This window comes from Bifidobacterium vespertilionis, assembly GCF_008698145.1.
Lineage (GTDB): Bacteria > Actinomycetota > Actinomycetes > Actinomycetales > Bifidobacteriaceae > Bifidobacterium > Bifidobacterium vespertilionis.
Genome location: NZ_RZNZ01000010.1, coordinates 1 through 115,343, shown reverse-complemented (window position 1 = coordinate 115,343; position 115,343 = coordinate 1). Strand labels below are relative to the sequence as shown.

Genomic DNA, 115,343 nt, shown 5'->3' with positions numbered 1-115,343 from the left:
CATCCCGCAGGAGATCGTGGATGCGATCACCCCCGAATTCGCGCTCACGTTGACGCGCGCGCACGCCGATGATCCCGATCAGGTCACGCTGGTCGCCCTGGATGGCGATCAGGTGGTCGGATTCGCGGAACTGCTGCGCACGCCCCGCCAGCCGATCGATCGGCCGGACGCTGCGGAACTCGCCTCGCTGTACGTGGCACCGGATCGCCATCGCCGGGGCATTGGACGCGCACTGGTCGAGGCCGGCAAGCGTGCCATCGGCAACGATCGCCTTGCCCTGTGGGTCAATGGGTTCAACGCAAACGCCCGGGATTTCTACCGTCACATCGGCTTCCACGAGACCGGTATCACCCAGACTGAGGACGTTGGCACGGAGTTTGAAATGATCGACTACGATGCCGATCATGACGACGAAGCCAGTGGCCGCAGGGCGCTCATTGTGGTGGACGTGCAGCCGACGTTCTGCGAGGGCGGCGAGCTGGGCGTGGCCGGCGGCGATCAGGTCGCGCAGCGGATTGCCTCGTACGTGCAGGCGCACCGCGCCGAGTACGAGTATATGGCGACGACGCAGGATTGGCACATCGAACCGGGTGCACACTGGTCCGATTCCCCCGACTACGTGGATACGTGGCCCGTGCACGGCAAGGCCGGCACGCCGAACGCCGAGCTGCATCCGGCCATCGCGGCGCTTGGCATTGCTCATCATTTCAAGAAGGGCCAGTACGCGGCCGCCTACTCGGGGTTCGAGGGCATCGAGGACAACACGGATCGCATCCAATCGCGCGATGAAGTGGCAACCGCGCAGTCCGAAGGCCGCACCCTCGCCAACGCGCTGAAGGCGGCGGATATCAGTCATGTCGATGTGGTCGGCATCGCCGAATCGCACTGTGTCAAGGAAACCGCGATCGACGCGGCGAAGCTCGGGTTCCGGGTTACCGTGTTCGAGGATCTGACCGTGCCGGTCAGCGAGGAGCTCGGCGTCGCCGCTCGCCGCGAGATGGCCGCGGCCGGCATCGCCTTGCTGCACAGTGACATTCTCCCGCGCTGAGCATGGTTTCCGAACTGTCGAATCGGCATCACCTGAGACCACACTTCAATGGCTTCGCGGGGTCCGATCAGCCGCGTGGCTCCAGCGGTCGGGCGCGCGGCATCATGCTCATCGCGCTGATCGTCCTCGGGGTACTGGCGTTCACCATCGTTGTCATGCTCGAAGTGCAAGCGGGCGATGTGACGCCCGAGGCGTTCCGATATTACCGGTATCAGATATTCGCGATCATCGGAGGCGGAGTCGTGCTCGCCCTCGCCGTCCTGTACAGCGTGCTGTTCGTGCGCGGGGAGAGGACATGGTGGTGGTCGCTGCGAGTCGTTTGCTTCGTTCTGTTTTCCGCGATGTGCATTGTGGGTGGATGCGTTGATCTGGACCATTGGAACCGGGACAATGCCGAAGGGCCGTTGGATGCGACCGCGACGGTGCTGTCCTGGACGTACCGCGAGGAGACCGAGGACCGTGTCGCCTCCTACACGCTCAGGGTGGTGATGCCGGACAGTGCCATCCGCGAATGGGAGCTGAGCGAGGCGGTGGGCAATGGCATGAACCCGCGGTATGGCGACAAGATCGATGTGACCTATTACCGGCTGACCAACATACCGGTGGCGATAGATCTGCAATAACCGGGTTTTGCGGCGGTCGGCATGATCGCAACACAGAATCATGATTTATTGCGCCTTCGGGGTTAGCATCTCCCGGAGCTCCACGAGCCGCACGTTTTCATCCTCGCTGGCGATTCGGGAGAGCTTCTCGGTGAAGCCACTGAGGGAGAACAGCATCAGCTGAAGTTCCTGGGGCTTGAGCTTGGCGGCCCGTGTTCGCAGCAGATCCAGCATCGATGGATCCATGGGCGCGCTCCGGAACTTGCATTCCCCTGCGATCGCCTTGAGTCCGGTCCGGTCCAGGGCCACGACGTCCATTTCATCCGTTCGGTCCCACCATCGGCCGATGCGATTGACGCGGAACGGCAGCATGCCTTGGAGACTTTCCCTCATGAGCCATGCCGCGCACATGCGCTCGAAGGCGCGGGATGCGTAGTCATGCAGCATCGGGCGCATGTTTTCCTCCCAGACGCCGTCCACATCGCCGCTGTCCAGAGCCGAACGGTTCGGATAAACGAACGTGTACCAGAAGGAGAAGTAGTCGTCCGCGAGGCGGTAGATGCCCCGCGTGCCCTTGGTATGCTCCGCGGGTTTGGCGGTGACGGGGAATTCGCGTTCGACGATGCCGACCTCGATGAGGGATGACAGGTAGAATCCCAGCGCGGTGACGGGAATGAGCGTGTGGGTGGCGATGTCGTTGAGCCGGGTGTCGCCCAGGGCGATGGCTCGTATGATCGTGCTGTATTTGGCAGGTTCCCTGAATTCCTCGCGCATGAGGATTTCAGGTTCGGAGTACAGCGCCGAGCCGCGTCGGAGGATGTATCGCTTGACGTTGTCCCCGAGGCCGCGTTCCGGGTCGAAGGTGGCCAGGTATTGGGGTACGCCTCCCAGGATCGAGTATGCCAATGCCTTGTCCTCGTCGGAGTACCCGGGGAAGAATCGTATGGCGTCCCAGTATGGCATGGGCGTCATTTTCATGATGCCCGTCGCGCGGCCGTATAGGGGCGCCTTTTCGGAGAGCAGCTCCTTTTCCATGAAGCTCATGGCGCTGCCGCACAGCACGATCATCAGGTTCGAGTGCCGTAGTTTGTGGTCCCAGAGGTTCTGCAGGATTGAGGACAGCGAGGGATCGGAGCGCACCAGATAGGGGAATTCGTCGATGATGACCAGGCGTCGTCGTCCATTCGCGGGCTCGGGCAGGTCGGTCAGGTCGCCGAGCGCCGTCTGCCAGTCGGGGTATTGCCGGAGGTATTTGCCGGCCGGGGCGCCTTCCTCGAACATGCGGCGCGAGAATTCGGTCAGCTGCTCCTGTCTGGTGCCGGTTTGGGCGGAAAAGAACAGGGTCGGCTTGCCATGCGCGAAATGCGAGAGGGTCTCGGTCTTGCCGATGCGTCTGCGGCCGTAGAGGACGATCAGCTGCGCCCGCTGGTCCTCGTAGCTGTCGTGCAGGAAACGGAGGTCGTCGTCACGTCCTATGAATGCCATGCGTCGATCATAATATATGATCACGACTATTATAAGTACAACAATTATAGACATGACTATATAAAAATAGGAGCAGGTTCCTGTCCGAAAACGTTGAATAGTAAGCAAATTGAACAGACATTGGATATTTAAAGTCTGTTGAATACTCATAAAATCAGGTATCGTGGGTTATCTGTGGTGATGCTTGTCCGTTCTAGTATTCGCTGATCGGTTGGGTGTCCAGCAGCACGCGGCGCAGGATGGCGCGCCCATATGATGGGCCGTCCGGGTCGGACAGATGATTGGGAGAATGGCGCAGCCCATCGTGCGTCTATGCTCCTTCGGCATGATTCGCCCGGGGCGAGGGTGACGTTGATTTTTTGATCCATGACGGCTATCCTGCTTGGGAACGTCCGGAAACGCCATTCATGTGAAACGTCGTGGGCCTCCCGGAATTGCTTTTGATTCGATATGCGCCGTCACCTTGGCGGCCGCTCTGAAAGCCATGGTGACATGATCGATCTGTATTCATTTCAGCACTACGACGATCTCGCATCGTCGTTCGCCTCCGGTCGCGCCTACCGTCCCTCCATGGCGTTGGCGCGCAGGTCGAAGGTCGATCGCGACCATGGCGACAGTGCATGGTGGGATGTGTTCGAGCCGGCTTATCAATGGATCATGATGGAAATGGACAGCGCGGTCGGTTGCCGGCCATCGTCGGATGCGGCGCCCGTCTGGGCTTGGGCGCGTTGGGTGGATGCGCGGGGGCGGGTCCGTGTGAAGCCGGATTTGCGGTATACGGGTTTTCGTGGTGCGTATCCCGGCTTGGATTTGGTGCATCTGCGGGTCGACGAGTCACGCGTGCTGCTGACTGATTTCGATTGTTTTCATATGGTGTTGAATGACACGTCGTGCATCCCGCGTGATCTGCCGGGGGATGATGCCGGCGACTGGTTGGACAGGCATCGGGAGGAGTCCGAGGAGTGGAAGCGCCGCAACTGGCATGACAACGTGATCGTGCCCCACGATGCCATGCCGGTTGCTTGGATTCAGGCGACCCTTTGGGAGATGCGCGAAGGCGATGTCGTGGATGTCAGGCGTTTCCCCCGGTGGTGGCGGTTGTAGATCCATGGCCTGGACAGGCAGACCCATGTGCTACACTGGCATTGCTAATTCTCAATAAGAGCGGACAAGATAGCCGCTTTGGATTGCTAGCAGTTTTACTGCAGGGGCGGGATTCATCCCGCCCCGTTCTATTTGTGCGCTATACTTGCATAAAAATAATATTGTCGTGTGCTCAGAGAAGAGAATTATGTCCGGAAAACAGTACAGGGTTGGAATTGATGTTGGCCTGAACTCCGTCGGCTTGGCGGCAATTGAAGTTGACGAGGATGGCATGCCTGTTCGCATACTCAATGCACAGTCGGTGATTCATGATGGCGGTGTTGACCCCACGAAGAATAAGGAAGCCATCACGCGGAAGAATCTTTCCGGCGTAGGACGTCGAGCGCGCCGTATGGTGCGTCGCCGTCGGCACAGGCTTGCGGAGCTGGATACCATGCTGCAGCAGTTGGGTTATCCTCTCGTGGATCCGGAAACTCTGACCAAGCCTTTTGCCCAATGGCGGATTCGTGCGGAACTTGCTGACCATTTCATTGAGAATGATGATCTACGGCGTGAGTCCATTGCTCTTGCGATCAGACATATCGCTAGGCATCGGGGCTGGCGCAACCCCTATCATCGTGTGGATTCCCTCTTGGCTGAGAATCCGTACTCCGTGTTGTATGACGAGTTGAAGAGCAGGATTGAGGAGTATGTCGGGGATCCTATTCCGTCTGGCTTGACTCCCGCGCAATTAGTCGAAGAGGCGTTGAACCGCGGATACGCGGAACCTCCAAGATTGCGTACCAGTACGAAACACGGACGTGGCTTACTGCCTGAAAAACTCATGCAGGAAGATACCGCAAACGAATTGAAATGTATCCTATCCATGCAACGAGTCGATGGTGACGAGCAGGAAAAAATTCTTCGCATGGTATTTTTCGCTGTGTCTCCCAAGGGATCGGCGGAGAAATATGTCGGAATTGATCCTTTGGACCCCTTGCAAAAGCGTGCGCTGAAAGCGTCACTGGCATTTCAACGCTATCGCATAGCCAATGTAGTGACCAACCTCAGGGTTCAAACCGGTGACGGTCAGCGACCATTGACCGTTGAGGAGAAGAACCGCGTGTTCGCTTTACTGACTGATGCAGACGTGACGGATGTGGAATGGATTGATGTAGCCGAGGCGCTTGGCGTGACACGTAGACAGATTCTTGGCGTCGGACGATTGATTGAGGACGGTGAGGAACGCATTGCTTCCAAGCCGCCACGTATGACGACCGTGCAGCGTTTGAAGGATGCTGATAGAAAAATCGCTAAGCCGTTTCTGGAATGGTGGCAATCTGTTGATGACAGCGCACGTGAATCCATGATTCGTCTACTGTCCAACACCGTCAGTTTCGAAACGGTTCGGGATGACTTGACGTATGCGGATGCCATTGCATTCATTGACACTTTGGACGATGATGGATTGCTGAAGCTGGACACCATCGATCTTCCTTCCGGGCGTGCCGCCTATGGTGAGAAAACTCTGCGGGCGCTCACTGACCGCATGCTGAACACCGATGAAGACTTGCATGAAGCGCGCAAGTCAGTATTCGGGGTGTCGGATACATGGCATCCTCCCGTTGATCCGATTGGAGCCCCTCTAGGCAATCCGTCAGTGGACAGAGTGCTGAAGATAGTCAATCGGTGGCTGCTTGCGTGTGTCAAACGTTGGGGTGCTCCGCAAAGCATCCAGATCGAGCATGTTCGTTCGGGCTTCGATTCCGTGGCGACAGCACGTCAATATGAGCGACGAACGGGGAAACGTAGCGAATATCGAAACGTTCTTGCAACAACGCTGAAGAGTGATGAGCATTTGGACCGCATACGTGATGCGGATATTCGTAGGATTGAAGCGATACAACGGCAAAACGGCGAGTGTCTGTACTGCGGTAAGCCGATTGCGTTCAGTGCCTGCGAGATGGACCATATCGTTCCGAGACAAGGCGTTGGGTCTACGAACACACGTACCAATTTGGCAGCCACGTGCATTTCCTGTAACCGTTCCAAATCGAATACACCCTTTGCGCTTTGGGTGCAAAGCGAAGCTGCTCGGAATCTTGGCGCCAGCCTTGCCGGTGCTGTGAAACGCGTAAATCATTTCACGCGTGAGGTGCAGCTCTATGATGCCGGAGCTTGGAGAAACTTCAAACGCGAAGTGGTCAGTCGGCTGAAGCAAACCGAAGCTGACGAAGCAATCGATAACAGGTCCATCGAATCCGTGGCCTGGATGGCCGACGAATTGCACCGCCGAATTGACGGATATTTCAATCGTAATGATAAATTCGATACTCAAGTTGCGGTCCATGTTTTTCAGGGACATGTCACGGCATCCGCGCGTCGTGCCGGCGGCATCGAAGGTGGAATCCACTTCTTTGCCACGAAGCATAAGACGAGGTTGGATCGCAGGCACCATGCGGTTGATGCATCGGTCATTGCCATGATGCGGCCATCTGTGGCGCAGACACTGATGGAACGTGAGTCTTTGAGGGAAGCACAACATATAGCCGGTCTGGACCGCATGAAACAGAGCTGGAAGGCGTATCCGTCAGCAGGATGCGTGGGATATGTCCCATTCCAGCAATGGAAAAAGACAATGGATAAGTTGCTTGCATTGCTTAACGATGCCTTGGATGCTGACCGAGTTGTCGTTCGTCAGCCGACAAGACTATCTTTGGGAAATTCCGTTGCGCATGATGCCACCATTCATCCTCTGATGATGGAGCGTCTGGGGGATGCCCTGGATGTCGAATTGGTACGTCGTGCGTCTACCCCTGCGTTATGGTGCGCGCTTACCCGTCTTCCTGATTATGATCAGAAATTCGGTTTGCCAAGGAACGAGCATCGTACCATTTCAGTGCATGGTGAAGTGTATGGTCCGGATGATGAAATCGGTTTCTTCAAATCGTCTGCGGCACAAATCGAGGTGCGAGGAGGTTCTGCGGATATTGGTTCGGCAATGCACCATGCTCGTATCTATCGATGCTGGAAGACCAATGCCAGAGGAGTTCGTAAGTACTGGTATGGCATGATCCGCATCTTTCAGGTGGACTTGTTGCGAGCAAGCAGGCAGGATTTGTTCACTTACCCGTTGCCTCCGCAGTCGGTATCAATGAGGTATGGTGAAGTCCGTACCGTACAGGCCATACAAAGTGGGAATGCTGAGTACGTTGGTTGGCTATGTGTAGGTGATGAGTTGCATGTTGACCTCTCGAAGGAGGTACTTGGCGGTCAAATCAAAGATTTTGCTGGTTGGTGCGCAGCTCAGGGCATACCGGGAATCGCAAATTCGTGGGTGATCGATGGGCTATTTGCAGAGGCCAAATTGCGGTTGCATCCCCGTACGTTGGCTTCGGAAGGCTTGGTGAAGTTCCGGGATATCCAGCCAATCCCTGATGGTGTGGTAAAAATTGTTAGCGGTGCAGGTTGGCTGCCCTCGATTGACGTGCTGGGTAGGATGGGCCCAGCTGTCATTCGTCGTAATGTATTGGGCGAGCCTCGGTGGCATTCGAGTAACGGTTTGCCGTGTTCTTGGAGTTGGGCTCCGGAAGAAGAAGGCTGATTGTCATGCAAAGTCAGTGGCGGGTCATCGACTGCACCGATCTGGATGGTGGCATCACCTATGTACGCGGCAATATGCGTGTCAAGAGAGAAGGGCAGGATGCTGTTGATGTACCTCTGGCCCAGACCGCTGTAGTGTTGCTGGGGCTGAAAGTGAGATGTTCGGCAGCGGTATTGCACGAGATGGCTCGCTATGGCGTATCAGTGATGCTGTGTGATTGGCGCGGTGTGCCGGAAGCGGCTCTGCACGCATGGTCGGAATTGCCGACGACGGTCACTGCCAGACAGCTTGCTCAGGTGGATGTTACGTTGCCAAGGAAAAAGAATGCATGGGCCTGAGTTGTACAAGCGAAGATTCGTGGTCAAGTAGCGTGCTTGGATGAGCTGGGACTGGAAGGCGGCGGCATATTAAGAGGCATTGCCTCCACTGTACGGTCAGGCGATCCGTCAAATTGTGAAGGATATGCGGCAAGGGAATACTGGAAGCGAGTCTTTCCTCATGACAAAGGGTTCAAACGCATACCCGGTACAGGTGTCGGTCGTAATGCGCAGTTGGATTACGGTTATATGGTGCTTCGGGGATTCGCCGTCAAAGCGGTTATCGCCGCAGGGCTTATTCCCTCATTGGGTATGCACCATCGGAACCGTGGCAATTATTTCTGCTTGGCTGATGACATGCTTGAACCATACCGTCCTGCGGTTGATCGTCATGTTGCCATGCTGAAGTCGTCTGATTCGTTGGAAGATCGATCTGTGAAACGACGCTTGGTGGAAGCCGTTAACCAACAGTTCAATGGTGATGGGTTGACAATACCGAGCTCATTAAACGATTTTGCCCAGCAGTATGGGCTATATTGCGAAAGCAAAATAGACAGACTGACGGTTCCGGAATATCTGGGTACGCCATGAAAACCGACGAGGACAGTGGCGGTATGTGGTGCTTGGTGATGTTTGACCTTCCGGTGCAGACGAAGCGGCAACGCCATAGCGCTGTAGAGTTCAGGAATTTGCTGCTCGACATGGGCTACGGCATGGTTCAGTACTCCGTATATGTGCGGTATACACCCACTCAGGCTGGTAACCGTGCAACGGTGAAGGCCATCAAGGACAATCTTCCGGCTCAGGGATCCGTTCGTATTCTGCACATCAGCGACCATCAGTGGTCGTCGTCATTGCGGTTTTCCAATCTCAGACAGGAATCCGAAAGTGAGACGCCAGAGATCTTTACGCTTTTCTGAACGTGAAAACCTGTGGAAACGGCGAAATATGGCCCCTCTTGAGCGGCTCTACAGCTTATCAAGAGGGGAGGATGCTAATTCCCAACACGGTTGCTGGCGATTTTGCTCTTGGACACAGCTTATCAAGAGGGGAGGATGCTAATTCCCAACTATTCGGCGAGTTCGATGTGCGCGGTGTACAGCTTATCAAGAGGGGAGGATGCTAATTCCCAACTGTCAGTCGAGCGGCGCGGGGAGGGTGGACAGCTTATCAAGAGGGGAGGATGCTAATTCCCAACTTGGGCGACGCTGGCGACGTGGCTGCCAACAGCTTATCAAGAGGGGAGGATGCTAATTCCCAACTTCGAATCCTTCTTCTGGAAGGTCGCGTACAGCTTATCAAGAGGGGAGGATGCTAATTCCCAACAAGCTTCTCGCCTTGCCTTACCGGCTGAACAGCTTATCAAGAGGGGAGGATGCTAATTCCCAACTTGCGCGCGGGGTAGATGAGCGTTCCGGACAGCTTATCAAGAGGGGAGGATGCTAATTCCCAACAGTTCTCCGGTAGGTCCGCGCAGGATATACAGCTTATCAAGAGGGGAGGATGCTAATTCCCAACGGGTAGCCGGTGGTGTTGGGCACGACCTACAGCTTATCAAGAGGGGAGGATGCTAATTCCCAACTACTGGTCGCCGTTGATGTGGCCGAGATGGCAGAAAGGTGTTCGCTGGGCGAGCAGACGACGATCATGTCCCCAAATTGCGTGGTCGTGCTGAAGTGACGGGACTGTTTGGTACTCAGAGTCGGCTCTTCCTTTCCCGATTGGGTGTTTCCTCGGCATTCGTCGCCGGTTTGGGATCAGTGTACGGCCGTTGTGAACCCCGTGTTTTCCAGCAATGCGACGATGATCGGCGTGTAGTCCGTGCGCACGACGAGCTGCTGCAGATCCCGCGCGTGGCGGTGGGGCCAGACGAGCAGATCGATGGTCCTGCCGCGCTTGGGGAACAGATTCAGCGGCGCGCTCAGCGTGATCAGGGTATGGCGTCCGTCGAGCGGTGTGAAGTCCGCCGTGTACGCGTGTTCCCGGCCGACGGGTCGTTTCGCCCGGGTGGGATCGGGCTTCGCGGCCGCTTCTGTCAGGTACGCCATGCCGGACATGGCGCTCGTCCGGTCATCGGTGGGGTCGGCCAATCCCATGACGATCGCCCGCCCCGTGCCGACGGGCAGCGAATGCCGGGACGTGCACCGGTACAGTCCATCAGCGGTTCGCGCCAGGTCCCCGGTCGCCTTCAGGACCTCGAACACGCGCGCGGCCGCGTCGGCGTACCCGTCCGTCCCGCCGTACCATGACGCCATGCCCGGCTGGATCGCGCCGATGCCGCGGAGCCAGTCGACGGCCCTGTGCCTGACCGTGTTGCCGGACAGCCCGTAGGAGCCGCCGTACCCGTCGTCGAGGCAGTAGGCCTGCATCCAGAACCGCAGCGCGGTGTACGTGGTGCGGGCCATGAACCGTGCGTCATCCTCGCCGGCGATCCGCATGACGCCCAGATCGCCGGCCATCATGTGCAGAAGCCTAACGGGCATGGGTCTCGCCGATCCGGTCCAGCAGCAGACGCGCGGAGCGCGAGCCATGGTCGCCGCCGGCGAATTTCCCGGCTCCGCCGATCCCTTCCGCCGCGCGCAGGCGCAGGGCCAGATGGGCCGCGATCCATCGCGCGCCGGATCCAGACGGGCCGTTCATCGCCGCCGCCACCGATCCGGGCAGCGTCAGGGCGTTCAACGGAAGCGCGCCGCCAAGCTCGCGGCGCAGTTTCCCGGCGTGTTTCATCGTCGCGTCGTTTCCCGGCGCGGGCTTGGGTGTGGTTCCGGCCTTGCTGGCCGGGCCGTTTCCGGGGCGTAGCGCCGCGTATCGTTCGGTCGGCACGTAGAACGCATGGTCCCAGACCTCGCCGGCGATGAGGTTGAGATTGCCGTAGGCGCCGATGGGCAGGATGACGGTCGTTTCGGTTTCCAGACGGGACAGGGCGAACAGCAGGCTTTCGTTGACCGTGTCGATGGGCCCGTCCAGCACAAGCACGCCCGCTGCTCTCGCGGCGAGCATGGCCTCCAATGCCGCGGCGTCGTTCCAGTCCGCGGGAATGCCGGCGTGGGACGCCGGCGCCCCCGCGATCGCGTAGGACAGCGCGTTCGCGATGGCGGGGGCGAACGCCGAATCCACGGCGAGGAGATTGGCGCATCCCACGGTCGCCGCCAATCCCGTGGCAAGGGCCTCCACCGGGCAGTCGCCGTCGACGGCGGTCACGCCATGGAGCTCCAGGTTGCGGCGGATGGCGTCGGCGGGGGAACCGCCGGCGTCCTCCACATCACGCGCGCGGTAGGGGACCGGGGTCATTGACGGTGTCGCGGCGGCTGCGCCTGCGCCGGCCACGGCCTTCAGCCCGATCCTCAATGCAACGTCCTGGTCGATCCGCGCGAGGGCCTCGTCCCTATGGCTTCTGACCCGTTCAAGTTCCTGCTCGAGCCTGCCGATGTCCTGCCGGATCCTCGCGCTGCGTTCCTGAAGGGGCTTGGCAAGCTGCTCGAGCCGGTCGTTGGCTTCGGCGCGGCGCCGCGCGGTTTCCTCGAGATCGCGGATCTGCGCGCGGCGTTTGTCCGCCTCCGCGTCCAGGTCCCTCAGCGCCTCGCTGCGGCAGCGTTCCACGAATCCGGGATTGCGCATGAGCTCGTCGCGCACGAGCTTGGCCATGAGGTCGCCGTCGGGCATCATGGCGCGCGACACGGCCTGCCGGAGTTCGGCGATCTCCCGGTCGGAGACCTTCATCCCGACGTACCTGTCGAGCTGTTCCGGGGCGTCGAGCGCGGCGGCGATCATCCGGGCGATGTGCGGCTCGTCCAGATCGCCCATATCGGCCGCGCGGTCCCGGAAGTACCATCGCACGTATTCGGCGGCGTACTGCGACAGCGGGCGGACCAGGACATCGCCGTCCGGTTCAGGCGCTGTCGCGCCGTCGTAGAGGTAGCGCGGATTCGAGCCGTTCCCGCGATGGGACTCGTGGACCCTGTTTTTGTCCAGGACGCAGTGCTTCGCGCCCAGCCGCGCGTCGGGCCTGATGCGCAGGATCCCGCCGGACCAGTCAAGCTCGTCGCGGTCGATCAGGATCGCGTCCAGCCGGTCGCCATGCTCTCCGTACACGATGAACACTTTCCTGGTAGGCGTGCCCCCGTGCCTCCATCCCAGGGCGAGCCTGACGCGCATGGCCCGCTCGTCGTGAACGTCCGGGCAGTCGATCACCTCGTAGAAATCGGGGGTGCGCCCGTACGGTCGGGTGTAGGGGTCGAGCAGCCAGGGGCGTCTGGGGTCCTTCTGGTTCGGGCACCACTTGACGAAGACGAAGTCCTCGGCGTTGCGCCTCAGCTGGCTGATGATGTCCGGGTTGTACATGGTCCTCGGATTGTCCGGGTCTGACCATCCCTGCTGCGCCCTGCCCGGCGCGGCGTTGTCGCGCAGCACCCACCGGTACGATCCTATGCCGTCGAGCGTGGGCAGATAGTCCATCAGGCGCAGCAGGTTGTCCACGTCGCCCGACGGCGTCAGCTGCACGAGGCACACCGACGCGCGCGTGTATTCCGAATCGTTGAGCCATACCATCAGCGTCCCCTTTCCCTTTTCCTTTCCCGTGCGACCGCCAGGCCGCGGCAGGCCGCATTGCCGACGTCGAAGCCCATCCGTTTGAGCGCGACCGCCATGCCCGCGCTGGTCGGGCGGATCACGGTCGGCGGCTCCGCTTGTTCCCCGCCGGCACCGGGTTCCGGACCGTCGGCATGGGCCGGGTCGAACGGGTGGAGATCGTCCGGCCGGGTGCGGCTGATGATGACCGAGGTCCACGGCATGCGCGCATCCGGTTTGAGGAACAGGCAGAACGATTCCAATTCGGCGCGCATCCGGCTTGGTCGGGTTTGGGGAAGCCGGCGGAAGCCGACCAGCCCGACCTCGCGCGCGTTGGGCAGATACGCACGATTGTCGACCACATCGTCCATGGCATCGTCGTCCGCCAGATAGGGGGACGCGTACACGGGCGTGGCGTTCAGGAACAGGGGCTCGTCCGCGCCGGACGTCCTCAGACTCGGCGGCCACGCCAGACGGGCGGCCCTGTCGAACTCGGAGAGGCAATAGCCGTAACCGCCCAGCCAGTCATCGGCCCGGTCCCACCGCCCGGACGCCGACGAGACGCGGACCCGATGGACGGTCAGGTTTCCCGGGCCGCGGACCCTGCCGACCTTGGAAACCAGATCGAACCGGGACCTCATGCCGCGCGGGTCCGCCTGCCCGGACACCACGTAGTAGTCCTCGCCGGACTGCAGCGCCGACCCGATGGGCAGGTATCTGCCGCCGTTGACGCCGAAGACATCGGAGAAGATCAGAACGCCCCGGCACTCCTGCGCGCGCCCCACGTACCTCCACCAGCGATCCGGGATCGTTATGCGACGCCGGGGGTCCCGGATCGGGTCCTCGAACGGGACGGCCGCCCCGCGTCTCATGGCCAGGTCCGCAAGGGAATGGCCGACGCCGTCCACCGTCATCGCGTCCTTCGGCGTCAGGACGCGGCGGAGGTATGCGCTTGCGCGTCTGCGCACGCCGACCTCCACCCCGAACATGCCGTCACGGGGATCCCGCCTGAGCGTCATCGCCAGCGGGGGCACCTGCGTGTCCATGGAGGCGTCGCCCCCGGCCTGATACAGGACGCATCGGTGCGCCCACTCATCGTCACGGGCATGGCGGAAATAATGGATCGGCGAACGCCGCCGCGCCCGCTCGGCGACCGGGATGACGGGACGGTTGCAGTACGGGCACGCGAATTTCACCGCGGACGGGATCTCCCCGTGGAACCGCTCGTTCGTCTCGGCGACGCTCGTGAGCACCGGCGCCATGGTGGGAACCAGCCGAACGGCGCTGTCCATCGATTCTCCCTCCGGTCTGGGTGCGGATCATATCCCACAATCATACGGCCATGCCCGGCGTCCGGGCTGTCTGATCGAGGCCTTCAGAACACCTCGATGTCCCGCGCGAGCACCGCGATCGCGTCCGCCCGGTGCTCGACCCACCACCGCGGGTCGTTCATGCACCTGATCCGGCGCAGCAGCTCGTCGAACCCGTCCAGCTCCCCGCCCGTGGCGTGCCCGCGCAGCGCCCTGGCCTGGCCGAGCGCACGCCGGCGGATGGCCTCCGCCCGGGAGACCAGGGGCTCGCGGCCCTCCATGGGCGCGCACCCGTCGAGCAGGTTGCTCTGCTCGTCGGCGCCCTTGCGGCACCAGTCGCACGCCGTGGAACGGATCACGCGCACCCGCGCCTCGAACATGCGCGTGGGCAGGCTGTACGGGACCTTCTCCCCGTGCCCGCACCAGTGGTAGACCAGACGGCACTCGTTCGCCACCACAACCTCCTTGGAACAACAGTTCGACAAACATTTGTTCTAAGAATAGAGGCGGGAGGAGACGAAAACCGTCTTCACTCCCCGCCCCACCCTCACCCCTTCGCCTCCAGCTTCCGGCTCCTGAACGGCGGCGCGCCCCTGAGGATGTACACGCACTCGTCGGTGCCCAGCAGGGCCAGCTCCTCGGGCAGCATGAGCTCGCGGCGGATGGTCTTCTCGCTCACGGAATGCGATCTTTCGTCGCGGAATCGATATTGTTCGCTTAACAAGCAAAACTCAGAGGCACCCTAGCCTGCCTTGGCCATGGCGATGGCATTTTCCGGCGGAACCTGTCGTCTTGGCAAAGACATCTGTTATACGTATACTTAGAATGCATATACGTATAGGTAGGGAGGTCCCAATGCCGACGGATAAACTCACCCTCAGCGTGGACAGCCAAGCGGTGGCCAAGGGAAAGCGGTATGCGGCGGCCTCCGGTCGCAGTCTTTCGTCGCTCGTCGGGGATTATCTCAACTCGCTGGATGAAGTCCGCTCCTTGGGGGGACTGCCACCGCTCATCCAGGAACTGATCGGGATGGGCGTGGGCGCTGGGGATGCGCATGCGGACGAAAAGGATGACTATCGTCGTCATCTCGAGGAAAAGTACCTATGAGACTCATGCTGGACGTCAACATCTTCATGGACGTCATCCTCAGGCGCGAACCTCACTACGAAAACTCCGCACTGGTGATGGGGCTGTATGCAAACCAGGAATTCGATCTGTTTATGCCGGCTCATGCGGCGGCCACGATCATCTATCTGACGGCCAGGCAGACCAATCACGCAGTGGCGGTCCAGGCGCTGTCACGATGCATGGCGGTCGCTCACATAGCCCCGTTGGATGAATCGGCGGTGCTGAGAGGCCTGTCATATGGGTTCAAGGACACGGAAGACGCTTTCGTGGCATCTGTAGCGGTAGGTGCCAAGTGCGATTACATTGTTACGCGGAATGTCAAGGACTTTGCCAAGTCTCCCATTCCCGCCATATCTCCTACGGAGTTGCTGAACAAGATTCAGTCTCCGCTGGACGCAGTGGGGATGGAGTAACCCCCGGGTCGTATCAAGGCACTGGAGCGACGGCGCAATGGGCGATGCGTGATATTACGTTGCACTCGTCCGGTTTCATGCATGAGGGATATTCGCACTCGTCGCAATTCATGGGGCGGGTGTGGAGGGGTTCCGCATTCGCATGGCCCGTGTGATAATGGAATCACCCGGGACAAGGAGGCTCCCAAGGTCGGCACGGCGCTGGCACATAGCCGACTTGCGACTTGCGAAGCACTGCGGTATCCGGTATGGTTGGTAGTACACAGGTCCGCAGCAATGTGAGACTTCCAGGAGCCGGGGGTAATCCCCCGGCATTTTTCATTTTCAGGGGGTGTCATGGCTGAAATCTCGATCTTCGCCGACGAGAGCGGCGAGCAGGGATTTCAGTCCAAGTACTACGCGCTGACGCTGGTGTTCCATGACCAGTCCGATCCCGTTACCCCCATGTTCGAAGGCTATGAACAAACGCTCCGCGACGCAGGGCTGCCGGACATCCCCATGCACGCCTCACCGTTGTTGAACGGGCATGACGCCTATCAGCACCTCGGCATCAGCCAGCGCAAGCGCCTGCTCACCTACTTTCTGTCCATGCTGTTCAAACTGCCGGCACAATACGTGACGCTCATCTACCGAAAGGCCGATTATGCAACCTTGGAACAGCTGGGCGCACGCATCAAGCGCGACATCGTCAACATCGTGTTCGATCATCTGGCGCTCTTCCAGAGCTTCGACGCCATCAAGGTGTACTACGACGGCGGCCAGAGTCTCGTCACGCAGGCCATTCACGGCGCGATCAAATACGCGCTCTCGAAACAGGCCGTCGTCTACCGCAAAGGCTCGCCGACCGACTACCGTCTCGCTCAGGTGGCGGATTTCATCTGCACCATCGAGCTGACCTCACTCAAGTACGAGAACCGCGAGCAGACCGCGACCGACGAACGTTTCTTCGGATCGGCACGCGCCTTCAAGAAGAACTACCTCAAGAAGGTGCGAAAGCATCGGTTGGCTGCTTAGTGACGATCCCGTAAATTTTTTCTCCTCGATGGCCCCGGCTCATCATCCCGATGAATCGAGGCCATCGGCGTATGCGTCCCGCGGACACGGTCCTCCCTACGCGACGAGCCGTCCGAAGTCACCCAAGCCGATGACATGGCTATGCCTGATGGAGAATGCCTCATCGCCGCCGTAGACCATAAAGCGGCCTTCCGTCGGCACGTCCATCATCGGGGCGAGATCCTCGAGGGTCGCGAACGACTTCGGATTGTATGTGGCGGAGGATTTGACCTCCACGGCATACCGTGGTCTGCCGCCCTGCTCCAGTATCGCGTCGATCTCCTTTTTGTTGCTGTCGCGCCAGTAGAACAGCAGTAGCTCGCGTCCCAGAGCCTGATGGCGCTTGATGATTTCGACCATCACTGCGTTCTCGTACAAGCTGCCGCGGTATTGGCTAGAGAACGTGTGCTCCTCGGTGTCGATGCCGAGCAGATTCGCCGCCAGACCGGTGTCGCGGCGGAGTCCCGTTGCGAAATGGGCGATCCGCGATATTGCGTTGCACTCGTCCGGTTTCATGCATGGGGGATATTTGCACTCGTCGAATTCCATAAACGCCCAAAATGCGCACTCGTCGCAATTCGTGGGGGATGATGCGGAGGGGTGCTGTGCCCGCACCCAGTGCGATAATGGAAACACCCGGGACAAGGAGGCTCCCATGGTTGAGACCACAAACTTATCCGCATTGCTGCCGTTCGGTGCCATTTTCATGTTCGTTGGGCTGATATTCATACTGGTCGGAGGCTTTCTCCTGTGGCGTGATCGCAAGCTGGCCGCGCGCTGCACGGCATCCACGGTCGGCGAAGTGACGCGGATGATCCGGCATGTGGACCGCGACAGTGACGGCACCTCCGTCACATGGAGCCCCGAGGTCGCGTATCAAGTGGGCGGCGTGGAGTACACGGTGTCCTCGTCGATCTCCAAAGGCCGGCCTAGCGCGCACGTCGGCGATCGGATGACGGTCGGCTACGATCCGTACGATCCCGCGACCGCGTATCTGCCGGAGGAGAAGTCGGAGTCGTTCTGCCGGCTGTTCATCATCATCGGCGTGGTCACCTTCGCCATCGGGGCGGCCGCGGCGATCGCCTGGCTGTTCGTGTGAGTCGGGAAAGGGGCGATCATGGTCATTTTCGAGGACGAGTTCATGGACATCCAGTCCGGCATGGTCGCTTTGGCCCTGGAGGCGGCCGGCGATGCGAACGTGGAGGTCGTATACATATACGGCTCCATCGAGGGTGGCATGACATCCTTCAACACGTTCTTCCGCATGGGCGGGGTTGTTCGGGGCCTTACGGAGGTCGTTCCGGACCGCTCGCTCGCGTTGCAGGTGCTGGATCTGGGTACGGACGATCTGGGACGATTGCGCACCCTGTGCGGGGAGCGTGGACGCGCATGCCCCACCGAGATCCGCGGCCGGTACGAGACGGCGACCGGCGGTTACCGGGTGCATTATTCGTACGATCCCATCGTTGCCGATCCCGACTACGGCATCTCGCCGGCCACAGTATTCGACACGTGGATGGACGATGTGCAGTCCGGAAAGGACGATCTGGATCCGGCGGGTGCTCCCGGTTCGTCATCCTGACGTAGCGCGTAGCCGGCCGCCTCGTCATCCTGAGCGAAGCGCGTCAGCGCGGAGTCGAAGGATCCTGGGCCATTGCGCGCCAATGACCAATGCGCAATGACGAAGGATCCTTCGACTCCGCCCTATCGGGCTGCGCTCAGGATGACAAAAAGAGTTCGCTCAGGGTGACGGAATACAGGGGGCGCTCCCGTCCGGCGAATTACGCAATTTAAAACTCATTTTAAATAATTAAGTTTTTTTGATATATTTAAAATACATTTTAAATCCGAGCGATGTTTCTCGCGTGCGCCGAACCGATTCGCAAAGGAGAAGCCAATGATCGACCGGCCATCATATCTGCGCAAGCTTGACGCGTGGAAGGACCGCGACGTGATCAAGGTGATCACCGGCGTGCGCCGCTGTGGCAAGTCGACGTTGATGACGTTGTGGAGGCAGCGCCTGATCGGCCACTACGGCGTGCCCGCCGAGGCCGTCGTCCACCTCAACCTCGAACTGCTGGAGAACGAGCGATTCCTCGAATACCACCGCCTCCATGAGGAGATCATCCGTCGGTGCGCCGCCGCGGACGCGTCTGCGGGGGATGGCCGACGCTATGTGCTGATCGACGAGATCCAGAACGTGCCGGACTTCCAGAAGGCTCTCGACAGTCTGCAGGCCCGAGGCGACATGGATCTGTACATTACTGGTTCGAACGCCACACTGCTCTCCGGCACGCTTGCGACCCTGATATCCGGCCGGTATGTGGAAATCGCCATGACTCCGCTGTCGTTCGCCGAATACTGGAGTGCGCGTTCGCAAGAGGGGTTGAGCCTGCAGCGAGCGTGGTCGGAATACCTGCACGACGGGGCGCTGCCGGCCACGGTGGGGTTTCCCGGCGATGCGTCGATGCTGCACGACTATCTCGACGGCATCCTCAACACCGTCCTGTTCAAGGACGTGGCCGCGCGTCTGGGCGTCTCCAATATCGCCGCTCTGGAAACGGTCACCCGGTACATGTTCGACAATATCGGCAATTTGGTCAATCCCAAGTCCATTGCCGACGCCATGACATCGGCGGGAACGAAGATATCGTCGCCCACGGTGTCCGGCTATCTGGGGGGTCTTGCCGCGGCGTTCATCCTTTATCCGGTGCAACGATACGACATCAGGGGCAAGCGCGCACTGCGTCAGGAACGCAAGTACTATGCCGTGGATCTGGGCGTGCGCCGCATCCTGTGCTCCAACAACGTGCGAGACACCGGCCGTCTGCTGGAGAATGTGGTGTTTCTCGAGCTGATGCGCAGGGACGGCGACGTGTTCGTCGGGCAGGGGGCAGGCGGCGAAATCGACTTCATCACCAATGGGCCGGGTGGACGACGCTACTATCAGGTCAGCGAATCCGTGCGCGATCCGGCCACGTTGGAACGGGAGCTGTCATCGCTGCGTGCGGTGCGGGACGACTATCCGAAGACGCTGATCACACTGGATGACGAACGCCCGACGTCGCACGAGGGGATCGGGCAGGTCTATGCCTTGGACTGGCTGCTCGATGGGCGGCAGTGACGGAGAGGTTGCGTGTGAGGCCAGCGCCCGTCGGGTGAGGCCATCCTGATGGCCGCCTCCGATGCTCCTGAGCGTAGCGCGAGGCCGCCTCGTCATCCTGAGCGGAGCGCGAGGCCGTTTCGTCATCCTGAGCGAAGCGCGTCAGCGCGGAGTCGAAGGATCCTTGGCCATTGCGCGCCAATGACCAATGCGCAATGACGAAGGATCCTTCGACTCCGCCCTATCGGGCTCCGCTCAGGATGACGAAAAGGGCGGCTGCGCTGCGCTCAGGATGACGAGTGTCGTGACTGCGGCGATCAGAACCCATCCTCCCCGGGTGCGCTCGCGACCGCATGCATCCATGCGGCGAACGTCGCTCCGGGAGCCACGCCCGTGCCATCGTCCTTGGCGACGATCGGATCGTATGCGTAATCGGCCCTGTACGCGCCTGTGCCGGCAATGTAGTGGCCGCGGATCTGCGTGGGGCAGGGCCGACCGGCCTCGTCGCACAGCCTGCGCAGGCCGGCAAGATCGCCATGCGCCAGACGGAGCATCCGCCGGCGCAGATCATCGTCGGTCGCGACCTGATTGAGCGGAAGGATCGCATTCCCCGCGCGGAAGAATGCGTTGAAGACCGTCATCCGGCCCTCAAGCGACGCATAGATGTAGACGTCCCGGATCGGCTGCCCCTCCGCTGCCTCCAGACACAGCGAAACCAGGCCGGACTGCACGTCCATGAAATCATCCTCGAACGAATTCCCGGCCATATGCGCCCCCTGTCCTGCCGGTTTTTCCTGTCGGTCGCGGGCCCGCCGAGTGGCAGAACCGGCGAACCGGATATCCTTCACCCATCATAGGGCGCGGGGAGCATCGCATGTGCCGGCCGGCCGGTCAGTACTGGTATTCGTTCGGGGTTTTCTCGCCGGCAGTCACCGCGAAGGGCAGGTGGTTGCGCTTCGACGGGATCGGGCAAGTGCAGAACAGGCTGAACGAGCACGGGTAATTGAAGGCGTAGTTGAAGTCGACGTGGCCGAGTCCCAGAACATCGGCGGCGGAAAGCTCGTAGATGCGTCCGATGCCGGCCGTCTGGTGGCCGCTGGTCTCGTCGGTGAAGAACACGTAGGCGTGGCCGAACACGTTGGAGACCACGAGCGAGTAGACCTGACCCTCATAGCTGAACTCTAGGGTGCCGAGCACCTTGTAGGACTGCAGCACGGTGGGGACCACGGAGTCGTGGATGTCGAGCTCGTCCTGCGTGGCGGGCTTGAACGTGGCGGGCAGGCGCCACGCAGGGTCAATGTCGAAGTGGTCGATGCCCTTGAAGTCGCGCCGGGCGGCCGCGTTCGGGTCCTTGATCCGGATCCAGAAGCGGTACGTGTCCCGTTCGGCCAGATCGGTCTGCGCGTTGACCTCGGCCCTCACGTCCCCAAGGTCGATGTAGCCGAGCGACTGCTCGCCGAACGCCGTGGGCGTGAACGAGATCGGCCCGTCGAGCGGACGCCTCTCGTTGACCACCCCGGATCCCGGCTCGGGCGTGTAGATCAGTGTGTCCTCGGAGACGCTCCACTCGCCCGGGAACTCCCGGATGGTCTTCGTTTCGCCCTCGGACACCCATGTGGTGGACAGGGGCGCGAGATAGTTGTGGGGCGCGGTGAGCGTCTCCTGGCGCCCGGCTTGCCAGACGTACCACGCCTGCGTGTAGAGATCGGCCCGGCGCGCGGTGACGATGTTCGTATCGGTCATAGTTATTTCCCCTTCGTGTGATCGATCGCGGCGGCCCGGGCCGTCGCTTGGATCCGAGTGTATGGATATTGGGTGCGATTCGTTGCGGCGTGGCCATCGCGATACCGGATAGCCGGCCACATGCTGCGGTTATGGGCGTCAGACGGACTCGAGCTGTCGGATGGCGCTGGCGATGCCGGCACCCGTGGCGTGCGGAAAGGCGTTCACCCACGACAGGTCCGGCTCGGCCGCGCGCGTGGCGATTCGGTCGATGGCGGACGCCGGCACGCCCATGTCCCGCAGCGATGTCGGCAGTCCGATCCGTCGGTAGACCTCCGACAGCTCCTCCACCTGTTCGATCTCGCCCACGTACGTGAGCTGCACGAGGATGCCGTAGGCGACTTTGAGACCATGCAATGTGGCGTGCAATTCGGGGATGATCGTGAGCGCATCATGGATCGCGTGGGCGCCCGACGCCCGGCCTTTGGTCCGTGCGAACCCGCCCACGGCGCCTCCGAGCGCGATGATCGTGTCGATGAGGTTGCCCAGTGCAGCATGGTCGCCGCATCCATCGTCGTAATGCTCCAGCACCGTCGTGGATTGTTCGAGCAGTTCGTCGCGGGCGATTCGGGCGGCCTCTAGTCCGAGCCGGTCGAGCGCCGAATGCGGGCGGCTGATGTCGAACACCGCCTTCGCCTCGTACCATTTCGCCAGCGTATCGCCGATCCCGCCGAGCAGGTATTGCTTGGGCGCCCGGGCGATGAGCGCCGGATCGACCACCAGCTTCACGGCGTTGCGCGGGTGGTGGCTGACTTTGAGGAAGGCGTGTCGCTCGTCGTAGATCACCGAAAGGGCGCTGTATGGTGCGCATGTGGAGGCGATGGTCGGCACCACCACAAGGGGCAGGGTGCGCAGATGCGCCACCTCCTTTGCTGTATCGATGGCACGGCCTCCGCCCAAGGCCACCACCACGTCGGTATCCGGTGTGAGGGCGTCCGCAAGCTCGCGCGCGTTGCGGTCGGTCACGCTGCCGTCGCAGACCAGCACGGTCGCAGGTACCGGCCCGCCCGCATACGCCTCGTAGGCGCTCCGTGCACGCTCTCCGGTGATGACCGCCGGATGACGCCAGTCCGAGGTAAGTGCGGCGGGATCCTTTGCGCTTCCGGGCTCGTTGATGTACTGATCCGGGCCGCTGCGCACCAATGACGCCAATGGCCCCTGATACTCGCTCATATGTTCCCCTTTCGAACGAATGCGAATTGCGGCGTCCATCCCGTGCGCCGCCAGCGATGTCCGTCACGCTACAGGAGCCGTCATGGACGGTCAATGCGCCGCGCCGACTGGAGCCATTCGGAACTATCGCGATTACTGATGGCGTTCCATAACGGGCGGTTGTAACGGTATTTCCGTGCTGTCATCGCAATCGTTGCAATGACGGCGATCGGATGGTCCGGGCCATTGGCCATGCCGGCCGGGACTTGGCCGTGTCGCGCGGTGGGCGTGGTTGTCCGCCCGATCCGCATGCGGTTATGATCCTCACCATCGGACGAAAGGGGATTTCGGCCGAGGACAACACTCAATCTGAAGGGGAACATACATGGGGCAGGACACGACCCAGGAGGCGGAAGCCTCCCCGATCGTCGTCATCGACAAGGTGGGCAAGGTATTCACCGGCGAGGACGGCGAGGAGAAGGCGGCGCTGAGCGACGTCTCGCTAAGCATCAGACGCGGCGGCATCTACGGCATCATCGGCCTGAGCGGCGCGGGCAAGAGCACGCTGATCCGACTCATCAACGGCATCGAACGGGCCACCAGCGGCACGGTCACCGTGGACGGCCACAGGATCGGCGATCTGGACGCGAGGCAGCTGCGCGTCGAGCGACGGCGAATCGGCATGATCTTCCAACAGTTCAACCTCATGCCGTCCCGGACAGTGTTTGACAACATCCTGTTTCCGCTCAAAGACAGCGATCTGGGCAAGGACGAGCGCCGGGAGCGGGTTACGCATCTGCTGTCCTTGGTCGGCCTCGATCAGAAGGCCGATGCCTATCCGGGCGAGCTGTCCGGCGGCCAGCAGCAGCGTGTGGCCATCGCCCGCGCGCTGGCATCCAACCCGAAGATCCTACTGTGCGACGAGGCGACAAGCGCTCTCGATCCGGCGACGACCGTGTCCATCCTGCATCTGCTGCGCGAGGTGAACCGCAGTCTCGGAGTCACGGTCATCATCGTGACGCATCAGATGTCCGTGGTCAAGGAGATCTGCGACAGGGTCGCGGTGCTGGACAGCGGCCGGCTCGTCGAGGAGGGCAGCGTGTTCTCTGTATTCGCCAACCCACAGGCAAAGCTCACCCGCTCGTTCATCGCCACGACCTCCAACATCGCCAAGCTTGGCGAACTGGTGGATGGTGGGGACGAGGATGGAGACGGTGTTCCCGACGGCGAGCCGCTGGTGCGTCTCAAGCCGGGCGAGAAGCTGGTTTCCATCCGCTACGTGCACAAAGGGGTGTTCGAACCCCTGATCGCCACGGTGATCCGCCGGTTCGGCGTGGATATCAACATTCTGCTGAGCGATGTGGAGGTGGTTGACGGCCATCCGATCGGCGGCACCACGGGCATATGGTCCGGTTCCGAGGACGGCATCCGCCAGGCCATCGCCTATCTGAAGGACAAGGACATCAACGTGGAGGTGTTGCGCTAATGCAGTGGCTTATCGATCTGTTTCCCAACGTCGCGCCGCGTGCGGACGAATTCTACCGCTCGATCATCGAGACGCTGGTGCTGGTGGGCATCACCGCGGTGCTCTCGTTCGTGCTGAGCCTGACCATCGGTATCCTGCTGGTGGTCACGCGCAAAGGCGGCCTGCTGTCCGCCCCCGCATTCAATCAGGCGCTCGGCTGGATCATCAACCTGTTCCGGTCCATTCCGTTCATCATCCTGGCCGCGGCGCTCGTGCCGATCACCCGCGCGATCTCCGGAACGGCCCTGGGCGTGCAGGGGGCGATCTTCCCGCTGGTCATCGGCATCACGCCGTTCTTCTCGCGTCAGATGGAATCCGCGTTCCTGTCCATCGATCCGGGACTCGTGGAGGCGGCGGTGTCCATGGGGCTGTCGCCGGTACAGATCATCTGGCGCGTCTACTTCCGGGAGGCTATCCCGAACATCGCGAAGGTGACCACCATCACGCTGGTGAGCTTGATCGGCCTGTCCGCCATCTCCGGATCACTGGGCAGCGGCGGACTGGGCGATTTCGCCATTCGCTACGGCTACCAGCGGTTCATGTTCGATGCCACGGTCGCGTCGGTGATCGTGCTACTCATCATGGTGGGCTTCATCGAATTCGTGGGCCGCACCGTCATCGACGCCACGTCGCGCGAAGTCCAGATCAGCGAATGACAGCGAATAATCGAGCAACAGGAGACAACCACATGACATTCACCTACACCACGCACAACACCATCGTGTTCGGGGAAGGCGCGGAGGACCATCTCGCGGACTTCCTGCGCCAATACCACGCCACCAGCGTACTGCTCGTCTCGAGCGGTGACTACGTGGAGCGGCTTGGCATCCTCCAGCGCGTGCGCGACGCGGTGGCCGAGGTGGGCGGCGCGCTCGCGGAGAACCGCGACGTGGTGCCCAACCCGCGCGTCGACCTGATACGCTCGCTCATCGATCTGGCGAGGGAACGGCGGGTGGATCTGGTGCTTGCCGCGGGCGGTGCCAGCTCGTACGACACGGCCAAATCGGTGGCGGCCGGCGTGCCGTATGACGGCGACGTGTGGGACTTGTTCACAGGCAAGGCGCGCCCCGGGGACGTGCTGCCCATCGGCGTGATCGCCACTCTGCCCGGCAGCGGCTCCGAGGTGTCCGATTGCGCGGTCGTCCAGCAGGGCAGCGACAAGCGCTTCCTCGAGGACCGCAGGATCATCCCGAACTTCTCTCTCGTGGACCCCCGCAACTCCGCAACCGTCCCGTACCACTACCAGGCGGCAGCCATCGCCGACCTCGCCACGGCGTTCACGGAGCCGTACTTCAGCGACGACATCGCCATCCACTCCGTCGACTACTTCCTCGAGGGCGGGCTGCGGGCGCTGCTCGACGCCGGGCGGCGGTGGATCGCCGATCCCTCGGACGTCGACGTGCGGCGGGAGCTGCATTGGATCTCGAGCACCGGCTTTAACGACTTCTACTTCTCGTTTGGGCGCACGGTGGATTGGACCACGCACCGGATCGAGCACGAGCTGGGCGGCGAGTTTGACGTGATCCACGGCGAAGGCATCGCCGTGCTTATGCCGTCGATCATCCGCTATGTGGCGGAACGCAAGCCGGCCCGCTACTCCCGTCTGGCCGAGCGCGTGTTCGGGCACGATCCCGCGCTCGGTGAACGCGCTCTGGCGCTGCTGCTCGCCGACGACTTCGAGCGGTTCTTCTCCGATCTTGGACTTGCCGTGCATCTGGGCGATCTGGGGATAGGCGAAGACGGCTTCCCGCGCATCGCCGACGCTGTCACTGGCAACGGAACCGGCACGGTGGGCAACTACTCGCCGCTGACGCGCGACGATGTGATCGCCGTGCTCGAGCTGGCGAAATGACCGGCCCGCGACCGTTCCGCATCGCAGCGCGCGTGGCGGGTCTGCCTGCCAACTGCTTCGCAGCCACCGACGCCAAGGTCGCAAAGGCACGTGGCGGGGGCGTCGACGTCATAGACCTGAGCAAGGCGAACCCGGACGGACGTGCCCCGGCATTCGTGGCGCGTCAGGGCGCTGCCGCCATGCTGCGCGACAGCAACTTCCCCTACGGGCCGTTCGATGGCAAGGCCCGTTTCCTTGAGGCGGCGGCTGGATGGTACGCCCGCGAGCACGGCGTCGCGCTCGACCCGTCCAGCCAGGTGACGGCAGTGGAGGGCGCGTCCGTGGGCCTCGCCGCGGTGACGCAGTCCCTGCTCGATCCGGGCGACGCGCTGACCGTCGTGGAACCGTACTATCCGCCCTACCTCGCGCTCGCCGCCGCGGCCGGAGCCCGATTCCGCACGATCCGGGCCACGGCTGGGAACGGCTATTTGCCGGATCTCGGAGCCGTCGACCCGTCCGTGTGGGACGACACCGCGCTGCTGCTGCTCAACTTCCCGGCCAATCCCACCGGCGCGATGGCAGACAGGGCGTTCTTCGGGGATGTCCTGGCCCTGTCGCGCGCCCATGGCTTCGCCGTGATCAACGATTTCGCCTACGCGGGCATCGGATACCGGGAGCGGCCCGCGAGTCTGCTGTCCGCGGCACAGACGGGCGACCTTGCGGCCGAGATCTGCTCCATGTCGAAGATGTACACCATGGCGGGCTGGCGCGCGGGTTTCATCGCCGGTGACGCGCGGCTCATCGGCGCGTTCCGCAGGTACCACCACCAGCTGTGCTCCAGCGTGGCCGCGCCGGTGCAGGACGCCGCCGCGGCGGCGCTTGACAGCGACCAAAGCACCGTGCGCGATCTGGCAGCCCGGTACGCCTCAAGGCACCGTCTGGTGGCCGAGGGGCTGCGTGAATCGGGCATCGATGTGTTCGACTCGTCTGGCGCGCTGTACGCGTGGGCGCGTGTGCCAGACGACTGCACCTCGCAGGGGTTTGCCGATCTGCTGCTTGAGCGCGCCCATGTGGCCGTGCTGCCCGGCACCTGCTTCGGGGAGGGCGGCGAAGGTTACGTGCGCATCAGCCTGCTCATGCCAGAGGAACGGCTGCGCGAGGCCGTCTCCCGCATCGCCGAAACGGCTATAGCCTGCGGTTATGCGGGATGATAAACAACGTAGAATACGAGTTTGCGCCGCGCCGTGGCGCGCTGCGGGTACCCGTGCTTTAATGAGATCACCATCCGGATGGAGGAAGAAGGGGCCTCCTTCCGGCAATGCGATCGCTCCGTCGAAACGGTCAGGGATGGGCCCGAGACGGAACGAATACACCGATGTCCGCACCTCTTCGCGGACTCTCATCCACACCGAACCGGACCACGGCGGCGTCCCATCGTCCGCTCGCGGTTCCGGTCATCGGAACGCTACATACACATTCACCGGTCAACGGGCCGAACCACATCCAGCGGCCCATTGACCCCGCCGAAAGGAATCCGCTATGGCACACCCGTCCGTCATCGACCATTTCGTCGACAAGGAGACGCTGCTCGACGACAGCGCACGCCGCAACCCCAACATCAACGAATCGCGCCTGCGCCTGCTGCACAAGGCGATCACTGTCACCGACCCCGGACGCATCCTGTCTATCGGCCTCGGCTCCGGCATCTCCGAGGAGGCGCTGCGCGACCGGTACGGCATCACCATCGCCAAGGGCGTGGAGCCGTCCGCCGGGTTCGCCGAACTCGCCCGGCAGCGCGGATTCGACGTGGTCACCGCGGGCGCGCAGGAGATCGACTATGAACCCGACTCCTACGACACGATCGTCTACAACGGCTCCAGCTTCGGGTTCCTGCCCGACGACGAGCTCGAGGACACCTGGAGGCGCAACTTCGAAGCGCTGAGCGATCACGGCAAGCTCGTGTTCACCGACGTGCCCAAGGAGAGCGCGCTCGGCGCCGTCCTCTTCCTGACCCAGAAGTACCCCGAAATCAAGGACGAGGACTTCCAGGACATCCTTTCCGGCAGCGTCTTCCACCACGCCGACCGCAACCAGTACAAGCCGTACTGGCACCTGACGTCATGGTACGTGGACCTGCTCGGGCGCATTGGCTTCAGGGACTTCCACTACTTCCAGACCGTGCTCGCGAATCCGCCGTACCAGGAGGATGATGCGGTGGATCCGATCAGTGGCTACACCAAGGGCAACTACATCGCGGTCGTCGCTGTGAAGTGACCGAGTGACAAGCGAAACCAAGGAGGAAACCATGACACGACTGCTGACCAGCGAATCCGTCACCGAAGGCCACCCGGACAAGGTATGCGACATCATCTCCGACTCCATTCTCGACGCCTATCTTACGGTGAGCCCGTTGTCCGCCGTGGCCGCGGAGACCACCGCCAAGGACGGTCTTGTGGTGGTGGAGGGCGAGGTGTCCGCACCCACGGTGCTCGACCATGTGGAGATCGCGCGCCAAGCGCTGCGCGACATCGGATACACCGATGCGGACAGCGGCATTTCCCCGGACGGCGCCGGCATCATCAACAACATCCGCCCCCGAGACTTCGATGGGAACGTTGGCAATTATGACCGTCTCGTCGGCAAGAGCGGCGACGAGCTGCTCGACGTGCCTGCGCAGGACCAGGGCATCGTGGTCGGCTACGCGGTCGACGACAACCCTTCGCTGCTGCCGCTGCCCATCTACATCGCCAGCCGCATCGCCGAACGCCTCGCCCAAGTGCGCAAGGACGGCACGCTGCCGCTGCTGCGCCCGGACGGCAAGGTGATCGTCTCGATCGAATACGACGACGATCTGCACCCGGTGGCGTTCCGCAACGTCTCCCTGTCCACGCAGCATTCGCCCGATTTCGTCCTGGACGACGTGCGGTCCGCGGTCCGTGAGCAGGTCATCGACCCGGTGCTCGCCCGGATTGACGTGCCGCTGGCCGCCAACGCGATCGTCAAGGTCAACAACGGTCCGTTCATCAATGGCGGGCCTAAGGCCGACAGCGGTCTGACCGGCCGGAAGATCATCGTCGACACCTACGGAGGTCTCGCAGCCCACGGTGGCGGTGCGTTCTCCGGCAAGGACCCCAGCAAGGTCGATCGCTCCGCCGCATACGCAGCGCGTTGGGTGGCCAAGAACATCGTCGCGGCCGGCCTCGCCTACCGGGCCCAGGTGACGATCGGCTACTTCGTGGCCGAGTCTGATCCCATCTCCATCGACGTGGAGACCTACGGCACCGAGACCGTGGACCGCGCGCGCATCGTGGATGCCGTGAAGCGCGTGTTCGACCTGCGTCCGTTCGCCATCATCCGCGAGCTCGATTTGCAGCGTCCCATCTACCGGCCGACCGCCGCCTACGGCCACTTCGGCCGCACTGAGCCGGACTTCACCTGGGAGCGCACCGACCGGGTCGACGCGCTCAAGGCTGCGATCTGACAGCGAACACACCATCCAATCAGGCCATTAGACAGTAGAGAAGGGAAGCAACATGGCCAAAGCATCATCCAAGAAATCCATTACCGGTCGTCTCATCGCCATTGGCGTGGTTGTGGCCGCGGTCGTCGCGGGCGCCATCGGCGTGTCCGTCGCGAATGCGGTACGGGCCGGCGGCCAGACGCCCACGATCGTCAAGGTGGCGACCGACTCCGATTCGTACGACGACATCTGGGACGCGGTGAATCAGACCCTCGCCGCCGAGAACGCCAACATCGAGGTTCAGCTCGTCAAGATGGACGGCAGCCAGATCAATGGTGCGACCGTTAAGAAGGAGGTTGATCTCAACGCCTTCCAGCACCGCGCCTACCTTGATGACCAGATCAAGGAGAGCGGCTACAAGCTGCAGGTCTTCGCCAACACGCTCATCCAGCCGCTCAACGTGTACTCGGACAAGATCAAGAGCCTTGATGACCTCAAGGACGGCGATACGATCGCCGTGCCGAACAATCCCACCAATCTGGGACGCGCCCTGAAGGTACTAGAGGCAGGCGGTGTCCTGAAGACCAATCCGGACAAGGGCTACCTGCCCACCGTCGCGGACATCACCGAGAACCCCAAGAACATCCAGATCAAGGAGGTCGCCTCCACCCAGATCCCCAAGCTGCTGCCTGACGTGACCGCCGGCATCATCAACGCGAACACCGCCGTGGACGCCGGGCTCAACCCGAGGGACGACTCGATCTTCTCGGTGCCCGTCAACCCGAACGACATCTACAACAAGCCGTGGATCAACCTCATCGCCGGGCGCACCGGCGAGCAGGGCAACCCGGTCTACCGCAAAATCGTCGAGGCATACGGCTCCGAGGCGGTCAAGAAGGTCATCGACGAGAAGCACACCGCCGATTCCATCTACACCTACGAGAACCTGCTCGACAAGCCCGAAGCCTAGCAGCCGTACCAGTCGGCTGGCACTCGGGTCCGCTAACCTATTTCCTTTTCCTTTTCCTCTCCTTGTTGGAGGCCCTGGCCGTGCATCTTCCCGGCCGGGGCCTCCAACGTTGTACAGCTCCCTTCCGCATGTGCCGGCCGGCCGGTATGGTCGTGTGCATGAACTCGGGGGAGAGTCCCCGATCGCATGGAAAGGAACGCATCATGGCCGATGTCACGACCGCACAGACCGAGTGGTTGGATTGGCGCCGCCGGCGTGAGGAGAGCCTGCGCGCGCCCTACGGATGGCTGTCGCAGACCGGACTGTACTGGCTCCAGGCGCTCGGCGGGTTCAGGGCCGTTGTGCCCGGCATCGCCGGCGAATGGGCGCTGCGCGACGGGAAGGTCGTCCTCACCCCGCAGCCCGGAGCCGACGACGGCCCGGCCACCGTGCTGGTGGGCGCGGACGGCGGGCGCACGTCGGTCACCGGGCCCGTCCACGTGCCCAGCGACGCCGAGGCGGACGGCGCATACGTCGAATCGGGCGGAATCCGCGCGGCCGTGATCGAGCGATCCGGCCAGTTCGGCATCCGCGTGCGCGACCCCGAGTCCGAGTTCCGCCGCGACTTCGCCGGCATCCCCGCCTACCCCTTCGACCCCGCGTGGCGCATCGAGGGCGTGTTCGAGCCGTACGGCGAGGCCCGGGACACCGTGGTGTCCACGCGCGTGGACGGGCTGACCAGCACGCTCGAGGCCGTCGGCACGGTGAGCTTCGAGGCCGGGGGCGAGCCGCAGCGCCTGGTCGCGTTCGACGGGGGTGGAGAGGGCAATGGCCGCGGGCTGTTCATCATCTTCCGCGATCCGACCAACGGGGAGGCCACCTACGGCAGCGGGCGGTTCCTAGCCGCCACCGTCCCGGCGGGCGAAACCCGAGTGCTGCTGGACTTCAACCGGGCGTTCAACCCGCCGTGCGCGTTCTCGCCGTACTGCACGTGCCCGCTGGCCCCGGCCGGCAACCGGGTGAGCGTGCCCGTCACCGCCGGCGAACGACACTGAACCTGTTAAGGGCCGCAAGCCAAGCGCAAAAACCCGCTTGAGGGCCTGTCTGCCGGTAGTATGGAGGCAGGCCCGGCGACGGTCGACGGGTGGAAGGGATATGCCATGATCAGTTTCAGCAATGCGACATTCTCCAAGATGGACGGCGTCGACCCCGGGAGCGCGACGACGATGCTGGACGGCCTGCTGCTGCAGGGCGAGTCGGTCCGCTATGCGTTCAAGGGATCCCCTGGCTGGGTGGTGTTCACGGACCGTCGTCTGGTGACCGTGACCGTGAAGGGCCTGACCGGCAAGAGGCGGGATCACACGTTCCTGCCGTATTCGTGCGTCCGGGCGTATGGCATCGAGACGGGCGGGAGCTTCGATGTGGACGCCACGCTGGATTTGTGGTTCGGCGGTTTGGGACACATTGACGGCCAGACCGGCGTCATCAGCGGCCCGTGCGCTGTCAGCCTCAAGTTCGTGCCGGGCATCGATGTGCGCGAGATTGGGGCGTTCATCGCCGGCAAGATCATGTAGCAGCCGGCGCACCGTATGGTTCCAACGCTTCCAGCGCTCTGCGTGCGACACGCCACGCAGGGCGCTCCGCGCGCCGATTTGCCCAAAATCATTAACGTGGTTAATATATGAATTAAGTTCAGATTCAACGATGAGCGGACCACGGAGGGGCATGATGGAAACCACGGCAAGCGTTCATACGACTACGGTCGCATCGCTTTCCGAGGCGAACCGTTCGAACATCCTCCAATACCTGTACCATCACGGCATCAGCTCGCGTGCGCAGATCGCCAAGGCCCTCGGCCTGACGCCCGCAGCGATCACCAAGATCACCGCGCGCCTCATCGAGGCCGGCGCGCTCGAGGAGACCGGGGATATCGAGGGACGCAAGAACCGCCGATCCATCGGTCTGTCCCTCGACGCGACCCGCTTCCATGTGGTCGGCGTCAAATTCGCGCGCTCGTTGGTGCAGATCGGCGTGTTCGACCTCGCCGGCGCGCTGCTGGGGCTTGACAATCTGCCGCCGGTCACGGACGGCACCATCGGCGAGACCATCCGGGACATCCATCGCCGTGTGAACCTTCTGTTGGACCGTGATCCCAGGATCGTGGCGATCGGCATGGCCGTGCCCGGCCCGTACCTGCGCGAAGTGGGGCGCATCGCCGTGGTGTCCGGCATGCAGGGGTGGCGCAAGGTCAACTTCATCACCGAGTTCACACACGCCTTCCGCGTGCCGGTGTTCGTGGAGCACGACGCCCGCGCCGGCGCGTTGGCGCATTACCTGTTCGATCGCGAATCAGGCGGCGATCTGGCCTACTATCTGGTGGGCGAGGGCGTGGGCCTGGGCGTGATCGACCATGGCCGTCTGTTCAACGGAGCCATCGGCGCGGCCACGGAGATCGGCCACGTCAGCATCGATGTGGACGGCCGGCTCTGCGACTGCGGCAACCGCGGCTGCCTTGAGCGCTACTGCTCCACGCCGGCGATCCACGCCATGCTGGTGGAGGACGGGCAGGTTGTGCCCGATGCGGCGGCCATGAGCCACACCCAAGCCTGCCGCGCCCTGTTCGCCAAGGCGCACGACGGCGACGAGCGCGCGCTGGCGATGGTCCGATCCGTCGGCCGGTATGTGGGCTATGGATGCGTGACGATCATGAATGCCTTCAACCCTCGACGCGTGGTGATCGGCGACATCGTGGCCGAGGCCGGCGAGCCGATGCTCAGGGAGGTCCGGCGCACGGTGGCCGATCGCGCGATCCCCGAGCTGGTCGATTCGACCGAAATCCTCCTGTCCGGGCTGGATGCGGATGCGGCCGTGGCCGGTGCCGCCGCCGTGGCCGTCACCCAGTTCCTCGAACGTCCGTCCCTGTTCTTCGATGTTTCCGGAGCGTCCTGATCCGGCCATCCCGGTCAATCATCCTGATTCGAGACCGCAGCCGATAAACCCAACGAGTTTTCCCCAACGATAACCAACCAACCCCCATTGAAAGGATATTGATTATGTCGAAGCCTGTTGTTCTGTCTCTTGGCGAGTTGTTGTGGGACATGCTGCCCTCGGGCAAGCGCGCGGGCGGCGCGCCGGTCAACTTCGCGTACCACGCCATGATGAACGGCGCGGAGGGCTGGTCCATCAGCGCGGTGGGCGAGGACGAGCTGGGCGACGAGCTCGTGGTCGAGGCCCAGAAGGCCGGGATCCACACCATCATCCAGCGCAACGCGTGGCCCACCTCGACGGTCGAGGTCGCGTTGAAGAACGGCATCCCCGAGTACACGATCGTCAAGGGCGTGGCGTGGGACCACCTGCTTTTGACGCGCGAGCTGATCGACGTGACCGCGCAGGCCGACGCGGTGTGCTTCGGCACCCTGGCCCTGAGGAGCCCGGAGACGCACGACACGATCGTCGAGCTGCTCAAGCGCACGAAGCCGGGCGCGATGCGCTTCTTCGACATCAACCTTAGGGGGGACCACTACTCCAGGGAGCTGATCGAGGAGCTGCTGGGGTATGCGACGGTGTTCAAGATCAACGACGCGGAGCTGCTGCTGCTGCGCGACATGTTCGGCATCCGGGGCACGAGCGATGACGACGCGTGCCGCTGGTTCATGTCGCAGTACGGGTTGGATTACGTGATCCTGACGGGCGGGTCGACGTTCTCGACGGTCATCGCGCGCGGCGGGGAGTCGTCGACGCTGGCGACGCCGCATGTTGAGGTGGTGGACACGGTGGGCGCGGGCGATTCGTTCTCGGGCACGTTCACGGCCCGGACCCTGTTGGGCGATTCGCTGGCGGAGGCGCATCGGGCGGCGGTGAACACGGCGGCGTACGTGTGCACGCGGAACGGCGCGTGGCCGGAGTACCCCGAGCACATGCCCGACTACCTCGCCCAGGCCGAGTAAGGCCAGGGCCTCTCTGCTGTCATCCTGAGCGGAGCGGGAGCCCTCCCCTGTCATCCTGAGCGGAGCGCGAAGCGCGGAGTCGAAGGATCCTTAACCTTACGCACCCAGTCACGGATCCTTCGACTCCGCTACGCTCCGCTCAGGATGACGGCGGGGCCACGCCTCTCACTTAGGCCACCCCGCTTCACGGCTCAGTGCTCAGGATGACAGCGGGTGCCCCTGCCGGTGTCCGGCTGGTTGCAATGGAATCGAAGGGCGCGATTCTGCGTGGACATGGATTGCCCGGGGGTTCTCTGATGCCCGTGGCGCGCGGGCCTGAAGGCGCTTCGGACGCATTCCGGATGCTAACAACGTAGTATCCTGCGTTTCGCAGGCGTCAACTACGTCTCGTGATGCTTCGCCGGCCAAACTACATCGGGTAATTCCGATTTGTGCATGCGTTTTTCCGGTTCCCCCGGATAGCATCCGCGGAAAACCGGCGGAATGGCGGCATGTCTATATGCCCCACCCGGGAAAATCGACCGCACAAATCGGAATTACATGCTGGCCGGCCGCCGTTCGGCCCGGTCATATGCCTCTCGGACGCGTAGAACATTGGAAAGCAACGTTGCTGTTCCGTTGTCTCGGTTGTTTCGGTTACCGCGAGTATCTCCGCCGCGTCGGCAGCATGCGGATCCGGCCCCTCGTGGTTTGTCCCCGTGGCTTGTGTTGCGCGCAACACGCGATAGTATGCGCGATATATCGTGTTATGATGATTCTGGAACGCAGGAAGCGTGCACAATGGGTGCGCGATGCGAAAAGGAGCCATCATGAGTGAGACGTTCGGCGACCGCAGTTGGACCATCCGTCCCGGCGAGAGCAAGGTCATCGAGCTGGACGATGTGGCCCGGCTCAAGGTCGATCTGGTGCGCGGCCGCGTGGATGTGGTAGGTTCGGATGATCCGGTCACGCGCGTGGAGGTGTCCAACGTGCAGGGGCTCGACGTGCGGGTGAGCCTGAATGAGGACGGCCGCCTGAAAATCGACCATCCGGACGCCAATAAGACCATCAATGTGCACGGGATGCGCGACGGACTGGGCCTGCTGCGCGGGATGTTCGGCAAGTCGGACCGCGATGCGCTGTGCAGCGCGGACGTGAGCATCGTGGTCCCGCGCGAGGTCAAGGCCAAGATCAACATGGTCCGCGGCGACACGCTGGTCAGCGGTCTGACCGCCGGGGCCAAGCTGGACACCGTCTCTGGCACGGTGCTGTCCGATTCGCTGGTGGGCGAGCTCAAGCTGGACACCGTCTCCGGCCGTGTGGAGGCCCGCAATCACCGTGGGGCCATCGATGTCGATTCGGTCAACGGCGAGGTGGTGCTCAGCGGCGAATACAGCAAGGTCGATCTGAATTCCGTGAGTGGCGCCACGTATCTGGACGCGTTCGGCGCGCCGTCGAAGCTTGCTCTCAACGTGGTGAGCGGCAATGCGATCGTGCGCGTGGACGCGGATGCGCACACCGTCTACAAGGCGGATGCGATGTTCGGCTCGGTGAGTGTGGACGGCCACAAGTTCAAGGTGCCGAAGTCCGGATTCAAGTACGAGGACGGCCCGGAGGACGGTCCTTGCGTGGACATCCGGTTCAACGCGGTGTCCGGAAGTCTCAAGGTGGTCCATCGCGCGGCGGATGATGAGGCCCCGGTCGCCGCTGACGATCCCGCCGACGTCGGCGATCCGGCGGACACCGATCCGGTCGTCGCCGATCCGGCCGAAACCGCCAATCTCGCCGAAGCCGCCGAAGGGCGGTGAACCATGGCGTCCAATGCGGTGTTCGGCCATGGCCAGATGCGCCTCTATCTGCTCACGTTGCTTGCGGAGGGTCCCAAGCATGGCTACGAGCTCATGCAGTCGATCGAACGGCGGTTCAACGGCGCGTACGTGCCCAGCGCCGGTACGATCTACCCCCGTCTGGCCAAGCTGACCGAAGAGGGACTGATCACCAAATCGGAGGCGGGCCGCAAGACCATCTACGCGATCACCGATGCCGGCTTGGCCGAGCTTGAGTCGCGCCGGGACGAGGCCGATCGGCTTGAGGCGGAGATTGACATGTCCGCGCGGGCGCTGGCCGATGGTCTGCGCTCCCGGATGCATTCGTCGATGGGATCGCTCAAGGATGATCTCAATGCGGCGATCGGCCGGCCCATGGACCGCGGCTCGGTGCGGCTGCGTCCGGTCTCGCCGAACAAGCCGGCGTCGCAATCCGCCCAGCCGGTTCAGCCGGTTCAGCCGGTTCAAACCACCCGGCCCGCTCGCTTCTCGAGCGCTCCGGTGCCGGCCCCTGCGGAGACCGACGAACTGCGCAGGGCGGAACGGCTGGTCTACGAATTCGGACTGGATGTACGCGATGTGCTGCGATCGGCCGATGCCGCCGGTCTGCTGGACGATGCCGCCGTGCGACGTGTGGCGGACGAACTGGCCCGTGCGCGCGATGCGATCCGGTCCGCGATCTAGGGGGTATGGGGGCTGGATCGCCGCCCGGCTCAGCGCTCCCGGATGTCCGCCACGGACCCGCGGTCCACAAGCGTCGGGTCCACGAAGATGTGCTTGGTGGCGGTGTCCGGCGTGGCGATGCGCTGCATGAGCGTGCGCACGCAGATCTCGCCCAGATCCTTGCTGTTCGAGCGCAGCACGGTCAGCGGCCGGGAGCTGGGCGTGGCATAGCCGTCAATCGAAATGAGCGAGACGTCGTCCGGCACGCGCTTGCCCCGGCGTTCCAGCACCTGCGCGATGGCGATGGCCAGATAGTCCGAGTGCACGAGCATGGCCGTGACGCCGGAGCCGATGATCTTGTCCACGATCCCGTCCACGCCGGAGGTGTCATACGGTTGGATGCCGTCCTCGATGAACGGGCATTCGATGCGGTCCGAGTCGTTGAGGATGTGCTTCCAGCCGTTCTCGATCACCGTTGAGGTGGGGGTGTCCGAAAACGCGGCGCCGATGCGCGTGTGGCCGTGCTGCAGGAAGTGCACGGCGGCCTTGCGCACGCCGAAGTGGTGGTTGGTGCGCACGGAGTCCACGAAGCAGGTGCCGAAGATGGGCTGGTCGCGCTCCACGACCACCACGGGCACGGGGGAGTGCTCGATCCACTCCCAGGTGAGCTCGGCGACGTCGGGGCGGCCGGAGGGGGATAGGATGATGCCGCACAGGGCCGGCTCGCCGGCGATCATGTCGAGGATCTCGGTCTCGTCGATCCTGTCGTACGAGCTTTCGCGCGAGACCACGCGGGCGCCGAGCTCAGCGGCGGTTTCGCGGATCGATTCGATCACGTTGGGCCAGAAGAAGCTCGGTTCGGGCATCATGGCGCCGATCACCGGCTGGTTGCCGCTCATGTCGTCGGACAGCGAGGGGACGGTCAGATCGCTGATGCCGTCCGGTGCGGGGATCGGGGGAATGGCGGAGGACAGACGCGGGGCGCCGCCCTTGCGCGTGGTGGTTCCGGACAGCGACATCGCGCCGCCGCGCACACGCTTGAGCAGACCGGCGTTGGCAAGGATCGTCAGATCGCGGCGCACGGTGATTTCGGTGGTGTTCAGCAGGTCGGCGAGCTCGGTGACCGTCACGACGCTCTGCCTGGTCAGCAGGCTTAGGATCATATCCTGTCGTTCGGCGGGCAGCAGATCACGCTTGCCCGTATCAACAATGCTCTCAACCATCTTCGCTTCCTTGCGTGCAGGACCAGTCATGGTCCACAACCGTTCATTTGTAATCAATTCTAGCTGATCCCATCGAGAAAATGATCATATCTGACAAAAAATGCACAATATCATAGCCTGGTCGACATGCTGGATGATCGATTCTGATCATAATCGTCCCACATGTTGGCGCGCGGTGGCGGTGCGCAGGCGGGATACGGCACCGTCCGCGCTCCGCCGGGCGGGCATGAAAAAGGCCCGATCCACGGGTCGTTCCGTGAAACGGGCCTTTCCGCTATGTGGACAGCGGATCAGATGATCATCAGGCGTTCTTGGAAGCGATGATCGGCTCGACGATCGCGCGGGCGTCCTTGCAGGCCTGAGCGACGGCGGCCCAGTCGCCAACCTTCTGGGCGGCGGACGGCACCGGGAAGGAGCCGCCGATGGCGAACACGTTCTTGAGGCCGATGTACTCGGCCGCGTTCTTCAGGCTCACGCCGCCGGTGGGCAGGAACTTCATCTCGGCGAACGGGCCGTTGAGGGCCTTGAGGGTCTTCACGCCGCCGTAGGCCTCGGCCGGGAAGAACTTCACGTAGCGCATGCCGCGCTGGTACGCCTTATCCACATCGGACGGCACGGCGGTGCCGGGCAGGATCGGGACGTTGTTCTCCAGCGCCCAGTCCACGATCTCCTCGGTGAAGGCCGGGGTGACCAGACCCTTGGCGCCGGCGTCGATGGAGGCCTTGGCCTGATCCAGCGTGTGCACGGTGCCGGCCACGAGCGTGACGCCCGGGACCTCGGCGGCGATCTTCTTCATGCCGTCGATGCAGAAGGGGGAGCGGAAGGTGACCTCGGCCACCGGCACGCCGCCCTCCTCAAGGGCGTTGGCCAGCGGGACGGCCTCCTCCAGGGAGTGCAGGGTCACCAGCGGGACGACGCCCAGCTGCTCGAGGTAGGGGAGAAGCTCTTCGCTCTTCGTAACTGCCATTTTGGATCTTCTTTCTGTTGTGTGATCTATTGGATTGGATCAACAGGTTGTGTTTTGTCCGTGGGGTTCGGTGCCGTGGGGCTTGGTGCCGTGGGCTCAGTTCGCGCGGTCGTGGGAGGCCTTGAACGCCTCGAGCTCGCTCGGCGTGGGCAGGCCCTCGTTGTCGGAGACGAACTGGGTCTGGATGGCGCCCAGCGCGCAGCCGCGCTCCATGGCCTCGGCGATCGACTTGCCCTCGAGCAGGGCGGACAGGGTGCCGGCCGCGAAGCCGTCGCCCGCGCCCACGGTGTCCACCACGGTGTCCACCACGAAGCCGGGCACGTAGACGCTTTCGGTGCCGTTGGTGGCGTAGGCGCCCTTCGGGCCGTCCTTGACCACGGCCACCTTCGCGCCGTTGTCGATGAAGGCCTTGGCGGTGTCCTCGATGGTCTCCGCGCCGAACAGTTCGCGTCCCTCGCCGATGCCGGGCAGGACCAGATCGGCCTGCGAGGCCAGTTCGCGCAGGGTGTCGCGCATCAGGTCGAGGCTCGGCCAGATGGCGGGGCGCAGGTTCGGATCGAAGGAGACGAACGCGCCGTGCGCACGGGCCTGCTTGACCAGCTCATGCGCGGCGGCCAGCGTGGTCTCGCTCAGGGGCGGCAGGATGCCGGTCAGATGCACCACGGAGATGCCGTCGAAGTCCACGGCGTCCACGTCCTCGGGACCCATGGTGGAGGCCGCGGAGCCCTTGCGCCAGTAGTAGGTCTTCGGATCGCCGTGGGAGACCTTGGACTTCATCATGAAGCCGGTGGGGCGGGTGTTGTCGATGGTGACCAGGGATGTGTCGATCGCGTTGCGCTCCATGAACGCGCGGATGCGATCGCCGAACGGATCCGGGGCGAGCTTGGTCATGTACACCGGCTTCTGGCCAAGGCGGGCCAGACCGACGCACACATTGAGCTCGGCGCCGGCCACGGACGCGTTGAATGTGTCGACGGCCCCCAGATCGCCCTCCTCCATTGCGGTGAACAGGGCCATGGCCTCGCCCACGAGCAGGACCTTGCCGGGCCGAATGCCCTCGACCGTGAAATCGGCGTTAGTCGTCATATCTGCAGAACTCCCTCGTAGCTTGGTGCTCCTATGCCATTCCCAGCCTAGCGCACGAGGGGGTCGAACGTCGCGTTGTTGCACGGAAATGCATCTGTGATGGGCGTCACAGGGCGTCGTGCCGCCGCCTTCGCATCTGCCTCGGCCCCTTCCTGTGTCTCAAGTTGCCACCGCTTCTGGAATTGGTAGCGATTCGAGACGCGGGGAACCCTGTCCGTGTCTCAAATCACCGCCAATTCCGGAATTGGTAGCGATTCGAGACGCGGGGAACCCTGTCCGTGTCTCAAATCACCGCCAATTCCGGAATTGGTAGCAACTTGAGACGCAGGGAGCCTTGTCCGTGTCTCAAGTCACCGCCATTCTCAGAAGTGGTGGCGACTTGAGACGCAGGGGGCTCCGTCTGTGTCTCAAATCGCCGCCATTTCTGGAATCGGGGGCGACTTGAGACGCAGGGGGCTCCGTCTGTGTCTCAAATCACCGCCATTCTCAGAAGTGGTAGCAACTTGAGACGCAGGGAGCCTCATCTGTGTCTCAAGTCGCCACCGATTTCGGAATTGGTGGCAATTTCAGACGCAGAGCGGGATGCAGCGGGATGCAGCGGGATGCAGCGGGATGCAGCGGGATGCAGCGGGATGCAGCGGGATGCAGCGGGATGCAGAGCCCCGCCCACCCGGCTCAAACGTCGAAAGGGGCCCCGGAGCCGAATCGCAGCTCCGAAGCCCCTAGTCAGTCAGCCAGTGGCCAGTCAGTCAGCCGATCAACCCAACCAGCCAACCAGCCAACCGCGGCTCACTTGTTGTACTTGAAGGAGTCCCACACGCCCAGCAGGTACTGGATGCCCAGAGCGCGGTCGTACAGGCCGTAGCCCGGACGCGGACGACCGGCCTCGGTGTTCTCGCTCCACAGGTGACGGCCGTGGTCCGGGCGGATGTAGCCCTGGAAGTCGGCCTCGGCGTAGGCCTTCATGATGCCCACGGTGTCCACGTCGCCCTCGGACGCGCGGTGGCCCACCTCGGAGAAGGAGCCGGCCTCGTCGAGGAACTTGATGTTGCGCACGTGAGAGAAGTGGATGCGGTCCATGAACGTCTTGACGGCGTCCACCGGGTCGTTGCCGCGGCGGGAGCTGAAGGAGCCCAGGCACAGGCACAGGCCGTTGTACGGGGACGGGTTGAGGTCGAGCACGCGCTGGATGCCCTCCTTGGAGGAGACCACGCGCGGCCAGCCGAACAGGTCGAAGGCCGGGTCGTCCGGGTGGACGGCCAGCTTGACGTCGTACTTCTCGCAGGTGGGGATCACGGCGTCAAGGAAGACCTTGTAGTTCTCGTAGTACTTCTCGTGGTCGATGCCCTTGTAGGCCTCGATGAACTCGCCGAGGTGGGCCAGACGCTCCGGCTCCCAGCCCGGCATGGTGAGGTTGCCGGCGCCGTTGAGGGTCTCGTCGATCAGGGCCTGCGGGTCGGTGAGCTCGGCCACCTTGTGGGCGTCGTAGTACAGGGCCGTGGAACCATCCGGGGACGGGTGGAACATGTCCGTGCGCAGCCAGTCGAACACCGGCATGAAGTTGTAGGTGACGACCTTGACGCCGGCCTTGCCCAGATTCTCGACGGTCTTGATGTAGTTGTCCAGCGCCTCGTCGCGGCTCATGCCCAGCATGGTCTTGCCGGTCTTGATCGACTCGTGCACGTTGACGGACTCGACCACGTCGGCGTTGAACGTCTTGGTGACGCCGCGCTTGCGATCGTCCTCGGACAGGCCGGTGATCTTCTTCATCTCGGCCTCGATCTCCTCCGGCTCCCACAGCTCGCCGGCCTGCTTGTGGTGCAGGGACCAGACGATCGTTTCGACGCCGGGGATCTGGCGGATGTCGTCCAGCGAGATGGTGTCGTTGCCCTCGCCGTACCAGCGGAATCCCATATGCATGGTGGTTGTTCTCCTTTGAAATGATTGCTATGCCGTTTTAAGTGTATCGCGCGCAGCATCCCGGGACCCTCCCGCGGGTGTGGGGAGGGTCCCGGGAATCAGGCGTGGATCAGGCGAGCGCCTTCTCCAGCACGGCGTGCACGGTGCCCGTGCCGGCCGCGAACTGCTTGAAGTAATCCAGCACCTTGGCCGCGAGCGGCGTGGTGTTGAGATCGGTGCCGAAGATCGTGGTGTCGGCGAGGATCGGCTTGATCACCTCGTCGGCCTTGGCCAGATCGCCGCCCAGGGACAGCGGGGCGAGCTTGTCCTGCAGGTCCTTCAGGCGCGGATCCGGGCTCAGGGCCACGGAATCGCCGTTGTCGTTGGTGGCAAGCCCGTTCTCGCCGAGCAGCAGGCGCAGCCAGCCGGCGATCACCAGCGGGATGGCTGTGAGCACGTTGATGTCCTTGGACGGATCCTCAACATACTTCTTGATCGTCACGCCGTAGCGCACCGGGATCTTCTGCGAGGTGTCGGTGGAGATGCGGGCCGGGGTGTCCGGGATGTTCGGGTTCGGCACGCGGACCTCGATCACCTGGCGCAGGAACTCCTTGGGGGAGAAGATCTTCGGATCGGTGACCACGGGCAGGCCCTCCACGTAGCCCAGACGCTCCACGAGCTTCTTCAGGTCCGGGTCGGCGATGGTGGCGCTCATGGACTGGTAGCCAAGCAGGACGCCGAAGGTGGCCAGCGCGGTGTGCAGCGGGTTGAGGCAGGTGGTGACCTTCATCTCGTCGGCGTCGTTCACGGTGGCGCGGTCGGCCACGTACACGCCGGCCTTCTCCAGGGCCGGGCGGCCGTTCGGGAACTTGTCCTCGATCACCAGATACCAGGTCTCCTCGGTGTTGGCGAAGGGGGCCACGTTGGTGCGCTTGGCGGTGTGGATGATCTGCGTGTCGCCGAAGCCGGCGGCCTCGAGCTGCTTGGAGACGGACTCGGCCGGGTTCGGGGTGATGCGGTCGATCATGGACAGCGGGAAGGAGACCTTGGACTCGTCGTTCAGGTAGTCCAGGAAGTCCTGGCCCACGAAGCCCTTCTCCTTCCACAGCTGTGCGAACTGGCGGATGGCGGCGCCGAAGCGGTCGCCGTTCTGGGAGAAGTTGTCCGTGGAGACCATGGCGATCGGGAAGGCGCCGGCCTTGAAGCGCTCGAGCAGCAGGGCGGTGATCGCGCCCATCGCGGAGACGGCGGAATCGGGGCCGTTCTCCACCTCGGGCTCGATCCACGGCAGCACGTCGCCGGCCGGGTCGGTCAGGGCGTAGCCCTTCTCGGTGATGGTCACGGTGGCGAACTGGAGCTCCGGGTTGCGGAAGACCCCGGCCAGTCCCTTCCAGGCGTCGTCCTCGTGGTTGCGCACGCCGTAGGCGGCGGCCACGGAGGCGATCAGGCGGTTGTCCACGGAGCCGTCGGACTTGAGCACCACCTGCAGGCAGCGATCGTCGAACGGCGTGTAGGCCTCGTCCACGATGTCCGCGTCGAAGGTCTCGGCCACGATCACGCCGGACTTGGTCTCGCCGGCCTCGATGAGGTCCTGGGCGATGGCCGCGTGCACGGCGCGGAACAGGTTGCCGGCGCCGAAGTGGACCCAGTAGGGGTGCTCGACGGTGTTGGCGCGGACGGCGGCGGGATCGAAGGCGGGCAGCTTGATGCCGGCCTTGGCCCACTCGTCTTTGGTGGCGTTCAGGTCGTCGGTGAGATGAAGAACCATGATGTTGCGTTGTTCCTTTCTTGAAAGCTTGTTCTAAAGAACGCGGGCCGGGATCGCGGCCCGCATCGACTACAGCTTGAAGACCTTGGAGGGCTGGGTGGAGACGGAGTCGACCACGATCTGGCGGCCCTCCTCGGCGGTCAGGCGATGATCGGCCACCAGACCGGCCACGTAGCGGGCCGTCAGACGGCGGTTCATGTCGTGGCGGGCCGGGATGGAGCACAGCGCGCGGGTGTCGTCGATGAAGCCGGACAGCTTGGTGAAGCCGGCGTTCGGGGTGACCTCCGCGTAGTAGCGCAGGATCGGCTCCGGGGCGTCGATGAACCACCACGGGGCGCCGATGTACAGGCTCGGGTAGAAGCCGGCCAGCGGGGCCAGCTCGCGGGAGTACACATCCTCGTCCATCGTGAAGGCCACGAAGTGGAAGTCCGGGTTGTTGCCGTAGGTGTTGAGCAGGTTCTTGAGGTCCACGGTGAACTCGGCCTTGGCGGGCACGTCGCCGCCGGTGTCCTTGCCGTAGGCGGCCAGATTGTCCGGATCGTAGGAACGGTGGACGTGCGGGTGCACGGTCATCACCAGACCGTCCTCCTGGGCCATGATGACCTGATCGGAGAAGAAGTGGCGGCGCAGGCGGGTGGCGTCCTGAGCGGAGATGGTGCCGGCCAGAGCCTCGGCGTACAGCTTGTTGACCTCGGCGTCGTTCAGGCGGTCGGTGCGCACGTCGGCGTGGGAGTGATCGGACAGGACCGCGCCGTGCTCCTTGAAGTACAGGCGGCGGCTGCGCAGGGCCTTGGTGAAGCCGTCGTACGTGGAGGTGTCCACGCCGGTCACGTCGCCCAGCTTGCCCACGAGCTCGGCCCAGCCGGGGGTCAGCGGCTCGAGGTAGACGTCCGGACGGAAGGCCGGGGCCAGACGGGCAGGGAAGTCCGGATCCGCGTTGGTCTCGTCGTGCAGGTGCAGGTCGTCCAGCGTGTCGTCGGTGGTGGAGATGAAGCCGATGTTGAACTTCTTGACCAGCGCGCGGGTGGTGAACTCCGGCTGCTTGAGCAGGTCGTTGAGCTCGTCGTAGATGTGGCCGGCGGTGTCCGGGCCGAACTTCTCATGGATGTCGAAGACGTTCTGGAGCGCGTCCTCGAACCAGTAGCGCATGGGGGTGCCCGCGTAGGCGTACCAGTTCTGGCCCCAGATCAGGAAGGCGTTGCGCGCCTGCTCGGGGGTGAACTCCTTCTGGTTCACGCCCAGGTCCTTGAGCTGGACGCCCTGCGAGTGCATCACGCGGGTCACGTAGTGGTCCGGGGTGATGAACAGGCTGGTCGGGTCGGAGAAGTGGTAGTCCGTGTCGTGGAACCACTGGACCGGCACGTGGCCGTGGGGGGAGATGATGGGCAGGTCCTTGACCGCGTCGTACAGGTCGCGGGCGATGGCGCGTTCGGTCGGATCGGGGGGCAGGAGACGATCGGGATTGAGATCATACTTCGTTGTTGTCATGCCTCCATTATCCGTTCTTGAGGCGACGGCTGCCCATCGTTGCCACGGTTTGACGGCAAAAGACAGGTCCGGCTTAAGATGGGTGTGCACGCGCCCGCGGTATATTGGTTTGCCATATGCCGTGATTCCCGGTTGGGACGGCGCGGCGGGAAGCATATATATAGGTGTCAACAGAGGGGAGTGCCATGGCGCAGGACGATCGGACGGAGACGGAAGCGGCCGCGGAGGACGGGAACCTGCATGACGATGGGGCGCAGCACCGCGTCACCATCCGCGACGTGGCCCGTGAGGTGGGCGTCTCCCCGTCTACCGTGTCGCGCGCCTTCGCCCGTCCGGGCCGTGTGAGCGCCGAGACCGCCAGACGCATCCGCGAGGTGTCCGATCGTCTGGGCTACCGCGCCGCCCCCATTTCCTCGTACGATCCGAACGGCGGGGTCACCGACCAGATCGCCATCGTCGTCTCCGATCTGGCCAACCCGATCTTCGCCGACTACGTCAAGGCCGCCCAGCACCGCTGTCTGGACTTGGGCTACGGCCTGCTGGTGATCGATTCGGAGGAGAGCGGGGCGATCGAGAAGAACGCGGTGGAGATCGCGCGCAGCCATGTGGACGGCATCATCCTCGGTTCGTCGCGCCGATCGGATTCGGCCATCCGCAAGCTCGCGGAGACCAAGCCGGTCATCGCCCTCAACCGGTCCATCCGCGGCGTCAAATCGATCATCGGCAACGTGCAGACCGGTATGGAGGAGGCGGTGAACCACCTTGCCCAGCTGGGCCACACGGACGTTACCTATATATCCGGTCCGCAGACCAGCTGGCAGGAGGGCACGCGCTGGCGCATCATGACCGCCCTGTGCTCGGTGCACGGCATCCGGCTCAAGCGCATTCCGTCGGACGCCCCGTCGTTCTCCGGCGGCTACCGTTGCGCCGAACCGTTCCTGAGGAACCCCACCACGGCCGTGCTGGCCTTCAACGACATGATCGCCATCGGCTTCATCGCCGCCCTGCGAGCCCAGCACGTCTCGGTGCCCGGCCAGGTCTCCGTGGTGGGCATCGACGACATCCCCGTCAGCTCCCTGGTCACCCCGGCGCTGACGAGCGTGCGGATGCCCCGCCGCGAGACGTCCTCGCTGGCGGTGGACGAGCTGGTGGGACGTCTGCGCCGCATCAAGTCCCAGGATGGCATGAAGCCGGTGGTGGTGGACTCCACCTTCGTGCCGCGCGCCAGCACCGGTCCGGCGGCGGTCTGATCCGTCCGGACGATCATCTCCGATCATTCCCGATCGCCGCATGCTGCCTCCGGATGGGCCGCGGATCCCCTCCGGAGGGCGGCGACACGCCCGAAACTGATCAATCCTGACCGGTTTCTGAAAGGATTCATGATTGGAACTGTTCGGAGTGATCATGCTTCAAAAGCCTCGAAATAAGCCAAAATCGTTGAAATTCCAATGATTTCATGGAATAATCCACGAGTGTCTTCCAGAAATAGTCAAGGCAAATGATGGCAACGATCAGAAGTGATCGCATGGGTGGGTTATAGTAATAACCAAGAGCGGAACGGATCGCGTAGCAGCGAGAGGTTCCGGTCTTAGCAAAGATGCTAGGAAGGATGAAAGGAACATCATGAAGTACACGCGCACTGTTAAGGCAGCCGCCCTCGCTTCCGTCGTCGCCATGGCACTGGCCGCCTGCGGCGGTGGCAGTGGCAACACCGCCGACGATGTGAAGAACGCGACGCTGGACGACTCCAAGCAGGTCGAGATCAGCTTCGCCGGCTGGTCGCTGAAGTCCACCCCGGAGTTCCAGACGCTGGTCGACGCCTTCAACAAGGAGCACCCGAACGTCAAGGTCACCATCCACGAGTACTCCGCGGACGACTACGACACCCAGCTGACCACCGACCTTTCCGGCGGCAACGCCCCCGAGGTCTTCCCGATCAAGAACCTCCAGAAGTACTACACCTACGCGGTCGATTCCCAGGGCCTCGCGGACCTGACCTCCATCGCGGAAGGCTACAAGAACGACAAGAACATCGACATCTCCCAGTACAACCTGGACGGCAAGTACTACGCCATGCCGTACCGTCAGGATTCCTGGATCCTGTTCTACAACAAGACCATGTTCGAGAAGGCCGGCGTGGCCGTCCCGGACGGCACCTGGACTTGGGACGACTACATGAAGGCCGCCGAGGAGCTTAAGACCAAGCTGCCGGCTGCCGGCTACGACGCCAACTCTGTCTACCCGACCTACCACCACACCTCTTGGCAGTCCGTCACGCAGTCCTTCACCACCGCGCAGTCCGCGGCCACCTCCGACGGCGCCAAGAAGAACTTCCTGTCCGGCGACTACAGCTACATGAAGGACATGTACAACAACGTGTTCCTCAAGGCCCAGGACGAGAAGCTGACCGTTGACTACAACACCGTCACCTCCAGCAAGGTCCAGTACCAGGCCCAGTTCGGCACCGAGAAGGCCGCCATGCTGCCCATGGGCTCCTGGTACGCCGCCACCCTCGTGTCCCAGCAGAAGTCCGGCGACGCCAATAAGTTCGAGTGGGGCATGGCTCCGATCCCGCAGAACCCGAACGTGAAGAGCGAGTCCGGCAAGCCGATCACCTTCGCCGACCCGACCGGTCTGGCCGTGTCCGCCGGCGCCACCGGCGACAAGCTGGCCGCCGCCGTCGAGTTCGTCAAGTGGGCTTCCGGTGAGGGCGGCGCCAAGGCTCTGGCCGCCATCGCCACCACCCCGGCCTACTTCTCCGACTCCGTGACCGACACCTACTTCGGTGTGGACGGCATGGCCAACGACGAGCTGTCCAAGAAGGCTTGGCAGGAGCACGACACCCGTCCTGAGAACTTCGTTGACAAGAAGACCAACGATATCCAGGAGAAGCTGAAGATCATGATGTCCAGCATCCTCACCAAGACCGCTTCCGTGGACGACGCCGTCGCCACCGCCAACAAGGACATCGCCGCCCTCGGCTGAGTCCTGAACCGCCGGGGCTGAAGGAATGGATCCGCAGCCCCGGTCCATATGACCAAATCAGGCGGGTCGTGTGTCATCACAATTGAACTCACGGCCCGCTTTTTCAATGCTTATAACGCCTAAACGTTTCACAATCAACGTTCCACAATGTAGTCAACGCATCGATCGACTACACATTGATTTTCCCCAAACGATGGAAAGGGTTTAAGGGAGGAGTATTCCAATGAGTGATGTAGCAAGCAAGCCGGCTTCGGCGCCGGCAAGGAAGTCGAAGGGCGGTGAATTGACGACGAACGCGATCGGCCGCAGGAACCTGCGCAACGGTTTGCTGTTCATCGCGCCCAACTTCATCGGCTTCCTGTTCCTGGTTCTGGGACCCGTGCTGTCGCTGTTCTACATCGCGTTCTCCAAGTGGAGCGCGTTTGGCATGCCGAAGTTCAACGGCCTGGAGAACTGGGCCCGACTGTTCAGGGACGACCAGTTCAAGCACTCGTTCTGGCAGACCATCTACTACGCCGTGGTGCACATCCCGCTGACGCTGGTCATCGCCTTCGGCCTGGCCGTCATCCTGAACTCCAAGCTCAAGGGCAAGGCATTCTTCCGCACCATCGCCTTCTTCCCGTACATCACCTCGATCGTCGCCGCCGCCCAGGTCTGGAGCATGCTGTTCGACCCGAACGCCGGTGTGGTCAACCAGTTCATCCGCATCTTCACCCGCGGCTGGGCCCCGGGCTGGTTCTCCACCACCGAGTGGGCCATGCCGGGCGTGATCATCGTTGCCACCTGGCGTGAGGTCGGTTACTTCATGATTCTGCTGCTCGCAGGCCTCCAGACCATCCCGTCCGAGCTTTACGAGGCCGCCCAGGTCGACGGCGCGAACGGCTGGCAGCGCTTCTGGAAGATCACGGTCCCGTGCATGCGCCCGACCCTGTTCTTCGTGATGGTCACCCTGACCATCGGCTCCTTCAAGATCCTCGATCTGACCTTGGTCATGACCAACGGCGGCCCCGGCGACGCCACCTACGTGCTCGCCCAGTACGTCTACCTGCAGGCCTTCACCAACGGCAACTTCGGTTACTCCGGCACGGTCTCGCTGGTCCTGTTCATCCTGTGCATGATCGTGACCATCATCCAGTTCATGTACAACAACCACAAGGAGAAGTGAGATGACGAGTGTGACTTCCTCGCCCGTCGCCGTGAAGGGCGCTCCCTCCGGTTCCGCGGACATTCCGTTCAACAAGCAGCCCGTGAGCCCTGCCAAGATCGTGGGCACCATTATCGGCTACGCCTGCATGCTCTTCCTGGCCGTGTTCATGGTCCTGCCGTTCGTGTGGATGTTCCTGTCGGCCGTCAAGCCGAACAACGAGGTCTACATGGTCCCGATCCAGTGGTTCCCCTCGGTGTGGCACTGGGAGAACTACATTGAGATCTGGACCAAGGCCGAGATGGGCCTGTGGACCGGCAACACGATCTTCTTCGCCATCTGCGTGACGTTCCTGCAGGTCTTCACCGGCTCCTTCGCCGCGTATGGCTTCTCGAAGATCCAGTTCCGCGGCCGCGCCACCCTGTTCCTGATCTACATCGCCACCATGGCCGTCCCGTGGCAGTCCTACATGGTCCCGCAGTACAAGATGCTGGCGGCCATGGGCATCGCCAACACCCGCTGGTCCATCATCCTCCTGCAGGCGTTCGGTGCGTTCGGCGTGTTCATGATGAAGCAGTTCTACGACACCATCCCGGACGAGCTGTCCGAGGCCGCCCGCTTGGATGGCCTGTCGGAGTGGGGCATCTACCGCAGGATCATCCTGCCGCTATCCGGTCCGTCGATCGCCGCCCTGGCCATCATCACGTTCACCAACACGTGGAACGACTACATGGGCCCGTTGATCTACTTGCGCAACAACAAGCTGTGGACCATCCAGCTGGGTCTGAAGACGTTCATCGGCCAGTACTCCGCCGACTACGCCATGATCATGACCGGCTCCGTCATCTCCGTCATTCCTATCCTGATCGTCTTCCTGATCGGTCAGAAGCAGTTCGTCGAGGGCATCGCGACGAGTGGTATGAAGGGCTGACGCCGTAATGGACAGCCCGGTGGGCTGTCCATAGGCGTCAGCCTGAGCGGCCGCCAAGGCCGCGAAGGTTGGATTGAGTCTCGCCCGTAGGGCGAGTCCTTAATTGCAGGGGCCGAAGGCGATGCCGTCAATTGTCTTCTTGCCGAAGGCGAGCCCGTACGGCCCCCACCCGCCCCACCGATGTCCGTGACATCATCCCCAAGAACAGGTCCCTTCCTCCCAATCGGGGGAGGGACCTATTCTTATATCCGTAGGTAATCGTTGCAATCATCGTCCGGCCCATGCGGGTCGCCGCCCGTCCCCGCGTCGGATCCCAGCCGGCTTCCTGACGGCCGCGTAAGGTAGGCACAATGGCGTCATCATTCAGCAAGCAAACGTTCAACAAGACCTTCACCACCGTGGCGAACAGCATCTACCTGATGCTCATGGTCGGCTGGCTCACCCTGCTGTGCGCGCTGCCGCTCACCGTGCTGTTCGTGCTGCGCGTGCCGCTCACGTTCTATCCCACCTACGCGCTGGCCCTGGCGCTGAGCGCGCCCAGCTTCGCGGCCATGTTCGCGATCTTCCGCGATCAGCCCACCTTCAACTCGCGCGACGCCGAACTGCGCATCAAGCTCTACGACGACAACCTCAAGGACCCGAACTTCCCGCCGGACTGGATCGCGAAGCCCTATGTGCCGTCGGACCGCGTGACCGCCATCTTCCGCCCGTTCTTCCGCGCCTACAAGCAGCTGTTCCTGCGGGCCCTCGCGGTCGGCTTCAGCTGCTGCCTGGTGATCTTCGCGTTCGGCTACGACCTGCAGATCACCCAGCAGTTCACGTGGGGTGCCATCCTCATGCCGGTGCTCGTGGTGGTCATGGCGATCTTCCTCCAGGCGTACTTTGTGGGGCTCGTGATCATCGTCGAATACCCCAAGGCCAAGTGGCTGAACGTCATGAAGAGCGCGATCCTCCTGTCCGTGCGCCGATGGCTGGCGCTGATCATCGCGCTGCTGGTCATGGTCGGCTTCGTGTGGGGCGTGATGTGGAACCCCATCCTGGTCCTGCTGCTCGGCACCGGCCTGATCTTCTACATCGAGTACTCGGCCGCCCGCTGGCAGGCGCAGATCCTCTTCGCGCAGATGGCCGTCGAAAGCGGCGACAAACGCATCCGCGACATGTACTCCGTGGGCGCCGACGCCAAGTCCCGCCGTCCCAAGTCGTCCTTCTGGCGCGGCGGGGCGGACATCATGCAGTAGTCGGGTTGGTGTCCGCTCGGTGTCGGACCGGTGTTGGTCCGGGACCGCGCCGACCACGGAAGGGCCGCATTTTTCTGGGATCGGCCTGATTCCAATGCGCTGGATGAAAATATGCCCCTTCCGTGGTTCGAAGGGAATGGACCGGATAAGGTCCGGGGGAAGGGTCCCGGGGAAATCCGTCTCTCAACCTTTATGCGGACGCCCCGCCGGTTTGCGGGAAATCTCCCTGACCGTCATCGGCTGTTGCGGCACATGGCCGACATCCATCCCAGCCTTGCGCAGCAGATATGCCACATACTCGAACAGCTCATGCGCCGATTGGAAAAATCGGATCATCTCGTTGGTGACCTGAAGCACCTTCCAGCCCTGCACGATGATCAGATTGGCTCGGTACAGGTCGTCGTCGAATTGGTCCCGGTGATGCGATCCCTGATATTCAAGGCCCACGCGGTATTTCGCCCACCCCAAATCCAATCTGATTTCCCGGGGTTCCTTGGCGATGATGATATCCGTCTGGGGGCAGGGCAGTCCGAAGCGCATGGCGAGAAGGCGCAATCGGGTTTCCGCGGGCGAATCGGTGTTGGCGCGGACCAGGCGCAACGCCCGTATGGCTTCGGGGCGGCCCACGAATCGTCCGCATCGGTTGAGGAAGATCTCCAGCTGTTCATATGTGCATCGGCGCAACATACGATCGCGGCACATAAACGAGTCACCGATCGCAACGAGATCCTCGAGCGAGCAATGGTGGGACATGTGCGCGAAGACGGCGGGCGCCGATTCGCAGCGAACGGCGTCGATCGTGACCGTTGAGGTGTCGAGCCCGAGGGGTTTCCATGATCGATTGGCGACGATGCCGTTCATCTTCCGCGATTCCGCCGGGGATGGGAAGATCGCATATGGGCGATCGTCCGGCAGGGTGAATGACTCCGGCGTGGGACGGCCAAGAAGATTGAGGCCCGTCGAGAGGCCGTATGTCGGGTTGGCCTCGTTCCCGATTGCGCGGTTGGCTTCGCGGCATTGCGCGAGTGCGGATTGCTGGAGCCGCCAAGCCTGGTGGCGCATGATCTGGCGAGGTGACGGTTCGTGGCGAATCTCGAACATCGTTATATCACCCTCTTTGCGGATGCGCCTCCCTCATGGCGATCCGATGATTCGAGCCTATCAGTCCATTGGGATCGGTCGGAGTGGGGCTGCCGTGCTGGGTGGGCCGATCATGGGCCCCGACCACGGAAGGGTCGTATTTCTTGGGCGATCGTTGAAAACACCGGGGTTGGCTGGAAAATATGGCCATTCCGTGGTCGATGGTTTCGGTTTTCTGACCACGGAAGCCCTTGATTATTTGAAGAATGGCGGAATGGTGGGGATTGATTGGGGAATATGGCCATTCCGTGGTTTGGATGCGATCCAGCTGCCCGCCGGCCCGCCCGCTCAACACGCCGCCCGCCGGCTGGAAATGATCATGAATGATCGTGTATGATCATCGCAGGGCATGTTTTCGCTAACATTCGGCGAACATGCGTTTCGGAGCAGCGAACGACGAGGTTGGAGGTCTCACCCGCGATGGCCGATTACGATCATGATTCCCAGCACACCCAGCAGACCGTGAGCGTCGATCTGACGGCGGAGGACGTCCGGGCCGCCGCGCGCAACCGCAACGGCCTGACCTACAAGGGCTTCGGCGTCCTGTCCGGCAACGCCACGTCCAGCCTGCTCATGGACTACAAGGCCGAACACCCGGACGTGTACTGGACGCTGGTGAGGACCCTGTTCGGCGGTGAGCGGCCCATGATGAACACCGTCAAGGTGGAGATGGGCAACGATCGCAACAATTCCTCCGGCCCCAACGTGGCCACCATGCGCGACCGCGACGAGTATCCGGCCGTGACGCGCGAACCGGGCTTCCAGCTCGCCGCCGACGCCCGCCGCTTCAACCCGCGCCTGCACGTGAGCATCCTGCGCTGGCACGCCCCCACCTGGGTGAAGACCAACGACGACGTCTACCGCTGGTACAAGAACACGATTCTGGCCGCCTACCGCGAATACGGTTTCATGGTCGATTCCGTGAACCCGGACGTCAACGAGCGCACGGCCGATCTGGACTGGGTGAGCGAGTTCGCCCGCCGCGTGCGCACCGATGACACCGGCTTCGAAGGCAACGGGCCGGACGATCCGAACGCCGGCTTCTTCAGCGAGCGGGAGCGTGAGCTGTTCCACCGCATCAAGGCCATCACCTCCGACGAGGAGGTCACCGGCACCTTCGGCGACGATCTGGTGGCCAACGCCGAGTACATGAAGGACATCGACGTGGCCTCCTACCACTATTCCGTGGAGGACGATCCGCACGGCAACTTCAAGCGCCTCGCGGACGAGTTCGACAAGGAGGTTTGGAACTCCGAGGCCCAGGCCACGTTCTCCTGCTCCGCCGATCGCCCGAACAACACCAACGACGACGGCACGGGCGAGGCCAGGCATTACAACGGCACCGGCATCGGCGGCCAGAACGGTCCGCTCGAAATGGGCAACACGCTCATCAAGGGCTTCGTGGAGTCCCGCCGCACCTGCGCACTGTACCAGCCGGCGATCGGCAGCTTCTACGAGAACATGGAGTATTCGTACAAGGAGCTCATTTCCGCGCGCGACCCGTGGAGCGGATGGATCTACTACGACGCCGGTTGCTCGGTGCTGGAGCACTTCGCCAAGTTCGCGAACCTCGGCTGGATGGGCGTGGACGATCGCGGCGGCGAACGGCCCATCTGGAGAGCCATCCCGGCGGCGTCCGGGTGCGAGGTGGGCGGCAACAATCCGGTCAACGGGGCGCGTCACGGCGAGCCGAGCTATCTGACGCTCGCGGCTCCGGACGGTTCCGATGCCTCGATCGTCATCGTCAACGATTCCGCCTACGTGAAGCACTACCGGTTCGCCGTGGACGCCGCACTCGCCGCCGCCGGCAAGCCGCTGACGGTGTGGGTCACCAAGGCCGCCGAGCCCGGCCAGCCGTACGACGCCAACTGGCTCAGGCGCGCGGACAGGCTGCAACCGGCCGGCTATTCGGTGCGCACGGAGCGTGTGATGGCGGCCGAAGCGGTTGCCGATCCGCCGGATTCCCCGGTTACGCAGAGTTCTCCGATCGCACAGGAAGCCCCGGCCGCGCAGGCCACGATGGAATCGGTATTCGAGGCTCAGGTGACGTTCGACGGCAGCGAGGGGCACGAGGGCCGCGAGGTTGTGGAATACGATCTGACCGTGGAGCCGTGGTCCATGATCACCGCCACCACGCTCCGGCTGGACGACGCCGATGTGCCCCGGCTGCCCCGCACCGGCGAGCACACCCGCGCGATCCTGGACGAGGACCCGGATCGCGGCGTGCTGTATGCCGACGACTTCCGCTACGAGAACGTCCCCGACGTGACGGTGTTCAAGGGCGATGCGGCCGTGGACGAGCCGTACCTCGCCTCCCGCGGCGGCGATGCGGGCGCGACCCCGCGCTACACCACGGACACCAATGGCGCCTTCGAAGTGGTGCCGGATTGGGAACGCGGCCGCGCGCTGCGCCAGCAGATCGATTGGGTGCACGCTGGCAACGCCTGGATCGAGGGCGACCCGCGCACGGCGATCGGCGACATGCGCTGGACCAACTACCGCGTGAGCGTGGACGTGTGCTTCGAGCCGTACGAGGGTCGCGCTCCCTATGTGCTGCTGGGCGCCCGCGAGATGGCCGGCAACAAGTTCACCACGGACATCTGCGCCTACGACGTGAAGCTGCGGGCCGACGGCGTCTACCTGCTGCGCCGGTTCGGCGACGAGAAGCGCCGCGGCCATCTGGAGGATCTGCGCAAGCGCGCCAAGGCCGCCAACGCCCGCGCCTTCGAGCCGGGCGCCAATGTGTGGAACACCGTGAGCCTGGAGGTGGCGGGGGACACCGTCACCTTCGCGGTCAACGGCGTGGACATCGCCACCTGGCGCGACGAGGCCCCGCAGACCGCCGGCCGCATCAATCTGGGCACCAGCTTCAACCATGTGCGATTCAGCAACCTCGTGGTGGAGCGCGTGCCCGGGTTCCCGCCGTACTACGACGAGCTCATCGACGACCTGCACACCGTCTCCTGGGACGACACGTCCACTCCGAGGCTGACGTACGCGGGCCCGTGGATCCACGAGACCGGCAAGGGCATGTACGACTACAACCGCACCACCACCACGTCCCTTGGGGCGGGTGCGTCGGTGTCCCTCACGTTCGACGGCGTGGGCGTCGACGTGTTCGGCAGGTCCAGTGGCTTGGCGCGCCTGAAGGCCACGGTGGACGGCGAGCCCTGGGGCGGGACGGCCGATGATGATGGCCTGATCGCCACCGTGCCCACCAACGGCGCGCTGCGCTGCGCATGCTCGGTCCACGGCCTCAACCCCGGACGCCATGAGATCACGCTGACCACGGCCACGGATGATCCGTTCCTGATCGACGCGATCGGCGTGCTGCACGCCTGAAATCGGCTGCGGATTGGCCTGAGATCGTTGGAAATCACTGCGACACGCCCGGGTTATGCATAATGCACCCGGGCGTGTATGCTATACGACTTGTAAACCACAGACCGTTGGTCGAAAACCGCAAGGTTTTCCGAAGGTTGGTTCGCCACGCCATCGCAGGTTGAGAAATATACGCCCGCAAGGGTGCGCAAGTTCGCTTGCGGTTGAATGTTGCTCTGCCTGCGCGCAGGGCTTTTTTATTGCCCTGGAGAGCCGGATTCCGGCGCCCGCGAAACGTTCCGATCCTAAACCGACGGCCGATTTAGGAAGGAACGCCATGAAGAGGCCCGAAAAGGAAGTGGTGGTCGCTCAGCTTACGGAGCAGTTCCGTAACGCTGATGCCGTCTACCTGACCGAGTACCGCGGGCTTACCGTTCCGCAGGTTTCCGAACTGCGCGAAAAGCTAGGCCGCGATACTTCCTACACTGTGGCTAAGAACACGCTGGCGCGCATCGCCGCCAAGGAAGCGGGCATTGAGGGTCTTGACGACCTGCTCAAGGGCCCGACCGCCATCACCTTCGTGAAGGGCGACTTCATTGAGGCCGCGAAGACGCTGCGTGACTTTGCCAAGACCAACAAGGCTCTCGTGATCACGGGCGGCTATGCCGATGGCACCGTCTACGACGCCGAGGGCGCCCAGAAGCTGGCGGATCTCATGTCCCGCCCGCAGCTGCTCTCCAAGTTCGCCGGCGACCTCAAGGCTACGACGGCCAAGGCCGCGTACCTGTTCGTCGCTCTGCCCACCAAGGCCGTGCGTACGATCGACGCCCTGCGCGAGAAGCAGGAAAAGGCTGCTTGATCCCCGTGCGGCTTGCCGCATGACATTCGGAAAACAACAGAAAACATTGAGACGGCCGCGCCGCGCACCTTTGGGCGGTCGCCAGAATGAAAGGAAGCCATCATGGCTAAGTACACCAACGAAGAGCTGCTGGAAGCTTTCGGTGAAATGACCCTCGTCGAGCTCTCCGAGTTCGTCAAGGCCTTCGAGGAGAAGTTCGACGTCGAGGCCGCCGCCCCGGTCGCCGCCGTCGCCGCCGCCCCGGCTGCCGGCGCTGCTGCTGAGGAAGAGGAGAAGACCGAGTTCGACGTCGTCCTGACCGCTGTCGGCGACAAGAAGATCCAGGTCATCAAGGCCGTCAAGGCCATCACCAACGCCGGCCTGGCTGAAGCCAAGGCTCTGGTTGACGGCGCTCCGAAGGCCATCCTCGAGAAGGCCAAGAAGGAAGACGCCGAGAAGGCCAAGGCTCAGCTGGAAGAGGCTGGCGCCACCGTCGAGCTCAAGTAATGCACGCGGGAGGGAATCCCGCTCATTACCGCAAGGCTTGCAGTGCTTGCGCACGGTGCTTGTGCACCGGAAACCCCGCACGGATTCGCTCCGTCGCGGGGTTTCCGCGTTTTCGGCGCCTGCTGCCGCCAACGCACGCTACCAACGCATGTTGCCAACGCACGTTACCAACGCACGCACGTGTGTCCCGCGCCGCGTCTCGTCCTGCCCGGCGATAGGATATCCCGCGTGAAGATGGCAATGATGAAAGGCGCGAGCGCCAGCGAAAAGTACCGACAGATGACCGGCAGCCCTGTTCGCCCCCTGATCCTCAGGCTGTGCCTGCCCGCGGTGATCTCCAACCTCGTCACCATGGCCTACAACCTCACGGACACGTATTTCATCGGCCAGCTGGGCACCGCGCAGTCGGGGGCGACCGGCATCGCGTTCTCCGTCATGACCATCTTCCAAGCCATCGGATTTTTCTTCGGCAACGGCGCCGGCAACTCCATGAGCCGCGAGCTGGGCAAGCGCAACAACGACCGCGCATCCCGGCTGCTCGCCATCGGCTTCACGGGCGCGGTGGGACTGGGCGCCATCGTGGGGCTCACACTGCTGGCCGTGCTGCACCCGCTCGTCTACATGCTCGGCTCCACGGACACCATTGCGCCCTTCGCCGTGGGGTATCTGACGCCCATCCTGCTGGCCGCGCCCTGCGTGTGCGGATCGTTCGCGCTCAACGGGCTGCTGCGCTACCAGGGGCAATCGGCGTTCGGCATGATCGGCCTGGTCTCCGGCGCTCTGCTCAACTTCGGCTTGGCCCCGCTGTTCATCTTCGCGCTCAACATGGGCATCTTCGGCGCGGGGCTCGCCACGGCCATCTGCCAGACGCTGAGCTTCATCATCCTGACGGTCATGAGCGCCCGGTTCGGCGTGCTCAGGCTGGATCTGCGCCAATGCCGACCGGATGCGCTGCTGGTGCGCGAGATCATGGGCGGCGGCCTGCCCTCGCTCATCCGCCAGGGTGCCAACTCCATCTCCGTGACCTGCGTCAACCTCGCCGCCAACCCGTTCGGCGATGCGGCGATCGCGGCCATGGCGATCGTCATGCGCATCACGATGTTCGCCAACTCGGTGATCATCGGTCTGGGACAGGGCTTCCAGCCCGTGTGCGGTTACAACTACGGCGCCGGCAAGTGGGGGCGCGTGCGCGAGGGCTATTGGTTCGTGGTGCGGCTGTCCACCGTGGTGCTGGCCGTGCTGGCCGTGTGCATGGCGTGGTTCGCGCCGGACCTGATCGAGCTGTTCCGCTCCGACCCGGCCGTGGTCGCCGTGGGCGTGATGGCCCTGCGCATCCAGTGCGTCACGCTGGCGCTCAACGGGTTCAACATGATGTCGAACATGTGCCAGCAGACCATGGGCAAGACCGTGGTCGCCTCGTTCCTGGCCCTGTGCCGCCAGGGACTGTTCCTCGCGCCCACGGTCCTGCTGCTCTCCCGCACGGTGGGGCTCACCGGTCTGGAGATGTCCCAGTCGGTGTGCGACGTGCTTTCGCTGCTGGTGACGATCCCGTTCCAGGTGGGCATCCTGCGCGGTCTGGCGAAGGTGGATAAGGCGGATTGATGACGATTGTGGGACAATCGGCCCCAAGTGCATCCAAAACGCCGCCATTCATGACACAATGGCAGATAGTGGCAAAATCATGCCGATTTCAAGGAGGTCGACCACAGTGGACGAACAGCGACCGGCCCAGCAGTGGATCGTGAAGGTCAGCGGCGTCGAGGACGTGCGTCTCGAGCCGGGGGAGAACCTGGAGATCGGGCGCAAGCCGCTGCGCCCGCTGCTCGATGACGGCAAGCGGCGTCTGGACGTGCCCGATCAGACCAAGTCGATGTCCAAGAGGCATGCCACCTTCGCCGTGACCGAACAGGGCGATGGCGTGCTGCGCGATCTCAACAGCACCAACGGCACCTATGTGGTGCGCGACGACGGCGAGCTGATGCGCATTCCGGCCGGCATCGACTTCCCGCTGCCGGCGCCCATCGTGCGCTTCCAGTTCGGCGATGTACCGGTGGACTTTCTGCGCGTGGATGCGCCGGACGAGACCGATGAGCCGCCCGCCGAGGCCGTGCCCGACCTGTTCTCCTATGCGGCCCCCGGCGTGCAGGAGCCCGATGCCGCGGACATGTCCGTGGATGACATCCTCGACCTGCGCGCGGGCGAGCCGACCAGCGCCTTCAACGCCCAGAGCGTGCGCAATCGCGTGGGCGCGCTGCAGCAGGAGCAGACGGTGCAGGAGCCGCAGGACGAGGCGGCGCAGGCGGTCCAGCCGCGCGATCTGTTCGCCGATGCGATAAGCGGTACGGGTGCGGGGAATCAGGCGGTCGCACAGCCCGGTGTCGTGCAGGATGCAGGGCAGTCCGTGCCGGCCGCGCAATCGTCGCCGTTCGCTCAGCCGGCCGATCATGCGGCATTCCGACCGTACCAGCCCGCGGCTGAATCGCAGCCGGCCGATCAGCCGGCGGACCAGCCCGCCGATCAGTTCGCCGGTCAGCCGATTGCCCAGTCGCAGCCCGGCGCCAGCCCGTACAAGCCGGCCTTCGAGCCCGGATCGGTGTTCGAACGCGTCTCCCGCGGCGATTTCGACGCCAAGCAGCCGGTCATCGAGGCCGGAGGACATACATCGGAGCAGGCCAAGAGCACGCAGGATTATGCGATCCAGTTCGACATGGCCCGCTATCCGCAGCTCTGGCCGTTCCTGGCCATGAATCCGTCGCTCTACGACGATCTGTATGCGTGGCTGTTCACTCTGGGAGACAAGGACATCGACGCCGCGCTCGAGAACAACGAAGGCTACCGCGACTATCGCGCGGCCATGGGGAAGTGAGAATATGACCGAAGAGAACACCGCCGCCCGTCCCACGGTGCCGGCAGCGCCCGCAGTGCCCGGAACGGCTCCCGTGCCCGGAACGCCCGTGCAACACGTGCCGCTGTCCGCCGTGATGTCCCCCGTTGCCCGCGGGGCAGAGGCTCAGGGTCCCGCCGCCGGCCAGTCCGCGCAGGGCCGCAAGGCCGATCTCTCCCCGCTGGACCGCATCCGCGAATGGCGCAGGGCCTACCAGCTCGCTTCCGGCACCACGCCTCTGGAGGACATCTCCCAGCTGGCCGCGCAGCTCGATCTCACCCATGCGCACCCCTCCGGCATCGCCCAGCTGTTCGCCTCCGGGCAGGTCCATCTGGACTCGCTGTTCCGCGATAACGGCATGCTGCGCGCCGCCGGCCGCCGGCTTGAGCGTGTGCTGGACGACAAGGCCGTCAAGGAGCGCGTCAGCGGATGCTCCGAGCTTTCCCTGGTGGTGGGCGTCGCCACTTGGAAGGGCGCCGCCATGCCGGTCCTGCTCTACCCGGTCGAGGTGGTCAAGTCGGACACCTCGCCGTTCAAGACCTCCATCCGCTTCACCGGCAAGGTGGAGCTCAACTCGGTGTTCGTCTCCGCCATGCGCGCCAAGGGCATCACGCTCAACGCCGCCGAACTGTTCGACGTCTCGCACTACGAGGGCGGCACCCCGGAGACCTCCGCGCTGTTCAACGCGATCACCGCGAAGACGTTCCAGATCATCGACGACTTCAACATCGAGCGCACCATCGTGCTCGGCTGCTTCGTGGAGCCGTCCTCGCTGCTGATCGGCGAAAGCCTCAACATCATCGACCAGCTGGCCGAAGGACCCACCGGCAACACGCTGCTCGACGCGATCGCCGGCGATGGGCGCGCCCGCGATGCCCTGAAGGACGACATCCCCGAATTCAGCCCGTTTGACGGCGACCCGCACGGCGAGTACGAGATCGGCGACGTGGACAACACCGTGCGCTACGCGGCCGCGCTCGCCGCCGACGGCCATTCGCTGTTCCTGGACGAGCCGGCCAACCGGGACACCGCCGCGCAGTCGGCCGCCATCGCCTCCCGGTGCATTATGGAGGGCCGCAACGTGCTGTACGTGCCCTGCGTGATGGAATCCAAGCGCCGCTTCATGCAGGAGATCCGCACCAACGAGATGGGCGCGCTCGTCCTGGACGTGACCGACAAGGACTCCAACAAGGCCATCGACCGGCAGCTGATCGGTGCGGTGGGCTTCCAGCCCGGCACCGCCACCAGCCATTTCGAGCAGCTTGCGGACGAGCTGGTGGGTGTGCGATCGCGCCTGACCCGCTATCTGGGCGATCTGCACGGGGCCAATGAGCGCTGGGGCTTCTCCGCCTACGAGACGATCCAGAACCTGGCGCGCATCGCCACGTTGTCCACGCATCCCGCCACCCGCGTGCGCCTTGCGCCGGCCTCCGCGCACGGGATCGCCGATTCCCTGGACGAGTGGGGGCGCAAGCTCGAGCGCGCCTCCCAGCTGGGAGAATTCACCATCACCCCAGACGACACCCCGTGGTTCGGCGCCTCCCTGTTCACCGAAAAGGACGCCGTGGACGCCTACCAGCGCGTGGTGCGCCTGCTGGAGAAGATCCTGCCCGCCACGCGCGAGCATGTGGCCTCCACCGCGCAAACCTGCGGCTTCCCGGTTCCCACCACCGCGCAGGAGTGGGGACGCCAGGTGATCGTGCTCAAGAACCTGCGTCGCGTGCTCGACGTGTTCCAGCCCGGCATCTTCGAGCGGGACATCCCCGCCATGATCGAGGCCACCAAGTCCAAGGCCGACCGCAAGTCCTCCGGCTCGTCCATGGGCTTCTGGGAGCGCCGCCGCCACATCAAGGAGGCCCGCAGCCTGCTGCGCGTGGGCGCCCAGGTGGACGACCTGCACGAGGCGCTGATCGTGGTCCTCAAGCAGTCCCAGCAGTGGCGCGTGTTCGTGCCGGCCGGCGGATGGCCGGTGCTGCCGCCCAAGCTGGACCAGATCATCGAATCGCAGGAGGCCCTGAACCGCGATCTGACCGCGCTGAACACCGTGCTGGCCACCACGCCGGCCGGCGGCAATCTGGACACCACCCCGCTGATCGAGGTGGAGAAGCGCCTCAAGTCCCTGTTCGACGATCACACCGCGCTGGACACGCTGCCCGAACGCGCCTCACTGGAACGCGACTTCAATGCCGCGGGACTGACGGATCTGGTCACCGATCTCAAGAACCGGCAGGTGCCCGAGCCGGCCGTGGCCAACGAGCTGCGCCTGAGCTGGTGGACCACCGTGTTCGACGACATCGTGCATTCCTCGGCCATCATCTCCAACCAGGACGGCTCCGCGCTGTCCAATGCGGCCGACCGCTTCAACCAGGTGGACACCGAGCACGTGCGCTCGATCGGCGCGATGGTGGGGCAGGAGTCGATGCGCCGCCTGTCCGAGGTGCTGTTCGCCAACACGCAGGAGGCCAACCAGCTGCACACGATGCTCGCCTCCGAAGGCCGCGTGCCGCTCAACCGGCTCATGCGCACGTATCCCACGATCATGCGCCTCGCCAAGCCGATCCTCGTGGCCACGCCCGCCACGCTGGCCGCCATGACCGATCCGGAGGAACTCGCCGACGTGGCGATCATCGACGCGGCCGCGCACATCGCACCCATCGAGCTGCTGTCCGTGCTGCGCCGCGTGCGCCAGGTGGTGGTGCTGGCCCATGGCTCCACGATCACCAGCGACAGCATCCGTCTGCTCACTTCGCTGCTGCCCCGGGTGGAGATCAGGGGGCGGTCGAGCCGCCGCGCCCCGCGCATCGCCGCATTCCTCGAGGAGCATGGCTACGGCGATGTGGGCCAGTCGATCGCCACCGAGGCCGCGCGCGGAACCGTCACCTACACGGGCGTGGACGGATCGGGCGTGCCGGTGCTGACCTCCGGGCTCGTGGAGTCGAGCCAGCCGGAGATCGACGCCGTGGTGGACATCCTGCGCCGCAGGGCCGCCGGGTTCACGATTGTGCCCGCCACGTACACGCTCACGATCGTCACGCTGTCCACCACGCATCGCATGCGATTGGGCGCCGAGCTCAAGAACTGCGCCTCCAAGGACGCCGATTTCGGCAAGTTCCTGCGGCATGTGCGCATCATCGGACTCGATGAGGTGGCCGGCGCGCAGTCGGCCGACGTGATCATCACGCTCGGCTTCGCCAAGACCTCACACGGCCGTCTGCTCCAGCAGTTCGGCGATCTCGAGGGAGACGGCGGCGCCGGCATGCTGCTCGACGCGTTGGCCTTGGCCGGGCACAATCTGGACATTGTCTCCGCGTTCCGATCCGTGGATCTGGAGGAGGACCGCCTCCACCAGCCCGGCCCGAAGCTGCTGCGCGAGATGCTGATCTGGGCCGAGCAGCTCGAGCCCGAGCCCCTGCGCCCCGAAGGCCACGATCCGGACGGCCGCAACGTGCTGCTCGCCGATCTGGCCGACCGCATCCGCGCCCGCGGCCTGGACGTGGCCGTGGACTACGGTTTCGCCTCCGACGCGGCCGGACGCATCCCGCTGGTCGTGGGCGTCAACGGCAAGCCGTTCGCGCTGGCCGTGCTTACCGACGATGCGAACTTCATGAGCGTGCAGTCCACGCGCGAGCGGCACCGCATGATGATGGAGAACCTCCAGATGCTTGGCTGGTCGGTCATGACCGTGTGGTCCGTGGGCGTGTTCGTCAATCCGGACAAGGAGGTTGACCGCATTGTGGCCCACCTCGCCGGCATGTATGGGGATCTGCGATGAGCGAGCGTGTTGATTCCGGGTTTTCAACCGGTTCCAAGACTGTTGTTTCCGGGGCTGCTGGTTCCGGGGCCTCCGTTTCCGGGGGCGCCGCGAACGCGACGGACTCCGCGCCGGCTCGGAACACGGTGAACCCCGCGCCGGCGCCGCTGCCCCGCACCAAGCGACAGCACAGGCGCGTGGTGCGCAAGGGGACCGAATGGTTCGACGCCGATGGCGTGAAGCTCGAGCCCGCCGACGAGCGGACCCGGGCCCAGCGCGATGCTGACGACGATCAGCGCATTCTGGGGGAGCTGCCGCCGCATTGGGCGGTGTTCAACGACAAGCGCTGAGAGCACCCCAGCGCGACGGTCTTCGCGGACTTGGCGGCGTTCTCATTCTGAGTGAGCGGATGGCTTCCCCGTCATCCTGAGCGGAGTCGAAGGATCCTTAACTTTGTGCGTAATGGCCAAGGATCCTTCGACTTCGCTCAGGATGACGGCAGGGAACTGTTCAGTCATCCTGAGCGAAGCGTAGCGGAGTCGAAGGATCCTTAACCTTCGCGTCCTGCCCCCATACCTCGCGATCTGCCCAGTTTGTGTCATCAGCCGGGCATGTCTGCTGAATCTGGCGAACCCGTCGTGAGCTCGCCTCCCTACAGGTCCAGGAACCGGTCCAGTCCGATCGTGAGCCCCGCATGGCCGCCTTCGGCCAGCTTGCGCACGGCCAGCAGCACGCCCGGCATGAAGCTGGTGCGATCGAAGCTGTCCGCGCGGATGGTTAGCTGTTCGCCGGCGTTGCCGAACAGGATCTCCTCGTGCGCGTTGAGTCCGCGCAGCCGGACCGCGTGGACGTGAATGCCGTCGACCACCTGTCCGCGCGAACCGCCGTCGGTTTCGGTGGCATCGGGCACCGGTCCCAGGCCGGCGGCCCTGCGCGCGACGGCGATGCCCTGCGCGGTGTGGAACGCGGTACCCGAGGGGGCATCCACCTTGGTGGGGTGATGCAGCTCGATCACCTCCGCCGACTCGAAGTATCGGGCGGCCACCGTGGCGAAATGATCGGCCAGCACGGCGCTGATCGCGAAGTTCGGGGCGATGAACACGGCCTGATCATCGTGCGGTGCGGCGGACAGGGCCTCGCGCACCTTCGCGAGCTTCTCCTCGGTCCAGCCGGTGGTGCCCACCACCACATCCACGCCCTGACCGATCAGCGCCAGCACGTTGTCCAATGAAACCGACGGCACGGTGAACTCCACCGCCACATCGGTGTTGGCGGGGGACACGGCGGTCAGATCATCGCCGGCATCCAGCGTCAGCGCCAGCTCCATATCGTCCGCGCCCTTCACGGCGTCCACCACGTGCGATCCCATGCGCCCCTTGGCGCCGATCACGGAAACCCGTACCATATCCACTCCTTGCTTGGCTCGTGCCGCGTCCGCCCGCCAGACCGGTCGCGTCCGGGGCGGGCCGGCAATCGTTTCCCGACCGTTTCATTATGCGCGATGGGGACGCCGGCCGGGGCAAGGCAGCCACGGGCCGACCACGGAACGGGGACATTATTTCAAGAATGGCGGAATGGCAACGGGGCCGGCGGAAATATGCCCCTTCCGTGGTCGACACCCGGCGCGGGTGGCCGGGCCGTGCCGGTCGGCATGGGCGCCCGGCGCGGGCGGGCCGATCCGCCCGGTCGGCGTAATGTGAATCCCATGGACCAGACCAATCGGATGACGCCGGACGAGGCGGGGAACGCGGCGAGGGGCGCGACCTTGATATCGACGCCGGGCGCCGCTGCGGACAAGCCCACTTTGCGCCGGGCCATGCTGCGCCGCCGTCGCGAAACCGATGCGGGGGAGCGGCTCGAGGCGGGGGAGCGACTGGTGGCGGTCGCGCGCAAGGCCGGGCTGATCGGCGGGGCTGGGCCAGTCGGCGAGACGCGGTCGCTCGGTGAATCCGGACTGCCCGTCGGCCCCGATCGCACGGTGGCCGCCTACGTCTCGACGGGCACGGAGATCGATCTGCGCCCGTTGCTGGGTGCCCTGCTGGCATCCGGATCGCGTGTGATCGTGCCGCGGCTTGGCGCCGGGCTGGATGTCGGTTGGAGCGAGCTGCGGTCGGTCGCCGCCCTGGCCTCGCCGGGAGCCGGACGGCCGTCGGAGCCCATGGGGGAGCGCACGCTGGGCCCCGAGGCGCTGAGTCAGGCCGATCTGATCATTCTGCCGGCGCTCGCCGTGAACGTGGACGACGGCACCAGACTGGGACGCGGCGGCGGATGGTACGATCGCGCGCTCGCCCATGCCAGCCCTGCCGCGCCCGTGATCGCCGTATGCTGGCCGTGGGAGGTGACGCATGATCCGCTGCCCCGCGAGGCGCACGATGTGCCCGTGGATGCCGCGCTTACGCCCGATGGCATAACGATGATCGGGCGTGTCGCCGGTGCGACTAGTATGTGAACGGTTGACAGCACGAGGAATCTTCATCAATCGGGAGGGAACGTTGCCTACCTATCACTACCGCTGCAAGAACTGCGCGTACGATTTCACCCAGGTCCAGTCGTTCACGGACGATCCGATCACCGTCTGCCCCAAGTGCGGCCAGGAGCAGGTGCGCAAGGTTTACTCCGCCGTGCCGATCGAATTCAAGGGCCACGGCTTCTACCGCACGGACGGCGCCTCGCACTCCTCCTCCAAGTGACCAGGTAGCCAAGTGACGCCTGCGTGACCCCGACGCGCCGGAACCCGTTTCCGACGCGCCGGAATCCGCTCGCGAACCCCTCAAATCCCAGGCGGCACAAGGCCTGATCCACATTCGACCACAGGCCCTTGCGGAATTGACCCGCGGATCGCCCGCATTCAAGATGCGGGTATGAACGCAACACGCAAAACAAAGCAAAGCACGCTGGCCCGCCGCCGTCTGAGCATGCGGGTACGCAGGCTGGGGGCGGCCCTGTGCGCGGCACTGGCCGTGTTCGCCGCCCTGCAGAGCCTGTCCGCGCTGGTGCGCACCGAAACCGTGGTGGTGGCATCCGCGGATATCGCCCGTGGCGAAACCGTGGGCGCCGCGATGGTGTCCGTCGTGGAGATCCCGGTCTCCGGGCTTGGCTCCGGCGCCTATCGCGATGCCGGGGAGGTGGGCGGCTCCATCGCGCAGATCCCCATCGCCCGCGGGCAGCCCCTGTTCAGGGGCATGATCGCCAAGGCCCCGGTGGCGCCCGACGGCAGTACCACGATCGAAGTGCGGCTGGCGAGCGTGCCGGACCGTCTCATAGCCGGCGACGCCGTGGATCTGGTGTCCTCGGTGGGCTGCGGCGATCAGCCCGCGCAATCCTGCACCTTGGCCACCAACGCCCTGACGATCAGCGCGCCCATCGGGTCCGCAGGGTCCGCGCCGAAGGGCGGTCTGGGCGGCATGACGGACATGGCCACGGAACCGCTCACCGTCACCTTTGCGCTCAAGCCCCAAGAGGCGCTGGCCGTGCTCGCGCAGCAGGAGGCCGGCCCGCTGCTCGCGGTGCTGCATGCGCCGGACGGGGAACAATCTGACGGGGAGCATTAGCGCGACAATGCGTCCCGCCCGCGAAGTACGGTGAACACTATGAGTGACGGTGAAATGCATCTTCTTGACCCTGCCCCCTTCGGCCGCATCCTGCCCGCTATGGTGACCCCCATGAAGTCCGATGGCTCGGTGGATTACGAGGCCGCCCAGCACTTGGCGAAGTCCCTCGTGGCGGACGGCGCGGACGGTCTGGTGGTCAACGGCACCACGGGCGAATCGCCCACCACCCACATGGATGAGAAGGTGGAGCTGGTGCGCGCGGTCAAGGAGGTCGTGGACGTGCCGGTGATCTCCGGCGCGGGTTCCAACGACACCGCACACACCGTCCGCATGGTCGAGCAGACCCAGGAGGCGGGCGCGGACGCCGTGCTCGTCGTCATGCCGTATTACTCCCGCCCCAGCCAGGACGGCGTCGTGGGCCATTACCGCGCGGTGGACGAGGTGGCCGAAAAGCCGATCATCGTGTACGATGTGCCGGGCCGCACCGGGCTGAAGGTGAGCGTGGAGACGTACGATCGTCTCGCCGAACTTGAGCATGTCAAGGCCGTCAAGGATGCCACCGGCGATCTGGCCGCGGCCGTGGAGAAGCAGCAGCGCACCGGCCTCGCCTGGTATTCCGGCGACGACGGGTTGTTCCTGCCCTTCCTGTCCATCGGCGCGGTGGGCATCATCTCCGTCATCGCCCATGTGGCCTCCAACCCCATGCGCCAGCTGGTCGAGGCCTTTGATCGCGGCGACATCGCCACCGCCCGTCGGCTCGCCAACCAGCTCGCCCCGCTGGTGCACGCCCTGAACGGGGACGGCTACCAGGCCGTCATGGCCAAGGCCGCGTGCAGGATCAAGGGCACCCTTTCCAGCACCGCGATGCGTCTGCCGAACGTCGGTCCCAACGCCACGCAGCTGGACAAGGCGGAGGAAGGCATGCGCGCCGCCGGACTGCTCTGAAAGACGTCGCCCCCGCGTGAGGCGGAGGCAAAGATAAGGAAAATCCAGAACACAAGAATGGTTAGAAACAACACCAGAAGAAGCAATGGACGGTCCAGGAGGACCTCGAAACCCGCCACTTCCCCGCAGCAGGACACGCATCTGATCGCACCCCCGAAGTACCGCAAGGGCTCGATGCGCATCGTGCCGCTCGGTGGCCTTGGCGAAATCGGTCGCAACATGAACGTGATCGAGTACAACGGCCACCTGCTGCTCATCGACTGCGGCGTGCTCTTCCCCGAGGAGGAGCAGCCGGGCGTCGATCTCATCCTGCCCGATTTCAGCTACATCAAGAACCGTCTGGACAAGGTCGAGGCGCTGGTCCTCACCCACGGTCACGAGGACCACATCGGTGGCGTGCCCTACCTGCTCAAGCTGCGCGAGGACATCCCGCTGATCGGCTCCAAGCTCACGCTCGGCTTCGTGGACGCCAAGTGCAAGGAGCACCGCCAGAACCCCACCAAGGTGGAGGTCCAGGGCCGCGATCGCCTGAAGGTGGGTCCATTCGACCTTGAGTTCGTGACCGTCACCCACTCCATCCCGGACGCCTTGGCCGTGCGCGTGAAGACCCCGGCCGGTTCGATCATCGACACCGGCGACATCAAGCTCGACCAGCTGCCGCTCGACCACAAGATCACCGATCTGGTGGAGTTCGGCAAGCTCGGCGAACAGGGCATCGACCTGCTCATGATGGATTCCACCAACGCCGAGATTCCGGGCTTCGTCAAGCCGGAGACCTCCATCGGCCCGGCCCTCGACCACGCCTTCGCCGAGGCTACCCGCAAGATCATCGTCGCGAGCTTCTCCTCGCACGTCCACCGCGTCCAGCAGGTGGTGGACACCGCCCACAAGTACGGCCGCAAGGTGGTGTTCGTGGGCCGTTCGATGGTCCGCAACATGGGCATCGCCGCCGATCTGGGCTACCTGCACATCCCCGAGGGCACCGTGATGGACCTCAAGCAGGCGCGCGACATCCAGGACGACAAGCTCGTCTACATGTGCACCGGCTCCCAGGGCGAGCCGATGGCCGCGCTCGGCCGCATCGCCGACGGCGTCCACCCGGACATCTCGGTCAACGAGTTCGACACGGTCATCCTGGCCAGCTCCCTGATCCCGGGCAACGAGCACGAGGTGTACAAGGTCATCAACAAGCTTGTGCAGCTGGGCGCCCGCGTGGTCAACCGCGACAACGCCGCCGTGCACGTCTCCGGACACTGCAACGAGGGCGAGCTGCTGTACATGTACAACATCGTCAAGCCCAAGTGCGCCATGCCCATCCACGGCGAGAACCGCCATCTGGTGGCCAACGGCCTGATCGCCGTGAAGACCGGCGTGGACCCGCAGAACGTGGTGCTCGCGCAGGACGGCGATGTGGTGGACCTCTACCACGGCCGCGCCGCCGTGGTCGGCTCCGTGCCGTGCGGCTACGTGTACGTGGATGGCGATTCCGTGGGTGAGCTCACCGAGGAGGAGCTGGAGAAGCGCCGCATCCTCGGCACCGAGGGCTTCGTCTCCAGCTTCGTGGTGGTCGATACGGACAGCAGCGAGGTGGTCAGCGGCCCGAAGATCTTCCTCAACGCCGTGGCCGAGGACGCCAGCGAGTTCGAGCAGGTGCGCAAGCAGATCGTCTCCGTGCTGGAGGACGCGATGATCCACGGCACCAAGGACGTCCACAAGCTGCAGCAGGTCATGCGCCGCACGCTGGGCAGCTGGGTGGCGCGCAAGCTGCGCCGCAAGCCGATGATCGTGCCGGTGGTGGCGGACATCGCCGCCGCGGACGATGGCGGCGCCGTGGAGCAGTAGGCCGTCCAGGCCGTCCGATCGCCAGGGCGGCAGCGGTTTCGGGAGAGATGCGGGGAAAGCCTCGCATCTCTCCCGATTCGTTCGTAGGAACTTGCCGATTTCGCAAGGGCCCGTCAACTTCGTAAGGGCCCGCCAACTGCGCAAGGGCCCGCAGCCAACCGAGAACACTTCAATCAGAGAACAACAAACCCAAAAGGAGCACACATGCCAGGAGCAAACCTCACCCGCGTCGAAGCCGAGGAGCGCGCGGGCGTCGTCGCCGGTCCCATCCACTACGCCGTCGATCTGGACCTGACCGTGGGCGCGAAGGACTTCGGGTCCGTCGCCACCATCACCTTCGGCGCCAAGCCGGGCGCCACCACCTTCCTCGACCTCATCGCCGACGAGGTGAGCGAGGTCACCCTCAACGGCAAGGCCCTCGACCCGTCCGCCGTCTTCGCGGACAACCGCATCGAGCTGGCCGGCCTGGCCGAGACCAACGAGGTCACCGTCAAGGCCCTGTGCCGCTATTCCAACACCGGCGAGGGCCTGCACCGCAGCGTCGACCCCTCCGACGGCAACGTGTACCTGTACTCCCAGTTCGAAGTCCCGGACGCCCGCCGCGTGTACGCCGTGTTCGACCAGCCCGACCTCAAGGCCACCTTCGACTTCACAGTGACCGCCGCCAAGTCCTGGCTGGTCACCTCCAACATGCCGGTCGCCTCCGTGACCGAGCTGGACGCCGTGACCGCCGAGGGCACGCTGGGCGACCACGAGGCCGAGACCACCAAGCGCTGGGTCTTCGAGACCACGCCGAAGATGAGCTCCTACCTGACCGCCATCTGCGCCGGCCCGTACGCCGAATGGCACACCGAATACGCCAACGAGGACGGCCGCACGGTGCCCATGGCCCAGTACTGCCGCCAGTCGCTCGCCGAGGCCTTCGCCAAGGACGTCGACTACCTGTTCGATATCACCAAGAAGGGCTTCGCCTTCTACGCCAAGACCTGGGGCGTGCCCTACCCGTACGCCAAGTTCGATCAGATCTACGTGCCCGAGTACAACGCCGGCGCCATGGAGAACATCGGCATGGTCACCATCCGCGACCAGTACGTGTTCCAGTCCAAGGTGACCGACGCGCTGGCCGAGCGCCGCGTGGTGACCGTCCTGCACGAGCTCGCCCACATGTGGTTCGGCGATCTGGTGACCATGAAGTGGTGGAACGATCTGTGGCTCAACGAGTCCTTCGCCGAGTTCACCTCCACGCTCGCCACCGCCGAGGCCACCGAGTGGCACGACGCCTGGGCCACCTTCTCCTCCGGCGAGAAGAGCTGGGCGCTGCGCCAGGACCAGCTGCCCACCACGCACCCGATCGTCGCCCCGATCAACGACCTGCACGACACGGAAGTGAACTTCGACGGCATCACCTACGCCAAGGGCGCCTCCGTCCTTAAGCAGCTCGTCGCCTACGTGGGCCGCGACAAGTTCTTCGAGGGCATCAACCACTACCTCAACAAGCACGCCTACTCCAACGCCACGCTGGCCGATCTGCTGCACGAGCTGGAGCTGTCCTCCGGCCGCGATCTCAAGGCCTGGAGCGCCCAGTGGCTCGAGGAGTCCGGCATCAACACCATCGCCGCGGACGTGACGACCGACGCCGACGGCGTGATCACCGAGCTCAAGCTCACCCAGACCGCGCCCCAGGACCACCCGGTGCTGCGCGCCCACCGTCTGGCCATCGGCTTCTACGACGAGGATCCGGCCACCGGCAAGATCGTGCGCACCGATCGCATCGAGCTCGACGTGGACGGCGAGACCACGATCGTGACCGAGGCCGCCGGCAGGAAGCGCCCCGCCGTGATCCTGATCAACGACGACGATCTGACCTACACCAAGATCCGTCTGGATGTGGCCTCGCTCGACTACGCGGTGAAGAACCTCTACCGCTTCGACGACGCCCTGGCCCGCTCCGTGATCTGGCTGAGCCTGTGGGACATGACCCGCGACGGCGAGTTCGAGGCCTCCCGCTTCGTGGCCCTGAGCCTCAAGGCCCTCGGCACCGAGACCGAGTCCACCACGTTCCGCTACGCGCTGGCGCAGATCAGCACGACCGCCCACCACTACGTGGCCCCCGCCCGCCGCGACGTGACGCTCTCCAGCGTGGCCGCCGGCCTGTGGACCCTGGCCGCTGAGGCCGAACCCGGCTCCGATCAGCAGTTCCAGCTGGTCACCGCGTACCTGGGCTACGGCACCGAGGAGGACGAGACCTTCGCCCACCACGCCGAGGGCCTGTTGGACGACTTCGTGCGCTTCAAGGGCCTCGAGATCGACAACAACTTCCGCTGGACCATCATCTCCGCGCTCGCCAACACGAACAACATCGACGTGGATGGCATCAACGCGGAGCTGGCCAAGAAGGAGACTACCGAGAACCGCGAGTTCGCGCTGGGCGCCCGCGCGGCCATCGCCACCGCCGAGGCCAAGGCCTGGGCATGGGACGAGGCGCTGCACAATGAGGAGCTGACCAATATGCAGCTCGAGGCGATCGCCCGCGGCTTCGCTGCCACCCCGCGCCCCGATCTGGCCGAGCCGTACGCCGCCAAGTACTTCGAGACCGTCGACTGGATCTGGAAGAACCGCACGTACCACATGGCCGAGGCCCTGCTCAACGGTCTGTACCCGATCTACGCCGACCCGGAGACCCTGACCCGACTGGGCGACCAGTGGCTCGAGGAGCATCAGGACGCCGACCGCGCGCTGCGCCGCATCATCATCGAGAACGTGGCCAGCTCGCACCGCACGCTCAAGGTGCGCAAGTACAACGAGAAGTAAGCCTCACTGAGCCCCTCTCAGGCGCCCTGCTTTCGCAAAGCGGAACGTTTGGTTCGTTTTCGGCCCCCCAAATCGGGCTCAAAACGGACCAAACGTTCCGCTTTGTTTGTTGTATGGTCCTTTACTCGCCTTCATCCAGGGCATCGAGAACCGGATAGATGTGTGCGGCGAAGTTCGGCAATCCGGATTGCAGCATGAGGTGGGTGTAATCCTCCGGTGTCTGCGGATATCTTCGGTAGCTCCGCAATGCCGTATGACAGATCCATCCCACCTTTCCGGGATCAAGATCGAGCACATCAAGCAGGAAATCATCCGGGTGCCTGACCTCCATATGCAACGGTTCGGTGGACGAGGGCGGGAAATCCTTGAGGTTGAATGTCACCAAGGTCCCCGCGGGCGAATGATCGGCGGCGGCGAGCACGTGACGGTCCTTGGGATCGCATGTCATGCCCTCGATGAGGGTTTCATATCCGGTGACCATGGCATCCGGGAACACGGTGGTCATGACGTGTATTCGCTTGTTCGCCCGTTCCTCGCCGATTCGGATTGTCAGATTTCTATGCAGTTCCCCAAGCACGTCCTTTGACCAATATGGTGTGAAGAACCGAGCTTCGGCCAGACGAAGGATCAGATCGTTGACGGCTTCCCCGAACAATGTGCATGTGTCGAAAAATACGGGGAAGCTCATGGACGTCTCCCTGCCTGAATGGTCTTCATCGTGAGATCAGTGGATTGCCGAGTGTGTCATCGGGGTTTTCGCCAGAGGCCAGATCATCAAGCAGATCAAGGTTCCTCCGATGGCGGTCATCCGCGTATCGCTGCAGGTCCGCCAGCAGCACGCGACGATGCCGACCGACCTTCTCAAACGGGATGTCCCCCTCCTCAAGCATTTTGACAAGGGTGGGGCGGGATACGCCAAGGAAATCCGCCGCGTCCTGCGTGGTGAGTTTGGTGTCGTATGGGGCGATGAACACGGCCTTGCCGCGGGACAGCTGTTCGGCCACCGTGAGCAAAGCGTCCGCCAGCTCGGGTGTGAGCGGTCTCGCCTGTCTGCCCGGCACCTTGAGGGTGGCGATGGGGAAATCCTCCCGAGCCGTCATGCTGTTGAACTCGACATCGAGGCCTGACAGCGCCTCCGTGATGTCCATGAGCTGGCGACGATCGTCCGCATTCGGCAGAACCGTCATGGACTCCTTGGCTATACTGCGTGCGCTCATGATCATGCCTCCTGTGCTGATGCGATCGATGTGTCCAATCCTTATTATATCCATAAACGAAATATTCGAAAATATGGGTGCGTCCTTGTTGAAGGCGCTCTGGAGACGAACCGCATGCGGCCATATGCGACCGAATTGGGCAGGAATGCGCGGGGCGGCGCGATTCGGCGCATTCGGTTGGGTACGATGGTTCAGGTATTGGGAAGCCCGGGGCGCCAGGCCGCGGGCGGTTACTAGCGAGGATGTGGAACATGCCAAAGATGTTCGGTACCGACGGTGTTCGCGGTTTGGCGAACAAGGATCTGACGGCGCGGCTGGCGTTGGATCTGGGAGATGCGGCCGTGCGCGTGCTGGGGGATTCCGGCACCAAGGACGATCAGCCGGAGGGCCGCCGTCGTGCGCTCGTGGGCCGCGATACGCGCGTGTCCGGCGATTTCCTGGCCGCCGCGCTGTCCGCCGGCATGGCCGCGGGCGGCTTCGACGTGATCGACGCGGGCATCATCCCCACCCCGGGCGTGGCCTACCTGACCTCCGTGCTCAACGTGGAGATGGGCGCGGTGATCTCCGCCTCCCACAACCCCATGCCGGACAACGGCATCAAGTTCTTCGCGCGCGGCGGCTTCAAGCTGCCGGACAGCAAGGAGGATGAGATCGAGGCCGTGCTGGGCCAGGACTGGAAGCGCCCCACCGGCGCCGGCGTGGGCCGCGTGAGCCACGACACCAAGACCGCCACCGACCTGTACATCGACCATCTGGTCTCCACGATCGCCCCGCTCGGCGCGGACAAGGTGCAGCCCAAGCCCCTCAAGGGCCTCAAGATCGTGGCCGACTGCGCGAACGGCGCCACCTCCGTGGTGGCCCCCACCGCGCTGCGACGCGCGGGCGCCGAGGTGATCGTCATCAACGCCTCCCCGGACGGCTACAACATCAACCGCCACGCCGGCTCCACGCACCCCGAGCAGCTGCAGGCCATGGTCAAGGCCTCCGACGCGGTGATGGGCGTGGCCTTCGACGGCGACGCCGACCGCTGCCTCGCGGTGGATGAGGACGGCAACATGGTCAACGGCGATCAGATCATGGGCATCCTGGCCCGCTCCAAGAAGCGTCAGGGCAAGCTCAACCACAACACGCTCGTGGTGACCGTGATGAGCAACCTGGGCCTGAAGCTCGCGCTCAAGGACATGGGCATCACCACCGTGCAGACCGCCGTGGGCGATCGCTACGTGCTCGAGGAGATGCTGCGCGGCAACTACTCGCTGGGCGGCGAGCAGTCCGGCCACGTCATCAACCGCGAATTCGCCACCACCGGCGACGGCACGCTCACCGCGCTCACGCTGTGCAACGAGGTGGTCCAGTCCGGCAAGAGCCTCAAGGAACTGGCCGCCGACTTCCCGCAGCTGCCCCAGCAGCTGGTCAACGTGCCCAACGTGGACAAGATGGCCGCCACCACGAACGCCAAGGTGCAGGCCGCGGTGGAGCGCGAGAGCAAGCTGCTCGGCGACACCGGCCGCGTGCTGCTGCGCCCCTCTGGCACCGAGCCCGTGGTACGCGTGATGGCCGAGGCCGCCACGCAGGAGCAGGCCGATGAGGTGTGCGCCCGTCTGGCCCAGGTGGTGGCCGACGAGCTGGCGCTGTAGGCCGGATCGGATTCGGGCGGCCGAGGCACAAGGGCAATAAGGCATACGGATAGACATACAGGTACAAGGAGAACCGCGCGCATGTTCGGAAGGAACGCGAAAGTCGACATCGAGCTGACCAACGAGATCGAGCAGCTGCTCAAGGAGGGCGGCAAGGAGAAGGTCCTGCCGATCGTGCAGGCCGGAGAGCCCGTGCTGCGCCAGCAGTGCGTGCGCTACGACGGCCAGCTGCGCAAAGGCACACTCGCCAAGCTGATCGACGTGATGCACACCACGATGCTCGAAGCGCCCGGCGTGGGCCTCGCCGGTCCGCAGATTGGGCTGAACCTCGCCATCGCCGTGGTGGAGGACCACATCCGCGACGACGCCGACGACCCGCGCGAGATCGCCGAATTCCCGTTCCATGCGATCATCAACCCGAAGTACGAGCCGGCGGGGGAGGAGACCCGCAGCTTCTACGAAGGCTGCCTGAGCTTCGACGGCTATCAGGCCGTGCGCCGCCGCTGGCTGGACATCACCGCCGAATGGGACGATGAGAACGGCCAGCACCACAAGGAGCACCTGCACGGCTGGCCGGCGCGCATCTTCCAGCACGAGACCGACCATCTGAGCGGCGAGCTGTACATCGACCGCGCGGAGATCCGCTCCCTGACCACCTATGAGAACCTCGAGGACCTGTGGTGCGAGGACCCGGTGCCCACCGAGGCCGCCAAGGAGCTCGGCTTCGACCTGTGAGCGGGTTTCCGCCGTCATCCTGAGCGAGTGAGATCACGTCATCCTGAGCGAAGCACGTTTTTTCCCGTCATCCTGAGCGAAGCGTGTTTCCCTGTCATCCTGAGCGGAGCGCGGAGTCGAAGGATCCTTAATTTGTGCAGAAGGTTAAGGATCCTTCGACTCCGCGCTCCGCGCTCCGCTCAGGATGACGAAAGGGAAACCGCTGCGCTTCGCTCAGGATGACGGCGGGGAATCCTGCGAACTGGGCAGATCGGGACGCTGGTTTTGCAAACTGGGCAGATCTGGGTTGCTAGAGCCCCAAATCGGCCTCCAGATGACCAGATCTGCCCAGTTCGTGAGTGCAACGGCCGGATTTGCCCAGTTTGCGCTACCAGCTAGGTCAAACTGGGCAGATCGGGACGTTGGAATGGAGCGCGTGGGCGCATAGTTAAGGATCCTTCGGCTCCGCTATGTCCTAATGGCTCAGTGCTTAGGATGACGGAAAAAAGAGGGTTCCGTTCAGGATGACGTTGTGTTGCTCCTCCGCCGTGTCCCAGTCGATGACCGCTTGCGCGTCATTCGCCGCGTGCATCTTGCCGCGGATGTTGCAACGGTGGCTGCGCGATGATTGCCGATTCGTGCGGGTTTGATGAACAGCGCCGTGCGTGGGTCGATTTCTGCACGTGTGTGCAGAGGGCGTCCCCGCCGGTTTCGGTTCGGCCCCATTGGTTGGGCTCATCGGGATCATGGGCGAAGGAGCTGACGATGGGACGATTGGGCGTGCGTGGGGTCGTGGCCGTTGCGGCTGCTGTGCTGTGCCTGTCCGGTTGCGCGGGGATGCCGTCGGCTGGTGGCCGGCCGGCGTCATGCGCGCGACCACACCACGGCTTCGACGCCCGGACGCAGGTCCGCAAGGGGTCCACGGGCCGAATGCTCGCCGCGCGCGGCGCCCATAATGTCAGCGTCGAACGTGAACGGCGAGCCATCCGGCTTCTCGAAGCGCTCCTCGACCACGCGCGGGGTGCCGAGGTCGGCGGTGCTCACCACGCGGCCCGCGCCAAGCGGGAAGGATGGGTCCCCCGTAGCGCCGGTCGTCGATCCGGTCGCCGAATCGTCCGTCCGAAGGGTCAGCGTCACATGGCGTTCCGAGTCCGCATCGCCGCGCCCGGTCACCTCGACGCGCGCAGGTCCGTCCAGTGTCATCGCTCCGGTCTCCCCCAGCAGCGGCCGTGCCCCGCCCAGATACGTGTTGTCGCGCGCGAGCACCGGCTGCGGCACATCGCGGAACCGCTCCTCGTCGCCGCTGCTGTCCACGAACTCACGCACCAGCCGCTCATAGCCCTCCACATCGACGGGCCGCTCGCCATGTTCGCCCGAACAGCGGGGCATGTCGCGCTTTGCCTGCAGATTGTAGACGCGCGTGCCGTGGCCCTCCACGTGCCAGTGCTTCTGCTCGTCGGAATCGGGCGCGCTGCCGGCGGGCTTGACGAACACGTTGTTGATGAAGCGGTCGTCGCCGCCGTAGACGAATGCGGAGCCGGCCACCTCGGTGGTGTGCGGGAAATGATAGGGCGTGGAGCGGTCGAGCACACGCACAAGCCGCAGCTTGCCGCCGATCAGATTGTTCACGAACGCGCCGCCGTCGGAGAAGACGTCCAGTGCGATCGGCGAGGCGAACACGTTGTCGCTCACCGTGTACGGTCCATGGCTCACCTCCACCATCACGTCGCGCGAGTTGTCCCAGAACACGTTGCGGTCGATGTGCGTGCCCTGCGTCTGCCAGTCGAGCCACATGCCAAGCGTGCAGTCATGCACGTTGTTGGCGCGGATCACCGTGTCGACGGCGGCGTGCAGCTTGATGCCGCCAATCTCGTGCCCCCAGAACTCGCGTCTGGTGGCGATGTTGTAGATCTCGTTGCCCTTGATCACGCCGAACGCGCAGCCCATGTGGCCCACCACGCCGTTCTGCCCGCAGTCGTGGATCACGTTGTTGCGCACGATGTGCCCGCCGACCACGCCCCTGGCCCAGCCGAAGCGCAGCGCCTTGAACACGGCCTCCATCTGGTACTGGTAGCCGGACTTGCGCCGCGTGCGCGTGGAGTCGTTGTCCCCGGTGGAACCTTCCTTGCCCAGCGATACCGCGGAGCACTTGGCGTCGTGGATGTCGTTGTCCTCGATGATCCAGCCGCGCGACCAGTGCGTGCCGATCAGGCCGATCTGGTCGCCGGTCGGCGGCGCCCACGGACTGGCGGCGCGGGCGAGTTCGAAGCCCCGCACGGTGATGTGGTTGATCTGCGGCTTGGAGGGGTAGAAGCACGACTCGCGCACGTTGGCCTCCACCTCCTCGACGTTCGGATCGGCGCCGCCGAAGTTCGCCCAGATCGTGGTGGTGCCGTCTGCCCGATTGCCGCTCACCTGCGCGTACCACACCAGCGTGGTCGCCTTGGGCGGATCGGCCACGGCCCCGTTGGCGCCCAGTCCGGAGTCGAATCCCACCGTGCGGGGCATGGGATGGCGTACCTCGGCCAGGCTGAACGCCTCGTAAAGCGCGTGGCCGTTGAGATACACCTGGCCCAGATGGCACGCGGGACGCTCCGGATAGCCGTCCGCGGCGGCCTCGGGACTGAGCGCGTCGTCGCCGACCCGCACCGCGCGGGCGTGCGAACTCGCATCCACCACCCAGTCGCCATACACCGTGCGCGCGTAGGGGTTGAATGCGCCGAACATGGCATTGGGCAGTTCGGCCCGCCACACGCCGTCGCCCTCGGCGATCCAGCCCCGCACGCGTTCGGAGCCGGTGATCAGCGGCCGTTCGCCGTCGGCTGCACGGTAGACGATCGGTCGGCCTTCCTCGCCGCCGTACTGCGGATCGACGCGTTCGCGGTAGACGCCGGCGTGCACGATGATCTCGTCGCCGGGCCGCGCGATGGCCGCCGCCTCGTTGATGGTCCGGAATGGGGCGGCGACGGTGCCTTCGCCCGCGATGTCCGATTGCCGCGCCACGTGATAGGTGGTCATATGCGCTCCCTCGTCAGGTTCGGATCATGGGACGCCGGTGTCACGGGACCGTGATCGGGTCCATGCCTCAATCAATGATAAAACCATTGAACTTACTTCGGCCACAAACCCGGGCGAATCCGCAGCCGATCCCACCATGTGGGACCCGACATCAATCGGAGCCAGTCCGGGGCCGAAGGCAGGCGGACGATGGGAGGTCCGATATGACCAACACAACCAAGGCAACCAAGACGTGGCCCATCAACACGGCGCCGTGGCTGGAATCCCGTGCGCAGTCGCGCAAGGCCTGCCGCGTGATCATCGACAATGACTTCGCCGGCGACCCGGATGACCTGTTCCAGCTCGTCCACCACCTGCTGTCGGAAACCGCCGACATCCGTCTGATCGTCTGCTCGCACCTGCATGCCGGCGACTTCCTCCACTCCTCCCCGCACTCCGCCGCCGACGGCCGCAAGCGCGTCGAAACCCTGCTCGGGCTCCTTGGCGCGCGAGATGACGACGGCATCGTGGTCACCGGCTCCGAGCTGCCGCTGGCCGACGCCTCCACCCCTCGGCCCAGCGAGGCATGCGAGGCGATCATCCGCGAGGCGATGCGTGACGACACCGATCTGCCGCTCTACTACGTGGCCGGCGGCGGCGTGACCGATCTGATCAGTGCGTCGCTGACGGAGCCTGCCATCGCCGGGCGCATGAGCGTGGTGTGGATCGGAGGGCAGGAGTATCCGGGGTTCGCGCAGCCGCCGCTCGGCCGTTTCGCCAAGGAGTACAACGCCGAGATCGATCCCTTCGCCGCCCGTGCGCTGCTGTGCGATTCGGCATTCCCCCTGTGGCAGGTGCCGCGTGACGTCTACCGGCAGTGTCTGGTCTCCGTGGCCCAACTGCGCGAACGGCTCCGCCCCCTGGGCCCGCTCGGCGGGTTCCTGCTCGATGAGATCGATCGCATCCGGTTCGGCGAGCGCTACGGCACCCAGCCCACCGGAGCCTACTGCCTCGGCGATTCGCCGCTGGTGGGTCTCACCGTGCTGCAGACCCCATGGGACACCGCTCCGGCCTCATGCAGCTGGTTCACCGTGGCCGACGATCCGGGCGTCAAACTGAACGCCGACGACCGTCCGCTGCCCCCGCACGTCACCGCCACCAATCAGGGACGCATCCACGTCGTCACGCATGTGGACACGTGGCTGCTGTTTGAGGATCTCTACGCCAAGCTGGCCGCCTTCGGCCGATGGATCGACGCGTGACGCCGGCCGGTCACCAGCCGAGGTCCTGAACCGGGTCGGAATCGTACAGCACGGCTTTGTTGCTGGCCACCTCGCAGGAACGGACGTTCACGTCGAGCTTGTCGAACGAGAAGGCATCCGCCCGACGTTCCCGCCGATAGTCGTCAACCGTATACGATTTCGGAATGAACTCGGCGCGATGCAGGCAGTCGACCATCTGCTCATCCGAATCCTGATACAGTCCGGGGTTGCCGACCTGCGCGTTGTACACCATGACGACGTACAGCACCTCGGCCGTGTTGCATGCCTGGGCGGCGGACAGAAAGGCGCCGGCCTTCCGTTCGCTGCCCGTCACTCCCATCTGGGCGTACAGTCCATTGGGATACTTGACGAGCTGCGGCTCGGGCTGCCCCTTGCCCACCACGCACTGCTTGTAATTCGACCACGCCCGTTCATAATCGGCCGTCGATACTTCGCCGGATCGCACCGACTCCTCCAGAATCTGGATCTGCCGATCGGACACCTTGCTGGATTGCTTGGCGAACCGGAGGTTCTTCTCCGTCCACTCCTGCAATGACGACGCATATCGGCTCAAGGTCTCCCGCGTGATGATCTCCGGGCTGGGCGTGGAACCGGACGCCGCGGCGGAGCCGCTGGAGGACGAGCCACCCGCCGACGGCATCCCCGCGCAACCGGACAGACACAGCACAACAGCAGCCGCAACGGCCACGACCCCACGCACGCCCAACCGTCCCATCGTCAGCTCCTTCGCCCATGATCCCGATGACCCCAACCATAGGGCCGATCCGAAACCGGCGGGGACGCCCTCTGCACACACGTGCAGAAATCGACTCACACGCCGTCCCGTTCACAAAACCTGCACGGATCGGCAATCATTGCGGACGGGAACGCCCGGACGCAATGCGGGAGCGATACGATGATCATCAAAGCACGTGCCGTGCAGGAGGGAGGGGCTATGGCGACCGCATCCACACCATTCACCATAGGCGTCGCCAGCGCGGATACGCTGGCGCTGCGCATGCTGCGGATCATCCTTCTCGACCGCATTCCGGAAGCCACGCTGCTGTGGTGCGAAACCACCGGAAGGGCGGCGGTGGAGCATTGCGCCAAGGACGCGCGCAAACCGGATCTGGTGCTGATCAACCTGGTATTGAGAGGCCTGCAGGGATTGAACTCATGCCGGCTCATCCGACGGGGATCATCGCGGATCAAACTGCTGGTCATGCAGACCGTGCCGGACGCGCACGCACGCGACAAGGCGATCCGGGCCGGGGTTCAGGGACTGGTGGGCAAGGACGACGACACCGTGCTGGTGAACGCGATCCGCAGCATCGCGGCCGGCGGCACGATGGATGGATTCGACACCGCCCCGCACGCCCATGATGCATTGGTGGGGCAGCTGGGCCAGCATAGGGGCCAGCATAGGGGCCAGCTCACCAAACGGGAGATGGAGATCATGGACATGATCGCCGCCAACATGCCCGCCGAGACCATCTGCGCGACGCTCGGCATCAGCCCGGAGACGCTGCGCAGCCACCGTCGCAACATTCGAAACAAGATGCACGCGGCGAATGACGCGCAGGCGGTCATCGACTGGGATGCGGCGGAGGAGTAGTGCCTCCGTCATTTCGCGACAAAGCCATAGTGCAGGAAGTCAAGGATCCTTCGGCTACGCCCTGACGGGCTTCGCTCAGGATGACAAAAGCATATTCCGTCATCCTGAGCGGAGCGCAGTGGTTTCCCTTCCGTCATCCTGAGCGGAGCGCGGAGCGCGGAGTCGAAGGATCCTTTAATTTGTGCAGGAAGTTAAGGATCCTTCGACTCCGCTGCGCTTCGCTCAGGATGACGGGGCACGCTACGCTTCGCTCAGGATGACGGAGAGGGCCCGCCTAACGGCTCAGTGCTCAGGATGACGAGGGGGCACCGCTCGCAGGTCGAAGCGGCCGAAGGCGGTTTGCGCCGCCAAAGGTGCTTCGGTGCACCCGAGTGCGCTGCATAGAAGGTTTGACGTGCACTGCGGGGGCGCTTGCGGTGCTACCCTCGTAGATTGTGATCAATCTGCGCTCCCACACCACCCGACTCGGCGTGCTCGACATCGGGTCCAATACCGTCCACATGCTCATCGTCGACGCCGCGCCCGGCGCCCGTCCCGAGCCCGAGGCCTCCACCAAGACCACGGTGAGGCTCATGAAGTACCTCAAGGACGACGGCTCCATCAAGAAGTCCGGCGTTGACGCGATTCTCGAGGCCGTCGACCAGTGCATGAAGCTGGCCGAGGAATACGACATCACGCAGCTGCTCGCCATGGCCACCTCCGCCATCCGCGAGGCGCCCAACGGCAACAAGATCCTGCACAAAATCGAGGAGCGGATCGGCCAGGGCGTCACGGTCCTGTCCGGAACCGACGAGGCCCGACTGACCTTCCTGGCCGCCCGGCGCTGGTACGGCTGGGATGCGGGCCGACTGCTCGTGCTGGACATCGGCGGCGGTTCGCTCGAGGTGGCTATGGGCTCCGACGAGGAGCCGACCGTGGCGCTGTCCGTGCCCGCGGGCGCCGGCCGCATCACGTCCAAGTACCTGCCGGAGGGCACGGCCACCGGCGAGGAGCTGGAGGAGGTGCGCGCCCGCGTGCGCAAGATACTCGAGCCGATGGTCAAGAGCTTCCCCAAGTCCAAGATGCCGAACCATGCGGTCGGCACGTCCAAGACCTTCCGCTCGCTGGCCCGTCTGGCCGGCGCGGTGATGCGCTCGCCGGGCCGCGAGGACTCGTGGATCATGACGCGCGAGCAGCTTGAGGACTGGATCCCGCGCCTCGCCGCCATCGCGCCCGAGCAGCGCGTGGCCCTGCCCGGCATCACGCCGGAGCGCACGATGCAGATCGTCGGCGGCGGCATCGTGGCCGACGAGATCATGAAGGCCCTCAATGTGCAGGAGGTCGAGATCTGCCCGTGGGCGCTGCGCGAGGGCGCGATCCTGCGCTGGCTCGATCAGTTCGGCCGCACCAGGCTCGGCTTCTGAGCGGCCTTAACGTCATCCTGAGCGCAGCCGAAGGATCCTTCGTCATTTCGCAACAAAGCCATAGGGCGGGAAGTCAAAGGATCCTTCGACTACGCTACGCTCCGCTCAGGATGACGGAGGTGGTTTTTCGTCATCCTGAGCACTGAGCCGTTAGGCGGACAGCCCACTGGGCTGTCCGTAGGAGAAGGGAGCCGCCACCAAGGCGGCGACGGTCCGGCGTAGCCGGACACCGCAGGGCGGAGTCGAAGGATCCTTTGACTTTCTGCACATATTAAGGATCCTTCGACTACGCTCAGGATGACGAAAGCGACTCATCACAGACGTATTACCGCGTTTCAGGCGTTGTGGCCGTAAGCCTCGAGCTGCACCAGCGCGGCCCACGGGGACGGATCGTCGGCCTTGATCAGGTTGCCGACCTTCACCCAGGTCACGCCCTCGGCCTTCACCGGGAAGCGGTGCGGCTGGTCGCTCTTCTCCATGTGGACGGTCTGGGTCTCGCCATTGGAGAAGGTGAGATCGACCTGCGTCCACCAGTTGTCGTGCGGGAAGTCGGCGCGGGTGACGAGCACCACCTCGTCGAGATCGACCGGGCGGCCGAACTCCACGGTGATCTCGGCGTCGTCGCGGCTGTCGTTGCCCCAGGTGGCGAAGGGCCACAGGCCGTGGGAGACGTTGGCGGTGATGCCGTCGATCGCGTTGCGCGCGAAGAACACCGGCTCGTTGCGGGTCTCGGCGTTGGCGTGCGCGTGCGGGAAGACGTGTTCCTCATCGTGCTGGTCGATGGGGTTGACGGCCAGATTGCGGGTGGCGCCGGCCTCGTCGGCGGTGGCCGGATGCAGGGAGATCAGGTGCAGGTCGCCGGTGAACGCCTTGGGGTTGTAGGGGATGGCGGCGTCCTCGAACGGCACGGTGAACGTGAATTCGGGGGCGGTCAGGTAGACGAGGGATTCGTCGATCGCATCATCCACGCGAACCTGATAGTAGCCCGGCTCGGGCACGGTGAAGCGGATGCGGTCGCCAGGGGCATACGGTTCGCGGTAGACGAGTGTGGCGCGCTCGGCGGCATCGGTTTCGGCCAGCTTGGTGCCGGCCGCGTTCTCGACGGCGATGGACAAGGTCATCGTTGATCCTTTCGATTCGGAGAATGGTTCGTTCCCAGTATGCCATGCGGCCCGCCAAAATGAAACCGGTTTCACGAGGTGTTTTGCGTGTCGGGGCGGTCTCCAGGCGGTCTTCGTGGCCATCGCGTCAGGCCGGGCGGCTGGGTACCTTGGCGCCGGCCGGCATCACTGCTCGCGCAGTTGTTTGAGCTGCGCGCGGACCTTGGCGAGTTTCGCAAAGGCCTCGTTGCGCTTGGCAGGGTCCTTCGCGCGGGCATGGTCGCCCGCAAGCCGGGCTTCGTCGGCCTCGAGCGCGGCGATCAGGTCGCGCCGGGCGATGCGCTCGTCCAGGTCGGCATGATCGGCGCTGCCCAGGATCACCTGCGAGCACAGGCCGTCCCACACCTCGTCCATCGTGGTGCCCTCAAGCTCCACGAGCATGTCCGCGGGATCCTGCCACTCGCCGGTATATATGGAGAAGTGCTCCACATGCCCCGCACGACCGGGAATGCGCCGGCGCACGGCCAGCGCGCATTGCTCGCCGGGCTGGACGGGCTGGCTTGGCTGAGCGGACTGGACTGGGCGGTCGGACCGGCTCGGCTTGCTGGACTGGCTTGATTGTGCGGGTTTGCCGGCCGGTGAGCCCGCCTTGGCGTCGGCCTTCGCGGGGGAATCCGTCCGGTCACGCACACACACGAACAGAATCCCGCCCTTCCGCTGCGCCGCGATGTGCTCCACCACATCCTCCGGCACCTTCGCGCCGGCGCCGTTGAGCCGCAGCCCCAGCACCAGAATCTCGTGCACGCGCACGCCGTCGGCCACGCCCGCGTTTGCCGGCCGCAGCAGACCCAGCAGCGTGATCGATGCGACGTCGTTCACCAAGTGGGCCTTGAGTTTGGCAGAAATCAGCGACTTGCCCACGAAGGCGGCCTTGGGCAGGGTGCCCTTGGCGGCCGGTATCGCGATCGAGTCGGGCAGACCCAGTGCGGTGACGGATACGGTGCCACAGGTTGCGACTGACATCATTGGCCTTCCTTCCGGCGGCGCGCGGGTTCCGGAGCGGCTCCCGTGCGGAAACGTTGTCTCGCACTATACCCGCCGGTCGTGAACGCCGGTGCTTCGTGCGGGCGTGCCCTCCCTTCTCCGCCTCTTCCTTTAGCTATCGGCTCCGGCGCGTAGTTTCCGGCGGCGTTTGCGCGTAGTCTGGCGTAACTGCGTAGGTGAGGGCAGATTTGGCCCTTTGCAGAGTGGTAAACGCGCAATCGGGGGCGTCTCAACGCCGGAAGACCGGTTGCAAGCCCGAGTCATGCCGGTCCTGTTGAAATGGGCCAAGGAAGGGTGTGTGGCAGAAAAGCGCGGAATTTCAATGGTTTTCGCATTGGTGATGCGGATGCGGCGGAAGGCGAATGCGCTCCTATTTTCCGACTGTGCGCACCAAATACGCCCCCGGTTGTGTGTTTAGCATTCTGCAAAGGCTGAAATCCGCCCCCACAATGCAAGATAGCAGCGAGATAGCAGCCCGAAGGAGGGCTGCGGTGGGTCCGCGTTCCGTCTCGAAGGGGTCTCGTTCGCTTTGTACCAGCAATTTAGACAACACGCCGTCTAATGTTCGGCCAATCTTCAGTCAAGGTGAGGCACAATGGAGTCAACTCGGGCAATCGCCGTCGGACGTATCGCGGGTGAGGCTGCGGAAGGCGGCCGCGAAGCGGATATCGTCCCGCCGAAGCCCATCGAACCCGAAGGAGGGCGACATGTATTATTCCAGCGGCAATTATGAGGCGTTCGCGCGTCCCAAGAAGCCCACGGGCATCGACCACAAGAGCGCGCACATCATCGGCACAGGCCTCGCCGCCCTGTCCGCGGCATGCTATCTGGTGCGCGACGCGCGCATGCCCGGCGAGAACATCCACATCTACGAGAAGGACCCGGTCCCCGGCGGCGCCTGCGACGGCCTCAACATCCCTGGCACCGGGTACGTGATGCGCGGCGGGCGCGAGATGGACAACCACTTCGAGGTCATGTGGGACCTGTTCCGCTCCATCCCGTCCATCGAGAACCCGGATGTCTCCGTGCTGGATGAATACTACTGGCTCAACAAGGAGGACCCGAACTACTCGCTGTGCCGCGCCACCAAGGACCGCGGCCGGGACGCCGGCACCGAAGGCAAGTTCGGCCTTTCGGACAAGGCCTCCATGCAGATCATGAAGCTGTTCTTCACCCCGGACGAGGACCTGTACGACAAGCCCATCACCGACTTCTTCGACGACGAGGTCCTCAACTCCAACTTCTGGATGTACTGGCGCACCATGTTCGCCTTCGAGAACTGGCACTCGGCCCTCGAGATGAAGCTGTACATCAAGCGCTTCATCCACCACATCGGCGGCCTGCCGGACTTCTCCGCCCTGCGCTTCACCCGCTACAACCAGTACGAGTCCATGATCCTGCCCATGGTCGAGTACCTGAAGAAGGCCGGCGTGGACTTCCACTACAACACCAAGGTGGAGAACGTGGAGTTCGAGATCGGCGGGGGAGTGGGCCCGAAGCGCGCGGTGACCGGCACCGGCCAGGACACCATCCAGAAGATCCAGCAGGCCCAGTTCGCCCGCAACCCGTACTCCAGCCCCACCCGCAAGACCGCCAAGCGCATCGTGCTCACCGAGGCCGACGGCACCATGCGCGCCGTGGACCTCACCGAGGATGACTTCGTGTTCATCACCAACGGCGGCTGCGTGGAGAACTCCACCATGGGTTCCCAGACCGAGCCCGCCGGATGGAACCCGGACATCAAGCCCGGCGGCGGCTGGGACATGTGGCGCCGCATCGCCAAGCAGGACCCGAGCTTCGGACATCCGGACACGTTCTGCTCCGACCCGCAGGCCACCAAGTGGATGAGCGCCACCGTGACCACGCTGGACGGCGAGATCCCGCCCTATATCCAGAAGATCTGCAAGCGCGACCCGTTCACCGGCCATGTGGTCACCGGCGGCATCGTCACCTGCACCGATTCCAACTGGCTCATGAGCTGGACCCTCAACCGCCAGCAGCAGTTCCGCGACCAGCCCAAGAACGAGCTGTGCGTGTGGGTGTACGGCCTGTTCCCGGACAAGCCCGGCAACTACGTGAAGAAGCCGATGACCGAATGCACCGGCGAGGAGATCTGCGAGGAGTGGCTATGGCAGATGGGCGTGCCGGAGGACCGCATCCACGAGCTTGCGCACGACCACGCCAACACCGTGCCGGTCATGATGCCGTACATCACCGCGTTCTTCATGCCCCGCGCGGCCGGCGACCGCCCCGACGTGGTGCCCGACGGCGCCGTGAACTTCGCGTTCCTGGGCCAGTTCGCCGAAACCCCGCGCGACACGATCTTCACCACCGAATACTCCATGCGCACCGGCATGGAGGCCGTCTACACGCTGGCCGGCGTGGATCGCGGCGTGCCGGAGGTGTGGGGCAGCGTGTACGACGTGCGCAACCTGCTCAACGCCACCGTGAAGCTGCGCGACGGCGCCCCGGTGACGGACATGAAGCTCAACCTCGTGGAGAAGGCCGTTCTGGCCAAGGTGCTCAAGAAGCTCGACGCCACCGACATTGGCAAGCTGCTCAGGGAATACGGCGTGATCTGACGCGCCGGACGCGCCGGCGGAGCCAAAACGCAAGGGGCGGATGATTCTCGATTGAATCATCCGCCCCTTTGGATTTATGCATTACCGCGCTGCAATTCGCGCTGCGGTATTGCGCGAAACGTGCCCCGGATGCGATTCGAACGCACGACACCCGCTTTAGGAGAGCGGTGCTCTATCCCCTGAGCTACCGGGGCAACGGTGTTCCATTGTACATGGATTTCGGCCGGGTCGCGCTCGCGTGGCGCGAATCGGGCTGAAGGCGGTAGTGTGGCAGTCGATGGCACCGGATGAAGCGGAAAGGATTATGGCATGGCTGCTGCGAAGGGCGTGAGGAAGACGATCGCGCGCGGAAACGGACGCGGGCATGGTGCCGGAAAGGTCTGGGGCCGGATGATGGGCGCGCTCGCCGCGGTGCTGTCCCTGGTGGCCCTGCTGGGCACGGTCGCGCGCGAGCTGCCCGGCGAGGTGGCGGCCGTGCCCTATCTGCCGATCGTCGTGTCGTTCACGCCGTGGTTCGCCCTGATCGCCTTGGTCGCCCTTGTGCTGTCGCTGGTGTCCAAGCGATGGACGACGGCCCTGGTCATGGTGCTGTGCCTGGCCGCGCAGGCGTGGTGGCAGTATCCGTTCTTTTCGCCGTCGGCCACACTGCCGGAAGGCGCGGCGCACGCCATGTCCACGGCCAGCCCGAATCCGATCGACGCCTACGCGCGCGTGATGACGATGAACGTGTACAAGGGCAACGCCGATGCGGCCCGGGTCGTCGAACTCGTGCGCGACGAGCGCGTGGAGGTGCTGGCCCTGCAGGAGACCAGTGCCGATTTCGTCGCCCGGCTCGAGCGGGCCGGCATCAAGCAGTACCTGCCGTACTCCAAGGTGTCGTCGTCCGATGGCGTCTTCGGCAACGGCCTGTGGTCCACCACGCCGCTCGGCGATCCGGTGGACGACGAGGTGCATTCGAGCGCGTCGTTCATGCCCGGCGCCACCGTGCGGTTCAACGACGGCAAAACGCCCATCCGGTTCGTCTCCGTGCACACCACCGCGCCCGTGCCCGGCTACTGGAGGCTGTGGAGGAAGTCGATCGACGAGCTGGGCATGATGCGGGGCCGGACGGATGCTCGCTACGTGTTCATGGGTGACTTCAACGCCACGTATGACCATGCGCCCTTCCGGGAGTTCCTGGGCACGCGGTTCACCGACGCGGCGCGGCAGTCGGGCCATGGGTTCACGTTCACCTGGCCGGCCGACAAGTCGCCGTTGCCGCGCTTCGCCGGGATCGATCACATCGTGACCGATCAGGGCATTGTGGCGGGCCGGATGGAGGTCAGACAGGTGGCCGGTTCCGATCATGCGGCGTTGCTGGCAACGATCGCCATCTCATGAGCGGAAGCTGCCGATTGTTGCCCGATTGTTTGCCGTGGGTGAACAGGCGTTCCGCGCGCGCATGAGGCGGATTAATACGGTTGGTGAAAGGGCCCGAGTGGTATGTAGGGTCCGCGAGTGAATGGAGTTCTCATGGCTGAGAAGGAATTGATCTCCGAGCTGAGCGATGCGCAGGTGGTTCAGGATGTGCTGGCCATCGCCGAGAAGCATGGCAAGAAGCTGACGTTCGAGCAGGCCGACAAGCTGTTCGGTCACATTCTGCAGACCAAGTCCGACACCGCCGCGCTGGATGGCGACACCCTTGAGAAGCTGGTCGACGAGTACTTCGCCTGATCCGTTCGGATTGCAATGAAATGGGCTCCCCGCGAAGGAGAGCTCATTTTTTATTCGTCATCCTGAGCACCGAGCCGTTAAACGGACAGCCCGGTGGGCTGTCCGTAGGCGGCGGTCCGGAAAAGCCGTTCTCCCGTCATCCTGAGCGGAGCCCGGAGGGCGGAGTCGAAGGATCCTTCGTCATTTCGCACAAAGTCATAGTGCAGGAGGTTAAGGATCCTTCGACTCCGCCCTCCGGGCTCCGCTCAGGATGACGAAGGGGCTACGCTCCGCTTCGCTCAGGATGACAGCGGGGAGACTCTGCGGCGCTTGCTCAGGACAAGTTATCTTGCGTACCCGCGGTCGCCTCGTTGGCGCGCTGCTCGGCCTGGGCGGCGTCGAGCTTGGCGCGCACCTCGTCCAGCAGTCCCTGCGCGCGCTTGGCCAGCGCCTCGCCGAGCTCCCACTGGCGCATGGACTGGTCCAGATCAAGTCCGCCGGTCTCCAGCGCCTGCACGGCCTTGATCAGCTCGTCGCGGGCCTGCTCGTACGGCATCCTTGCGATCGCCTCGCGCTCCTTGTCCGTCAGGCTCGACGCGGGTGTCGGCTGTGCCGCCGCGGTCATCGAAGCGGTTGCATTCGTGGTTTCCTCTGCCATGTCCATATCTCCTTGTGTGGTCGAGTTCTCGTGTGTTCGGGCTTATTCTTCGGTGCCGGTCACGCTGGCGGTGAGCCGGCCATGCTTGAGGGTGACGGTGATGTCGCCGCCGGCGCGCGTGTTGGCTGCGTCGGTGAGCACATGGCCATCGGCGTCCTGCACCACGGCGTAGCCGCGATCGAGCGTGGACTGGGGGCTCAGGGCGGTCAGCGAGGCGCGCAGCTTCTCCACGTTCATGGTCTCGTAGTCCACCATGCGGCGCAGCCCGATGTCCATGCGCTGGCGGGCATCGTCCACGAACCGCTGGTAGGGCTCGAGCATGGTGAGCGGCTGCGTGAGGCTCGGACGGTTCGCGTATCCCTCCACAAGCCTCACCTCGCCGGCGATGCGCCCCTCCAGCCGCAGGGTCATCTGCCGGCGCGCGCCCTCGATGAGCTGCATCTGCTCATGCACGTCCGGCACCACCTTCTTGGCGGCGTCGGTGGGCGTGGAGGCGCGCAGATCGGCCACCAGGTCGATCAGCGTCCAATCGTCCTCATGACCCACGGCGGTGATGATCGGCGTGGTGCAGGCCGCGGCCGTGCGGACCACGCCCTCGTCGGAGAAGCCGATCAGGTCCTCGAAGCTGCCGCCGCCGCGCGCCACGATGATCACGTCCACGTCCGGATCGGCGTCGAGCTGCCTCAGCGCGGCGATCACATCGCCCGGGCACTGCTCGCCCTGCACGTGCACGTGGACCACCTTGAAATCGACCACGGGCCAGCGCAGCCGCACGTTGGTGATCACATCGCCCTCCGCGCGCGCCTGCGGGGCGCAGATCAGGCCGATGCAATGCGGGAACTCGGGCAACGGCACCTTGTTCTCCGCATCGAACAGGCCCTCGCCCTTGAGCGTCTTTCTGAGCTGGTCGATCTGGGCCTTGAGGCTGCCGCCGGCGCCCACGCGCACGATTGCATCGCCCCTCAGACTCAGGGAGGTGCGCTTCATCCACAGGTTGGGCCGGCCATGGATGGTCACGCGATCGCCCTGCACGAACACGGAGGCCGCGGCGGCGAACTGGCCGAAGCCGTTGACCTCCATGGCCACATCCTCGAAGTCGTCGCGCAGGGTCAGATATACGGAGCCGGCGCGACGGGCGTTGATCTGCGTGATCTGGCCGGTCACCCACACGGTGGGCCAGCGGTCCACGGCGTCGTGGAACTTCTGCGAAAGCACGGCCACCGGCCACGGCCGGTCGACCGTCGTGTCGCGCGCCAGGCGCGGCAGTTCCTGGGCTGGCTGGGGGGCGGGGTTCGGCATGTCGATCATGGTCATTACTTTGGGTCATCGGCCAGACAAACCCCGGCCCGTTTCCCGCCCGCGAACGGGCCGCGGAACGGGCTTGCGGAATGGGCTTGCGGATCGGGTCCGCGGGCGGTCGCGAGGGGCCCGCGGCGGGCGCCGGACGGATCCGCGCGCAACACGCCGGAGCAGGGCCCGATCGCCGCCTCTTATTGGCGGAATGACGCCGAAATCACTAATCCTAGTGTTCGAGTGTGTGGCGGGTCACTAAATATGGGGTTAGGATGGCGTATCGTCGTTCGTAGAACAAAACGACACAGATGTAATTTGCGCGCCTCCACGAGGGGCGCGATTTTATGAGAGGAGCGTCATGGAGACCAACATGCTTGAGCGCACGCAGCCCACGGCCGGCACGTCCAACGCCGCCACGGTGCTCGTCGAGAAGCGTGATGGCCGCGTGGTCGACTTCGACCCGGTCAACATCATCAACGCCGTCAAGGCGGCCTTCGGCGATCTCGACAAGCGCGTCGGCCCGGAGGAGGAGGCCATGATCCGCGGCTTCGCCAACCAGGTGGAAGGCGAGATCAAGGAGCGCTACGCCGGCCCGGCAAAGATCGAGGACATCCAGAACCTCGTCGAGCATGCCCTCATCGACGCCCACCTGTACGACGTGGCCCGCGCCTACACCAACTACCGTCTGGACAAGGACATCCAGCGCGCCAAGGCGACCGACGTCAACGAGGCCGTGGCCCGGTTCATCAACCAGGACCCCACCCTCATCCACGAGAACGCCAACAAGGACGCCAACGTCTACGCCACCCAGCGCGATCTGCTGGCCGGCGCCGTGTCCAAGGCCGCCGCGTTCAACATGCTGCCCCCTGCCGTCTCCAACGCGCACATGAAGGGCGACATCCACTTCCACGACGCGGACTACTCCCCGTTCACCGCGCAGTCCAACTGCTCGCTGCCCAACTTCTGGGACATGCTGGCCAACGGCTTCACGCTGGGCAACGCGCCCATGGCCTCCCCGAAGTCCATCGCCATCGCCGCCACGCAGATCACCCAGATCATGAAGGACGTGGCCTCCAGCCAGTACGGCGGCCAGACCGCCAACCGCGCGGACGAGCATCTGGCCACCTACGCGAGGAAGGACTACGAGAAGTTCCTCGAGGAGGCCCGCGAGACCATCCCCGACGGCATGCCGGTGGAGTTCGCCCGCCGCCAGGTGGAGAACGCCAAGAAGAACGAGCCTTCCAAGCTGCACTTCGGCTCCCGCGAGCCGCTGCCCATGGACACCCCGTTCCATACGGATGTGGACGAGCTGGAGCAGGAGCGTGAGATCCTCGCCAAGATCCGCACGCGCAAGTCGATCTACGACGCCATGCAGACCATGGAGTACCAGATCAACTCCAACCGCGTCTCCAATGGCCAGACCCCGTTCGTGACCGTGGGCTTCGGCCTGGGCACCGATTGGTTCGCCCGCGAGATCCAGCGCGCGATCCTGCTCAACCGCATCCGCGGTCTGGGCAAGGAGCACCACACCGCCATCTTCCCGAAGCTCGTCTTCACCTTGAAGCACGGCGTGAACGCCGATCCGGGCGATCCGAACTACGACCTCAAGCAGCTGGCCCTGGAGTGCGCCACCAAGCGCATGTACCCGGACGTGGTGTTCTACGAGAACATCGTGAAGATCACCGGCTCCTTCAAGGCCCCCATGGGCTGCCGCTCCTTCCTGCAGGGCTGGATCAACCCCGAGACCGGCAAGGACGAGGAGGACGGCCGCATGAACCTGGGCGTCGTCTCCGTGAACGTGCCGCGCATCGCGATCGAGTCCCACGGGGACAAGGACCGCTTCTGGAAGCTGTTCAACGAGCGCATGGAGGTGGCCCACCAGGCCCTGCAGTTCCGCATCATGCGCTGCAAGCAGGCCACGCCGGTCAACGCGCCCACCCTGTTCCGCTATGGCGCCTTCGGACGTCTCGGCGCGAACGACAGCGTCGACAAGCTGTTCCGCAACGAGCGCGCCACCGTGTCCCTGGGCTACATCGGCCTGGCGGAGGCGACGGCCGTCTTCTACGGCAAGAACTGGATTCGCGACCACGGCTGGGATCCGGAGGGCAAGGAGTTCGCGCTGTCGATCGTCAAGCGCATGAGCGAGCTGTGCAAGCAGTGGAGCAAGGCGGAGGGCTACCACTACTCCGTGTACTCCACGCCGGCCGAGTCCCTCACGGACCGCTTCAACCGCATGGACCGCGAGAAGTTCGGTGTGATCGAAGGCGTGACCGACCACGACTTCTACACCAACTCCTTCCACTACCCGGTGTGGCTGCAGCCCACCCCCATGGAGAAGCTGAACTACGAGAAGGACTTCCCGTACTACGCCTCCGGCGGCTTCATCAACTACTGCGAGTACCCCTGCCTGCAGGACAACCCGAAGGCCCTCGAGGCCGTGTGGGACTACGCGTACCACATCGGCATCGGCTACCTCGGCACGAACACGCCCATCGACCACTGCTTCGTGTGCGGTTTCCAGGGCGACTTCGAGCCCACCGAGGAGGGCTTCAAGTGCCCCGAGTGCGGCAACTCCGATCCGGACAAGTGCAACGTGACCAAGCGCACCTGCGGCTATCTGGGCAACCCGGTGCAGCGCCCGATGGTCCACGGCCGCCACGAGGAGATCGCCCACCGCGTCAAGCACATGTCCGGCGAGACCGGCCGCGTGACGCTGGCCAACGGCGAGACACGCGAGTGGTTCGAAGACACGAAGTGACGCACCAATAGGCGCTCCACACGATCGGGACATATGCTCCGTGACGGCGGACTTGGCCAAACAGGGCTGAGCGCGTCGCGGAACATGTGTCCCGATCTGCGTTCCGATCCTTTCGGGCGGCACGGTTCGCCGGAGCGCGGATTGGAGCGCGAATTGGAACGGACAGTACAGGGGCAGTACAGGAGGGAGGACGATCATGGCCGGACGGGATTTTGCGGCCGATGAGACGGACCGCGGGCCGGGCGTGCCATCGGGCGGGCTCGCGAACGATCCGAAGGCCGGCCAGTGGGATGGCCGCGTGCTGTCCAAGCATATGATCGCCGACTACAAGCCGTTCGTCGTCACCGACGGCGAGGGCATCCGATGCTCGCTGTACGTCTCCGGCTGCCCGTTCCATTGCGACGGCTGCTTCAACGCCTCCATCTGGGACTTCCGCGCCGGGCATGAATACACCCCCGAACTGGAGACGAGGATCATCGCGGATCTCGCCCAGCCGTGGGTGCAGGGCATTACGTTCCTGGGCGGCGAGCCGCTGCTCAACACCCCGGTGCTGATCCCGCTCGCCCGGCGCATCCGGGCCGAATTCGGCGATTCCAAGGACATCTGGTGCTGGACCGGATATACGTGGGAGGAGCTCATGCGCGCGGGGGAGACCCCGGACAAGCGCGAGTTGCTGGGGCTCATCGACATTCTGGTGGACGGGCGGTATCTGAAGGACCGCCACGATTCGCTGCTGCAGTTCCGCGGATCGAACAATCAGCGCATCCTCGACGTGCCCGCGTCGCTGGCCGCCGGCCGGCCGGTGGTCTGGTCCAAGCTGCACGATCAGGAGCGCGACGTGCCGGAGATCTACCTGAAGGACCGTGTGGCCGGGGAGTCGCGGCAGGCGTCCTGATCGGTCGCCCGGCAGGTTGCCGTTCTGCCCCTATCGTCCGCCCCTATCGTCCGAATGTGCCGTCCGAACTGTAACAACATTACAAAACATGCATCCTGCGGCGGCTAATCGGCACCTTTTGTAAACCTGTTACAGAACATGCATGGAAGACCCTCCCATATGGTCCGTTCTGTAAATCCGTTACAAAACGGACCGGTAAGGGGCCCCAGAAGGTACGTTCCGTAAAAAAGTTACAGAACGTACCTCCAGCGGCGGCCAATCGGCATCTTTTGTAACTGTGTTACAGAACGTACCGCGAACGGACATCGAAGAGCCGCGAACGTACCTCGCATGCGCCGCGAATGTACATCGGATTCACCTCGAACGTGCCTTGGATTCACCCAGGATAGGCCTCGAGCAAGTCCCGGACAATGCATTCGTTCCAACCTGCGCCCTCGAAATCGCGGATTGGAACAAATCTGCATGCAGCGGCCTCAATGGGGCTTCCAACTTGCGGATTCTTTCCAATCTGCGGCAAATCGTGGTGCAGGTTGGAACGGTCGGACGCGGCCGCCGCCCGACGCTTCCCTCGTTTACCTGTTCGACATGAACGAGATACGTAGGAAACGAACCGGCAACACGTTGTAACGATGAAGTTGCGACAGTAGGTGCTGTTCCAAATTCGACCTGTCACGAGGCAGTCATACGAGAGAGGAAGCACGTATGGCCTTTTCGTCAATCAGAAGGCTCGGCGCGGCACTGGCCGCCACGGCCGCGGTCATCGCCACCACGGCGGGCTGCGGCTGGGGACGCACCGTCGCCGAGAAGGAAGCCATGGACGCCGCCGGATCGGGCGGCAGCGCGGTCAGCTGCGTGGACACCTCCGGCTCCAGCATCAAGATCGGTTTCGTGAACTCCCTGAGCGGCACGATGGCCATCTCCGAGAAGACCGTGTCCGACTCCCTGCACATGGCCGTCGACGAGATCAACGCGAAGGGCGGCGTGCTGGGCAAGCAACTCGAGGTGGTCCAGCAGGACGGCAAGTCCGAACCGGCCGTCTTCGCGGAGAAGGCCAAGACCCTGATCGAGAAGAACTGCGTGGCCGCGGTGTTCGGCGGCTGGACCTCCGCCTCCCGCAAGGCCATGAAGCCGGTGTTCGAGGCGGACAACGCCCTGCTGTTCTACCCGCTGCAGTACGAGGGCATGGAGGCCAGCCCGAACATCTTCTACTCCGGCGCCGCACCGAACCAGCAGATCGTGCCCGCGCTCGACTACCTCAAGGAGCAGGGGCACAAGAAGCTCTTCCTGGTCGGCTCCGACTACGTCTTCCCGCAGACCGCCAACCGCATCGTCAAGGCGTACGCGGCCGGCAACGGCATGGAGGTGGTGGGCGAGGAGTACACGCCCATGGGCTCCACCGACTTCAACACCATCGTCAACAAGCTCAAGGCCTCCGGCGCGGATGCGGTCGTCAACACCTTGAACGGCGACTCCAACGTGGCGTTCTTCAAGGAGTACAAGGCCTCCGGACTCGAGGCCAAGACCCTGCCGGTCATCTCCATGTCCATCGCCGAGGAGGAGGTCGCCTCGATCGGCCTGGACAACGTGCTCGGCCAGCTGACCGCCTGGAACTACTACCAGACGCTGGACAGCGCCGAGAACCAGACGTTCGTCAAGGACTTCAAGGCCAAGTACGGCGCCAACCGCCCCACCTCCGACCCGATGGAATCCGCGTACACGTCGGTCTACCTGTGGAAGGCCATGGTGGAGAAGGCCAAGAGCTTCGCCGTGGACGATGTCAAGAAGGCCGCCGACGGCATCACGTTCGACGCCCCCGAGGGCACGGTCACCGTGGACGGCGAGAATCACCACATCGCCAAGACCTCATACATCGGCGAGATCGGCTCCGACTCGCTGATCCACACCGTGTGGAAGTCCGACGGGCCGATCGACCCCGATCCGTACCTCAAGACCTACGACTGGGCGTCCAGCCTGCAGTCCTCGTCCGCCCAGTAACGCCCGGCAACCATCGAATGGGAGAGAATCCAAAATGAACATGCTATTACCGCAGATCGTCGCGGGCCTTTCGAACGGCTCGATCCTGCTGCTCGCGGCGCTCGGACTGTCGCTCACCTTCGGCCAGATGGGCGTGATCAACAACGCGCACGGCGAATTCATGATGGCTGGCGCCTACACCGCCTACGTGATGAGCTCCATCATCGGCTCCAAAACCGTCGCGCTCGCCGTCGCCCTGGTGGTCGGCTTCCTGGTCGCGGGCCTGCTGGGCCTGCTGCTGGACGTGCTGCTGCTCGAACGCATGCGCACGCGCCCGCTGGACACCCTGCTGGTCACGTTCGGCGTCTCGCTGGTCCTCCAGCAGCTCGCGCGAGACATCTTCGGCTCCACCGGCGTCTACGCCAAGGCGCCCGAGGGCCTGACCCAGCCGGTCACCCTGTTCGGCTACAGCTTCCCGGCCTCGCGACTGTTCATCTTCCTGCTGTCGATCGTGTGCGTGGCCGTGCTCTACGCGGTCCTCAAGCTCACGCCGCTGGGCCGCCAGATCCGCGCCACCTCCGAGAACCGCGACCTCGCCGAGGTCTCCGGCATCTCCACCAAGGCCGTGGACCACGTGACCTTCTTCATCGGCTCCGGCATCGCGGGCATCGCCGGCGTGGCCCTGAGCCTGCTCAATTCCATCAGCTACAACTTCGGCACCTCATTCATCGTCGAGGCGTTCCTCGTGGTCGTCGCCGGCGGCGTGGGCCAGCTCAAGGGCGCGGTCATCGCCTCCTTCGTGCTCGGCCTCGCCCAGTCCGCGATCGAGCTGCCCACCTCGTCGTCCATCGCCGTAATGTCGATCTTCCTGATCGTCGTGATCTTCCTGCAGTTCCGTCCGCAGGGCCTGGTCGCGGTCCGCTCCAGGAACCTCGCGTGAGCGTGTGCGGCAGTCAAGGAAGGAACCCGTTATGAACATCACCTTCAACAAGACGTTCTTCTCCAAGTACCGCGCGTGGATCGGCACCGCCATCGCGATCGTGCTGATCTTCCTCGCGCCGGCCGTCATGAGCGGCTACAGCCTGGGCCTGCTGTCCAAGTACCTGTGCTACGCGATGGTGGCCGTGGGCATCGGACTGGCATGGGGTCAGGGCGGCATGCTCACCCTGGGACAGGGCCTGTTCTTCGGCTTGGGCGCCTATGTGATGGCCATCCACCTGAAGATCGAGGAGCTCCGTCCCGGTCAGGTGCCCGATTTCATGGCCCAGTACGGCATCACCGAGCTGCCCGGTTTCTGGCAGCTGTTCCGCGACCCGGTCATCACGATCATCGGCGTGGCCGCGGTGCCCGGTTTGGTGGCCGCGGTTCTGGGCTGGATGGTTTTCGGCCGCGGTGTGAGGGGCGCGTACTTCGCCATCCTCTCCCAGGCCCTCGTGGCCGCGTTCGCCGTGCTGCTCATCGGCCAGTCCAAGACCACCGGCGGCACCAACGGCCTCAACGACTTCTCCGGCTTCTTCGGCTACGACCTCACGGACCCGAAGAACAAGGAGATGATCTACTACATCTGCGCGTTCTGCGTGCTCGCGATGGTGCTCATCACCTACTGGATCCGCCAGTCCTTCATGGGCGAGCTGATCATCGGCGTGCGCGACCAGGAGAACCGCATGAAGTTCCTTGGCTACAACCCGGCCTCCATCAAGGTGTTCGCCTTCTCGCTGGCCGCCATGTTCGCCGGCGTGGGCGGCGCGATGTTCGTGCCCGTGGTGGGCATCATCTCCCCGTCGGACATCGACGTGACCCCGTCGATCATGATGCTCGCCGGCGTGGTGATCGGCGGACGCACCACGCTGCTCGGCCCGGTGATCGGCACGCTGATCATCCGATTCGCCGAAACGCAGCTGTCCGAGGCCTACCCGGCCGCGTGGACCTACATCGAAGGCGCGATCTTCATTCTGGTGATCGCCTTCGTGCCGATGGGTCTGGGCCAGTTCAAGGGCCTGTGGCCGTGGATCCAGGACAAGCTGGGGCTGAACGGTGCCGGGGCCGGGGAAGCGGCCAAGGCCGCCGCGGGCGCCGCATCCGGTTCCACTGCGGCTGGCCCCGCTGTGGCTGGCTCCACTGTGGCCGGTTCCGCTGTGGCGAAGGCGGTGAACGCATGAGCGAGGAGAACAAGATGACGACCGATCCCGAACTGGAGCGTCTGCGCGCCGAAATGCGCCAGATGCGCGACGAGGCCAAGCAGATGCGTGACGACTACGCGCGCATGAAGGACGAACTCGCCGAGGAGCGCCGCAAGCTCGACGAGCAGATCGCCGCGCTGGGCGAGAAGGGCGGCGCGTGGAACGATTATCTGGAGATCCGCGGCCTGCATGTGGAGTTCGACGGATTCGTGGCCGTCAAGGACATCGATCTGACCGTGATGCACGGCGATCTGCGCTTCCTGATCGGCCCGAACGGCGCCGGCAAGACCACGATCATCGACGCGATCACCGGACTCGTTCCGGCCACCGGATCGGCGATGTTCGGCGGCGAGCAGCTGCTGGGCAGGAAGCCGAACGACATCGTCAAACTCGGCGTGGGCCGCACCTTCCAGACCGCATCCGTGGTCGAGGAGCTGTCCGTGGTGAGGAACCTGCAGATCGCGGAGGGCTTCCGCAAGAAGACCCGCGAGTTCTTCAAGCGGCCGGACACGGTTTCGCAGAACCTGCTCGATCTGATGGACATCTGCAACCTCACCGAGGACGCGGACAAGCCGGCCGGCATCCTGCCGCACGGCAAGAAGCAGTGGCTGGAGATCGGCATGCTGCTCGCCCAGGACGCCCATCTGCTCCTGCTCGACGAGCCCGTGGCCGGCATGACCCCGGCCGAGCGCCAGGCCACCGGCGAGCTGCTGCGGCGCGTGAGCCGCAACCGCACGGTGATCATCGTGGAGCACGACATGGAGTTCATGCGGCAGTTCGCCGACTCGGTCACCGTGCTCAACCAGGGCCAGATCCTGGCCGAAGGCTCGGTGGAGGAGATTCAGAACAACGAGGAGGTAGTGCGCATCTACCTCGGCGGAGGTGATCAGTGATGGCGGATACCGTTTCGACCATGTTGGACGTCAAGGGCCTGACCTGCGGGTACGGCAAGGTTTCGGTGGTCCACGACATCGACTTCTCCGTGCGCCCCGGCGAGTGGGTGAGCATCGTGGGCAACAACGGCGCCGGCAAGACCACGCTGCTCAAGTCCATTCTGGGACTCATCCCCGTCACGTCCGGCTCCATCGCCTTCGAGGGCAAGGACATCACCAAGGCCGCGCCGAACAAGCGCATCCGGCTGGGCATGGCCTTCGTGCCGCAGGGCCAGCAGTCGTTCGGTCAGATGACCGTGGAGGAGAACCTGCACGTGGTGGCCGACCAGTACGGCTCCGAGGCCCAGGCCCGCTACGACGAGGCCGTGGAGACGTTCCCGGTGTTGAAGGAGTTCGCCTCCCGCCGTGCCGGCCTGCTCTCCGGCGGCCAGCGGCAGCAGCTGTCGATCGCCCGCGCCCTGATCACCCGGCCCAAGCTCATGATCCTCGATGAGCCCACCGAGGGCATCCAGCCGAACATCGTGGCCGAGATCCAGCGCTCCATCCGGTCCATGGCTGAGGACCGCGGGATTGGCGTGATCCTGGTGGAGCAGAAGGTGCAGTTCGCCGTGGAGCGGGCCGACCGCTACTACGTGCTCGCCGCCGGCCGGTTCATCGGCGCCGGCGAGGGCGGGCCGGACGCGGTGGCCGAAGCCAAGGCCGCCCTGCACGTGTGATCGTGTGATCCGGCCATGCGGCGGTGCAGCGCGGAACGTTTGGTACGTTTTCGGACCGATTTGGAAGGCGAAAACGTACCAATCGTTCCGCGCTGTGTTTCTGCTGCTGTGTTTTTGCTGTGGGGACGTCCGCACGAAATCTATTGGTTGCACGGCGAGCGTAGGATGACCGTGATTCCAAGGAATGTCGAGACTGCGGAGGCGTTATGAGACTGACACCGAGGGAGACGGACAAGCTGCTGCTGCATCTGGCGGGCAATCTCGCCAAGGAGCGCAAGGCCCGTGGCATCAAGCTCAATTATCCGGAGGCGGTGGCGCTGATCAGCTCCGAATGCGTGGAGCGGGCGCGCGAGGGGGCCACGGTGGCCGAACTCATGCAGTACGGTCGCACGCTGCTCAAGCCCGAGGATGTGATGGACGGCGTGGCCGAAATGATCGAGGTGGTGGAGGTCGAAGCCACCTTCCCAGACGGCACCAAGCTCGTCTCCATCCACAACCCCATCGAGACGACCGAGAAGCTCAAGCCCGGCGAGTACTTCTTCGCCGACGGCGACCTCACCCTCAACGAGGGGACCGACGACGTGGAGCTCGACGTGGTCAACACCGCCGACCGCCCCATCCAGATCGGCTCCCACTTCCACTTCTTCGAGGTCAACAAGTACCTGAAGTTCGATCGCAAGGCCGCCTATGGCAAGCGTCTGGACATCGCCGCGGGCACGGCCGTGCGCTTCGAGCCGGGCGAGGCCCATCGTGTGCGGTTGATCGACATCGGCGGCACGCGCGAGATCCACGGCTTCAGCGCGCTCGTGGACGGCAGGCTGGACGATCCCCAAGTGCGCGAGGCCGCGTTCGCCAAGGCGCACGAGCAGGGCTTTCTGGGCATCTGAACGGGCATCTGATCGGACATTCGAGCGGGCATCGACGAAGGCGAGGAACACACAATGAGCACCACCATCACACGCAGCGACTACGCGGGCATGTTCGGCCCTACCACCGGCGACCGGGTGCGCCTGGGGGACACGAATCTCATCATCGAAGTCGAGAAGGACTACACCCACTACGGCGACGAACTGAAGTTCGGCGGCGGCAAATCCTTCCGCGACGGCATGGGCCAGTCGTCAACGCAGCTGGATGTGGAGTCGCCGGACACGGTCATCACCAATGCGCTGATCGTGGACTGGACAGGCATCTACAAGGCGGACATCGGCATCAAGGACGGCAAAATCAGCGCGATCGGCAAGGCCGGCAACCCGCAGACCATGAACGGCGTCACGCCCGGACTGGAGGTGGGCGCCGGAACCGAGGCGATCGCGGGCGAGGGCCTGATCGTCACCGCCGGCGGCCTGGACACGCACATCCACTTCATCTCCCCGCAGCAGATCCGCACCGCGCTCGCGGGCGGCGTGACCACCATGGTCGGCGGCGGAACCGGTCCGGCCGACGGCACGAACGCCACCACCTGCAACCCGGGCGCCTTCCACATCGCGCGCATGATCGAGGCGGCCGAGGCGCTGCCGGTCAATATCGCGTACCTAGGCAAGGGCAACGACTCCAGTCCCGAGCCGCTGCGCGAGCAGATCCGCGCCGGCGCCGCGGGCTTGAAGATCCACGAGGATTGGGGCGCCACCCCGGCCGTGATCGACACCGCCCTGACGGTGGCCGACGAAATGGACGTGCAGGTGGCCATCCACACGGACACGCTCAACGAGGGCGGCTGCGTGGAGGACACGATCGCCGCGTTCAAGGGCCGCACGATCCACACCTACCACACCGAAGGCGCCGGCGGCGGCCATGCCCCGGACATCATTCGCGTGGCCGGATTCCCGAACGTGCTGCCGAGCTCCACGAACCCCACCATGCCGTTCACGCGCAACACGATCGACGAGCATCTGGACATGATGATGGTCTGCCATCATCTGGACCGCAATGTGCCCGAGGACATCTCCTTCGCCGATTCGCGCATCCGTCCCGAGACGATCGGCGCCGAGGATGTGCTGCACGACATGGGTCTCATCTCCATGATGAGCTCCGACTCGCAGGCCATGGGCCGCGTGGGCGAGGTGGTCACGCGCACCTGGCAGACCGCGGACAAGATGAAGAAGCAGCGCGGGCCACTGTCCGAGGACGAGCACGACGGCAACCGCAACGACAACTTCCGCGTCAAGCGCTACGTGTCCAAGTACACGATCAACCCGGCCCTGACGCACGGCATCGCGCAGTATGTGGGATCCGTGGAGGTGGGCAAGATGGCCGATCTGGTGCTCTGGCAGCCGGCGATGTTCGGCGCCAAGCCGGAGATGGTCATCAAGGGCGGCACGATCGCCTATTCGCGCATGGGCGATGCGAACGCCTCCATCCCCACCCCCGAGCCGGTCTACTACCGCGACATGTTCGGCGCGCTCGGCAAGGCCCTGTCCAACTCCTGCGCCACCTTCGTCTCGAAGGCCGCGTACGACGACGACATCAAGGGCAAGCTGGGCCTGAGCCGCATCGTGCTGCCGGTCTCCGGCTGCCGCACGGTGGGCAAGAAGGACCTGAAGTTCAACAGCACCCTGGCGGACATTCGCGTCGACCCGGAGACCTTCCGGGTGAGCGTGGACGGGGAGCCGGTGCACTCCGAGCCCGTGGACGAGCTGCCGCTGACCCAGAGGTACTTCCTGTTCTGACTTTGCCATCCTGAGCGCTGAGCCGTTAAGCGGACAGCCCCCGGTCATCCTGAGCGAAGTCGAAGGATCCTTTGTCATTTCGCATCAGTCATTGGTGCGTTGAGGTTAAGGATCCTTCGACTCCGCTACGCTCCGCTCAGGATGACGGGAAAGACGACTCCCGCTCCGCTCAGGATGACGGGACGAGCGACTCCATTGCACTCCGCTCAGGATGGCGCACGCCTGCGTAGGCCTGAATCACATCGCGAACGGCTCGTGGTAGATCGCGTCGGCGGGCACGCCATGGGCCATGAGGATCCGTCGCACGGCGGTCATCATCGCCTGCGGGCCGGCCACCAGATAGGCCGCGCCCGGGCGGACCATCGGCGCGATCGCCGCGTCGTCCGGCCGCTGGGCCATGAGCCGCACGCGCACATTCGGATGATCGGCGCCGAACCGCTCCAGCTCCGGGCGGTAGATGAAATCGCGCTCGCTGCGGGCCGTGTACAGGAAGTCGACGGGCCGTCCGCTGCCGGCGTACGACGTGAGCACGCCGAGCAGCGGGGTGATGCCGATGCCGCCGCCGATCAGCACCAGCGGGGCCTTCGCCCCCGAACCCGCCGCCTTCGCATCGTGACGATCGCGTTCCTCGATGAACTGCGCATACCGTCCGTATGGCGGGATCACGCGCGCCGGAACGCCTGGTTCGAGGCCGGCCAGCTTCGTCGTGAAGTCGCCGTCGGCGCGGATCGCGAACATCATCGTCGCCGGGCCGCTTGGCGGGTTGCCGGAGCCTTCCGCCTGCATGCGCGCGTTGGTCAGCGAGAACGGATGGTATTCGTGCATGCCCCGCACAGTCGGGAACGCAATGAATGCGAAGTCGCCCGGACGCCAGGTGGCGCGCCGGCCCGCATCGCCGTCGAGCGTGATCGCCAGCTCGGTCACGCGGTCGGCGATCGGACGCGCGGAGGCGACCTGGCCCTTGAGCGCGTAGGCGCGGCGGCTCACCATGCTCCACACGTAGTAGGCGAACACGGCGATCGTGAGTGCGTCGAACAGGAGGATGAACGGTTTGATCGCCGCGATGTAGTCGATCACATGCACGTGCAGGACGATCAGCGCGATCGCCACCAGATTGAGCCGGTGCAGCCACACGCTCATCTCGTGGCGGAACAGGCGTTCCAGCGCGCGCTTCAGCTTGGCCAGCCACGCCACGCGGCTTGTGAGCCACCCGGCCAGAAACACCAGCGACCACACCGCCACGCCCATGAACAGGTAGAGTCCCATATGTCCGGTCAGGCCGATCAGCGCGCCCGCGCCCGGCAGTAGCGACTGATGGACGAAGGCGGCTGCAATGGCCAGGATCGCGAGGATGCCGTGGATCATGTACATGTGCGGCAGGCCCACGGTCCGGTCCACCCAGCGCGGCCGGCACGCCAGATACACGGCGGCGAGCATCCACGTATAGGCGATGACGCCGATCTCGATGCCGAACAACTGACCGGAGTAGATCGACGGCAGTCCGTAGGCGAGCGTGGCGAGCATCGGCAGCGGCACGACGAACAGCACGACGGCCCATGCCAGTGTGATGGTGGTATTGAGACGTTTCATGATTGGGCTCCTTGATCTTGAACGTGAAGAGCGGAGGGTGCGATTTCGGCCACCGTGCGGTCGGCGCGCACGAGTACGGCCATGATCCGGCCGTCGCCGTGATGGGCGATCAGATCGCGGAACATGCGCTCGCCGGCGGCGATGGCCGCGGTGGCCCATATGTCCGCGAAAACCAGACGGTCGTCGATCACGGTGGCCTGGGCCAGATCGTGCGCGGTGCGCGTGATGTGCTCGCCGCGTTTGGATGTGCCGGAGGTGGCCACGGCGCCGTTGCGCAGGGTGATTGTGCGCAGGATGGATGGCGTGCCGGCCGGTGGGGCCAGCGGCGGATCGTCCTGTCCGGTGGCGACCGGATCGTCCTGTCCGGTGGCGAACGGGTTGTCCACGCCGATATGCCAGACGAAGTCGGCATCGTGCGCGACCGCGGTCCGGATGTCACCGCCGCCGCCCAAAGCGGCTGCCGCGACGTCGCCGGAACGCATCAGCGGCATGAGGAACCGTTCGTGCGCGCGTTCGATGGCCCAGCCCTTGACCAGGCCGGTCGGATCGTACACGCCGGCGTGCGTGGCGCTGAAATGCCCATCGGTGAGCTGTTCGGCCTGCTTGACGAGCATATGCACCTCGGCGAAGTCGGGGTTGTCCAGCAGTGCTCGCCAATCGCCCGCGCGAGCACGGCCGACCGCCGAATCCGCGCGGAACGGCGAGAAGACGGCCTCCACATGATCGAGCCACGACTTGATGCGCGGAGCGGTTTGGCTGACCAGCGCGTCGAGGCGCCCGGGTGCGGTGCCGGGTGAGGCGACCAGCTGAATGGTGAATGGGATGGTCATCGCGTTGACGACGCGGGCCCGGATGATCGGCATGGCGGCTTGCCTTTCCGATGTTCGCTGCCGCTACTTGGCCGCGTTGAGCGACTGGTTGATGGCGTCCTGCAGCGAATTCGCGAACGCCGTGGAGGTTTCGGTCGCGCCGGAGACGTACTGGATGCCGGAACTCTGCGCGCTGATCGCCCGGTCGATGAGCTGCGGGATGGCCTGCGCGCTGATGCCCTGCGAGCGGCTGGTGTGGTTCGGATAGGCGATGGCCGCGATGTCGGTGATCCTGCCGCCCGCGACTGTGACCTGCAGCTGCACCTCGCCATACTCGTTGGGCGTGGCGACGCTGGTGTACGTGCCGTCCTGCATGGTGGTCGAGCCGGCGGAGCTCGCGGACGAATCGGTAGATGCGCCGGACGAATCAGCGGATGCGCCGGACGATGAGGTGGGACCGGACGCTGCCGTGCCGGACGATGATCCGCCGATCGCGCCCGATGCTCCGGATTGCGTGCCGGCCGAAGCGCCGTTCGCGCCGCTCAGCTGCGGCTTGACGAACAGCAGGAAGGCGTCGCCGATCACGGCAAGGCCGGCTATGACGGCTATGAGCGTCTTGGTGGTGGTTGCGTTCATGTGTTCCCCCTGACGTTTGCTTACGATTGCGAGGCTAAAAATCGATTTTGGGCATTTGATGGAGGAAAACTGGAAACCGGCTGAGAATCAACCTCTCTGTGAGGTATATCTCATTTTGAGGGGTAGAATGGGATTCCTTCGTCATCCTGAGCACTGAGCCGTTAAGCGGACAGCCCTGTGGGCTGTCCGTAGGCGAGGGGAGCCGCCGCCAAGGCGGCGACGGTCCGGTGCAGCCGGACACCGTCAGGGCGTAGTCGAAGGATCCTTAATCTTGCGTATGAGTCCAAGGCCCTTCGACTCCGCGCTTCGCTCAGGATGGCGGAAACCGGTCCCGCTCGCTCAGTATGACGAAAAGACTCGCATTCGGGATAGCGGGGAGCGCGATGGATGCGCGATGGGTGCGCGATGGGTGCGGAATCGGACATATTCCCGCCCTGTTGTGTCCGAAATTGCATCCAATTCGGGAACTGGATACGAAACGAGACACGGAACCGCCCTGTCGTGTCTCAATTCGCATCCGAATTAAGAAATGGATGCGAAATGAGACGCAGGGTCATCCTGCTATGTCTCAATTCGCATCCAATTCTCAAACCGGATGCAATTCCGGACGCAGTGCGGAGTGACTTATCCCTCCCGCCGTCACGCCCGCCCGGTCACGATGTCGGCGATGTCGCGGATGAAGTCGACGGCATCGTCGCCGCGGCGGGCGAGCAGACGCACGCACACGCCGTCGATCGCACGGCTCACGCCCAGTTCACCGGTGAATCCCACGGCGTCGGCGTGCGATCGGATCCGATCCACCAGCGCGTCCTCGGCGGCGATCCTCTGGGCCTCGCCGGACGGTTCGGGCAGATGCGCGTACAGCACGCCGCAGTGCGTGAACTCGCGCCACATGCCCATCTCGGTGTAGTCGAAGGCGTCGGGCTCGAGCAGCAGCCGGTCCGCGAACGCCATGCGCGGGCCGGCGTCACGCGCCCCGGAAAGTCCGGTTCCGGAAGCCGCGGAAGCCGCGGAAGCCTTGGGAGGCCGGCCGCGTCTGGACGTCCGGCCGGTGGCCTTGGCAGTCGCCGCAGAGTCCGCGGCAGCCTCGCCGGCCGCAGTATCCGCCGTTGAACCAGCCGCATCCGCCGAGCCCGCAACCGGCGGGTCCACGAACACGCGCAGCCGGTTCGCGAACCGCTTCATGGCCCATCGCTCGCCCATACCCACACGGCCGCAGGTCACCACATCCGCGTAGACGAATGTGGATTCGGCGCTGATGCGCGCGGTCGTGACGTTCATGAACGAGCTGTTGCGGAACGGGATCACCGGGAACGGCATGAACACGGCCGTCGCGTCGCCCCGCGCGGTCAGATCGATCGTGCGCGAGGCGCTGCCGTCGGCCGTGTCGAACACCTTTTCGTAGCTCTGCGTGCGGATCGTCGAATCCGTGCCCGGCCCGAAATCGATCGCGATGTGCGCCTCATCGCCCTTCAGGAATCCCGGCGAGGCGAGCATCACGATGAAATCGGAGTGCCGTCCGTTGGCGAAGGGCGTCATGAGCTTGAACGGCGCCTCGAAGTAGACGTCGTCGATTTTGGTGCGGCCGTGGCGGAACGCGGTGGCGAGACGGAAGGTGCTGGCGGTCATAGGACGCAAGTGTACGCGGCTCGTGTTCGCCGCAGATGTCGTCCGTATGTCCCACCTTCGCCCGTCACATGCCTTCGAACAGCACGTTCTTCTTGATCCAGGCGATCACGTCGTCCACGCCCGCGCCGCCCATGAGGTCGGTGAAGATGTACGGGCGGCCGTTGCGCATGCGCTCGGAGTCGCGTGCCATCACGTCCAGATCGGCGTGCACGAGCGGCGCCAGATCGGCCTTGTTGATCACCAGCAGGTCGGAGCGGGTCACGCCCGGGCCGCCCTTGCGCGGGATCTTGTCGCCCTCGTCGGTGGCGATCACGTAGATCGTGGCGTCGGCGAGGTCCGGGCTGAATGTGGCGGACAGGTTGTCGCCGCCCGACTCCACGAACATGATCTGCACGTCCGGATGCGCCTTGGCCATCGCCTCGCACGCCTCCAGATTCATCGAGCAGTCCTCGCGGATGGCGGTGTGCGGGCAGCCGCCGGTCTCCACGCCCACGATGCGGTCGGGGGACAGGCGGGAGTGCTCGATCAGGAACTCGGCGTCCTCCTTGGTGTAGATGTCGTTGGTGACCACGCAGATGCTGTATTCGTCCGCCATCTTGCGGGTCAGGCGCTCGATCAGCGCGGTCTTGCCGGATCCCACGGGACCTGCGACGCCAATGCGTACATAGCTCATAATGATGCTCCTTTGATGATTGATGATTCGATTACTGTTGGATATTCGTTGATGGTTGATTCATTGATCCGTCGCTCGTCGCTCGTCGCTCGTCGACCGGTCAGCTCATGTACAGTCTGGAGTACAGGGTCTCATGCTGCATGGCGGCGATATCCAGATACGCCCCGGAGATGCCCAGATCCTCGGGCTTCAACGTCATCGCCACATCCACCGCGCGCACGAGCCGGGGGAACGAATCGTGCAGGGCGATCTGGCCGGCGTTCTGGCTCAGCGGGATCGCCTTCGCCGCGCACATGGTCAGCGCGCTCAAGAGCGAATAGCCGTACATCACCGCCGCATCGCGGATGGACGTGGCATGATCGGCCGCATACAGGCCCATCGCGATCGAATGCAAGCCGCGGCACCGGCCGGATTCCATCAGCGACGCGTACAGGTCCAGCGCGGGGGAGCTCTGCACGTTGTCCGCCGACCCGTGCAGCCGATGGCGTTCGGTGCCCGTCTTGTGCACGGCGATCACCTCGTCCTCACGCGCGGCACGATTGTCCGCAGCCCGATCGTTCACAGTGTTGGAGCCGTCCGCAGTGCTGGAGTCGCCCGTGGCTGCGGAGCCATCCGATCCCGTGGATTTCCCGGCCCTGCCCGGCGCATATGCCCCTCGGTGCCGATCGGCCTCCACCTGCCCGGCATCCATCTGCCGCACCAGCTTCACCAGACGCACGCACATGCGCTCGCTGCCCTCGCGGATCTCCCGTGCCGACTGCAGCGCGCTCGCCAGCTCGTCCAGTTCAATAAGACGCGAGGCAAGCCCGCGTTGGGACAGCCGCGCATCCGTGCCGTATTTGCCGGCCAGCACCATCTGCCCGATCTCCTTGTACGGGGCCACGTCGAGGTAGTTCTTCATGTACTGCTCGAAGTCAGCCCCGCGCCGCAGGAAATCCCGCTGCACGAAGGTCTCCATGCCGTTGGACAGCGCGAAGGCGCCCACCGGGAAGACGCTGTCGCACACCTGCAGCATGGCGAGCCGCCGGGATTCGGCCATGTTGAGCGCGTCGGCGTCGCTGTTGCGTACCATCGCGGGCCTCAGTGGGTGTGCCAGGTCTTGCCGCCGTCGTGGCTGTGCGAGCCGTCCGTGCGGTGCAGCACGCCGTTGAGCTCGTATTCGCCGGGCTCATGATGGTGGTCGTGGTGATGCTCGTGATGTGCATCCCCCTCATGCCCGTGGCCGTCCTCGTGCGCGTGATCTCCGTGCTCCGCCCGGAACGCCGCGTCCGCCTCGGCCTCCTGCTCCTCCTCGGCCAGATCGCCGGTGGTCTTGTTGGTGCCGGGCACGATCGTGCCGGATCCCGCATGCGCCTTGACGATCAGGAAGCCGTCGAAGCCACCCTCGATGATGTGCGGGTTGTAGCCGATCTTCCTGGTGTATTCCATGGTGGGGTGGTCGTAGGGGACCAGCACGCGGTCGTTCTCCACCTTCAGGCTCAGATGGCGGTTGCCCAACTCGAAGCACAGGCGGCCCATCTCCTTCATGGTGCTCACGGGGATCTCGATGAGCTGCGCCGACTTGATGCGGGCGAAGTACCGCTTGTCGTCGGTCTCGGCCAGCACATCGCCGTCCTTGATGGTCCGGCCCACCATGATGCCGAATTCGGTGCCGTCCTCGGCCACCTTCGACATGCGCTTCTTGTCCGTTTCGAACCACTCGAAGGCGATGGGCACGTTGAGCTTGCCGTCGCTGATCGGATGGCTGATGATGTTGCCGGTGATTGTTGTGGCGATCATCCGCGCTCCTTTGAAAGGCTTGCGATCTGTGTTGCGATTCGCCAGTGTATTCACCCGCGTCGCGTGGTTTGTAACGAATCGTCGAAAAATGAAAAAAATATGCCGGAAAATACGCCGAAAACGCCGTTTTTCCGCATGTGCCAGTGACGCACGCAGCGGCGTGTCCCCTTGCGCGCCAACGTTTTTCGAATGCTATGTCACCGCCCGAATCACAACTGTGGTATTACGTTCCCAGCATCGCGCAGGAGGCCGGTGCCAGACGAGAAAGGGGCGGCTATGCTCGACGATCCGAACGCCGTGACGCTGGCCATGCATATTCCGGACAATTTCATCTCCCCATCCACCGGCGGGGTGTTCTGGGTCATCATGATTCCGGTGTGGGCGCTGTGCCTGCGATCGGTGATCCGCGAAGCCACGCCGGCCAAGATGTCCTATCTGGGCGCCGGCGCCGCGTTCTCGTTCCTCATCATGATGTTCAACGTGCCCACCCCCGGCGGCACCACCGCGCATGGCGTGGGCGGCGCGCTGATCGCCATCCTGCTCGGTCCCCAGTATGCGGCCGTAGCCGTGTCCGTCGCCCTGCTGCTGCAGGCCCTGCTCTTCGGTGACGGCGGGCTCATCACGCTCGGTGCCAACTGCTTCAACATGGCGTTCGTGCTGCCCTTCACCGCCTACGGACTTTACCGGCTGCTGCGCCGCCTGTTGCCGTCCGGATGGAAGGAGCGTGTGGCCGAATTCGTATCCGGTTACGTGGGCATCATGCTGGCGGCTCTGTGCGTGGCGCTCGAACTGGGCGTCCAGCCGTTGCTGTTCCACACGGATAGCGGTCAGGCCCTGTACTTCCCCTTCACGTTCGCGGTGACCATTCCGGCCATGCTCATCCCGCATCTTGCGGTGGCCAGTGTGGTCGAGGGCCTGATCACCGTGGTGGTCGTGGAATTCGTGCGCCGCACCGCGCCGGATGTCATTGAACCCTTTGCCCGTGTATCCGAGACGTCCGCGAGTTCCGCCGGTTCCGCCGCGCACGCCGGCCTGCGCCGCTCCGCATGGATCGCCCTCGGTGTGGTCGCCCTGCTGTCCCCGATCGGTCTGCTGGCCACCGGCGACGCATGGGGCGAATGGGGTGCCGAGGACTTCATGTCCGCCACCGGCCTTGACTACGTGCCGCAGTACATCGCCGATGGTTTCACATGGAACGCTTTGCTGCCCGACTACTCGCTGGCCGGTCTGCCGGACGTGGTGGGCTACATCCTGTCCGCGGTGATCGGCATCGCCGTGCTCACCATCGTCTTCCGCCTGCTGGCGCTCGCCGTGCACGATCGCCATACGGCCATCGCCCGTGGCTGATCGCCCGGCTCCGGGAACCACGTCCGTCCCGCGCGGCTTGCCTCAGTGGTTGGCCGCGCGGGAATCGTATGAGCCGCTGGACGATCGGTCCTCGTTCATTGAACACAATCTGGGCCACATCGGCGGCGCGCTCGCCCAGATCGGCGATCCCGCGCCGGTCCCGCTCGCATCCAGTCCCGTCGACCGACTGTTGCACCCGGTATCCCCGGGCGTGAGGCTTCTTGGCGTGATCGCGCTGATCGTGTGCGTGAACGCCACGCGCAACATGCTGTTCTCCTACATGATGTTGGCGCTGGTGCTCGTGATGCTCGCCGCCCGCCCGGCCCGTCTGCTCAAGGCGATCCTCGCGCCCACATTGGCCGTGTGCCTGCTGAGTCTGGTGGTCGCCCTGCCGGCCGTGTTCGTGGGGCAGACCAGCGCGCCCGTGCGCCTCACGGTCCGTGCGTTCATTTCGGTTTCCCTGGTGGTCTCGCTGGCCCGCACCATTCCATGGAACCGCCTGATCGCCGGGTTGCGGGGTGCGGGATGCCCGGACGCGCTGATCTACATCTGCGATGTGACCATCCAGTTCGTGGAGGTGCTCGGCCGCTCGATGGTAAGCCTGCTGGAGGCCCTGAAACTGCGCAGCGTGGGCCGGGACACGACGAAGCTCACCTCCGCTGGCCGCCTGATGGGCGTGCTGTTCATCCGGGCCAACGAGCAGGCGCTCTTGATGGCCGAGGCGATGGTCTGCCGCGGGTTCGACGGCACGTATCATGTGCGCGAGTCCCCGCTGGCCACGTGGCAGAACGGCCTGTATGCGCTGGCCGTGGCGGGTGTGATCGCGCTCGCCGTATATGTGGGATAGATGTATTCAAGGGGAGTGACGGATGATGGTGTTCAATCGGCGGAACAGCGGCGCGCGCGGCGGTTCGGCGGACCGGTCGCGCGCGGCTTCGGCGAACGATTGGTTCGCGGGCGATCCGATGGTGGAGCTCAGCCATATCGACTTCGCCTACAGACAGCCCGATGGGGAGGCGCACCCCGTCCTGCATGATTTCTCCATGACCATCCGGCGCGGCGAATGCGTGGCCCTGCTCGGTCCCAACGGCAGCGGCAAGACCACGATCATGCGCATCATCAACGCGCTCGCCTTCCCCGATGCCGGCGTCTACCGGCTTGGCGGCACCCCGGTGGAGCGTGGGATCGTCCAGGCGCGGGACAGCCGCTTCGCCAAGGCCCTGCACCAGCGCGTCGGCTTCGTCTTCCAGAACGCCGACGTCCAGCTCTTCTGTCCGTCGGTGGGTGAGGAGATCGCCTTCGGCCCGCTGCAGATGGGGTTGCCCGAAGCCGAGGTCGATCGCCGCGTGGCCGATCTGGCCGGCCTGCTCGGTTTGGACGGCATGATCGATCGCGCCCCCTACCGCTTGTCCGGCGGCGAACGGAAGCGCGTGGCGATCGCCGCATGCTTGTCCATGAACCCCGATCTGCTGGTCCTCGACGAGCCTACCGACGGCCTCGACGAGCGCAACACCGACCTTCTGGTCCGCGTGCTCGCCGATCTGGTCGCCGCCGGCAAAACCGTCCTCCTGTCCACCCACCATCCGGACATCGTCGAGCGCCTCGACGCCCGCGTGGTGCGGGTGGGCTGATGGAATGGGCCCTCACAAATAGAGAATGCGGGGGCCGTTGCGGGGGCTTTTCGTCCATTTGGGCACGCGCCGTGACGCGGCGTGCGGCCGGCTGCTCCCGGTCATCCTGGGGCGTGGTTCCTCCCGGTTGTTCTGGGCGGGCGTCGCGCTCCCGGTCGCACGCCGGGTCACGCCGAGTCCTTGGAGTCGGCCGGATCTGCCCGGTTTGCGAATCCGGTGTCCGCATTTGCCCGGTTTGCATTTGCCCAGTTTGCGGTCGGGCCGCCGTCAGGGCGGCGGCGGTCCGGCGCAGCCGGACATCGCAGCGGAGTCCCCCGCTGTCATCCTGAGCGAAGCGGAGCGGAGTCGAAGGATCCTTAGATCTTGTGCATTGGTTTACCGCGCCAGCCCGTTGCGCCGGTGGTGTTGGTGCCGGATCCGTTTGTTTGGGTGAATTTTGGGTGTCGTGTGTCTGACGGTTGTCCCGGGGTCGGGTGTGGCCGGGGTTGTGTGGTGTAGCGTTGGTGTCAGGACGCGGGTGTCGCCCGCGGGCGGGCCGGGTTTGGGTTCGGGCTGGCCTGTTGCGACACGCCGTGGGATCGTTGTGGTTCCAATGTTTCGCGCCCGGTTTTCGCATGCCGTTTTGCGTGTTGGGCTTGGGTGGTGTATTGTTTCATCTGTTGCCGCCCGGCGCGGCCGATTCCCCTTCAGTTTTGTTTGGTGGTGTTGGCGTGTCGTGGTGTGGTGGTTTGAGAACTCAAGAGTGTGTTTGTACTACTTTATGCTTGTATTTTTCTGGTTTGCCAGTCCGGTTCCCGCCTGACATCAT

General features: G+C 64.3%; 96 protein-coding genes, 1 tRNA gene, 2 pseudogenes and 1 CRISPR repeat array (1 of these 100 running past the window's edge). Of the genes and pseudogenes, 65 read left to right on the top strand and 34 right to left on the bottom strand.

Going from position 1 to position 115,343, the window contains the following annotated elements:
* From EMO90_RS12160 to EMO90_RS08220, 3 genes and pseudogenes are all read left to right on the top strand, one after another.
* Positions 1-394, top strand: a pseudogene (locus tag EMO90_RS12160) (N-acetyltransferase family protein); its annotated part reaches 101 nt to the left of the window's first position; the annotation flags it as partial.
* A complete protein-coding gene (locus EMO90_RS08225; protein WP_150354000.1) occupies positions 383-1,048 on the top strand; it encodes an isochorismatase family protein in 666 nt (221 codons plus the stop codon). The pseudogene EMO90_RS12160 and the gene EMO90_RS08225, both read left to right, overlap by 12 nt.
* A gap of 155 nt (positions 1,049-1,203) precedes the next feature.
* Positions 1,204-1,671, top strand: a complete 468-nt coding sequence (locus EMO90_RS08220; RefSeq protein ID WP_150353918.1) for a hypothetical protein — start codon at positions 1,204-1,206, stop codon at positions 1,669-1,671.
* A gap of 45 nt (positions 1,672-1,716) precedes the next feature.
* Here the strand turns inward: EMO90_RS08220 and EMO90_RS08215 are convergent, their stop codons facing one another.
* A complete protein-coding gene (locus EMO90_RS08215) occupies positions 1,717-3,135 on the bottom strand; it encodes an ATP-binding protein (RefSeq protein WP_150353919.1) in 1,419 nt (472 codons plus the stop codon).
* 492 nt (positions 3,136-3,627) lie between these two features.
* On the opposite strand from EMO90_RS08215, the gene EMO90_RS08210 reads away from it, so the two are divergent.
* The 4 genes and pseudogenes from EMO90_RS08210 to cas2 all read left to right on the top strand — a co-directional run bounded on the left by EMO90_RS08210 (position 3,628) and on the right by cas2 (position 9,059).
* Positions 3,628-4,239, top strand: coding sequence for a DUF3841 domain-containing protein (locus EMO90_RS08210; protein WP_150353920.1), 612 nt, complete (start codon positions 3,628-3,630; stop codon positions 4,237-4,239).
* Positions 4,240-4,426: 187 nt separating this feature from the next.
* Positions 4,427-7,822, top strand: a complete 3,396-nt coding sequence (gene cas9 / locus EMO90_RS08205; RefSeq protein WP_190971989.1) for a type II CRISPR RNA-guided endonuclease Cas9 — start codon at positions 4,427-4,429, stop codon at positions 7,820-7,822.
* Positions 7,823-7,827: 5 nt separating this feature from the next.
* A pseudogene (gene cas1 / locus EMO90_RS08200) lies at positions 7,828-8,730 on the top strand (type II CRISPR-associated endonuclease Cas1).
* The gene (gene cas2 / locus EMO90_RS08195) at positions 8,727-9,059 is read left to right on the top strand and encodes a CRISPR-associated endonuclease Cas2 (RefSeq protein ID WP_150353921.1); all 333 of its coding nucleotides are present in this window, start codon (positions 8,727-8,729) and stop codon (positions 9,057-9,059) included. The pseudogene cas1 and the gene cas2 overlap by 4 nt, the downstream one beginning before the upstream one ends.
* Positions 9,060-9,109: 50 nt before the next feature.
* A CRISPR array of direct repeats spans positions 9,110-9,721; the repeat unit is 36 nt; unit sequence ACAGCTTATCAAGAGGGGAGGATGCTAATTCCCAAC.
* A 175-nt stretch (positions 9,722-9,896) separates the two neighbouring features.
* Here cas2 and EMO90_RS08190 read toward each other — a convergent pair.
* The 5 genes from EMO90_RS08190 to EMO90_RS12610 form a co-directional block, all read right to left on the bottom strand.
* Entirely contained in the window at positions 9,897-10,622 is a 726-nt protein-coding gene (locus EMO90_RS08190) for a hypothetical protein (protein WP_150353922.1), read from the bottom strand.
* Positions 10,612-12,687 (bottom strand): coiled-coil domain-containing protein, encoded by a 2,076-nt coding sequence (locus EMO90_RS08185; RefSeq protein WP_150353923.1) that lies wholly within the window; start codon positions 12,685-12,687, stop codon positions 10,612-10,614. Before EMO90_RS08185 ends, EMO90_RS08190 begins: the two co-directional genes overlap by 11 nt.
* Entirely contained in the window at positions 12,687-13,997 is a 1,311-nt protein-coding gene (locus tag EMO90_RS08180; protein ID WP_150353924.1) for a hypothetical protein, read from the bottom strand. Before EMO90_RS08180 ends, EMO90_RS08185 begins: the two co-directional genes overlap by 1 nt.
* A gap of 83 nt (positions 13,998-14,080) precedes the next feature.
* Entirely contained in the window at positions 14,081-14,470 is a 390-nt protein-coding gene (locus EMO90_RS08175) for a hypothetical protein (protein ID WP_150353925.1), read from the bottom strand.
* A 92-nt stretch (positions 14,471-14,562) separates the two neighbouring features.
* Positions 14,563-14,694, bottom strand: a complete 132-nt coding sequence (locus EMO90_RS12610) for a hypothetical protein (RefSeq protein ID WP_150353926.1) — start codon at positions 14,692-14,694, stop codon at positions 14,563-14,565.
* Between the two features lie 176 nt (positions 14,695-14,870).
* On the opposite strand from EMO90_RS12610, the gene EMO90_RS08165 reads away from it, so the two are divergent.
* The 3 genes from EMO90_RS08165 (at position 14,871) to EMO90_RS08155 (ending at position 16,570) form a co-directional block, all read left to right on the top strand.
* A complete protein-coding gene (locus tag EMO90_RS08165) occupies positions 14,871-15,122 on the top strand; it encodes a DUF6364 family protein (protein ID WP_150353927.1) in 252 nt (83 codons plus the stop codon).
* Positions 15,119-15,556 (top strand): PIN domain-containing protein, encoded by a 438-nt coding sequence (locus EMO90_RS08160; protein WP_150353928.1) that lies wholly within the window; start codon positions 15,119-15,121, stop codon positions 15,554-15,556. The genes EMO90_RS08165 and EMO90_RS08160 overlap by 4 nt, the downstream gene beginning before the upstream one ends.
* 336 nt (positions 15,557-15,892) lie before the next feature.
* Positions 15,893-16,570: a DUF3800 domain-containing protein gene (locus EMO90_RS08155; RefSeq protein ID WP_150353929.1), complete on the top strand. Its 678-nt coding sequence runs from the start codon at positions 15,893-15,895 to the stop codon at positions 16,568-16,570.
* 96 nt (positions 16,571-16,666) lie between these two features.
* Here EMO90_RS08155 and EMO90_RS08150 read toward each other — a convergent pair whose 3' ends face one another.
* Positions 16,667-17,125 (bottom strand): DUF4143 domain-containing protein, encoded by a 459-nt coding sequence (locus EMO90_RS08150; RefSeq protein WP_223849735.1) that lies wholly within the window; start codon positions 17,123-17,125, stop codon positions 16,667-16,669.
* A gap of 139 nt (positions 17,126-17,264) precedes the next feature.
* On the opposite strand from EMO90_RS08150, the gene EMO90_RS12155 reads away from it, so the two are divergent.
* From EMO90_RS12155 to EMO90_RS08135, 3 genes are all read left to right on the top strand, one after another.
* Entirely contained in the window at positions 17,265-17,708 is a 444-nt protein-coding gene (locus EMO90_RS12155) for a DUF3592 domain-containing protein (RefSeq protein ID WP_223849736.1), read from the top strand.
* Positions 17,709-17,726: 18 nt separating this feature from the next.
* Complete coding sequence (locus EMO90_RS08140) at positions 17,727-18,191, top strand: hypothetical protein (protein ID WP_150353931.1); 465 nt, start codon at positions 17,727-17,729, stop codon at positions 18,189-18,191.
* Between the two features lie 315 nt (positions 18,192-18,506).
* A complete protein-coding gene (locus EMO90_RS08135) occupies positions 18,507-19,733 on the top strand; it encodes an ATP-binding protein (RefSeq protein WP_150353932.1) in 1,227 nt (408 codons plus the stop codon).
* Positions 19,734-20,029: 296 nt separating this feature from the next.
* On the opposite strand, the gene EMO90_RS08130 is transcribed toward EMO90_RS08135, so the two are convergent.
* The 3 genes from EMO90_RS08130 to EMO90_RS08120 form a co-directional block, all read right to left on the bottom strand.
* Complete coding sequence (locus tag EMO90_RS08130; RefSeq protein WP_150353933.1) at positions 20,030-20,479, bottom strand: hypothetical protein; 450 nt, start codon at positions 20,477-20,479, stop codon at positions 20,030-20,032.
* Between the two features lie 124 nt (positions 20,480-20,603).
* On the bottom strand, positions 20,604-21,455 hold the full coding sequence (locus tag EMO90_RS08125) for a DUF1684 domain-containing protein (RefSeq protein WP_150353934.1): 852 nt from the start codon (positions 21,453-21,455) through the stop codon (positions 20,604-20,606).
* 138 nt (positions 21,456-21,593) lie between these two features.
* Entirely contained in the window at positions 21,594-22,667 is a 1,074-nt protein-coding gene (locus tag EMO90_RS08120; RefSeq protein WP_190971991.1) for an iron-containing alcohol dehydrogenase family protein, read from the bottom strand.
* Between the two features lie 364 nt (positions 22,668-23,031).
* On the opposite strand from EMO90_RS08120, the gene EMO90_RS08115 reads away from it, so the two are divergent.
* From EMO90_RS08115 to EMO90_RS12455, 13 genes are all read left to right on the top strand, one after another.
* Entirely contained in the window at positions 23,032-24,132 is a 1,101-nt protein-coding gene (locus EMO90_RS08115; RefSeq protein WP_150353936.1) for a methionine ABC transporter ATP-binding protein, read from the top strand.
* Positions 24,132-24,827, top strand: coding sequence for a methionine ABC transporter permease (locus EMO90_RS08110; RefSeq protein WP_150353937.1), 696 nt, complete (start codon positions 24,132-24,134; stop codon positions 24,825-24,827). Before EMO90_RS08115 ends, EMO90_RS08110 begins: the two co-directional genes overlap by 1 nt.
* Before the next feature lie 32 nt (positions 24,828-24,859).
* Positions 24,860-26,023 carry an iron-containing alcohol dehydrogenase gene (locus EMO90_RS08105; RefSeq protein WP_150353938.1) on the top strand — a complete coding sequence of 388 codons (1,164 nt, stop codon included), beginning with the start codon at positions 24,860-24,862 and terminating at the stop codon, positions 26,021-26,023.
* On the top strand, positions 26,020-27,213 hold the full coding sequence (locus EMO90_RS08100) for an aminotransferase class I/II-fold pyridoxal phosphate-dependent enzyme (protein ID WP_150353939.1): 1,194 nt from the start codon (positions 26,020-26,022) through the stop codon (positions 27,211-27,213). The genes EMO90_RS08105 and EMO90_RS08100 overlap by 4 nt, the downstream gene beginning before the upstream one ends.
* Before the next feature lie 328 nt (positions 27,214-27,541).
* Positions 27,542-28,276 (top strand): class I SAM-dependent methyltransferase, encoded by a 735-nt coding sequence (locus EMO90_RS08095; protein ID WP_150353940.1) that lies wholly within the window; start codon positions 27,542-27,544, stop codon positions 28,274-28,276.
* Positions 28,277-28,307: 31 nt separating this feature from the next.
* Positions 28,308-29,483, top strand: coding sequence for a methionine adenosyltransferase (gene metK, locus EMO90_RS08090; RefSeq protein ID WP_150353941.1), 1,176 nt, complete (start codon positions 28,308-28,310; stop codon positions 29,481-29,483).
* Positions 29,484-29,535: 52 nt separating this feature from the next.
* Complete coding sequence (locus EMO90_RS08085) at positions 29,536-30,432, top strand: MetQ/NlpA family ABC transporter substrate-binding protein (RefSeq protein ID WP_150353942.1); 897 nt, start codon at positions 29,536-29,538, stop codon at positions 30,430-30,432.
* 203 nt (positions 30,433-30,635) lie between these two features.
* Positions 30,636-31,466 carry a DUF1684 domain-containing protein gene (locus tag EMO90_RS08080; RefSeq protein WP_150353943.1) on the top strand — a complete coding sequence of 277 codons (831 nt, stop codon included), beginning with the start codon at positions 30,636-30,638 and terminating at the stop codon, positions 31,464-31,466.
* 105 nt (positions 31,467-31,571) lie between these two features.
* Positions 31,572-31,985: a PH domain-containing protein gene (locus EMO90_RS08075; RefSeq protein ID WP_190971992.1), complete on the top strand. Its 414-nt coding sequence runs from the start codon at positions 31,572-31,574 to the stop codon at positions 31,983-31,985.
* A 151-nt stretch (positions 31,986-32,136) separates the two neighbouring features.
* Complete coding sequence (locus tag EMO90_RS08070; protein WP_395953087.1) at positions 32,137-33,360, top strand: ROK family transcriptional regulator; 1,224 nt, start codon at positions 32,137-32,139, stop codon at positions 33,358-33,360.
* Positions 33,361-33,464: 104 nt separating this feature from the next.
* Positions 33,465-34,358 carry a carbohydrate kinase family protein gene (locus tag EMO90_RS08065; protein ID WP_150353945.1) on the top strand — a complete coding sequence of 298 codons (894 nt, stop codon included), beginning with the start codon at positions 33,465-33,467 and terminating at the stop codon, positions 34,356-34,358.
* An 809-nt stretch (positions 34,359-35,167) separates the two neighbouring features.
* Entirely contained in the window at positions 35,168-36,145 is a 978-nt protein-coding gene (locus tag EMO90_RS08060; RefSeq protein WP_150353946.1) for a DUF4097 family beta strand repeat-containing protein, read from the top strand.
* Between the two features lie 3 nt (positions 36,146-36,148).
* Complete coding sequence (locus tag EMO90_RS12455; protein ID WP_223849737.1) at positions 36,149-36,847, top strand: PadR family transcriptional regulator; 699 nt, start codon at positions 36,149-36,151, stop codon at positions 36,845-36,847.
* A 29-nt stretch (positions 36,848-36,876) separates the two neighbouring features.
* Here the strand turns inward: EMO90_RS12455 and EMO90_RS08050 are convergent, their stop codons facing one another.
* From EMO90_RS08050 to uxaC, 6 genes are all read right to left on the bottom strand, one after another.
* Positions 36,877-38,049: a substrate-binding domain-containing protein gene (locus EMO90_RS08050; RefSeq protein WP_190971993.1), complete on the bottom strand. Its 1,173-nt coding sequence runs from the start codon at positions 38,047-38,049 to the stop codon at positions 36,877-36,879.
* 301 nt (positions 38,050-38,350) lie between these two features.
* Positions 38,351-39,016 carry a bifunctional 4-hydroxy-2-oxoglutarate aldolase/2-dehydro-3-deoxy-phosphogluconate aldolase gene (eda, locus tag EMO90_RS08045; RefSeq protein WP_150353948.1) on the bottom strand — a complete coding sequence of 222 codons (666 nt, stop codon included), beginning with the start codon at positions 39,014-39,016 and terminating at the stop codon, positions 38,351-38,353.
* A gap of 96 nt (positions 39,017-39,112) precedes the next feature.
* Positions 39,113-40,102, bottom strand: coding sequence for a sugar kinase (locus EMO90_RS08040; protein ID WP_150353949.1), 990 nt, complete (start codon positions 40,100-40,102; stop codon positions 39,113-39,115).
* Between the two features lie 789 nt (positions 40,103-40,891).
* The gene (gene uxuA, locus EMO90_RS08035) at positions 40,892-42,022 is read right to left on the bottom strand and encodes a mannonate dehydratase (RefSeq protein WP_150353950.1); all 1,131 of its coding nucleotides are present in this window, start codon (positions 42,020-42,022) and stop codon (positions 40,892-40,894) included.
* Between the two features lie 109 nt (positions 42,023-42,131).
* Positions 42,132-43,769: a mannitol dehydrogenase family protein gene (locus tag EMO90_RS08030; RefSeq protein WP_150353951.1), complete on the bottom strand. Its 1,638-nt coding sequence runs from the start codon at positions 43,767-43,769 to the stop codon at positions 42,132-42,134.
* 69 nt (positions 43,770-43,838) lie between these two features.
* The gene (gene uxaC / locus EMO90_RS08025) at positions 43,839-45,257 is read right to left on the bottom strand and encodes a glucuronate isomerase (protein ID WP_150353952.1); all 1,419 of its coding nucleotides are present in this window, start codon (positions 45,255-45,257) and stop codon (positions 43,839-43,841) included.
* A 185-nt stretch (positions 45,258-45,442) separates the two neighbouring features.
* Here uxaC and EMO90_RS08020 point away from each other — a divergent pair, with 185 nt between their 5' ends.
* The 5 genes from EMO90_RS08020 to EMO90_RS08000 all read left to right on the top strand — a co-directional run bounded on the left by EMO90_RS08020 (position 45,443) and on the right by EMO90_RS08000 (position 51,555).
* A complete protein-coding gene (locus EMO90_RS08020; RefSeq protein WP_150353953.1) occupies positions 45,443-46,507 on the top strand; it encodes a LacI family DNA-binding transcriptional regulator in 1,065 nt (354 codons plus the stop codon).
* A gap of 373 nt (positions 46,508-46,880) precedes the next feature.
* Entirely contained in the window at positions 46,881-48,242 is a 1,362-nt protein-coding gene (locus EMO90_RS08015) for an ABC transporter substrate-binding protein (protein ID WP_150353954.1), read from the top strand.
* A gap of 223 nt (positions 48,243-48,465) precedes the next feature.
* Positions 48,466-49,407 carry a carbohydrate ABC transporter permease gene (locus EMO90_RS08010; RefSeq protein ID WP_150353955.1) on the top strand — a complete coding sequence of 314 codons (942 nt, stop codon included), beginning with the start codon at positions 48,466-48,468 and terminating at the stop codon, positions 49,405-49,407.
* Between the two features lies 1 nt (position 49,408).
* Positions 49,409-50,317 (top strand): carbohydrate ABC transporter permease, encoded by a 909-nt coding sequence (locus EMO90_RS08005; protein WP_150353956.1) that lies wholly within the window; start codon positions 49,409-49,411, stop codon positions 50,315-50,317.
* A gap of 350 nt (positions 50,318-50,667) precedes the next feature.
* Positions 50,668-51,555, top strand: a complete 888-nt coding sequence (locus tag EMO90_RS08000; protein ID WP_150353957.1) for a hypothetical protein — start codon at positions 50,668-50,670, stop codon at positions 51,553-51,555.
* 183 nt (positions 51,556-51,738) lie between these two features.
* Here EMO90_RS08000 and EMO90_RS07995 read toward each other — a convergent pair whose 3' ends face one another.
* On the bottom strand, positions 51,739-52,656 hold the full coding sequence (locus EMO90_RS07995; RefSeq protein WP_150353958.1) for a hypothetical protein: 918 nt from the start codon (positions 52,654-52,656) through the stop codon (positions 51,739-51,741).
* A gap of 46 nt (positions 52,657-52,702) precedes the next feature.
* Here EMO90_RS07995 and EMO90_RS07990 point away from each other — a divergent pair, with 46 nt between their 5' ends.
* The 8 genes from EMO90_RS07990 to EMO90_RS07950 all read left to right on the top strand — a co-directional run bounded on the left by EMO90_RS07990 (position 52,703) and on the right by EMO90_RS07950 (position 64,346).
* Positions 52,703-53,032, top strand: a complete 330-nt coding sequence (locus EMO90_RS07990) for a hypothetical protein (protein WP_150353959.1) — start codon at positions 52,703-52,705, stop codon at positions 53,030-53,032.
* An 83-nt stretch (positions 53,033-53,115) separates the two neighbouring features.
* Positions 53,116-56,037, top strand: a complete 2,922-nt coding sequence (locus EMO90_RS07985; RefSeq protein WP_190971994.1) for a glycoside hydrolase family 30 protein — start codon at positions 53,116-53,118, stop codon at positions 56,035-56,037.
* 316 nt (positions 56,038-56,353) lie between these two features.
* Positions 56,354-56,875: a 50S ribosomal protein L10 gene (rplJ, locus tag EMO90_RS07975; RefSeq protein ID WP_150353961.1), complete on the top strand. Its 522-nt coding sequence runs from the start codon at positions 56,354-56,356 to the stop codon at positions 56,873-56,875.
* 102 nt (positions 56,876-56,977) lie between these two features.
* Positions 56,978-57,361: a 50S ribosomal protein L7/L12 gene (gene rplL / locus EMO90_RS07970; protein ID WP_150353962.1), complete on the top strand. Its 384-nt coding sequence runs from the start codon at positions 56,978-56,980 to the stop codon at positions 57,359-57,361.
* A 234-nt stretch (positions 57,362-57,595) separates the two neighbouring features.
* Complete coding sequence (locus tag EMO90_RS07965; RefSeq protein ID WP_395953102.1) at positions 57,596-58,963, top strand: MATE family efflux transporter; 1,368 nt, start codon at positions 57,596-57,598, stop codon at positions 58,961-58,963.
* Positions 58,964-59,069: 106 nt separating this feature from the next.
* Positions 59,070-60,227 carry an FHA domain-containing protein gene (locus EMO90_RS07960; RefSeq protein WP_317908999.1) on the top strand — a complete coding sequence of 386 codons (1,158 nt, stop codon included), beginning with the start codon at positions 59,070-59,072 and terminating at the stop codon, positions 60,225-60,227.
* A gap of 115 nt (positions 60,228-60,342) precedes the next feature.
* Positions 60,343-64,017 (top strand): helicase, encoded by a 3,675-nt coding sequence (locus tag EMO90_RS07955; RefSeq protein WP_395953100.1) that lies wholly within the window; start codon positions 60,343-60,345, stop codon positions 64,015-64,017.
* Positions 64,018-64,163: 146 nt separating this feature from the next.
* On the top strand, positions 64,164-64,346 hold the full coding sequence (locus EMO90_RS07950) for a hypothetical protein (protein ID WP_190972000.1): 183 nt from the start codon (positions 64,164-64,166) through the stop codon (positions 64,344-64,346).
* 302 nt (positions 64,347-64,648) lie between these two features.
* Here the strand turns inward: EMO90_RS07950 and dapB are convergent, their stop codons facing one another.
* Positions 64,649-65,401: a 4-hydroxy-tetrahydrodipicolinate reductase gene (dapB, locus tag EMO90_RS07945; RefSeq protein ID WP_150353964.1), complete on the bottom strand. Its 753-nt coding sequence runs from the start codon at positions 65,399-65,401 to the stop codon at positions 64,649-64,651.
* A gap of 300 nt (positions 65,402-65,701) precedes the next feature.
* On the opposite strand from dapB, the gene EMO90_RS07940 reads away from it, so the two are divergent.
* The 6 genes from EMO90_RS07940 (at position 65,702) to pepN (ending at position 73,145) form a co-directional block, all read left to right on the top strand.
* The gene (locus EMO90_RS07940) at positions 65,702-66,445 is read left to right on the top strand and encodes a 5-formyltetrahydrofolate cyclo-ligase (RefSeq protein ID WP_223849739.1); all 744 of its coding nucleotides are present in this window, start codon (positions 65,702-65,704) and stop codon (positions 66,443-66,445) included.
* Between the two features lie 43 nt (positions 66,446-66,488).
* A complete protein-coding gene (locus EMO90_RS07935) occupies positions 66,489-66,686 on the top strand; it encodes an FmdB family zinc ribbon protein (protein ID WP_150353965.1) in 198 nt (65 codons plus the stop codon).
* Between the two features lie 171 nt (positions 66,687-66,857).
* Positions 66,858-67,547, top strand: a complete 690-nt coding sequence (locus EMO90_RS07930) for an SAF domain-containing protein (RefSeq protein ID WP_150353966.1) — start codon at positions 66,858-66,860, stop codon at positions 67,545-67,547.
* Positions 67,548-67,586: 39 nt separating this feature from the next.
* On the top strand, positions 67,587-68,492 hold the full coding sequence (gene dapA / locus EMO90_RS07925) for a 4-hydroxy-tetrahydrodipicolinate synthase (RefSeq protein ID WP_150353967.1): 906 nt from the start codon (positions 67,587-67,589) through the stop codon (positions 68,490-68,492).
* A 57-nt stretch (positions 68,493-68,549) separates the two neighbouring features.
* Positions 68,550-70,334 (top strand): ribonuclease J, encoded by a 1,785-nt coding sequence (locus tag EMO90_RS07920; protein ID WP_150353968.1) that lies wholly within the window; start codon positions 68,550-68,552, stop codon positions 70,332-70,334.
* Between the two features lie 204 nt (positions 70,335-70,538).
* Complete coding sequence (gene pepN / locus EMO90_RS07915) at positions 70,539-73,145, top strand: aminopeptidase N (RefSeq protein ID WP_150353969.1); 2,607 nt, start codon at positions 70,539-70,541, stop codon at positions 73,143-73,145.
* Positions 73,146-73,266: 121 nt separating this feature from the next.
* Here the strand turns inward: pepN and EMO90_RS07910 are convergent, their stop codons facing one another.
* Positions 73,267-73,833 carry a PIN domain-containing protein gene (locus tag EMO90_RS07910; RefSeq protein WP_150353970.1) on the bottom strand — a complete coding sequence of 189 codons (567 nt, stop codon included), beginning with the start codon at positions 73,831-73,833 and terminating at the stop codon, positions 73,267-73,269.
* Between the two features lie 25 nt (positions 73,834-73,858).
* On the bottom strand, positions 73,859-74,362 hold the full coding sequence (locus EMO90_RS07905) for a helix-turn-helix domain-containing protein (RefSeq protein WP_150353971.1): 504 nt from the start codon (positions 74,360-74,362) through the stop codon (positions 73,859-73,861).
* 251 nt (positions 74,363-74,613) lie between these two features.
* Between EMO90_RS07905 and glmM the strand changes: the two genes are divergently transcribed.
* Both glmM and EMO90_RS07895 read left to right on the top strand, forming a co-directional pair.
* Positions 74,614-75,999 carry a phosphoglucosamine mutase gene (gene glmM, locus EMO90_RS07900; protein WP_150353972.1) on the top strand — a complete coding sequence of 462 codons (1,386 nt, stop codon included), beginning with the start codon at positions 74,614-74,616 and terminating at the stop codon, positions 75,997-75,999.
* 81 nt (positions 76,000-76,080) lie between these two features.
* Positions 76,081-76,734, top strand: coding sequence for a peptide deformylase (locus tag EMO90_RS07895; RefSeq protein ID WP_150353973.1), 654 nt, complete (start codon positions 76,081-76,083; stop codon positions 76,732-76,734).
* 843 nt (positions 76,735-77,577) lie between these two features.
* Here the strand turns inward: EMO90_RS07895 and EMO90_RS07890 are convergent.
* Complete coding sequence (locus EMO90_RS07890; RefSeq protein WP_150353974.1) at positions 77,578-79,731, bottom strand: right-handed parallel beta-helix repeat-containing protein; 2,154 nt, start codon at positions 79,729-79,731, stop codon at positions 77,578-77,580.
* A 203-nt stretch (positions 79,732-79,934) separates the two neighbouring features.
* On the opposite strand from EMO90_RS07890, the gene EMO90_RS07885 reads away from it, so the two are divergent.
* Positions 79,935-80,972 carry a nucleoside hydrolase gene (locus EMO90_RS07885; protein WP_190971995.1) on the top strand — a complete coding sequence of 346 codons (1,038 nt, stop codon included), beginning with the start codon at positions 79,935-79,937 and terminating at the stop codon, positions 80,970-80,972.
* A gap of 10 nt (positions 80,973-80,982) precedes the next feature.
* On the opposite strand, the gene EMO90_RS07880 is transcribed toward EMO90_RS07885, so the two are convergent.
* Complete coding sequence (locus EMO90_RS07880; RefSeq protein ID WP_150353976.1) at positions 80,983-81,708, bottom strand: hypothetical protein; 726 nt, start codon at positions 81,706-81,708, stop codon at positions 80,983-80,985.
* A gap of 219 nt (positions 81,709-81,927) precedes the next feature.
* Between EMO90_RS07880 and EMO90_RS07875 the strand changes: the two genes are divergently transcribed.
* Positions 81,928-82,587 (top strand): response regulator transcription factor, encoded by a 660-nt coding sequence (locus EMO90_RS07875; RefSeq protein ID WP_190971996.1) that lies wholly within the window; start codon positions 81,928-81,930, stop codon positions 82,585-82,587.
* A 434-nt stretch (positions 82,588-83,021) separates the two neighbouring features.
* The gene (locus EMO90_RS07870; protein WP_150353978.1) at positions 83,022-83,990 is read left to right on the top strand and encodes a Ppx/GppA phosphatase family protein; all 969 of its coding nucleotides are present in this window, start codon (positions 83,022-83,024) and stop codon (positions 83,988-83,990) included.
* 335 nt (positions 83,991-84,325) lie between these two features.
* Here EMO90_RS07870 and EMO90_RS07865 read toward each other — a convergent pair whose 3' ends face one another.
* Positions 84,326-85,111, bottom strand: coding sequence for a carbohydrate-binding protein (locus EMO90_RS07865; protein WP_150353979.1), 786 nt, complete (start codon positions 85,109-85,111; stop codon positions 84,326-84,328).
* A gap of 165 nt (positions 85,112-85,276) precedes the next feature.
* The gene (locus tag EMO90_RS07860) at positions 85,277-86,116 is read right to left on the bottom strand and encodes a DUF4391 domain-containing protein (protein WP_150353980.1); all 840 of its coding nucleotides are present in this window, start codon (positions 86,114-86,116) and stop codon (positions 85,277-85,279) included.
* Between the two features lie 725 nt (positions 86,117-86,841).
* Here EMO90_RS07860 and EMO90_RS07855 point away from each other — a divergent pair.
* A complete protein-coding gene (locus tag EMO90_RS07855) occupies positions 86,842-88,716 on the top strand; it encodes an oleate hydratase (protein WP_150353981.1) in 1,875 nt (624 codons plus the stop codon).
* A 121-nt stretch (positions 88,717-88,837) separates the two neighbouring features.
* Here the strand turns inward: EMO90_RS07855 and EMO90_RS07850 are convergent.
* Positions 88,838-88,910, bottom strand: a tRNA-Arg gene (locus EMO90_RS07850).
* Positions 88,911-89,025: 115 nt separating this feature from the next.
* Here EMO90_RS07850 and EMO90_RS07845 point away from each other — a divergent pair.
* Complete coding sequence (locus EMO90_RS07845) at positions 89,026-90,096, top strand: endonuclease/exonuclease/phosphatase family protein (RefSeq protein WP_150353982.1); 1,071 nt, start codon at positions 89,026-89,028, stop codon at positions 90,094-90,096.
* 132 nt (positions 90,097-90,228) lie between these two features.
* Positions 90,229-90,429 (top strand): hypothetical protein, encoded by a 201-nt coding sequence (locus tag EMO90_RS07840; RefSeq protein ID WP_150353983.1) that lies wholly within the window; start codon positions 90,229-90,231, stop codon positions 90,427-90,429.
* Positions 90,430-90,742: 313 nt separating this feature from the next.
* Here EMO90_RS07840 and EMO90_RS07835 read toward each other — a convergent pair whose 3' ends face one another.
* Both EMO90_RS07835 and xseA read right to left on the bottom strand, forming a co-directional pair.
* Positions 90,743-91,033 carry an exodeoxyribonuclease VII small subunit gene (locus EMO90_RS07835; RefSeq protein ID WP_150354008.1) on the bottom strand — a complete coding sequence of 97 codons (291 nt, stop codon included), beginning with the start codon at positions 91,031-91,033 and terminating at the stop codon, positions 90,743-90,745.
* Between the two features lie 75 nt (positions 91,034-91,108).
* Positions 91,109-92,380 carry an exodeoxyribonuclease VII large subunit gene (xseA, locus tag EMO90_RS07830; protein ID WP_150353984.1) on the bottom strand — a complete coding sequence of 424 codons (1,272 nt, stop codon included), beginning with the start codon at positions 92,378-92,380 and terminating at the stop codon, positions 91,109-91,111.
* A gap of 337 nt (positions 92,381-92,717) precedes the next feature.
* Here xseA and nrdD point away from each other — a divergent pair, with 337 nt between their 5' ends.
* The 9 genes from nrdD to ureC all read left to right on the top strand — a co-directional run bounded on the left by nrdD (position 92,718) and on the right by ureC (position 104,441).
* Positions 92,718-95,117: an anaerobic ribonucleoside-triphosphate reductase gene (gene nrdD, locus EMO90_RS07825; protein ID WP_150353985.1), complete on the top strand. Its 2,400-nt coding sequence runs from the start codon at positions 92,718-92,720 to the stop codon at positions 95,115-95,117.
* Between the two features lie 196 nt (positions 95,118-95,313).
* The gene (gene nrdG / locus EMO90_RS07820; protein ID WP_150353986.1) at positions 95,314-96,012 is read left to right on the top strand and encodes an anaerobic ribonucleoside-triphosphate reductase activating protein; all 699 of its coding nucleotides are present in this window, start codon (positions 95,314-95,316) and stop codon (positions 96,010-96,012) included.
* A 702-nt stretch (positions 96,013-96,714) separates the two neighbouring features.
* Positions 96,715-98,007, top strand: a complete 1,293-nt coding sequence (gene urtA, locus EMO90_RS07815) for an urea ABC transporter substrate-binding protein (protein WP_150353987.1) — start codon at positions 96,715-96,717, stop codon at positions 98,005-98,007.
* Between the two features lie 34 nt (positions 98,008-98,041).
* Positions 98,042-98,926 (top strand): urea ABC transporter permease subunit UrtB, encoded by an 885-nt coding sequence (urtB, locus tag EMO90_RS07810; protein ID WP_150353988.1) that lies wholly within the window; start codon positions 98,042-98,044, stop codon positions 98,924-98,926.
* A gap of 31 nt (positions 98,927-98,957) precedes the next feature.
* Positions 98,958-100,145, top strand: a complete 1,188-nt coding sequence (gene urtC, locus EMO90_RS07805; RefSeq protein WP_150353989.1) for an urea ABC transporter permease subunit UrtC — start codon at positions 98,958-98,960, stop codon at positions 100,143-100,145.
* Positions 100,142-101,059 carry an ATP-binding cassette domain-containing protein gene (locus tag EMO90_RS07800; protein ID WP_223849741.1) on the top strand — a complete coding sequence of 306 codons (918 nt, stop codon included), beginning with the start codon at positions 100,142-100,144 and terminating at the stop codon, positions 101,057-101,059. Before urtC ends, EMO90_RS07800 begins: the two co-directional genes overlap by 4 nt.
* Positions 101,059-101,775: an urea ABC transporter ATP-binding subunit UrtE gene (urtE, locus tag EMO90_RS07795; protein ID WP_223849742.1), complete on the top strand. Its 717-nt coding sequence runs from the start codon at positions 101,059-101,061 to the stop codon at positions 101,773-101,775. The genes EMO90_RS07800 and urtE overlap by 1 nt, the downstream gene beginning before the upstream one ends.
* Before the next feature lie 206 nt (positions 101,776-101,981).
* Entirely contained in the window at positions 101,982-102,662 is a 681-nt protein-coding gene (gene ureA, locus EMO90_RS07790; RefSeq protein ID WP_150353990.1) for an urease subunit gamma, read from the top strand.
* A 54-nt stretch (positions 102,663-102,716) separates the two neighbouring features.
* Positions 102,717-104,441, top strand: coding sequence for an urease subunit alpha (gene ureC / locus EMO90_RS07785; protein WP_150353991.1), 1,725 nt, complete (start codon positions 102,717-102,719; stop codon positions 104,439-104,441).
* Between the two features lie 237 nt (positions 104,442-104,678).
* Here ureC and EMO90_RS07780 read toward each other — a convergent pair whose 3' ends face one another.
* The 7 genes from EMO90_RS07780 to EMO90_RS07750 all read right to left on the bottom strand — a co-directional run bounded on the left by EMO90_RS07780 (position 104,679) and on the right by EMO90_RS07750 (position 111,557).
* The gene (locus EMO90_RS07780) at positions 104,679-106,031 is read right to left on the bottom strand and encodes a ferredoxin reductase domain-containing protein (RefSeq protein WP_190971997.1); all 1,353 of its coding nucleotides are present in this window, start codon (positions 106,029-106,031) and stop codon (positions 104,679-104,681) included.
* Positions 106,028-106,894, bottom strand: coding sequence for an FAD:protein FMN transferase (locus EMO90_RS07775; protein ID WP_150353993.1), 867 nt, complete (start codon positions 106,892-106,894; stop codon positions 106,028-106,030). Before EMO90_RS07775 ends, EMO90_RS07780 begins: the two co-directional genes overlap by 4 nt.
* Before the next feature lie 30 nt (positions 106,895-106,924).
* Positions 106,925-107,476 carry an FMN-binding protein gene (locus EMO90_RS07770; protein ID WP_150353994.1) on the bottom strand — a complete coding sequence of 184 codons (552 nt, stop codon included), beginning with the start codon at positions 107,474-107,476 and terminating at the stop codon, positions 106,925-106,927.
* 639 nt (positions 107,477-108,115) lie between these two features.
* Complete coding sequence (locus EMO90_RS07765; RefSeq protein ID WP_150353995.1) at positions 108,116-109,105, bottom strand: urease accessory protein UreD; 990 nt, start codon at positions 109,103-109,105, stop codon at positions 108,116-108,118.
* A 64-nt stretch (positions 109,106-109,169) separates the two neighbouring features.
* Positions 109,170-109,778, bottom strand: coding sequence for an urease accessory protein UreG (ureG, locus tag EMO90_RS07760; protein ID WP_150353996.1), 609 nt, complete (start codon positions 109,776-109,778; stop codon positions 109,170-109,172).
* 100 nt (positions 109,779-109,878) lie between these two features.
* On the bottom strand, positions 109,879-110,850 hold the full coding sequence (locus EMO90_RS07755; RefSeq protein WP_150353997.1) for an urease accessory protein UreF: 972 nt from the start codon (positions 110,848-110,850) through the stop codon (positions 109,879-109,881).
* Between the two features lie 8 nt (positions 110,851-110,858).
* A complete protein-coding gene (locus EMO90_RS07750) occupies positions 110,859-111,557 on the bottom strand; it encodes an urease accessory protein UreE (RefSeq protein ID WP_150353998.1) in 699 nt (232 codons plus the stop codon).
* Between the two features lie 252 nt (positions 111,558-111,809).
* Here EMO90_RS07750 and cbiM point away from each other — a divergent pair, with 252 nt between their 5' ends.
* From cbiM to EMO90_RS07735, 3 genes are read left to right on the top strand one after another with little or no spacing between them, the layout of a single operon-like run.
* Positions 111,810-112,904 (top strand): cobalt transporter CbiM, encoded by a 1,095-nt coding sequence (gene cbiM / locus EMO90_RS07745; RefSeq protein WP_223849743.1) that lies wholly within the window; start codon positions 111,810-111,812, stop codon positions 112,902-112,904.
* Positions 112,897-113,751 carry an energy-coupling factor transporter transmembrane component T gene (locus tag EMO90_RS07740; RefSeq protein ID WP_190971998.1) on the top strand — a complete coding sequence of 285 codons (855 nt, stop codon included), beginning with the start codon at positions 112,897-112,899 and terminating at the stop codon, positions 113,749-113,751. The genes cbiM and EMO90_RS07740 overlap by 8 nt, the downstream gene beginning before the upstream one ends.
* Before the next feature lie 22 nt (positions 113,752-113,773).
* Positions 113,774-114,535, top strand: a complete 762-nt coding sequence (locus EMO90_RS07735) for an energy-coupling factor ABC transporter ATP-binding protein (RefSeq protein WP_223849744.1) — start codon at positions 113,774-113,776, stop codon at positions 114,533-114,535.
* Positions 114,536-115,343 lie beyond the last annotated feature (808 nt).

Bases quoted from the DNA above. Each gene is read 5' to 3' on its own strand.
- EMO90_RS08225 (WP_150354000.1), top strand. From the start codon at position 383: ATGATCGACTACGATGCCGATCATGACGACGAAGCCAGTGGCCGCAGG.
- EMO90_RS08220 (WP_150353918.1), top strand. From the start codon at position 1,204: ATGCTCGAAGTGCAAGCGGGCGATGTGACGCCCGAGGCGTTCCGATAT.
- EMO90_RS08215 (WP_150353919.1), bottom strand. From the start codon at position 3,135: ATGGCATTCATAGGACGTGACGACGACCTCCGTTTCCTGCACGACAGC.
- EMO90_RS08210 (WP_150353920.1), top strand. From the start codon at position 3,628: ATGATCGATCTGTATTCATTTCAGCACTACGACGATCTCGCATCGTCG.
- cas9 (WP_190971989.1), top strand. From the start codon at position 4,427: ATGTCCGGAAAACAGTACAGGGTTGGAATTGATGTTGGCCTGAACTCC.
- cas2 (WP_150353921.1), top strand. From the start codon at position 8,727: ATGAAAACCGACGAGGACAGTGGCGGTATGTGGTGCTTGGTGATGTTT.
- EMO90_RS08190 (WP_150353922.1), bottom strand. From the start codon at position 10,622: ATGCCCGTTAGGCTTCTGCACATGATGGCCGGCGATCTGGGCGTCATG.
- EMO90_RS08185 (WP_150353923.1), bottom strand. From the start codon at position 12,687: ATGGTATGGCTCAACGATTCGGAATACACGCGCGCGTCGGTGTGCCTC.
- EMO90_RS08180 (WP_150353924.1), bottom strand. From the start codon at position 13,997: ATGGACAGCGCCGTTCGGCTGGTTCCCACCATGGCGCCGGTGCTCACG.
- EMO90_RS08165 (WP_150353927.1), top strand. From the start codon at position 14,871: ATGCCGACGGATAAACTCACCCTCAGCGTGGACAGCCAAGCGGTGGCC.
- EMO90_RS08160 (WP_150353928.1), top strand. From the start codon at position 15,119: ATGAGACTCATGCTGGACGTCAACATCTTCATGGACGTCATCCTCAGG.
- EMO90_RS08155 (WP_150353929.1), top strand. From the start codon at position 15,893: ATGGCTGAAATCTCGATCTTCGCCGACGAGAGCGGCGAGCAGGGATTT.
- EMO90_RS08150 (WP_223849735.1), bottom strand. From the start codon at position 17,125: ATGAAACCGGACGAGTGCAACGCAATATCGCGGATCGCCCATTTCGCA.
- EMO90_RS12155 (WP_223849736.1), top strand. From the start codon at position 17,265: ATGGTTGAGACCACAAACTTATCCGCATTGCTGCCGTTCGGTGCCATT.
- EMO90_RS08140 (WP_150353931.1), top strand. From the start codon at position 17,727: ATGGTCATTTTCGAGGACGAGTTCATGGACATCCAGTCCGGCATGGTC.
- EMO90_RS08135 (WP_150353932.1), top strand. From the start codon at position 18,507: ATGATCGACCGGCCATCATATCTGCGCAAGCTTGACGCGTGGAAGGAC.
- EMO90_RS08130 (WP_150353933.1), bottom strand. From the start codon at position 20,479: ATGGCCGGGAATTCGTTCGAGGATGATTTCATGGACGTGCAGTCCGGC.
- EMO90_RS08125 (WP_150353934.1), bottom strand. From the start codon at position 21,455: ATGACCGATACGAACATCGTCACCGCGCGCCGGGCCGATCTCTACACG.
- EMO90_RS08120 (WP_190971991.1), bottom strand. From the start codon at position 22,667: ATGAGCGAGTATCAGGGGCCATTGGCGTCATTGGTGCGCAGCGGCCCG.
- EMO90_RS08115 (WP_150353936.1), top strand. From the start codon at position 23,032: ATGGGGCAGGACACGACCCAGGAGGCGGAAGCCTCCCCGATCGTCGTC.
- EMO90_RS08110 (WP_150353937.1), top strand. From the start codon at position 24,132: ATGCAGTGGCTTATCGATCTGTTTCCCAACGTCGCGCCGCGTGCGGAC.
- EMO90_RS08105 (WP_150353938.1), top strand. From the start codon at position 24,860: ATGACATTCACCTACACCACGCACAACACCATCGTGTTCGGGGAAGGC.
- EMO90_RS08100 (WP_150353939.1), top strand. From the start codon at position 26,020: ATGACCGGCCCGCGACCGTTCCGCATCGCAGCGCGCGTGGCGGGTCTG.
- EMO90_RS08095 (WP_150353940.1), top strand. From the start codon at position 27,542: ATGGCACACCCGTCCGTCATCGACCATTTCGTCGACAAGGAGACGCTG.
- metK (WP_150353941.1), top strand. From the start codon at position 28,308: ATGACACGACTGCTGACCAGCGAATCCGTCACCGAAGGCCACCCGGAC.
- EMO90_RS08085 (WP_150353942.1), top strand. From the start codon at position 29,536: ATGGCCAAAGCATCATCCAAGAAATCCATTACCGGTCGTCTCATCGCC.
- EMO90_RS08080 (WP_150353943.1), top strand. From the start codon at position 30,636: ATGGCCGATGTCACGACCGCACAGACCGAGTGGTTGGATTGGCGCCGC.
- EMO90_RS08075 (WP_190971992.1), top strand. From the start codon at position 31,572: ATGATCAGTTTCAGCAATGCGACATTCTCCAAGATGGACGGCGTCGAC.
- EMO90_RS08070 (WP_395953087.1), top strand. From the start codon at position 32,137: ATGATGGAAACCACGGCAAGCGTTCATACGACTACGGTCGCATCGCTT.
- EMO90_RS08065 (WP_150353945.1), top strand. From the start codon at position 33,465: ATGTCGAAGCCTGTTGTTCTGTCTCTTGGCGAGTTGTTGTGGGACATG.
- EMO90_RS08060 (WP_150353946.1), top strand. From the start codon at position 35,168: ATGAGTGAGACGTTCGGCGACCGCAGTTGGACCATCCGTCCCGGCGAG.
- EMO90_RS12455 (WP_223849737.1), top strand. From the start codon at position 36,149: ATGGCGTCCAATGCGGTGTTCGGCCATGGCCAGATGCGCCTCTATCTG.
- EMO90_RS08050 (WP_190971993.1), bottom strand. From the start codon at position 38,049: ATGGTTGAGAGCATTGTTGATACGGGCAAGCGTGATCTGCTGCCCGCC.
- eda (WP_150353948.1), bottom strand. From the start codon at position 39,016: ATGGCAGTTACGAAGAGCGAAGAGCTTCTCCCCTACCTCGAGCAGCTG.
- EMO90_RS08040 (WP_150353949.1), bottom strand. From the start codon at position 40,102: ATGACGACTAACGCCGATTTCACGGTCGAGGGCATTCGGCCCGGCAAG.
- uxuA (WP_150353950.1), bottom strand. From the start codon at position 42,022: ATGCATATGGGATTCCGCTGGTACGGCGAGGGCAACGACACCATCTCG.
- EMO90_RS08030 (WP_150353951.1), bottom strand. From the start codon at position 43,769: ATGGTTCTTCATCTCACCGACGACCTGAACGCCACCAAAGACGAGTGG.
- uxaC (WP_150353952.1), bottom strand. From the start codon at position 45,257: ATGACAACAACGAAGTATGATCTCAATCCCGATCGTCTCCTGCCCCCC.
- EMO90_RS08020 (WP_150353953.1), top strand. From the start codon at position 45,443: ATGGCGCAGGACGATCGGACGGAGACGGAAGCGGCCGCGGAGGACGGG.
- EMO90_RS08015 (WP_150353954.1), top strand. From the start codon at position 46,881: ATGAAGTACACGCGCACTGTTAAGGCAGCCGCCCTCGCTTCCGTCGTC.
- EMO90_RS08010 (WP_150353955.1), top strand. From the start codon at position 48,466: ATGAGTGATGTAGCAAGCAAGCCGGCTTCGGCGCCGGCAAGGAAGTCG.
- EMO90_RS08005 (WP_150353956.1), top strand. From the start codon at position 49,409: ATGACGAGTGTGACTTCCTCGCCCGTCGCCGTGAAGGGCGCTCCCTCC.
- EMO90_RS08000 (WP_150353957.1), top strand. From the start codon at position 50,668: ATGGCGTCATCATTCAGCAAGCAAACGTTCAACAAGACCTTCACCACC.
- EMO90_RS07995 (WP_150353958.1), bottom strand. From the start codon at position 52,656: ATGTTCGAGATTCGCCACGAACCGTCACCTCGCCAGATCATGCGCCAC.
- EMO90_RS07990 (WP_150353959.1), top strand. From the start codon at position 52,703: ATGATTCGAGCCTATCAGTCCATTGGGATCGGTCGGAGTGGGGCTGCC.
- EMO90_RS07985 (WP_190971994.1), top strand. From the start codon at position 53,116: ATGGCCGATTACGATCATGATTCCCAGCACACCCAGCAGACCGTGAGC.
- rplJ (WP_150353961.1), top strand. From the start codon at position 56,354: ATGAAGAGGCCCGAAAAGGAAGTGGTGGTCGCTCAGCTTACGGAGCAG.
- rplL (WP_150353962.1), top strand. From the start codon at position 56,978: ATGGCTAAGTACACCAACGAAGAGCTGCTGGAAGCTTTCGGTGAAATG.
- EMO90_RS07965 (WP_395953102.1), top strand. From the start codon at position 57,596: ATGGCAATGATGAAAGGCGCGAGCGCCAGCGAAAAGTACCGACAGATG.
- EMO90_RS07955 (WP_395953100.1), top strand. From the start codon at position 60,343: ATGTCCCCCGTTGCCCGCGGGGCAGAGGCTCAGGGTCCCGCCGCCGGC.
- dapB (WP_150353964.1), bottom strand. From the start codon at position 65,401: ATGGTACGGGTTTCCGTGATCGGCGCCAAGGGGCGCATGGGATCGCAC.
- EMO90_RS07940 (WP_223849739.1), top strand. From the start codon at position 65,702: ATGGACCAGACCAATCGGATGACGCCGGACGAGGCGGGGAACGCGGCG.
- EMO90_RS07930 (WP_150353966.1), top strand. From the start codon at position 66,858: ATGAACGCAACACGCAAAACAAAGCAAAGCACGCTGGCCCGCCGCCGT.
- dapA (WP_150353967.1), top strand. From the start codon at position 67,587: ATGAGTGACGGTGAAATGCATCTTCTTGACCCTGCCCCCTTCGGCCGC.
- EMO90_RS07920 (WP_150353968.1), top strand. From the start codon at position 68,550: ATGGTTAGAAACAACACCAGAAGAAGCAATGGACGGTCCAGGAGGACC.
- pepN (WP_150353969.1), top strand. From the start codon at position 70,539: ATGCCAGGAGCAAACCTCACCCGCGTCGAAGCCGAGGAGCGCGCGGGC.
- EMO90_RS07910 (WP_150353970.1), bottom strand. From the start codon at position 73,833: ATGAGCTTCCCCGTATTTTTCGACACATGCACATTGTTCGGGGAAGCC.
- EMO90_RS07905 (WP_150353971.1), bottom strand. From the start codon at position 74,362: ATGAGCGCACGCAGTATAGCCAAGGAGTCCATGACGGTTCTGCCGAAT.
- glmM (WP_150353972.1), top strand. From the start codon at position 74,614: ATGCCAAAGATGTTCGGTACCGACGGTGTTCGCGGTTTGGCGAACAAG.
- EMO90_RS07895 (WP_150353973.1), top strand. From the start codon at position 76,081: ATGTTCGGAAGGAACGCGAAAGTCGACATCGAGCTGACCAACGAGATC.
- EMO90_RS07890 (WP_150353974.1), bottom strand. From the start codon at position 79,731: ATGACCACCTATCACGTGGCGCGGCAATCGGACATCGCGGGCGAAGGC.
- EMO90_RS07885 (WP_190971995.1), top strand. From the start codon at position 79,935: ATGACCAACACAACCAAGGCAACCAAGACGTGGCCCATCAACACGGCG.
- EMO90_RS07880 (WP_150353976.1), bottom strand. From the start codon at position 81,708: ATGGGACGGTTGGGCGTGCGTGGGGTCGTGGCCGTTGCGGCTGCTGTT.
- EMO90_RS07875 (WP_190971996.1), top strand. From the start codon at position 81,928: ATGGCGACCGCATCCACACCATTCACCATAGGCGTCGCCAGCGCGGAT.
- EMO90_RS07865 (WP_150353979.1), bottom strand. From the start codon at position 85,111: ATGACCTTGTCCATCGCCGTCGAGAACGCGGCCGGCACCAAGCTGGCC.
- EMO90_RS07860 (WP_150353980.1), bottom strand. From the start codon at position 86,116: ATGATGTCAGTCGCAACCTGTGGCACCGTATCCGTCACCGCACTGGGT.
- EMO90_RS07855 (WP_150353981.1), top strand. From the start codon at position 86,842: ATGTATTATTCCAGCGGCAATTATGAGGCGTTCGCGCGTCCCAAGAAG.
- EMO90_RS07845 (WP_150353982.1), top strand. From the start codon at position 89,026: ATGGCTGCTGCGAAGGGCGTGAGGAAGACGATCGCGCGCGGAAACGGA.
- EMO90_RS07840 (WP_150353983.1), top strand. From the start codon at position 90,229: ATGGCTGAGAAGGAATTGATCTCCGAGCTGAGCGATGCGCAGGTGGTT.
- EMO90_RS07835 (WP_150354008.1), bottom strand. From the start codon at position 91,033: ATGACCGCGGCGGCACAGCCGACACCCGCGTCGAGCCTGACGGACAAG.
- xseA (WP_150353984.1), bottom strand. From the start codon at position 92,380: ATGACCATGATCGACATGCCGAACCCCGCCCCCCAGCCAGCCCAGGAA.
- nrdD (WP_150353985.1), top strand. From the start codon at position 92,718: ATGGAGACCAACATGCTTGAGCGCACGCAGCCCACGGCCGGCACGTCC.
- nrdG (WP_150353986.1), top strand. From the start codon at position 95,314: ATGGCCGGACGGGATTTTGCGGCCGATGAGACGGACCGCGGGCCGGGC.
- urtA (WP_150353987.1), top strand. From the start codon at position 96,715: ATGGCCTTTTCGTCAATCAGAAGGCTCGGCGCGGCACTGGCCGCCACG.
- urtB (WP_150353988.1), top strand. From the start codon at position 98,042: ATGAACATGCTATTACCGCAGATCGTCGCGGGCCTTTCGAACGGCTCG.
- urtC (WP_150353989.1), top strand. From the start codon at position 98,958: ATGAACATCACCTTCAACAAGACGTTCTTCTCCAAGTACCGCGCGTGG.
- EMO90_RS07800 (WP_223849741.1), top strand. From the start codon at position 100,142: ATGAGCGAGGAGAACAAGATGACGACCGATCCCGAACTGGAGCGTCTG.
- urtE (WP_223849742.1), top strand. From the start codon at position 101,059: ATGGCGGATACCGTTTCGACCATGTTGGACGTCAAGGGCCTGACCTGC.
- ureA (WP_150353990.1), top strand. From the start codon at position 101,982: ATGAGACTGACACCGAGGGAGACGGACAAGCTGCTGCTGCATCTGGCG.
- ureC (WP_150353991.1), top strand. From the start codon at position 102,717: ATGAGCACCACCATCACACGCAGCGACTACGCGGGCATGTTCGGCCCT.
- EMO90_RS07780 (WP_190971997.1), bottom strand. From the start codon at position 106,031: ATGAAACGTCTCAATACCACCATCACACTGGCATGGGCCGTCGTGCTG.
- EMO90_RS07775 (WP_150353993.1), bottom strand. From the start codon at position 106,894: ATGCCGATCATCCGGGCCCGCGTCGTCAACGCGATGACCATCCCATTC.
- EMO90_RS07770 (WP_150353994.1), bottom strand. From the start codon at position 107,476: ATGAACGCAACCACCACCAAGACGCTCATAGCCGTCATAGCCGGCCTT.
- EMO90_RS07765 (WP_150353995.1), bottom strand. From the start codon at position 109,105: ATGACCGCCAGCACCTTCCGTCTCGCCACCGCGTTCCGCCACGGCCGC.
- ureG (WP_150353996.1), bottom strand. From the start codon at position 109,778: ATGAGCTATGTACGCATTGGCGTCGCAGGTCCCGTGGGATCCGGCAAG.
- EMO90_RS07755 (WP_150353997.1), bottom strand. From the start codon at position 110,850: ATGGTACGCAACAGCGACGCCGACGCGCTCAACATGGCCGAATCCCGG.
- EMO90_RS07750 (WP_150353998.1), bottom strand. From the start codon at position 111,557: ATGATCGCCACAACAATCACCGGCAACATCATCAGCCATCCGATCAGC.
- EMO90_RS07735 (WP_223849744.1), top strand. From the start codon at position 113,774: ATGATGGTGTTCAATCGGCGGAACAGCGGCGCGCGCGGCGGTTCGGCG.